This is a genomic window from Pseudomonas sp. BIOMIG1BAC (assembly GCF_001705995.2).
Taxonomy (GTDB): Bacteria; Pseudomonadota; Gammaproteobacteria; order Pseudomonadales; family Pseudomonadaceae; genus Aquipseudomonas; species Aquipseudomonas sessilinigenes.
On sequence record NZ_CP049045.1, the window covers coordinates 6530088 to 6642870 of the forward strand.

Below are 112783 nucleotides of genomic sequence, written 5' to 3' on the forward strand. Positions count from 1 at the left end.
ACATCGAGATCTGCTGTCCACCCTGCCCTTTCATCGCTCCATGAGGACGCGCGGGGATAGGCTCCTCGCGCACCTGCAAGGCAAAGCCAATGCCCAGCACAATGGCCACGACACCCGGCAGGATAAATGCCGAACGCCAGCCGAAGTGAGCCACCAGGAAACCGGTGAGCAAGGCCGAGAAGGCCACGCCCAGGTTGCCCCACATGCCATTGATGCCGATTTCCTGCCCGCGATTGCGGGCATAGGCCACCAGCATCGCCGTTCCCACCGGATGATAAATGGCCGCGAATACCCCCATCAGGGTCAAGCCAATCACCAGCATGGTCGGGCTGTCGCTCAGCCCGGTGAGGATCGAGGCCCCTCCAATGCCAAAGAAAAACAGCAGCATCATCCGTCGTCGGCTCCAGTGGTCCCCCAGCCAACCAGCCGGCAGCGAACAGGCGCCAAAGGCGATGAAACCACCCAGGGACAAGCCGATCAGCGCGGCGTAGTCCATAGCGAAGGCCTGGGTCATGCCCAGTACCGCCGCCGGGAAGATCAGCATGAACATATGGTCGATGACATGGGCGGCATTGACGTAGCGGATGACATTTCGGGCTTGGTTCATGGCGGCACGCTGCAGGTAGTGAAGGTGACGCCTATGCTAGGTTGGCGACAAACAGCATTCTGGACAATAAAGTCATCGGAGCGGACATGTTAATCAGCCACTTCCAGCAGGGCCCGGTCAGCGCCTACTCCCGTGACTATGCCGACGCCGCACACCAGCCACTGCACTGCCATGACGAGGCCCAGTTCCTCTACGCCGCTTGCGGCACCATGCGCCTGGTGACCGCCCATGGCGCCTGGGTCATCCCGCCGACCCGCGCGGTGTGGATTCCACCCTTGGTGGAGCATGAGATTTTCATGGCCGGGGAGGTGCGCATGCGGACCCTGTTCATCGCCGCCGAGCGTTGTCCCGCCTCCTTGCAGCAATGCTGCGTGCTGGCGGTCACACCCTTGTTGCGAGAACTGATCCTGCGGGCGGTACAGGGCCCGCAGCAGGCGCAAAATCCGCTGATCCAGCAACTGATGCTCGAGGAAATCGCCAGCCTGGAGAACCTCCCGCTACACGTCCCGATGCCCCAGGACCGGCGCCTGCAAGCCATCTGCCTGGCCCTGCTGCGCACCCCCGACCATTCCTACACCCTGGAAGATTGGGCGCAGCAGGTGGGCGCCAGCTCACGGACCCTGGCGCGGCTGTTCCAGCAGCAGGTGCAGATGAATTTCAATGCCTGGCGCCAACAGTTGCGCCTGATGGAAGCCCTGCCACGCCTGCTCGCCGGGGAAAGCGTGCACAGCGTGGCCGACTCACTGGGATACGGCAGTACCCGGGCCTTCAGCGCCATGTTCCAGCGTTTGCTCGGGGATACGCCACGGCACTACGTGGCGTCCCTGAACCAGCTCAGTGCCCTCAATGCATCTCGGTGAAGGCCAGCTTGACGCCGATGGCGATCAGCACCGCGCCCATGGTGCGGTCGAACCAGTGGCCCATGCGGGCAAAACCGGCCCGAACCCGCTGCTGGCTGAATAGCATGGCCACCAGGCAGAACCACAGGGCCGTGGCAGCCGCCAGGTAGACCCCATAGCCGGCCTGGATCGCCAGTGGTGTATGAGGGTTGATCACCACGGTGAACAGCGAGAGGAAAAACAGCGTCGCCTTGGGATTCAGGCCATTGGTGACGAAGCCTGAGGTGAAGGCCCCACGGGCCGTGCGCACGCCGGCTTCCTTGTGCAGGTCATCCGCCGCCGGCTTGGCTGGCTGGGCACGCAGGGCCTTGTAGCCGATGTACAGCAGGTAGGCGGCGGCCAGCCATTTCAAGGCGTTGAACAGCACGATGGACTGGGAAACGATCAGGCCGATCCCCAGCAACGAATACCCCACATGCAGGAAGATTGCCGAACCCACTCCCAGGGCGGTCCAGGTACCGGCGCGGCGGCCATGGGTCACGCTCTCACGCACCACCACGGCAAAGTCCGGGCCGGGGCTGGCCACCGCCAGCAGGTGGATGAGGGCAACGGTCAAGAACTCGGTGAGGTACATGCAGGCTCCTGTTATGTCTAATTATTTCATCTGATAGGCTCGCAGATTACGCCTTGGTTTCCTCGTACGAAAGGTACAGTTCATGACCGACAATCGCCGCGCCGTATTTCTCGATCACCGCTCGCTGGACCTGGGCGACCTGGACCTGGGAGCGCTGCACGACAGTTTCAGCCCCCTGCAATTGCATGCCTACACGCTCCCGGAGCAGGTAGCCGAGCGCTTGCAGGGTGCCCAGGTCGCCATCAGCAACAAGGTCGCCCTCACTGCCCAGACCCTCGCCGCCTGCCCTGACCTGCGGTTGATCCTGGTGACGGCGACAGGCACCAACAATGTCGACCTGGAGGCGGCACGGCGCCAAGGCATCACCGTCAGCAATTGCCAGGGCTATGGCACGCCATCGGTGGCCCAGCACACCCTGATGCTGCTGCTCAACCTGGCGACCCGGGTCGCCGACTATCAACAGGCCGTGGCCGCCGGGCGCTGGCAGCAAGCCAAGCAGTTCTGCCTGCTGGACTTCCCGATCATGGAACTGGCGGGCAAGACCCTGGGCCTGCTGGGCCACGGCGAATTGGGTGGCGCCGTCGCTCGCCTGGCCGAGGCCTTCGGCATGCGGGTGGTCCTGGGACAGATTCCGGGACGCCCGGCCCGCGCCGACCGCCTGCCCCTGGATGAACTGCTGCCCCAGGTGGATGCCCTGACCCTGCACTGCCCGCTGAACGAACACACCCGCCACTTCATCGGCGCCCGGGAACTGGCCCTGCTCAAGCCCGGGGCCCTGGTGGTCAACACCGCCCGAGGCGGGCTGATCGATGAACAGGCCCTGGCCGACGCACTGCGCAGCGGTCACCTGGGAGGAGCCGCTACGGACGTCCTGAGCGTCGAGCCACCGGTCAACGGCAACCCCTTGCTTGAAGCCGATATCCCACGCCTGATCGTTACGCCCCACAATGCCTGGGGCAGCCGCGAGGCACGCCAGCGCATCGTCGGCCAAGTGCTGGAAAATGCCCGGGCCTTCTTCAACGGTGAACCGCTGCGGGTCGTGAATTGATAAACTGCGCCACTTTTTGCCCAGGTGCGGACGATGGACATACGCAGTGAAATACTCCTACGCCAGACTGAGTTGTTCCAGGGCTCACTGTTGCTGGCCGGCCTGAGTGCCGATGATCTGCTCGGCCGCCTACCCGCAGCCCGGGGCTGGTGCTGGCATGCCGGGGACCAGGCCGCGCTGCAGGCGCGCTTCCCGGGACGCAGCCACTTCGGCGTGACCGCGCCAGACGACGCGTTCGACAGCGCGGTGCTGTTCCTGCCCAAGTCCAAGGACCTGGCCCAATACCTGCTCAATGCCCTGGCTTCGCGCCTGGCCGGGCGCGAGCTGTACCTGGTTGGGGAAAAACGCAGCGGTGTGGAAAGCGTCGCCAAGCAGCTTGCGGCCTTCGGCAAGCCACGCAAGCTCGACAGCGCCCGGCATTGCCAGTTGTGGCAAGTCACGGTCAGCAATGCCCCCGAACCCGTGGCGCTGGAAAGCCTGGCCCAGGAATACCAACTGCCACTGGCCGAGGGCCCGTTGACAGTCATCAGCCTGCCCGGGGTGTTCAGCCACGGGCGCCTGGATCGGGGCACTGCCCTGCTGTTGGAGCACCTGGACCATCTGCCCCCAGGGCACCTGCTGGACTTCGGCTGCGGCGCTGGCGTACTGGGAGCCACGGTCAAGCGCCGCTACCCGGACAACCAGGTGACCCTGCTGGACGTGGACGCCTTCGCCGCCGCCAGCAGTCGCCTGACCCTGGCTGCCAATGGCCTGGAGGCCGAAGTCCTGACCGGTGACGGCATCGATGCTGCCCCCGGGGAGCTGGACGGCATCCTGACCAATCCGCCGTTCCATACCGGGGTCCATACCGACTACCAGGCCACGGAAAATCTGCTGCGAAAAGCCAGGCAACATCTTAGAAAAGGTGGCGAACTTCGAGTAGTTGCCAACAGCTTCCTGCGCTACCAACCACTGATCGAGGAGCATCTGGGACCTTGCGCGATCAAGGCCGAAGGCGATGGTTTCCGCATTTACCGGGCCAAGCGCGGCTGAGCGTTTTTTTCGCACACAAGGCTTGCCGAAAGGATTTTGCCTAGGCAGAATCCGCTCCGTCCTAGGGGAGTAGTCTCCCACGAGCGCCACGCTCGTCCGGCATGCGTCAACATACTTGGTCCGAAGACCATGGCGCATGCGACCCAAGAGTCCGCACAGACGGACCGCAGGGTTTGACAAGACCTATGACACGCACACCTTACCCGGGGCGGGAAGGCTGTACGTGTCATAGCCGTGTCGACCCGCCCCTTAGGAAAGCCCTGATGCTGGATTCTCTGCTCGTTCCCACCGCAATCGTTGCCTTGGCCGAAATCGGCGACAAGACGCAACTGCTCGCCTTGATTCTCGCTGCACGCTTTCGCAAACCCTGGCCGATCATCGCCGGCATTGTCGCCGCGACCCTGGCCAACCATGCGGCTGCCGGAGCGGTAGGCGCCTGGTTCGGCAGTTTCTTCTCGGACACGACCCTGCACTGGATTCTTGCGGCCAGCTTCGCTGCCACTGCGCTGTGGACCCTGGTGCCGGACAAGATGGACGACGATGAAGCCACTACGGCACGCAAGTTCGGCCCGTTCCTCACCACCCTGATCGCCTTCTTCCTGGCCGAGATCGGCGACAAGACCCAAGTCGCCACGGTCATGCTGGCTGCACAGTATCCAGAGTTGTGGCTGGTGATCATCGGCACCACCCTGGGCATGCTGATCGCCAACGTGCCGGTGGTACTGGCGGGTAACTTCGCCGCGGACAAACTGCCCCTGACCCTGATCCGTCGCCTGGCGGCGTCGGCGTTCTTCATCCTCGCCGCAGTGGCGGTGTACAAGGCCATGCAGAGCAGCGGCTGGGTATAAATGAAAGCGCCGGCCAGGCAACCCCTGCTTGCAGGAGCGGCCTTGCCGGCGCAGGCGTCATCCAGGATGACGCCGAGGGATCAGGACTTCTTGGCCTGCTGGTACAGCGGCATCACCTTGGGAATCGCCGCCTGCAACGAAGCGATACGGCTGGTGGACGCCGGGTGGGTGCTCATGAATTCCGGTGGCGCAGAACCGCCGGCGGCCTGGCCCATCTTGTTCCACAGGGTAATGGCCGCGTTCGGGTTGTAGCCGGCGCGAGCTGCCAGCTCCAGGCCGATCAGGTCGGCTTCGTTTTCATTCTCGCGACTGTTAGGCAGGGTCATCAGCAGGTTGACGCCGTTGTCGCCCAGGGCAACTGCCTGCTGGGAAACCCCGAACAGGGTAGCGATCTGCTTGCCGGCACCCAGCGCGTACTGCTTGGACATCGCCTCGCGACCATGCTCACGCAGGGCGTGGGCGATTTCATGCCCCATCACCGCGGCGATTTCATCGTCGGTCAGCTTCAGCTTCTCGATCAGGCCGGAATAGAAAATGATCTTGCCGCCAGGACCGCAGTTGGCGTTGAGTTCGTCGCTCTTGATCAGGTTGACTTCCCACTTCCACTGCGCGCAATCCGGACGGAAGTTCGGGGCCTGGGCAATCAGGCGGTTGGCGATGACCTGCAGGCGCTTGGCGTTGGCGCTGTTCTTGTCCAGCGCGCCCTGGTTGCTGGCCTCGCTCAGGGTCTCCTGGTACGACTGGGCGTACGACTGGTTGACCTCGGCACTGGACACCATGCTGAACATGGACTGCTTGCGATCCACGCCCACCACGCCGGCGTTGGTGGTGTTGACCGTTTCACAACCACTGAGCAGCGCAGCGGCGCCCAGTGCACATACAACCAATGATTTCTTCATGAAAAACGCTCCCTGAAAACATGGCGCGTATCCTAAGGGCGCGTTTGTATCAGCGCCAGATGTAAAACACGCTTTTGGTCGCAATTGAGATACAGCCCGGCACTGCAGAAAAAAGTTCATGCAGGTCCAACGACACGGCAACGTCGAGCTGGCACCTTGCCATTAACGACACGATCAGCTCCCAAACCGTCATTTGTGCAATTGCCGCTAATGGCCAGCGGGGCTGCGGCCGATACAGCACGGCAGACCTCAATTCCTGCGCCCGGAGCCTCTATGAAGTTCAAGTCGATCCAGTTTTCGGTGGCCGCACTGGCCGGAGCCATCGTCCTCAGCGTGGTTGCAGCCCTGGTGCTGTATGCCCTGTTCTCCGGCGCCAGGACTCAGCAAATGGTGCAGGAAAGGACCCAGGCCCAGTTCGAACAAGTCATCGAACAACGCCTGAGTGGCCTGGCGCAGACCCAGGTCAGCCAGATCCAGCGGGAGCTGGAGGCGCCGCTGCTGATTGCCGGGGGCCTGGTGCGCGTTAACGCCCTGATGGGTAGCCGGGATGCCCAGGGCCAGGCGCAATTGAACCTGAGCCGCGAGCAGATGATTGCCCTGATCAAGGAAAACGTCGCCCAGAACCCGAAGATCCTCGGCGCCTATATAGGCTGGGAAGCCAACGCCATCGACCACAACGACGGGGCCTATGTCGGCACCAGCGTGGTCGGCATCGATGCCGCCACCGGTCGCTTCCTGCCCTGGTGGTTCCGCAACCAGGACTCCAGCCTGGGCCTGGACAAGCTGGCTGACGTCAACGATCGAACCGTACTGTCCACCGGGGTGCGGGCCAGCGAGTACTACCTGTGCTCCAAGGAAAGCCTGAAACCCTGCGTGATCGACCCTGCCCCCTACAAGGTCGGCGACAAGGTGGTGATGCTCGCCTCCTTCATCCAGCCCATCCTGCTCGACGGCAAGTTCCAGGGCATCGTCGGCGCCGACCTGTCAGTGAACTTCATCCAGGACATGCTGGTGGCCGCCAACCAGAAGCTCTACAACGGCGCTGGCGAAATGGCCCTGATCGGCGGCAACACCCGCCTGGTGGCCTACACCAAGGACCCAAGCAAGTTCGGCGAAAAAGTCAGCGATGTGCTCACCAGCGACACGGTCACCAAGCTCTCCAGCCTCAAGCGTGGCGAGGTGACCTACAGCGTCGACCAGGCCAACGGCCATATCGCCCTGTACCTGCCCTTCGGCATCGGCCAGACCGATGCGCACTGGACCCTGATGCTGCAACTGCCCCTGGCTGCGGTGATGGCTGACCTGGACAAGCTGCAGGCCGATCTGGCCGAACAGCGCAAGGCAGACACCTTCGGCATGGCGATGGTCGGACTGGTGATCGCCGGGCTCGGCCTGGTGGTGATCTGGTTGGTGGGCCATGGCATTGCCCGACCACTGCGGCAGATGGTGGCGATGCTCGATGACATTGCCCAGGGCGAAGGCGACCTGACTCGCCGACTGAGCAGCGACCGCGCCGATGAACTGGGCTCCATCGCCAAGGGCTTCAACACCTTCCTGGCCAAGCTGCAAGCGATGATCAGCCAAGTGGTGACTTCGGTGCAGAGTGTCAGTGACTCCTCGGAGCACACCGCCGACATCGCCATCCGCACCAACCAGGGCGTACACAAGCAGATGGTGGAGATCGACCAGGTGGCCACTGCCGTGCACGAGATGACCGCGACCGCCCAGGACGTGGCGCGCAACGCGACCCAGGCGGCACAAGCCGCCGGTCACGCCGACCAGGCCGCCAGCCAGGGCATGCAGATCGTGCGCGATACCTCCAGTGCCATCGGCGCCCTGGCCGAGGAAATCGGTCGTGCGGTCACCGTGGTACAGACCCTGGCCAAGGACAGCGAAAACATCAATGCCATCCTCATTGCCATCCGGGGTATTGCCGAGCAGACCAACCTGTTGGCGCTCAACGCCGCGATCGAGGCCGCCCGGGCCGGCGAGCAGGGGCGTGGCTTTGCCGTGGTCGCCGACGAGGTGCGCAACCTGGCGCAGAAGACCCAACAGGCCACCGAGGAAATCCAGTCGATGATCCAGCAGTTACAGCAAGGTACCCGGGAAGTGGTGCGGGTCATGGAGGACAGCCAGCACAAGACCGACCAGAGCGTGGAACATGCGGCCAAGGCAGCCCAGGCCCTGGAGACCATCACCCAGGCCGTTTCGGTGATCAACGACATGAACACCCAGATCGCCAGTGCTGCCGAGGAACAGAGCGCAGTGGCCGAGGACATCAACCGCAACGTGATCAATATCGGCCAGGTCGCCAATGAAGTTGCCGGAGGCGCCGATGAGTCCAGCGCCGCCAGTGCCGGCCTGACCAAGCTGGCCGAGCAGCAGCGACGCCTGATCAATCAATTCAAGGTGTGAGTCATCATGGGCCCGGCTGCTGCCGGGCCCATGACGCTGGAGCGATCAAGCAGGGGTCAGGCACTCGGGGCCATTGAGCTTGGGATCGTTGATCAGGTTGGCCAGCACTCGCTCACGCAGGGCAGCGGGAGGACTGGCCAGCAAGGCGTGCAGGGCATGCAAGGGCGTCTCGGGGTCGAGCCAGGCTTCCTGGCCGGCAGCATCGAGAATCAGCGGGCGGCGCAGAGTGGAAGCGGCCTGGGTCACCACCGCAGTACTCAGCCAGACTTGCTCTTGCACCGGGTAGGCTTCCCAGATCGCGGCAAAGAAAATCGACGAGCCCTCCCCTGGCGTCAGCCAGTAAGGACGCTTGCGGCTGCCACCCCGCCACTCGTAGAAACCATTGGCCGGCAGCAGGCAACGGCGCTCGCGAAATGCCTGGCGAAACATCGGCTGCTCGGCCAGGGTCTCCGCCCGGGCATGGGCCGGAGTGCGCGACAGATCGGTCAGCCAGGGTGGCGTCAGCCCCCAGCGGGCGCGGGCCAGGGTACGCTGACCATCCTCAGCACGCTGGATCAGCACCGAGTCATGGGGCGAGATGTTCCACTGGGCCCGCTGATCTACGGGAAACCCCGGCAAGGCGGCAAACGCGGGATTCCAGCGAAACAGGGCATAACGTCCACACATGGGGTATACGACTCTCGGTAAATCGGGGCACGGCCTAACAGACCAATACCCCGGCAAAACTGTCCGGCTCTTCGCAGGGCAAAGGCAAGGCGGCATTGTACGCAGTGATCAACTCCCGTGCCCGTTGCACCTGGTGATTTTCCACCGACAGCGCCAACAAGCCGAACACCGGCAACTCTCCTACACCCCCCAACAGGTCCCCGCCGTGCAGATGGGCCTCGATACCCTCGCTGGCCAACATGCCCCGGAGCAGCTCACCTTCCATCAGATTCTCCGGCTCATAGATACGCTGCATGGAAACCGTCCCCAGGCTCAGTCGTTTTCAGTGTGCACATCGAGCATCCATTCCTGACCATCGGTCTGCAGCGTGAACACGATGGGCCGGCAGCAAACCGGGCAGTCCTCTATATAGGTCTGGTCGCCGGCTGAGAGATCCAGCACCGCCTCCGCCTGTTCGCCGCAATAAGGACATTGATAATGGTCGGTTTCCAGCATCGCGGTCTCCCGAGTGACTTATGCGTATAATCGCCGGTCTATTTGCAGGGCTTTTTATGCTTGAGCTGAGTTTTCAGACCGTGCCCGGCTTTTTTGATCCAAACCTACTTCTTACCCTAGCCGTTTCTAACAAGAGAGCATGATGGGCGAATTCGATGCCATCCGACCTTACCACGACAGCGAAGTACCAGCGGTGCTGGCTCGGCTGATCAGCGACAAGGCATTCCTAGATATCCTCACCCACTTTCGCTTCCCGCGTTTTGCCAATACGTTCGGCTGGCTGCTCAAACCCCTGATCGCCCACCGCCTGCGCCGTGAATTCGCCGGCGTCACCTCGGTGGCCACCTTGCAGGACAAGGTCGAGTTCTACGTCGACCACACCATCGAACGCGCCACCGACGGCGTGACCTATACCGGCGTCGAGCAGTTCAAGTCCGGTACGGCGTATCTATTCCTGGCCAATCATCGCGATATAGTCATGGACCCGGCCTTCGTCAATTACGCGGTCTACCATGCCGGCCTGCCGACACCTCGTATCGCCATTGGCGACAACCTGCTGCAAAAGCCGTTCGTCAGCGACCTGATGCGCCTGAACAAGAGCTTCATCGTGCATCGCTCCCTCAGCGGCCGTAGGGAAAAGCTCGCGGCTTACCAATTGCTCTCTGCCTACATCAACCACTCGATCCTCAACGACGGCCAGTCGATCTGGATCGCCCAGGCCGAAGGCCGGGCCAAGGATGGCGACGATCGTACCGAGTCGGCGATCCTCAAGATGTTCCACATGAGCCGCAAGGACGAGCCGTTCGGCGAAGTGATCCAGTCGCTGAACCTGACGCCGGTATCCATCAGCTACGAATATGACCCTTGCGACCAGGCCAAGGCCCGGGAGCTGTACATCCGCGCCACCACCGGCAGCTATACCAAGGCCCCGGGAGAGGACGACGTCAGCATCGCCAAGGGCATCACTGGCTACAAGGGCCGGGTCCACGTGAACTTCGCCACGCCGATCCACGCCCTGTTCGAGGACACCAAGCAGTTGGCCATGGAAATGGACCGGCAGATTCTCGGCGGCTACCGGCTGTTCCCGGTGCACTACCTGGCCTACGCCCAGTGGCAGGACGCCGACCCGGCGTTGCAAGTGCCCAACGCCGCCGAGGTGTTCCCGGCCCAGGAGCTGACCAAGGCAAAAGAAGAATGGCAACGCCGGCTCGAAGCCTGCCCGCCAGAGCATCGCCCCTACCTGGTATTGCAATACGCGACCCCGGTACGCAACCAGTACCGGGTCAAGGCAGGCCTGGCACTGCAGTAGTGCCACGGACAAGCACAACGGCGCCTTTAGGCGCCGTTGTTGTATCCGCAAAGACCATCAGAAGTGGGTGCTGACCCAGGACACCAGCAGGGCCAGCGCCAGGCAGGCAAAGCCGAAGCGATAGAAGAAGCGATTGATGCGCAAAGTGGCCGGGTCGAGCATCAGCATGGGCTGGTCCACCGCCCGCTGTTCACTCTGGCTGGCAAGGTTGGCCAGGGCACGCAATTCACGGCGGCGAGTGGCATGCAGCAGCCAACTCCCCGGACAGGCGAACAACAGGGCGAAGAGGTTGATCAGCTTGCCAGGATGGGCGTTGAACGTGGACCAGATCAAATGCAGCGACATCATGAACCTCGGAATGGGACCTGTGTTCGGGCTATCGGGAGCACCCGCGGCGCGGATTCTACTCAATCCCCAAATGCTCCCAAGCGCCTTTCCGACCAATAACGAGGCATCTGTCATTTAATTTAAAACGTCATCTTTTCGTCATCTAAACAAGCCAGTCTGTCGCCCCTCGATGACCCACGGAGCTTGTCATGCTGCACGCAGAAAACCAGGACCGCCTCTACCTGATCGCCCCCAGCGAAGAACAGCAAGCGCTGGTCGGAGCCCTGGCCTTCAATGTCCAGGACCGTCATTGGCTGGTGTATTGCGCCCTGGGCGGACATCAGCACGCGGACCTGCCAGAGACCGACCTGCTGACGGGCGTGAGTGTGCTGGACTTCTACGTCGAAGCCGCGTGAGCGCTGGCACGAATGCCCATGAAAAAGCCCGGCTCCATTGGAGCCGGGCTTTTTCATCGCCTGGGCCAAGGCCGTCAGGCAAGGTCCTTCGATCACAGCGCCAGGGGGCCCATCACTCGCCGAGGATCTGACCGACGGTCGGGTCCTTGAACAGGCGGGTCAAGGCATCGCTGAGCACATCGCCCACCAGCTTGGTATTGGTGTCCTGGTTTGGCGCCATGCCAAAGCGCTGATCCAGGGATGCGCCATAACGGCCGCTGTAGCGGCGGTTGGCGTTCTGGACGTCGGAGCGGAAAGTCGCGCCGATGGTCGCCTCGGTTACGTAAAGGCCTTCTTTGGGCGACTGGTACTTGAGCTCGGCCAGGGTCACGGTCAGTTGGGGAGCATTGCTACCACCAGTGGTAGGCGTGAAGCCCAGCAAACGCACTGCAGCTTCGGCCTGGGCCTGCAACTTCGGCAGAATCTGCGCGCTTTGTACGGTGATGGCACTGGTTTCCGGGTACAGGCCGCCACGGGTCCCCAGGGTTGGCGATGGGCGGCCGTCGACGACTCTCACCACCACTGGCTGGCCACGGCCGACAGGCGCCAGCTGAGAGGTGAGCTTCGGCTCCGGGCTGAGTTGTTGCGGGCTGTGGGCGCAGCCGACCAGCGACAGGCTGGCCACAGTGATCAAACCGAACAACAGGCGTTGCAACATGCTCATCTCTCCAGGAATCAGGCACAAACAGGCCCGCAGTATAGCGGTGCACAACAGCGGCAAACCAGCATCTGGCGGGACTTAAAGCAAGTCTCAGACAGGTTCTGTACAAGGGGGTTCCTGTAACCTAGCGTTAACCGGCATTACATGATGATGTAACTACTAAACGACATTCTTGTCGTCAACGACACACTAGGTGCTTGGCCATGAAACTCCTCCGCTCGCTGTTCGCGCCACGTCAAGCGTTTCGCAACTTCGCGCTGCTGGATTACCAGGGGCGCTGCCAGGCTTTGCGCCAGAGCCGCGTGCCCCCGGTGGGCGATGGCTGGGTGGAAATAGAAGAAATCCGCCTGAACTGGTTACACCAGCCGTTGCCAGCCAGTGCCTACCTCAGCACGCGTGCCACGACAACCAGGGTGCAACCGATACTGGCCACCTGACCAAAAGCCGAATAAAAGTCGCAAAATAGGGTCATTTCTGCGCATTTCTTCGTTACAATCTCCCCCCGATTATAAGGACGTCTCCTGATCGGGCCTCGCAACACTGCCAACGCATTGCCTTGGCGCCCCATACTGCCCACAGAGAGCCGCCCACACAGATCGAGTGAAGCTGGCGTGCTTGCTGTCCCATCTTGCAAACCTCCACTTTTCACGAATCTGCAGAGCTGCCCTTGCAAGGACACTGAAGTTTTGCCCGTCGTGCCCGCATCCCTTGAATGCAGGCATCACCGCTCGGGCCAGGTGCCAGGCCGAGGCAGCCCTTTTTTGAGGTTCACGTCTTCAAAAGAGCGTGAAAAAACGGGTTTTCACAACTTCACAAGAGTGTGGCGAGCAAATGAATAGTTTTGCGTCTGAACTGGCACCATTGGCCTCTACAACAGCCCGATTACACAGGACCGAGCCCTCCTCAGATACTTGCGCTTGATGCCTGTCCGCTGACGGATTTGGTTGCACTAACGGATGTCTCGACCATAAGTCGAATTGCCCCGAGGCTCCCCAAGATGCGTTCATATGCACCTTGAGGCCCGGTTGGTAGCGTCCGCAGAAGTTGCAAAGAATTGCGAAGACTCGGACATGGCAATCCTGGCCATGGGTAACCTGGGGCACCACGTGAATCGCCCCATCACTCCTGGCAGCCATGCCGTCAATTTGGTGCTGCAGATTTTGGAGACGCGTTAATGGCGCATAACGAAGCAGTAGACGTCGTATTGGTCGGGGCCGGCATCATGAGTGCCACCCTCGCCGTACTGCTCAAAGAGCTCGACCCCGCAATCAAGTTGGAAGTCGTCGAGCTGATGGACTCGGGTGCCGCGGAGAGTTCCAACCCATGGAACAACGCCGGTACCGGTCACGCTGGCCTTTGTGAGCTGAACTACACGCCACAGGCCGCCGATGGCAGCATCGACATCAAGAAAGCCGTGCATATCAACACCCAGTTCGAGGTGTCGAAGCAGTTCTGGTCCTACCTGACCAAACAAGGCACGTTCGGCTCGTCCAAGTCCTTCATCAGCCCGGTGCCACACCTGAGCTTCGTCCAGGGCGACAAGGGCGTTTCCTTCCTCAAGAAGCGCTTTGAAGTGCTGAGCCAGCACCATGCCTTCGCCGACATGGAATACACCGAGGACAAGGCCAAGATGGCCGAGTGGATGCCGCTGATGATGCCGGGCCGCGCCTCGGACGAAACCATCGCCGCCACCCGCGTGACCAACGGTACGGACGTCAACTTCGGCGCCCTGACCAACCAGCTGCTCAAGCACCTGACCAGCGCTCCGGACACCCAGGTCAAGTACTGCAAGCGCGTGACCGGCCTCAAGCGCAACAAGGCCAACGGCTGGACCGTGAGCATCAAGGACGTCAACAGCGGCAACACCCGCGAAGTCGACGCCAAGTTCGTATTCCTCGGCGCCGGTGGCGCGGCACTGCCGCTGCTGCAAGCGTCGGGTATCGAGGAAAGCAAGGGCTTCGGTGGTTTCCCGGTCAGTGGCCAATGGCTGCGTTGCGATAACCCGGAAGTGGTCAAGCAGCACCAGGCCAAGGTCTATAGCCAGGCCGCCGTTGGTTCGCCACCGATGTCGGTGCCGCACCTGGACACCCGCGTGGTCGACGGCAAGAAATCCCTGTTGTTCGGGCCTTACGCCGGCTTCACCACCAAGTTCCTCAAGCACGGCTCGTTCCTGGACCTGCCGATGTCGGTACGCGCCGGCAACATCGGCCCGATGCTGGCCGTAGCCCGGGACAACATGGACCTGACCAAGTACCTGGTCAGCGAAGTCATGCAGTCCATGGAACAACGCCTGGAATCCCTGCGCCGCTTCTACCCCGAGGCCAAGGCCGAGGACTGGCGCCTGGAAGTCGCGGGACAACGGGTGCAGATCATCAAGAAAGACCCGAAAAAAGGCGGTGTGCTGCAGTTCGGCACCGAGCTGGTCGCAGCCAAGGACGGTTCCCTGGCCGCCCTGCTGGGCGCCTCCCCTGGCGCGTCGGTCACCGTTTCGATCATGCTCGACCTGATCGAGCGCTGCTTCCCGGCCAAAGCCAGTGGTGAATGGGCTGCCAAGCTCAAGGAAATTTTCCCGGCCCGGGAAAAAGCCCTGGAAAGCGACGCGGCCCTGTATCGCAAGATCAACAGCGAGAACAACCTGAGCCTGGAGCTGGTCGCGCCAAGCAAGGAAACCGAAAGCTGCGCCTGATCCAGCAGCCATGAAAAACGCCCCGTCCTGCAAGGAACGGGGCGTTTTTTATTCCCGGTCCTAAAAAACCGGCATCCTGCCAAACGCTAGGATCAGCCGCGGGCCTGGGCGATCAGCTCAATGTAGTCAGCGGCATTGCGTTGGTCCCGGATCAACTCGACGAAGGTCTTGCCCTGCTCGTCCTTGCCATCCAGATCGAGACCCGACTCGACGAAAAAGCCCAGGAAACGCTCGAAATCGTCGATGCGCAAGCCACGATAGGCCTTGATCAGCTTATGCAGGGACGGCGAGGTCGCGTCGACCGGCTCAAAATCGAGGAACAACTTGATCTGCTCGTCACCGATCTCGTCACCAATCACTTGCTTCTTATCTTTACGCATTGCCGACTCCAGCTCGCAGACATTTCACGGGGCGGGCAGTTTACCCCCAGCCCGCATCCAGCCTCAACGCGGACGCACGCTGCCAGTGTGCAGGTCGGCCCAGATATGGCCATTGGCATAGCTGAGGAACTGGCAATACACGGTGTCGTTACGCAACAGGTCCATCACTGCCCGGTACTGTGCCATGGGGTAGTACAGGGTCAGCGTCCTGCTCTTGGCATCGTATTGCGGCTTTTTCAGGCTCTTGCTTTCGCCGTCGAAACTCACCAGCACCTGGCTGATGGTAGCCCCCTTGTTCAAGGGCTTGCCCTTGAGCCGAAGCCACACCGGCGAGGTCACGGGAATCGGTTGCTGGTTGGATTGGCGCTGGCTACCGATCACCACCGAGTATTCGGTGACTTGCAACAATTGTTGTTGCTCGGGGACAGCATCACGCAGGGTCAGGTCGTCAGGTGGCAGGAACTGCCCGTGCATGGGGGCCGGAGCGGCTGCGAGCGGCAGGCTCAAGCTCAGGAGAAGGGCCGCGCAACTGCGGATCAACAGGCTCATGACAGGCTCCAGACAAGGGCCGAGCACTCTAGCACGGGTTCTGCGCCTCTACACCCACCCCACGCCAGCTCTACGACAGGCCCACAGCACAGAGCTCAGTCGAACTGGGCGAGCATCCAGGCGTGGTACTCGGCCACGCCTTGCTCACCTTCACGAGGCGCCCAACTGGCGTGTTCGCTCTCGCTCAACGGGCGATAAGGCCCGGCCTTGCATTCGAACATCAGGCTATCGGGCGCCAGTGCCACAAGGCCATGGAACACTCCAGCAGGCAGGTCCACCCCTACGCAGTCGCCACCAGCCTCCAGGACACGCTTTTCCCGGATCTGGCCTGCCTCATCGAAGATCAGCACGCCCAGGCGCCCCTTGAGCACTAGCAGTGTCTCGGCCTTGTCAGCGCTCAGGTGCCGATGGGGCGGGATGTAGGTCGAAGGTTGCAGGCCTACCGCCAAGCGATGACAAGGCTCTTCCATGGCATGGAAGTTGTGATGCTGGCGCCCACGAGGATTGGCCGCGGCCTTCTGGGTCAGGTCGCAGAACAACGTTTGATCGAGAAAGCTCGGGCCAGACATGTCTTACATCCCCTTCACGGCGTAGATGCCCGCGGCGTTACGCCAATAACCCTTGTAGTCCATGCCATAACCAAAGACATAACGGTCGACGCAGGTCAGGCCCATGTAGTCGGCCTTGAGATCCGGACGGGCCTTGCGATCGTGATCCTTGTCGATCAGTACGGCGGTATGCACGGCACGGGCACCGGCGTGACGGCAGAAGTCGATGATCGCGCTCAAGGTGTGCCCTTCATCAAGAATGTCGTCGATGATCAGCACGTCGCGGTCAATAAAGGAAACTTCTGGCTTGGATTTCCAGAACAGCTCGCCACCGCTGGTTTCGTTGCGATAACGAGTTGCATGCAGGTAGGAGGCTTCCAGGGGAAAGCGCAAGTGAGTCAGCAACTTGCCTGCGAAGATCAGGCCGCCGTTCATCACGCAGAACACCACCGGATTGCGCTCAGCCAGGTCTTCAGTGATTTGTGCACCGATCCGGGCGATGGTCGCCTCGACTTCAGCTTCGGTGTACAGGCAGTCAGCCTCGCGCATGATTTGACGGATATGCTCGAGATCAGCGGACATGGCGCTCTCCAAGGGGGTGGCAGTTTCGGAAAAGCGGGCAAAGGTACGCATCCGGCCCGGTCAGATCAAGCGTTTCTGGACTAACGTACTTTATGTCTATAGGACAACAACCCCGGATAGATTAATCTAGGCCGTTTTTTTTGCCCGCCGCCGGAGCCTTTCCCTATGCCTACCCATGAGATCCGCCACCCGCTGATCCGTCATAAACTTGGCCTTATGCGCCGCGCAGACATCAGCACCAAGAACTTTCGCGAGCTCGCTCAGGAAGTCGGTGCCCTACTGACATACGAAGCCACCAAGGACCTGCCCCTGGAAAGTTATGAGATTCCAGGCTGGTGCGGCCCTGTCCAGGTCGAGAAGATCGCTGGCAAGAAGATTACCGTGGTTCCCATCCTGCGCGCCGGCATCGGCATGCTCGAAGGCGTGCTGAGCCTGATCCCCGGTGCCAAGGTCAGCGCCGTCGGCGTGGCCCGCAACGAGGAAACCCTGCAAGCCCATACCTACCTGGAAAAACTGGTACCGGAGATCGATGAGCGCCTGGCTATGATCATCGACCCCATGCTGGCCACCGGCAGCTCCATGGTCGCCACCATCGACCTGCTGAAAAAAGCCGGTTGCCGGGATATCCGTGCCATGGTCCTGGTGGCAGCTCCCGAAGGTATAGCTACAGTCGAGCAGGCTCATCCGGATGTGACGATCTACACCGCCTCCATCGACCAGAAACTCAACGAGCATGGCTACATCATTCCTGGGCTGGGTGATGCCGGCGACAAGATCTTCGGCACCAAGCAGAAGGATTCCTGATCATGCAGGATGAGTTCAACGATCCGCTCTGGCGCCAGGTGCTGTCTGGCGCCCAGATGCTTTTCGTGGCCTTTGGCGCCCTGGTGTTGATGCCGCTGATTACCGGTCTTGATCCCAACGTGGCGCTGTTCACGGCGGGTCTAGGGACTCTGTTGTTCCAACTGGTCACTGGCCGCCAGGTGCCGGTGTTCCTGGCTTCGAGCTTCGCCTTCATTACCCCGATCATTCTCGCCAAGGGCCAGTTCGGCCTGGCCGCGACCATGGGCGGCGTCATGGCGGCAGGTTTCGTCTACACCTTTCTCGGGCTGGCGGTGAAGATCAAGGGTACGGGGTTCATCGACCGCCTGCTGCCACCCGTGGTCATCGGCCCGGTGATCATCTCCATCGGCCTGGCCATGGCTCCCATCGCCGCCAACATGGCCATGGGCAAGGCCGGCGACGGCAGCGAGCTGATCCACTACCAGACCGCCATGATGATCTCCATGCCGGCGCTGCTCACCACCCTGGTGGTGGCGGTGTTCGGCAAGGGAATCTTCCGCCTGGTGCCGATCATTTCCGGGGTACTGGTGGGTTTTGCCCTGTCGTTCTACTTCGGCGTGGTGGACACCGCCAAGATCGCTGCCGCGCCTTGGCTGGCCCTGCCGCACTTCACTGCACCGGAGTTCAACTGGCAGGCGATCCTGTTCATTGTTCCGGTAGCCCTGGCGCCAGCCATCGAACACATCGGTGGAGTGATCGCCGTAGGTAGCGTGACCGGTCGCGACTACCTGAAGAAGCCCGGCCTGCACCGTACCCTGTTTGGCGACGGCGTCGCCACCACCGCTGCCGGCCTGTTCGGCGGTCCGCCCAACACCACCTACGCCGAAGTGACCGGCGCGGTGATGCTGACCAAGAACTACAACCCGAAGATCATGACTTGGGCTGCGGTGTTCGCCATCACCCTGGCCTTCATCGGCAAGTTCGGTGCACTGCTGCAAAGCATCCCGGTGCCGGTGATGGGCGGGATCCTCTGCCTGTTGTTCGGCTCGATCGCCGCCGTGGGCATGAACACCCTGATCCGCCACAAGATCGATCTTGGCGAGGCACGCAACCTGGTGATCGTCTCCGTGACCCTGGTGTTCGGTATCGGTGGAATGCTGGTAGGTACAGGTACCGGCCAGAATGACGTCGGCCTCAAGGGCATTGCCCTGTGCGCCATCGTCGCCATTGCCTTGAACCTGGTCTTGCCAGGCAACGATAGCTGGAAAAACAACAAGTCCGACGGGCCCATCATCTGAAGCCCAGTCACCGGCTCCCGCAGTAGCTCAGGAGCCGGTGACCGACGCCAGCCTCTATAAGGCCAGCGGTGCCCGGGCGCACAAATTGGCCAGTGCCTGAGCCCATTGCGGGTCATCGTTCAGGCACGGGATCAACAACAGATCCTCTCCTCCGGCCTCACGGAACTGTTCACGTCCGCGATCCCCGATCTCCTCCAGCGTCTCGATGCAATCGGCGACAAAGGCTGGGCACATCACCAGCAGCTTCTTCACGCCCTGCTTGGCCAACTCATCCAGCCGGGCCTCGGTATAAGGCTCGATCCACTTGGCGCGCCCCAAGCGCGACTGGAACGACACCGACCATTGCCCATCGGCCAGCCCCATCTGCTGGGCAAAGGCCTGCGCGGTACGAAAGCACTGCCCGCGATAACAATTGGCGAGCACTTGCGGCGAGGCGTCCCGGCAGCAATCCCCCAGGCCATCCAGGCGGTGTCCTGGGTTGAGCTTCTGCAAGTGTCGCTCCGGCAAGCCGTGGAAACTCAGCAGCACGTGGTCGAATGGCTGTTGCAGATGTGGCTTGACGCTGGTCACCAGGGCGTCGATGTATTCAGGCTGGTCGTAGAACGGCTGCAGCACGCTGAACTGCACATCCAGCTGATGCTCGCGCACTACGCGCCGGGCTTCCTCGACCACAGTGGTCACAGTACTGTCGGCGAATTGTGGGTACAGCGGAGCCAGGGTAATCCTGCGCTGGCCCTGAGCCGCCAGCTTGAGCAGTGCAGATTCGATCGAAGGCTCGCCGTAGCGCATCGCCAACTCTACAGGCCCCTGCTTCCATTGCTCGCTCATCGCTCGCTGCAGGCGTCGGCTGAGCACCACCAACGGCGAACCCTCTTCCCACCAGATGGATTGGTAGGCGTGGGCCGACTGAGCCGGGCGCTTGATCAGGATCAGCGACACCAGCAAGCGTCGTACCGGCCAGGGCAGGTCGATCACATAGGGGTCCATGAGGAACTGATTGAGGTAGCTGCGCACATCCGCCACGGAGGTGGAGGCCGGCGAACCGAGGTTGACCAGGAGCAACGCGTGATCGGTCATGCAACGTCCTATTTCAATGGCGGCGGGATACGTCATCCAGGGCCGCGGGCAAATCAGTGAACTGGAAAGTGAACCCTGCCTCCAGCAAGCGCGCTGGCACGGCGCGCTGACCGCCTAGTAGCAACAGCGACAACTCGCCCAGCAGCAGGCGCAACACAAAGGCCGGTAGCGGCAACAACGCAGGCCGGTGCAGGACCCGTCCCAGGACCTTGGCGAACTCACGGTTGCGTGCAGGCTTCGGCGCGCAGGCATTATAAGGACCCCGTGCCGCATCCTGATGCATAAGAAAATCAATCAGGGCAATTTGATCATCGATATGAATCCACGGCATCCACTGCCGGCCATTGCCGATCGGGCCACCCAGGCCCAGCTTGAATGGCAGCAACAGGCGTGACAAAAAGCCGCCCTGCGCAGACAGCACCAGGCCGGTGCGCACCAGCACCACGCGCACTCCCATGGACTCGGCACGTTGCGCCGTTTCCTCCCAGGCGATACACAGTTGACTGGCAAAATCTTCGCTGACTGGCGGCGACTCTTCATCCAGCTCGCGCTCGCCGCCATCGCCGTACCACCCCACCGCCGACCCTGAAAGCAGTACACGGGGCTTGTGCTCACGGCTGTCGAGCCAGGCCAACAGGGTTTCGGTAAGGGCAATGCGGCTGGCCCACAACAGCGCCTTGCGCTTGTGAGTCCAGGGACGATCGGCTATGGGTGCGCCGGCCAGGTTGATCACCGCATCCACGGGGAGCTGGTCCAGCTCTTGCAATTCCTTGACTGCCCTTACTTGAGGACCGCACAAAGCGGCCACTTTATCGGGCTGGCGAGTCCATACACTCAACTGATGACCCTGGGCCAGCCAATGGCGACACAGCGCCTGCCCGATCAAACCAGTACCGCCGGTCAGCAATATATGCATGACATCTTCCTCGCGTGGCGTTTTACCCGAATCACTAGTCTATTTTTATAAGCAGGGATCTTTTCAATCGGGCAGGCTGCATTTTAACGATAGACAACCTGCACAACCGATCGCGCCGAAAGCTATACCAAAAAACAATATTGTACAGGTTTTGGCGGCGGCGTAGTCTGTACAGCAAGGTAAACGAGGCCCCTATGACAGTACCCATCGCAATCATTGGTACCGGCATCGCCGGACTCTCCGCCGCCCAGGCGCTACGAGATGCCGGGCATATCGTCCACCTCTTCGACAAAAGCCGCGGCAGCGGCGGGCGCATGTCGAGCAAGCGCAGCGATGCCGGCAGCCTGGATCTGGGAGCCCAGTACTTCACCGCCCGCGACCGGCGTTTCGTCACCGAAGTCCAGCGCTGGCAAGCCAAGGGCTGGGTCGCCGAGTGGACACCGCAGCTCTACAACTCCCACGGCGGCCAGCTCAGTCCCTCGCCGGATGAGCAGACCCGCTGGGTCGGCACCCCGCGCATGAGCGCCATCACCCGTGCCCTGATCGGCGACCTCGAAGCCCATTTCGCCTGCCGCATCACCGAAGTCTTCCGCGGCGAACAGCATTGGCACCTGCAGGATGCGGAAGGCTTCACCCACGGCCCTTTCAGCCATGTCGTGATCGCCACCCCGGCCCCGCAGGCCACGGCCCTGCTAGCTGCCGCGCCGAAGCTCGCGGGGGTCGCTGCCGGAGTGAAAATGGACCCCACCTGGGCAGTCGCTCTGGCCTTCGACACCCCTCTGGAAACCTCGATGGAAGGCTGCTTCGTGCAGGACAGTCCGCTGGACTGGCTGGCCCGTAACCGCAGCAAGCCCGGACGCGACAGCCACCTCGATACCTGGGTCCTGCACGCCACCAGCTCCTGGAGCCGGCAGCACATCGACCTCTCGAAAGAAGCCGTGACCGAGCAATTGCACGGCGCCTTCGCCGAGCTGCTGCACAGCGTCATGCCCGCCCCCACCTTCAGCCTGGCCCACCGCTGGCTTTACGCCCGCCCGGCCACCAGCCATGAATGGGGCGCCCTGGCCGATGCCGACCTGGGCCTGTACGTGTGTGGCGACTGGTGCCTGTCCGGCCGGGTCGAAGGCGCCTGGCTGAGTGGCCAGGAGGCCGCACGCCGACTCCACGAGAGCTTGCAGTGAATCGCCTCAACCCGCGCAAACTGCTGCTGTCGAAGTGGACAGCAGCCCACCCGCAACACCGCGAGAAACACTTCCTGGTCACCGAACTGTTCTGCGATGAAGAAGGCACCGTGCTGGATATCGAGCTGCAGGCGGTCCTTACCCGACGCAGCCAGCGCCTGAGCTGGCAAACCCTGCAGGACGACCGCGACTGGCGAATGGGCTGGCAATAACCGGGCGCACTCGCCGGGGGGCAATACCTATACAAACAATTTGACTTGTACAACTTCAATCCTATGATTGAGACAAGTTGTACAAGATTAATGGTTTTGTACAGGAATGTTCCCCCGGAGGTCGAACCATGTCCACCCAGCCGAAAATCGCCATCAGCGCCTGCCTGATGGGTGCCGAGGTCCGCTACAACGGTGGCCACAAGGAGTCCCGCCTGTGCAGCCAGGTACTCAAGGACTACTTCGATTTCCTGCCCCTGTGCCCGGAAGTTGCCATTGGCCTGGGCACCCCACGGGAACCGATCCGCCTGGTGGGCGACCCCGCACAGCCACGGGCCGTGGGCACGCGGGACAGCAGCCGGGATGCCACCCAGGCCCTGATGGAATACGCCGAACGCATGGCCGTGCAGCTGGACGATATCTGCGGCTACATCTTCATGCAGAGCTCTCCGTCCTGCGGGCTGGAGCGGGTCAAGGTGTACCAGGCCAACGGCATTCCCCATCGCCACGCCGGTCGCGGCGTCTATGCCCAGGCCTTCTGCGCCCGGCACCCGGACCTGCCGGTGGAAGAAGCCGGACGCCTCAACGATCCGGTGCTGCGGGAGAACTTCCTGACCCGGGTCTACGTCTATCGCGACTGGCAGGTACTGCTCAAGCAAGGCCTGAGCCGGCGCGCCCTCACCGACTTTCACGCACGCTGCAAATACCTGCTGATGGCCCATCACCCGGTCCAGTACAAGGCCCTGGGCAAACTGCTGGGCAACATGGGCCAGGGCGACCCGGCATTGATCGGCCCGCGTTACTTCAGCCAGCTGATGACTGCACTGAGCCGCTGCGCCACCCGCGGAACCCACAGCAATGTGTTGCAGCACATCAGCGGTTACTTCAAGCGAGCCATCAGCGCCGAAGACAAACAGGAAATGCAGCACGTCATCGGCCAATACCGCCTGGGCATCGTCCCGCTGGTGGTGCCCTTGACCCTGCTCAAGCACCACTTGCGCCAGAATCCCGATCCCTACATTGCCCGACAGTTGTACCTGCAGCCGCACCCCGAAGACCTCAGCCTACGCAATGCAATCTGAGCCATGAAAGACCTCACCCTAGCGGCTGACGAAAACAGCGCCCCGTACCAGGACCCTCTGGAGGAACGCTGGCTGCCGATCCGCGAAGTAGCGCGCCAGACCGGCGTCAACGCCGTCACCCTGCGAGCCTGGGAGCGGCGCTACGGGCTGATCGTGCCCCGACGCACGCCCAAGGGCCATCGCCTGTACTCCCAGGAACAGGTGCAGCAGATCCTGAACATCCTGACTTGGCTCAATCGCGGGGTTGCAGTGAGCCAGGTCAAGCACCTGCTGACCAACACCGCCAGCTCCAGCTCGGCGGTGGAGAATGACTGGCAGCGCCTGCGCCAGACCCTGGTCCAGGCTATAAGCCAACTGGCGGAACGCAAGGTGGACGACACCTTCAACCAGGCCATGGCGCTATATCCGCCGCGGACCCTGTGCGAGCACCTGCTGATGCCGCTGCTGGCGGAACTGGAGCAGCGCTGGCAGGGCCAGTTCGGCAGCCAGATGGAACAGGTGTTCTTCTACACCTGGCTGCGTAGCAAGCTCAGCGCACGGATCTACCACAACAACCGCCAGGTGCAGGGCGCGCCGCTGTTGCTGGTCAACCAGTCGGACCGGCCCCTGGAGCCCCATCTGTGGCTCACCGCCTGGCTGGCCAGCAGCGCCGATTGCCCGGTAGAGGTCTTCGACTGGCCCCTGCCCGGGGGCGAACTGGCCCTGGCCACCGAACGCCTGCAGGCCCGAGGCCTGCTGCTGTACTCCAGCAAGGCGCTCAACCCCGCCCAACTGCCACGGCTGCTGAATGGCATTGCCTGCAAAAAATTCATCGCCGGACCCGCGGTGTGCATCCACCCCGCCGAGTGGTCCGTATGTATCACTGAAATCGCCGATCTGCACCTGGCCCAAGACCCGATCGCGGCCTGCCAGGCACTGCTCGAGCGAGGACTTTTCTGATCCGGAAACCGACATGCAATTGATCTGGCTGCGCAGCGACCTGCGCCTACACGACAACACCGCCCTGAGCGCCGCCGCCCAGCGGGGCCCGACCGTGGCGGTGTACCTTTTGAGCCCGGAGCAGTGGCAGGCCCATGATGATGCGCCCTGCAAAATCGATTTCTGGCTGCGCAACCTGCAATCACTGAGTACCGCCCTGGGCCAGCTGAACATCCCGCTGCTGGTTCGCAGCGCCGCCACCTGGGACCAGGCACCCCAGGTCCTGCTGGATCTGTGCCGGCAACTGCAGATACACATGCTGCACTTCAACCAGGAATACGGCGTCCACGAAAACCGTCGCGATGAAGCGGTGACAAGGGTTCTGGAGAAGGCCGGTATCAGCGTCCAAGGCCACTTCGATCAACTGCTGTTCAAACCCGGCAGCGTGCTGACCAAGAGCGGCGGCTACTTCCAGGTCTTCAGCCAGTTCCGCAAAGTCTGCTACAACCGCCTGCACACCGCGCTGCCCGCGCTGGTGAGCGCGCCCAGGGCGCAGATACCGCTGCCGATCAATGCCGATCCGCTGCCAGATCAGGTCGACGGCTTCCCTACCCCGGGCCCGAGCTTGCGCGAACTGTGGCCAGCCGGCGAAGACGAGGCGCAAGCGCGACTGGAGCGGTTCGCCGATGAACAGATCCACTATTACCAGGGCGAGCGCGACTTTCCGGCCAAGCCCGGCACCAGCCAGCTGTCGCCCTACCTCGCCGCCGGCGTGATCTCGCCCCGCCAATGCCTGCACGCCGCCTTGCGCAGCAACCAGGGCGAGTTCGAAAGCGGCAACCCCGGGGCCGTCACCTGGATCAACGAGCTGCTGTGGCGCGACTTCTACAAGCACATCCTGGCGGGCTACCCACGGGTGTCCCGGCACCGCGCCTTCCGACCGGAAACCGAAGCCGTGAAATGGCGCGACGCTCCCGAGGAACTGGCGGCCTGGCAAGAAGCCCGCACCGGCCTACCGATCATCGATGCCGCCATGCGCCAGTTGCTGGAGACCGGCTGGATGCACAACCGCCTGCGCATGGTGGTGGCGATGTTCCTGACCAAGAACTTGTTGATCGATTGGCGCGAAGGCGAGCGTTTCTTCATGCGGCACCTGATCGACGGCGACCTGGCGGCCAACAACGGCGGCTGGCAGTGGAGCGCCTCCACCGGCACCGATGCCGCACCCTACTTCCGCATCTTCAACCCGGTGAGCCAATCGCAGAAATTCGACAGCGAGGGGTGCTTCATCAAGCACTGGCTGCCACAACTGGCCGGGCTGAACAAAAAAGATATCCACAACCCGGCGACCCTGGGCGGGCTGTTCGGCGTCGCCGACTACCCGGCGCCGATGGTGGATCTGTCACGGTCCCGGGAACGGGCCCTGGCGGCGTTCAAGGCACTGCCCTCGCGGCTGGATGCAGGCCATGAGTGACTTCCTCGACCACTTCGCCCGGGAATTCGCCACCCTGGACGCCCACAACCTCGATCGCCTGGGCCAGCTTTACAGCGATGACATCCAGTTCACCGACCCTCTGCACGAGGTTCATGGACTGGCCCCTTTGCGCGACTACTTCGCCCAGCTGTACGCCAACGCCCGCGAACTGCGCTTCGACTTCCACGGCAGCGACCAGTGCGCCGAAGGCCAGGGCTACCTGCGCTGGACCATGAGCTACCACCACCCGCGCCTCAATGGCGGCGGCCTGATCCAGGTGGCCGGCTGTTCACACTTGCAATGGCGTGACGCCCGGGTCTATCGCCACCGCGACTATTTCGACGCGGGAGCCCTGCTCTACGAACACCTGCCACTGATCGGGGCAGTGATCGCCTGGTTGAAAAGGAGGCTCGGATGAACCCGGCCATGCCAAGGCGGATCTGGCTCACCGGCGCTAGCAGCGGCATCGGCGCAGCGCTGGCCGAAGAGCTGCTCGGAGCCGGTGCCCAGGTGGCGCTCAGCGCCCGCTCGCGCGAGCCGCTGGAGGCCCTGGCCCAGCGCTACCCGGGCCGGGTGCTGGTGGTGCCGGGCGACCTTGGCGACGCCTTGCAGGTGCGCGAAATCGGCAAGCGCATCGCCCAGGCCTGGGGCGCTCTGGACAGCGTGATCCTGAATGCCGGGACCTGCGAGTACATCGAGGTGCAGCAATTCGACTCAGCGCTGATCGAACGGGTACTGAACACCAACCTGCTGGCCGTCGGCTACTGCATCGAAGCCGCACTGCCGTTGTTGCGCGCCGGCAATCACCCGCACCTGGTGGGTGTGGCCAGCTCGGTGACCTATCTGGCGCTGCCCCGGGCCGGTGCCTACGGCGCCTCCAAGGCGGCGCTGCGCTACCTGCTGCAGTCCCTGCGCATCGACCTGGCTGCCGAAGGCATCGACGTGACCCTGGTCAGCCCGGGCTTTGTCGACACGCCGCTGACCGCACGCAACGATTTCACCATGCCCATGCGCTGGAGCGCCCGGAAGGCCGCTCGGCATATCCACAAGCGCCTGCCCCGCCGGGATCTGGAGATCGCGTTCCCCGCCCCGTTCATCTTCGCGCTCAAGCTGCTTTCCTGGCTGCCCGGCCGCCTGCAACTGGCCCTCGCCAAACGCCTGGCCCACGCAGGGAATGCCCCATGAAAATCGCCATCATCGGTAGCGGAATCGCCGGCCTGACCTGCGCCTACCTCCTGAACCGTCGTCATGACCTCCAGGTCTACGAGGCTGGCAGCTGGATCGGCGGTCACACCCATACCGTGCAGGTCAGCCTCAACGGCGAGACCCAAGCCGTGGACACCGGTTTCATCGTCTTCAACGACTGGACCTACCCCCATTTCATCCGCCTGCTGGGGCAGATCGGCGTCAAATTCAAAGCCACCGAAATGAGCTTCTCGGTGTGCGATCCAGCCACGGGCCTGGAGTACAACGGCAACAACCTCAACAGTCTGTTCGCCCAGCGGCGCAACCTGCTGTCACCAGGGTTCTGGGGCATGCTGCGGGACATCCTGCGCTTCAACCAACACGCACTGCTCGACCTGCAAAACCAGCGGATCTCGGCCTCGACCACCCTCGGTGATTACCTGAAGGACCAGGGCTACGGCGAGCGCTTCATCCAGCACTACATCGTGCCCATGGGTTCGGCGATCTGGTCGATGTCACAGGGGCAGATGCTCGATTTCCCCCTGCAGTTCTTTGTTCGTTTCCTCAAGAACCACGGCTTGCTGTCGGTGAACAACCGCCCCCAGTGGTACGTGATCGAAGGCGGCTCAAGCCGCTACATCGAACCACTGACGGCCTCGTTTCACGAGCGCATCCGCCTGGGCTGCCCGGTGCAAAGGGTCGAGCGCGACGAACTCGGCGTGGTGATCCACAGCGCCGCTGGCAGCGAGCGCTTCGACAAGGTGGTGTTCGCCTGCCACAGCGACCAGGCCCTGCGGCTGCTGGCCAGCCCGAGCCGCGCCGAACAGGACATCCTCCAGGCGCTGCCCTTCGCCGACAACGACGTGGTGCTGCACACCGATACCCGACTGCTGCCGCGCCGCCGCCTGGCCTGGGCCAGTTGGAACTATCGCCTCGACGCCAGCGCCGAGAAGGCCGCCGCCGTGACCTACGACATGAACATTCTCCAGGGCCTGCAGAGCAGTACCACCTTCTGCGTCAGCCTCAACCAGAGCGCGGCCATCGATCCATCGAAAGTTCTCGCCCGCTACACCTATGCCCATCCGCAATACAGCCTGGGGGCGGTGGCCGCGCAAGCGCGCTGGAGCGAACTGCAAGGCGCCCGCCACAGCTTCTACTGCGGTGCCTACTGGGCCAACGGTTTCCATGAGGATGGCGTGGTCAGCGCCCTGCGAGTGGCCCAGGCCTTCGGGGAGCAACTGTGAACAGCGCCCTGTACAGCGGCTGGATCAGCCACCGGCGCTTCGCCCCCAAGGGCCACGCCTTCCGCTACCGGATCGGCTTGCTGTACCTGGACCTGGAGGAACAGGACGCGGTACTGAGCCTCTCACCCCTGGCTGGCCGGAGCCGCTTCGCGCCCTTCGCCTTTCGTCAAGGCGACTACCTGCCGGCCTTCACCGGCCAGGGCATGGGCCTGATCGACGTCGTACGCCAGCAAGTGGCCGCGGCCACCGGCCATGTACCGAGCGGCAAAATATGCCTGCTGACCCAGGTGCGCAGCTGGGGCCTGGCCTTCAACCCGGTGAGCTTCTTCTACTGCTACGAGGCCGACGGGCAACTGGCGGCGATTCTCTGCGAGGTCAGCAACACCCCCTGGCGCGAGCGCTATCACTATGTGCTGCCGGCCAGCGCCGACGCTCCCGAGCACCAGCACTTCGCCGTGGCCAAGGCCTTTCACGTATCGCCGTTCCTGCCCCGGGACCTTGAGTACCGCATGAGCTTCAGCCCCCCCGGCGAACGCCTGGGCGTACACATGGCCGACTGGCAGGGTGAGCTCAAGTTGTTCGACGCCACCCTCAACCTGCAACGCCAGGCCCTGGATCGCCGCAGCCTGCACCAGTATCTGCGGCGCTTTCCGTGGATGACCGCCAAAACCTGCCTGGCGATCTACTGGCAGGCCTTGCTCCTGGCCGCCAAGGGCCTGCGTTTTTTTCCCCATCAGGCCGCCGTTGGCACCTTTCGCACCGCCGCTGTACCACCCAAGGATCGCCGCCATGAAATCCTCTAGCGTCTCGGCCAAAACCACTCTGTTCAGCACTCACGGCCTCACCGCCAACCTGTTGCGCCGTGGCGTGCTGCGGCAACTGACGCAACTTCGGCACGGCCAGTTGGTGGTCTACGAAGATGGCGAGCGACGGGTGTTTGGCAGCAGCGACGGCGCCCTGCAGGGAGAAATCCACGTCCATGACAGCAGCGTCTGGGGCTTGGTGGCCAGCAGCGGCTCCATCGGTGCCGGCGAAGCCTTCATCCATGGCTACTGGAGCACCCCGGACCTGACAGCGGTCATCCGCGTGTTCGTCAGCAACCTGGAAGTGCTGGACGCCATGGAAGGCGGCCTGGCCAGGCTCGGCCGGCCGCTGGTTCGCGGCCTGCACTGGCTCAACCGCAACACCCGCAAGGGTTCGCAGAAAAACATCGCCGCCCACTACGACCTGGGCAATGAGCTGTTCGAGCAGTTCCTCGATCCCACCATGATGTATTCCGCCGCGCAGTTTCGCAGTGCCGAGGACAGCCTGGAGCAGGCCCAGTTGAACAAGCTGCAGCGCATCTGCCAGAAGCTGGCGCTCACTCCCGAGGACCACCTGCTGGAAATCGGCACCGGCTGGGGCAGCATGGCCCTGTATGCCGCGCAGCACTATGGCTGCCGGGTCACCACCACGACCCTGTCCAGGGAACAGTTTGCCTACACCCGGCAGCGGATCGACGCCGCCGGCTTGCAGGACCGGGTGACCCTGCTGCTGGAGGATTACCGCGACCTGCGCGGCCAGTACGACAAGCTGGTGTCGATCGAAATGATCGAAGCCGTGGGCCACCGCTTCCTGCCCACTTACTTCAAGCAATGCGCACGCTTGCTCAAGAGCAACGGCCTGATGCTGCTGCAGGCCATCACCATTCGCGACCAGCGCTACGAGCAGGCGAAGAACGGCGTGGACTTCATCCAGCGCTACATCTTCCCCGGCGGCGCCCTGCCCTGCGTGCAGAAAATGCTCGAGGTGGTCAGTCGCGACACCGATATGAACCTGCTGCACATGGAAGACTTCGGCCTGCACTACGCCCGGACCCTGCGCCTGTGGCACGAGAACTTCCGCCGCGCCCACGGCCGCCTGGGCGAGCTGGGCTACGACCCCTATTTCCTGCGGCTCTGGGAGTTCTATCTGTGCTACTGCGAAGGCGGCTTCCTGGAGCGCGCCATCGGCACCGCGCAACTGCTGCTGGCCAAACCCGCTGCGGCGCCACAGCCCCTGCTGGGGCGTCTCGATGCCTAGGCAACTGCTCAATGCCCTGTTGTTCCAGCTGGGCTGGTTCACCTGCGTGCTCAGTGGCGACAGCCTGTGGCTATTGCCTGGAGTGGTGATCGTACTGGCGCACTTTCGCTGGGTCGGCCGCTGGGGCGACGAAGGCCCGATGATGCTCGGCATTGCCCTGATCGGCATCACCCTGGACAGCTTTCTGAATTGGCTGGGGGTGTTTCAGTTCCAGCAAGTCAGTCTATTGATTCCCTTCTGGCTGATGCTGCTCTGGGTCCTTCTGGCCAGCACCTTGCGCCACGGCCTGGCCTGGAGTGCCCGCCCCTGGTGGCGGGCCTGCCTGCTGGGAGCGCTGGCAGGTCCGCTGTCCTACTACGCAGGGGGGCGCCTGGCCGGCGTGAGTTTTCCCTACGGAACAGGGCCAACCCTGGTCGGGCTGGGAGTGCTCTGGGCCCTGCTGTTGCCGCTGCTGCACGTGTTGGCACGAGTGGCCCCCGAGGCTCCACCACTGGCCACCGAAGGCTGAGCGTTGGTCAGGGTTTTCACACAGCCAGGCCCCACTGCCTTACACTGCGCGCCTATGACCACCATCCCCATTACCCCCATCGCCGAACCCGCCATCAGTTGCTCGACCTGCGCCGCCTGCTGCTGCCAGCTGGAAGTGATGCTGATCACCGATACCGGGGTGCCCGAGCGCTTTATCGATACCGACGACTGGGGAGGCGAGGTGATGCGCCGCCTGGATGATGGCTGGTGCGCAGCGCTGGATCGCGACAGCATGCGTTGCACGATCTATGAGCTGCGCCCCTTGATCTGCCGCGAATTCGAATTGGGCGAGGCCGATTGCCTGAGCGAACGCCGGGGTATCGCCACGGCGTATCGCTGAGCCTTGATCAGAGCGGCATGGTGTAGTGCAGCGCGTAGCTCTCGACCCCGTCGTTGGGGGAGCGCAAGCCAGCGTTGGAGTAATGCGTGGCGCGAATGCCGACCTCATGGCCCCCGGCAAAGCGCAGGCCGAAGCCGATGCGGTCCTCGAACTGGAAGGCCGAGCCCAGCTTGTTGTCTTCCACTTGGGTATGAGCGAAGGCCGCTATGCCAATTCCCGCCTCGACGTAGGGTTTGACGCTGCCTGCTGCGAACTCGTAGACCAGCACCGGGGAGAACGACAGGCTATGGTTGCTCGACTTCTTGTCACCATTCCAATAGGTGTAGGCGCCGCTCCAGTAGCCGGTCAGGCGACCGACATCGCTTTGCAGCCAGCTCTTGTCCCAATCCAATTGCATGCCTAGCCGATAGGTTTGCGTCGAGTCCCCGGTCTGTCCTACGGAGAATTCGACCCCCGCCGCCTGTGCGGAAACACTTTGCCCCAACAACGCAGCCGCAAGCGCGGCCAGACAAAACACTCGCTTCATCAGGAACATCCTTTTTGAATGATTTTGAACGTTTTTATACAACCCTGTAGACAGGCTATAGAAGTCCGCGCCGAGCCAGAAGTTCAGCGCAAACGATAGGGTTTCACGTTTTTTTCACAAATCGAAAGGATGCACACTAACGGATTTTTGCCACAGGATGGGCAGCACTTGGGCAAAGTGCGGCACATTGCCGCTCGTCCAGAACCGGGTTTCGCCGGCTGGCCCTTGCGCGCGCAGGCCCGCTTCGTCCAGCAGGCGCTGGAGCTGACGCGCTACCGCGGCCCCGGTATCGATCAGGCTGATGTGTTGCCCCAGCATCCGCACCAGCACCGGCTTGAGAAAGGGATAGTGGGTGCACCCCAGGATGATGGTGTCGCAACCGGCCGCCAGCAGCGGCTCGACATACCCCTGCAACAACTGGCACAGGGCATCGCTGTGCAGGTCCCCATTCTCGATCATCTCCACCAACCCTGGGCAAGGTTGGGTGACGACTTTTACATCGGCGGCAAAACGATCGAGCAAGGCGGCGAACTTGGCACTTTGCAAAGTCCCGGTAGTTGCCAGGACCCCGACCACGCCACTGCGGGTTGCCGCCGCAGCCGGCTTGACTGCAGGCTCCATGCCGACGATGGGCCAGTCGGGAAAATCCCGGCGCAACTCGGCTACCGCCGCCACGGTGGCGGTATTGCAGGCCAGCACCAGGGCCTTGGCACCTTGCTCGCGGAAGAAGCGCGCCATCAGCGTGCAACGCTGGCGGATGAACTCGGGGGTTTTCTCGCCGTAGGGGATGTACCCACAGTCGCCTAAATACAGCAGAGACTCATTGGGCAGCAGGCGCTGGATCTCCGCCAGGACGGAGAGGCCACCCACGCCGGAATCGAAGACCGCAACCGGCGCCTCACTCATGCAGGCCACCGCACACCTTGCAGCCTGGATCGCGCTTGACCCGCAGCTCGCGAAAGCGTGTGCCCAGTGCGTCGATCAGCAGCAGCCGCCCCACCAGTGGCTCGCCAAAACCAGCCAACAACTTCAAGGCTTCCAGCGCTTGCAGGCTGCCCACCAGCCCCACCAGCGGCCCCAGGACCCCGGCCTCGCTACAGGTCAGCTCGGCCTCACTGCCGTGCCCATACAGGCAGTGGTAGCAAGGACTCTCCGGACGTCGTGGGTCGAACACCGACAATTGCCCTTCCAGGCGAATCGCCGCGCCACTGACCAGGGGCTTGCCGGCCGCCACGCAAGCGGCATTCACGGCTTCACGGGTGCTGAAGTTGTCACAGCAGTCCAGTACCAGGTCAACATCGGCCACAGCCGCAGCCAGGGTGTCCTCATCCAGCGCCAACGGGTGACGTACCAGGCGAATGTCCGGGTTGAGGGCCGTGAGACGGCTGATGGCCGAATCCACCTTGAGCGCTCCGACAGTGGTGCTGTCGTGAATGATCTGGCGCTGCAAGTTGGTCATGTCCACGGTATCGAAATCCGCCAGATGCAACTCGCCAACGCCCGCCGCTGCCAGGTAGAGCGCCACTGGAGCCCCCAGGCCACCGAGACCGACGATCAATACGCGGCTTTGCTTGAGACGCAACTGGCCGTCGATATCCACCTGCTGCAACAGGATCTGGCGGCTATAGCGCAACAGCTCCTGGTCGGTCAGCACGGCAGGCATCCCAGGCTGATGCGCTCATGGCCACCCAGGTCGACCCGGCTGTGAACGTCGATGAACCCTCGGGCGCCGAGCAACTCACGCACCGCCGGCGCCTGGTCGTAGCCATGCTCGAGCACCAGCCAGCCGCCGGCCACCAGGTGCTCGGGAGCCTGGGCCACGATCAGGCGCAGATCGTCCAGGCCATCCTTGCCCGCCACCAGGGCACTCTCCGGCTCGAAACGCACATCGCCAGCGATCAGGTGCGGGTCTGCCTCGGCAATGTACGGAGGGTTGCTGACAATCAGCTCGAAACGCTGCCCATCGATGGAGTCGAACCAGTGGCTGCTGAGCACCGTCACATTGTTCAGGTGCAGGCGCTGGCGATTGCGTTCGGCCAGGGCTACAGCCTCCAGCACTCGATCCACTGCCGTGACCTTCCAGGCCGGGCGCTCGCTGGCCAGGGCCAGGGCAATGGCACCGCTGCCAGTCCCCAGGTCCAGGACCCGGGCCGGGCTTGCCGGCAGCAGTTGCAATGCGGTTTCCACCAACAGTTCGGTATCAGGACGTGGGATCAGGGTATGGGGCGCGACTTCCAGGTCGAGGTTCCAGAAGCCCTGCTGGCCAAGAATATAGGCCACGGGCTCACCGGAGCGGCGCCGCTGCAGGTACTCGGCGAACAGCAGGGCGGCTTCGCTGGGCACGATGCGCTCGGGCCAGGTGTGAAGAAAGCTGCGGGACTTGCCCAGGGCCGCGGCCAGGAGCAGTTCGGCATCCAGTCGCGACGTGGGTGAATCCGGCAATTGCGCGGCGCGCAGCAAGCTGGCGATGATGGTCATTTACTCACCCAACGCCGCGAGTTGATCGGCCTGGTACTCGGCCAGCAACGGCTCGATCACCGCCTCCACCCCCCCGGCGATGATTTCATCCAGGGAGTACAGGGTCAGGTTGACCCGGTGGTCGGTAACACGGCCCTGTGGGAAGTTGTAGGTACGGATACGCTCGGAGCGGTCGCCCGAACCCACCAGCAGCTTGCGCTCGCTGGCAATGGCACTGGCCGCAGCACTGGCCTGCTGGTCGTTGAGCTTGGCCGACAGCCAGGCCAGGGCGCGCGCGCGGTTCTTGTGCTGGGAGCGCTCTTCCTGGCACTCCACCACGATCCCCGATGGAATGTGGGTAATACGGATGGCCGAGTCGGTCTTGTTGACGTGCTGGCCACCCGCACCGGAGGACCGATAGGTATCGATGCGCAGGTCGGCCGGATTGATTTCGATGGCTTCCTGTTCATCCGGCTCCGGCAGCACGGCCACGGTGCAGGCGGAGGTATGGATGCGGCCCTGGGATTCGGTGGCGGGCACTCGCTGCACGCGATGCGCTCCAGACTCGAATTTCAGCTTGCCGTAGACATTCTCACCCTCGACCCGAGCGATGATTTCCTTGTAGCCGCCATGCTCGCCTTCGTTTTCCGAGAGAATCTCCAGGCGCCAGCCACGCCGCTCGGCATAACGCGAATACATGCGGAACAAGTCGCCGGAAAAGATCGCGGCTTCGTCGCCACCGGTACCGGCGCGAATTTCCAGGAACACGTTGCGCCCATCGTTGGGGTCCTTGGGCAGCAACATGCGTTGCAGGTTGCTCTCCAGTTCGACCAGTTGGTCCTTGGCCTCGCGAACTTCCTCGACGGCCATCTCCCGCAGGTCCGGATCGTTGTCCTTGAGCAGCGCCTGGGCGCCCTCCAGGTCGGCCTGGACCTTGAGCACCTGTTTGTAGGCGGCCACGATCGGCTCGACCTCCGCATACTCCTTGGAGTAGGCACGGAACTTGGCCTGATCGGAAATGACCTCGGCATCGCCAAGCAGGGCGGTCAGTTCCTCGAAACGGTCCTGGAGAATATCCAGCTTACTGAGCAGTGACGCTTTCATTACGGGGTTTTATCCGAAGAGCCCTCACCGAGGGCAAACAGTTCTTGGGCCATGGCCAGCGCATCGAGGCGGCCTTCGGCAGATAGCTTTTTCAACTGCACGCTCGGCGCGTGCAGCAATTTATTGGTCAGGCCGCGGGCTAGCTGGGCCAACACGTCCTCGGCGCTGCTGCCATTGTTCAGCATGCGCAGGGCCTTTTGCAGCTCTTCGTCGCGCAGGCGCTCGCTCTGTTGACGATAGGCCTTGAGCACGTCCACCGCCGCCAGCTCGCGCAGGCGCACCATGAAATCCTCGGCGCCGATGTTCACCAGCTCTTCGGCAGCCAGTGCCGCACCCTGGCGGCTCTTGAGGTTTTCGGCGACGACTTCGTGGAGATCATCGACGGTATAGAGGTAAACGTCGTCCAACTCGCCGACTTCTGGCTCGATGTCACGAGGAACGGCGATGTCCACCATGAAGATGGGCTTGTGCTTGCGCAGCTTCAAGGCGCTTTCCACCGCGCCCTTGCCAAGAATCGGCAATTGGCTGGCGGTGGAACTGATGACGATATCGCTGTGCACCAGTTCCTGGGGAATGTCCGAGAGCAGCACCGCGTGGGCGCCGAACTGTTCCGCCAATTGGCTGGCGCGTTCAAGGGTCCGGTTGGCTACCACGATTCGCTTGACGCCCAGCTCGTGCAAGTGACGAGCCACCAGCGTGATGGTCTCGCCGGCACCGATCAGCAGGGCCTGGCTGCGCTGCAGGTCGCTGAAGATCTGCTTGGCCAGGCTGACGGCGGCAAAGGCCACGGACACCGGGTTCTCGCCGATGGCCGTGTCGGTACGCACCTGCTTGGCGGCGCTGAAGGTCGCCTGGAACAAGCGGCCCAACAACGGTCCGACAGTCCCGGCCTCGCGGGCCACGGCATAGGCCGACTTCATCTGGCCGAGAATCTGCGGCTCGCCCAGCACCAGTGAGTCCAGGCCCGAAGCCACGCGCATCATGTGACGAACTGCCGCATCATCCTCATGCACATAAGCACTGGCGCGTAGTTCGTCTAGGCTCAGCTGGTGATATTCCGCCAGCCAGCGCAACACGACATCCGCCGAAAGATGATCCTGTTCTATATACAACTCGCTGCGGTTGCAGGTGGAGAGGATCGCAGCTTCGCGGCTGTCGGTGAGTCGGCAGAGCTGCTGCAAGGCCTCAACCAACTGCTCAGGAGTAAAGGCCACGCGCTCGCGGACGTCTACGGAAGCAGTCTTGTGGTTAATACCAAGTGCAAGGAAGGCCATTCAAGGTCGCTGATGATGTCGAGAAGCCGGCAATTGTCCTACTTCGACAGACTCAGAACAACTACCGCCGGCTATTGTCCTAATAGACTGCCTCTGTTCTGGCATCCCGTTGAGTCTCGGTTATGTTTGGCCGAAGGCTTGTGTCATGATGATCCGACCGCAGGTTAGTCGCCCTCTTCCTATATGAATAGATCTTCCGCGTTGCTCCTCGCCCTTGTCTTCCTCAGTGGGTGCCATGCCCTGGGCCCCGTCTCATCGGATGCTACATCGCCGGTGGAAGACAGCACTCCAGCCCCTGAAAAGCCCAAGGTTTACTCCTCGTTCAGTGAAGACACCATCTTCAGCCTGTTGAGCGCTGAACTGGCAGGCCAGCGCAATCGCTTCGACATTGCCCTGGACAACTACGTGACCCAGGCCATCAACACCCAGGACCCGGGCATCTCTGAACGGGCATTTCGCATTGCCGAATACCTGGGAGCCGACCAGGCAGCCCTGGATACCTCGCTGATCTGGGCCAAGAACGCCCCCGACGACCTCGAGGCACAACGCGCGGCCGCTATCCAGCTGGCCCGCGCCGGGCGTTACGACGACTCCATGCTCTATATGGAGAAAGTCCTGCAAGGCAAAGGCGACACCCACTTCGACTTCCTGGCCCTGTCGGCCGCCGATACCGATCAGGAAACCCGCGACGGCCTGATGAAGGGGTTCGACCGCCTGCTACAGAAACACCCGCACAACAGCCAGCTGATTTTCGGCAAGGCCTTGCTGATGCAACAGAATGGCGACGACAAGGAGGCCCTGGCCCTCCTGGAGCAGAATCCGCCAGAAGACGGCGAGATCGCGCCGTTGCTGCTGCGCGCGCGCCTGCTGCAAGGCTTGAACCGCAGCAAGGAAGCCCTGCCCCTGCTGGAAAAGAGCATTCGCAAGTACCCGGATGACAAGCGCCTGCGCCTGACCTACGCCCGCATGCTGGTGGAACAGGACCGCATGGAGGATGCCAAGACCCAGTTCTCGAGCCTGGTCCAGCAGTACCCGGAAGATGACGAACTGCGTTACTCCCTGGCCCTGGTATGCCTGGAAGCCAAGGCCTGGGATGAGGCCAAGGGTTACCTTGAAGACCTGATCGCCCGGGAAAGCCACGAGGATTCTGCACACCTGAACCTGGGGCGCATCGCCGAAGAGCGCAATGACCCGCAAGGAGCGTTGATCGAGTACGGCCAGGTCGGCCCGGGTAACGACTACCTGCCAGCACAACTGCGTCAAGCCGACATTCTGATGAACAATGGCCGCACCGACGAAGCGCAGAAGCGCCTGGCAGCCGCCCGGGACACGCAACCTGACTACGCCATCCAGCTGTACCTGATCGAAGTCGAGACGCTGTCGGCCAACAACCGCGGGGACAGCGCCTGGAAGATGATCCAACAGGCCCTGCAGCAGTATCCCGATGACGTCAACCTGCTCTATACCCGAGCCATGCAAGCGGAAAAACGCAATGACCTGGCCCAGTTGGAAAAGGACCTGCGCCTGATCATCCAGCGTGAACCAGACAACGCCATGGCATTGAACGCCTTGGGCTACACCTTGTCCGACCGGACAACCCGCTATGCCGAGGCCAAGGCCCTGATCGAACAAGCCCACCAGCTGACGCCGGATGATCCGGCGGTACTCGATAGCCTGGGCTGGGTGAACTTTCGCATGGGCAACCTGGACGAAGCCGAGCGCCTGTTGCGCCAGGCGCTGGAGCGCTTCCCCGACCCGGAAGTCGCCGCGCACCTGGGTGAAGTGCTGTGGCACAACGGCAAGCAGCGCGAGGCCCGGCAGACCTGGGGCAAGTTCATCAAGGAACAGCCCGACAGCCCCGTGCTGCGCGAAACCATCAAACGCCTGACCGGATCAGAGACTCTTTAAGACCATGCTTTTGCGCCATTTCATCGTTTTCAGCTTCATCGCCCTACTGGCCGGTTGTGCCGGCTTCGGTGCCCGCGAGGCAGTCCAGGGCCAGGGCAACCCGGCGCAATGGCGCCAGCACAAGGACCAACTGAGCAGCCTCGACGGCTGGCAGATCAACGGCAAGATCGGCATTCGCGCACCCAAGGACTCCGGCAGCGGTACGCTGTTCTGGCTACAACGCCAGGACTACTACGACATCCGCCTGTCCGGCCCACTGGGCCGCGGCGCCGCCCGCCTTACTGGCCGCCCGGGCCAGGTCAGCCTGGAAGTGGCCAACCAGGGCCGCTATGAAGCCAGCAGCCCAGAGTCGTTGCTGGAAGAACAGTTGGGCTGGAAACTGCCGGTATCCCACTTGGGCTGGTGGGTTCGTGGGCTACCCGCCCCGAACAGCAAGAGCCGCCTGACCCTGGATGGCGACAGCCACCTGGCAAGCCTGGAGCAGGATGGCTGGCAAGTGGAGTACAGCAGCTATTCACAGCAGAACGGCTACTGGCTGCCCGAGCGCATCAAGCTGCATGGCAACGACCTTGATGTCACCCTGGTGATCAAGGAATGGCAACCACGCAAGCTGGGGCAATGACATGACCGCGCAAACGCTGACCCTGCCCTCCCCGGCCAAGCTCAACCTGATGCTGCATATCCTGGGACGTCGCGATGACGGCTATCACGAGTTGCAGACCCTGTTCCAATTCCTCGACTACGGCGACGAGATCACCTTCGCCGTGCGCGATGATGGCCTGATCCGCCTGCATACCGAGTTCGAAGGCGTGCCCCACGACAGCAACCTGATCGTCAAGGCCGCAAAAAAACTTCAGGAACAGTCCGGCTGCTCCCTGGGAATCGATATCTGGATCGACAAGATCCTGCCCATGGGCGGCGGCATCGGTGGCGGAAGCTCCAATGCTGCCACCACCCTGCTGGGCCTCAACCATCTCTGGCAACTGGGCTGGGACGAAGATCGCCTGGCAGCACTGGGCTTGACCCTGGGCGCCGACGTACCGGTTTTCGTTCGTGGGCACGCGGCATTTGCCGAAGGCGTAGGGGAAAGACTCAGCCCCGAATACCCAGAAGAACCCTGGTATCTGGTACTGGTCCCGCAAGTCTCTGTAAGTACAGCAGAAATTTTTTCCGATCCGCAGTTGACACGTGACACCGCGCCCATTAAAGTGCGCCCCGTTCCCAAGGGAAACAGCAGAAACGACTGCCTTCCGGTAGTCGCAAGGCGTTATCCAGAAGTACGTAACGCGTTGAATTTGCTAGGTAAATTTACCGAAGCAAAACTGACTGGAACTGGAAGTTGTGTGTTTGGGGGCTTCCCAAGCAAAGCTGAAGCTGATAAAGTCTCGGCCCTTCTTACAGAGACCCTTACAGGGTTTGTAGCAAAAGGAAGCAACGTTTCGATGTTGCATCGCAAGCTTCAAACGCTGCTCTAACGGAAACGAGTGCCAGGCACTCGAAGCAACAGATACAGGGGCGTCGCCAAGCGGTAAGGCAGCAGGTTTTGATCCTGCCATGCGTTGGTTCGAATCCAGCCGCCCCTGCCATTTTCCTTATACTCATCCAGGTATACCCTCAGCCTTCAGGTACTGCGCGTGTCCAAGATGATGGTCTTTACGGGGAACGCCAACCCCGATCTGGCTCGGCGTGTCGTACGTCAGCTGCATATCCCTCTCGGTGACATCTCTGTTGGAAAATTTTCCGACGGCGAAATTACTGCCGAGATCAATGAAAATGTCCGCGGTAAAGACGTCTTCATTATCCAGCCGACTTGCGCTCCGACCAACGATAACCTGATGGAACTCGTCGTGATGGCTGATGCCTTCCGTCGTTCCTCGGCTACTCGTATCACTGCTGTTATTCCTTATTTTGGTTATGCCCGTCAGGATCGCCGTCCGCGTTCCGCACGTGTGGCTATCAGCGCGAAAGTCGTGGCTGACATGCTCACCGTAGTCGGCATCGACCGTGTTCTCACGGTTGACCTGCATGCTGACCAGATTCAGGGTTTCTTCGATATTCCGGTAGATAACATCTACGGCTCCCCTGTCCTGGTGGATGACATCGAAGACCAGCGTTTCGAAAACCTGATGATCGTCTCCCCGGACATCGGCGGCGTCGTGCGTGCACGTGCCGTGGCCAAGTCCCTGGGTGTGGATCTCGGGATCATCGACAAGCGTCGTGAGAAAGCCAATCACTCCGAAGTGATGCATATCATCGGCGACGTCGAAGGACGCACCTGCATTCTGGTCGACGACATGGTCGATACCGCCGGCACCCTGTGCCACGCGGCCAAGGCCTTGAAAGAGCATGGCGCAGCCAAGGTCTTCGCCTACTGCACACACCCTGTGCTGTCGGGCCGGGCCATCGAGAACATCGAAAATTCCGTGCTGGACGAGCTGGTGGTGACCAACACCATTCCGCTGTCCGCAGCAGCACAAGCCTGTGCACGTATCCGCCAACTGGATATCGCACCGGTAGTTGCCGAGGCGGTTCGCCGCATCAGCAATGAAGAATCGATCAGCGCGATGTTCCGCTAAGGGTTAATCCCAGGCAGAACATCTCGATGACGAAAAGCGCCCCGTCCCAACCTTGGTTGGGACGGGGCTTTTTTGCCCGTATCGCCCTTGGCGCTGGTCGCAAACGCCAAGGCGAACGAGGTTATTTTGGAGATACAAAATGAACGATTTTACCCTGAATGCTGAAGTGCGTTCCGACCTGGGGAAAGGTGCGAGCCGCCGCCTGCGTCGTCTCGCCAGCCTGGTTCCAGCTGTTGTTTACGGTGGCGACAAAGCCCCTGAATCCATCAGCATGCTGGCCAAGGAAATTGCCAAACTGCTGGAAAACGAAGCTGCCTACAGCCACATCATCGAACTGAACGTCGGTGGCACCAAGCAGAACGTCGTGATCAAGGCCCTGCAACGTCACCCAGCCAAAGGCCACGTAATGCACGCCGACTTCGTTCGCGTAGTTGCTGGCCAGAAACTGACCGCCATCGTTCCAGTGCACTTCATCAACGAAGCTGCACCTGTTAAGAAAGGCGGCGAGATCTCCCACGTAGTGTCGGAAATCGAAGTTTCCTGCCTGCCGAAAGATCTGCCTGAGTTCATCGAAGTCGACCTGGCTGACGCTGAAATCGGCACCATCGTTCACCTGTCCAACATCAAGGCCCCTAAAGGCGTTGAGTTCGTGGCCCTGGCACACGGCAACGACCTGGCAGTAGCCAACGTCCACGCTCCACGTGTTGCTCCAGAAGCTGCTGAAGGCGCTGCAGAGTAATTTCACTCTGACGCCGGAGTAGCGGAAACATCGCGGACAGTGACGTAGCGAGAAAGCGGGCGAGAACGCGAAGTTTACGCATCATGGTAAATGAGCTGTTGTCGTCCACTTTCGCCGCTGCCAAGCTGCGCGGCGATGTTATCCACCACTCCAGAGAAGGGCCCCTATCGTGACTGCCATCAAACTGATCGTTGGCCTGGGTAATCCAGGCGCCGAATACGAACAGACCCGGCATAACGCAGGGGCCCTTTTTGTTGAGCGCATCGCCGACAAACAAGGTGTGAGCCTTGTGGCCGATCGCAAATATTTCGGCCTGACCGGACGCTTCAGTCATCAGGGTCAGGACATTCGTCTGTTGATTCCCACCACCTACATGAACCGTAGCGGCCAGGCCGTGGCGGCGCTTGCAGGTTTCTTCCGCATCAAGCCCGAAGAAATCCTGGTGGCCCACGACGAGCTAGACTTGCCTCCCGGCGTCGCCAAACTCAAGACCGGCGGCGGACACGGCGGGCACAACGGACTGCGAGACATCATCGCGCAGCTCGGCAACCAGAATACCTTTCACCGCCTGCGGCTCGGCATCGGCCACCCGGGCGTCGCCAGCATGGTTTCGAACTTTGTCCTGGGTCGTGCGCCACGTGCCGAACAGGAAAAGCTCGACGCCAGCATCGATTTTGCCCTCGGCGTGCTGCCGGATATCTTCGCCGGTGAATGGAACCGTGCGATGAAAAACCTGCACAGCCAGAAGGCCTGACTCTTATCCGAGGGGAAACACCATGGGATTCAATTGCGGCATCGTCGGCCTGCCCAACGTCGGCAAGTCCACCCTGTTCAACGCCCTGACCAAGTCCGGTATCGCGGCAGAGAACTTCCCCTTCTGCACCATCGAGCCCAACAGTGGCATCGTGCCGATGCCCGACCAGCGCCTCGACGCCCTGGCCGAGATCGTCAAGCCGAACCGCGTACTGCCGACCACCATGGAGTTCGTCGACATCGCCGGCCTGGTAGCCGGTGCATCCAAGGGTGAAGGCCTGGGCAACAAATTCCTCGCCAACATCCGCGAGACCGATGCCATCGCCCACGTGGTGCGCTGCTTCGAAGACGAGAACGTGATCCACGTTTCCAACAGCGTCGACCCCAAGCGCGACATCGAGATCATCGACCTGGAACTGATCTTCGCTGACCTCGACAGCTGCGAGAAGCAACTGCAGAAAGTTGCACGCAACGCCAAGGGTGGCGACAAGGACGCCCTGGCGCAGAAAGCCATCCTCGAGAAGCTGATCCCGCACTTCACCGAAGGCAAGCCGGCTCGCAGCCTGATGAAAAACATGGCTGACGACGAAAAGGCCGTGATTCGTGGCTTCCACCTGCTCACTAGCAAGCCGGTGATGTACATCGCCAACGTGGCCGAGGATGGCTTCGAGAACAACCCGCACCTGGACGTGGTCAAGGCCATCGCCGAGGAAGAAGGCGCGGTCGTAGTGCCGGTCTGCAACAAGATCGAAGCCGAGATCGCCGAACTGGAAGAAGGCGAAGAAAAGGACATGTTCCTCGAGGCCCTGGGCCTGGAAGAGCCTGGCCTGAATCGCGTAATCCGCGCAGGCTACGAACTGCTGAACCTGCAGACCTACTTCACGGCCGGCGTGCAGGAAGTGCGGGCCTGGACCGTTCGCGTCGGCGCCACTGCACCGCAAGCGGCGGGCGTGATCCACACCGACTTCGAAAAGGGCTTTATCCGCGCCGAAGTGGTGGCCTATGACGACTTCATCCAGTTCAAGGGTGAAGGCGGTGCCAAGGAAGCCGGTAAATGGCGCCTGGAAGGCAAGGAGTACATCGTCAAGGACGGTGACGTGATGCACTTCCGCTTCAACGTTTAAGCATGAAGATGGATCCTCAAGGATCCTGATAGATGCCAAACAAACCCCTTGAGGAGATATTCCCCAAGGGGTTTTTTCATTCTGCGGGCCCCATCCAGTTAATGTTTATCGGCCCTTTTGTGCATCGGGTATTTTTCAAGGTAAAGATACAGCGCTTGAGCATTTTTACTACCCACCTCCTGCAACTATAAAACGCCTCCACGCCTCCTTTAAAAATAATGTCGATCAAAAAAGCCCTAAGGCACGACTGCATCAGTCGTGCCTTAGGGCCTCGAGAGAACAGATACTTTTTACCAAGAATCAGCTTGCCCCAGTCCTATTCTCAAATCGACCGTAAAGGATGTAGTGCTGATAGCCGCTAGAGAAAACTCCTTTGGCGATTGCGGCATTCACATCATGGTTACATTGCAGGTACTGGAGCTCATTGAAATTCTCTGCACTAACCTCGTTTTCCTGTCGCCCAAGTTCCTCACTATCAATCGGAAGACCTAGAACATTAAGGCGCTGGAAGTTGATGATTCGATTGATGGCATGCCGCTCCATCGGTCCTTGGTTGGCCCCGGTAGCGTAAGAGTGCAGACCATTTTTTGTGCAACGGTTGCACATGTCTGCACAGTTGGCTTGAGTGGACTTAAGACCGCTCAACTGCTCCAGAGGAAGCTCCAGGTACTTACCAACGGAGTACTCGGACTGGTTAAATACTGAGCAGCATAGGACGGTATTTCCATTGCAGTCCAGCACCAGCATGTTGTCTTTTAGAGAGCACGCATGCTTGGGATAGTGTTTAACCAGGTTAACTAGATCATCGTATGGCGGTAATGCCAGTCTTTTAAGGGTTTCACGATCTGCATCGGTGACAGATGAGTCGCGTTCAATGATCGCGAGGGTTTTCTCCAGTGGCATCATCACCGAATAACCCGTACTGAATGTGAAACCCAGGCGCTCACTGAACTCACGCATCAACGCTTCTTCTTCCAGGTTGTCTAGATAGCGATGATAGTAGACTTCGATTAGCGTATTAAGATTGTACTGCTTTTTGATTTCATGCAGCTTCAGCATGTTTTCCTTGACAACTTCAATGTTGCCACCAACATGCCCAAGCTCGTAAGTTTCTTGGTAAAAACCAGATAATGAAATGCGAAAAAATGAAGGTTCGGCTTTTAATGCCTGCTCCATATTCTTTGAAATATTTAAATTGGTGCTAATCCCACTGCTTATCCCTGCTGAGTTTATTATTTCAATGAACTCACCAATGCGCGGGTGAACCAAGGGCTCGGTCCAGTTGTAGAGGTGAATTGAACTGACACCCTCTGACTTGGCCTTTTTAACTATTTCATTAAACATCTCCATGGGCATGGATTTTTTGAAGTTATTGTTCTCGGAGTTTCCCATGGGGCATGAAGGGCAACTTAAATTACAGGCCCCAACAATATCTATGAACATGTGCATTGTGATAGTCCTTCACTATGCTAATACGGTTTGTATTTTTCTTATAGTGGTTTGGTTTGTATTAGATACAAACCACTCTCTAAGGTCATGTTATTTATTTGCGACGAGAACAGGTCCGAACAGCCTTGATATCTGCGCTTGCCAATTATGCCAGGTGGCATCGATCCAGCTCCATGAACCCCCTCGGCTTCCAGGTGCTTTGCAGGCTTGTTCGCATTGTTCTTCGCAGCTTGGAGTTCGTCGACATCGCCGGCCTGGTAGCCGGTGCATCCAAAGGTGAAGGCCTGGGCAACAAATTCCTCGCCAACATCCGCGAGACCGATGCCATCGCCCACGTGGTGCGCTGCTTCGAAGACGAGAACGTGATCCACGTTTCCAACAGCGTCGACCCCAAGCGCGACATCGAGATCATCGACCTGGAACTGATCTTCGCTGACCTCGACAGCTGCGAGAAGCAACTGCAGAAAGTTGCACGCAACGCCAAGGGTGGCGACAAGGACGCCCTGGCGCAGAAAGCCATCCTCGAGAAGCTGATCCCGCACTTCACCGAAGGCAAGCCGGCTCGCAGCCTGATGAAAAACATGGCTGACGACGAAAAGGCCGTGATTCGTGGCTTCCACCTGCTCACTAGCAAGCCGGTGATGTACATCGCCAACGTGGCCGAGGATGGCTTCGAGAACAACCCGCACCTGGACGTGGTCAAGGCCATCGCCGAGGAAGAAGGCGCGGTCGTAGTGCCGGTCTGCAACAAGATCGAAGCCGAGATCGCCGAACTGGAAGAAGGCGAAGAAAAGGACATGTTCCTCGAGGCCCTGGGCCTGGAAGAGCCTGGCCTGAATCGCGTAATCCGCGCAGGCTACGAACTGCTGAACCTGCAGACCTACTTCACGGCCGGCGTGCAGGAAGTGCGGGCCTGGACCGTTCGCGTCGGCGCCACTGCACCGCAAGCGGCGGGCGTGATCCACACCGACTTCGAAAAGGGCTTTATCCGCGCCGAAGTGGTGGCCTATGACGACTTCATCCAGTTCAAGGGTGAAGGCGGTGCCAAGGAAGCCGGTAAATGGCGCCTGGAAGGCAAGGAGTACCTCGTCAAGAACGGTGACGTGATGCACTTCCGCTTCAACGTTTAAGCCAGCAGCGATTGATATTCGCCCATTGTGCTCCAGTTCATGACCACACAATGGGCGAACATCGCCTACCGAAGAAAACGCTCCATAGAAAATGGCGCCATTCCCTCCAACAACGTCTTGCGTTCCATCCATAGAGCAATGGCCTGGCCAAAAATCGGCGCAAACTTGAAACCATGCCCACAGAGGCCAGCTGCTACCAACATCCCTGATATCCGGGGATCTGCTCCTACGATCGGATTACCATCGGGAGTATCATCAAAAAATGACACGCGACTCCCTACGGGACGAGCACCCTCTAGACGGCGCAATCGCATGACAGCCCGATCACGATAATGCCGCACGCTTTGATCGCTCATACTGCGATCAAAGGCATCAGGATTAATAAGCTCACTGTCCTCTCTCAGCAACGAACCGATGAAATATCGGTCCTCATCGTCCGGTCGAAGGTAAAAGCCAGAATCACGATCGCTATACCCCGGCATTGGCGGCAGATCATCAACAGGTTTTACAGCAACAATCCCCACGCATTGACGAGTCGCAACAATTGGCAGAGGGGCAGCACACCCTCCTGCAAGAGCAGATGCCCAGGGGCCTGCGGCATTCACCACATACTCACAAGCAATAAATCCACTATCGGTCTGCACCCCCTGCACTCGGCCGCCCTTGCAAACAATCTGTCGTGCTGCCCGCTTGTTCTCAATCACCGCACCAAGCTTCTGAGCTCCCAGAGCAAAACTTTGAGCTGTAAGACGCGGATCACAATATCCAGACTCAGGCTCATACACCAACCCGGCCAGCCCTTCTGTACATAGATCCGGGACCAATAACTGCGCTTCAGCTGGGGAAAGCCATTGAATCGCCCCACCCTGTTCTCGCAATAAAGAGATATTGTCCTTCGTGGATCGCTCTTGATGCTGAGTAATCCCCGTCAGAAAGCCAGTTTGACGATATCCGCACTCCCCTGGATAGTGTTGAGACCAATCGCGGTACGCTTGTACACCTTGTGCCGCCAGGTGACTCAGTGCCGGGTCAGCGTAGTACTGGCGCACTATTCCAGGCGAAGCACCAGAAGACCCTGAAGCAATAGCACCTTTTTCCAATAAACGAACTGATAACCCAGTTCGAACTAAATGCCACGCCACACTTGCTCCGGTGGTACCTCCACCTATCACGATAACGTCGGCATGATCATGCATCGCTCAACTCTCCCTCGAACACCACAGTGCGGGGTAAGCATGGGCGCAGCAACTCCACCGATAATGATGCGAAACGCTTGCGTGGCATCTCCACCTGCCCTGGCTGCGAAGTTAGGTAAAGCATCTGAATGGTTGGAAAACCACTGTGTCCCACACGTCGCCAGAGATACCCGGCCAACTGTGGCATCAGTGGGGCAGCCAAGTAGGCTAGCCCCTTGAGCCAGACATAAGCATGATCTGGGCGAGTAATATCCAAATCTGCGCAGCTCATCCAATGCCGTAATACTTCCCAAGCGCGACGTACCGAAACGGTATCCAAGCGGAACGCCAGATCAAATTGGATAACGGCTTCTTGGAGAGTTTTACGCAGATCCTGGGTAATTAACAACGTAGCCCCATCAATACTCAGCAGAGACTGGCAAGCATCGTCGAGCCTGCAATCAAGCGCGCCAGCCAGGTCGGCATTAACAACCTCGACAAACTCATCTATGTCGAAATTTGTTTCTGCTATCTCAGGGCTTTCACGACTTAAGAAATAACGTACAGCGTCGCTATTAGTCGGAGTTTTATCAACGATATCGCCAGCCCAAACCACGTGTAATCTACTGGTAGAAAACTTTTCCCCCTGCAGATTGTAAAAATAGTTGGTGAGCGCATAGTCAAATGACTGGTAATCCTGCAAGGCGTCCATCACCGCAACGCTGCCAGCAAGCAAAAGCACAGCATTATCGATGCCAAAACTAACTATTAACCCGGCAATCAAATACACCAAATCATGCTGCGTAGGCGATACGTGGATGCCGGAAATAAGAACGGATTCTTTGAGGGCGTAATTGCAATCGTCTCATGACCGAGCGAACACGCCTTTCCAGTTCGTCCTGATTACGCGCCGGCAAGCCCGTGCGAACCTGATGTTTCAAATCACAATTCAAATACTCGTCAGGGTTCAACTCCGGGGCGTAGGCCGGCAAGAAGAACAGTTCGATTTGCTCTTTGCGGTCGCCAACCCAGGCGCTCACCTTTTTGCTGTGGTGTACGCGCAGGTTGTCGAGAATCAGGAACACCTTGCGGCCCTGAGCATCGCGAATCAGGCGACTCAGGAAGCGAATCAGCACTGGGGCTGTCAGCGTTTCCCGATACAGCATGAAGCGCAGTTTGCCCCGATTGGTCACGGTGGAAATCATGTTGGTGGAAAAACGACTGCCGCTGACCAGGCGCACCGGCGTTTCGCCAATAGGGGCGTAGCTGCGGCCAGCATGGCTGTCACTGCGCATACCGGTTTCGTCGCCCCACTGAATCTCACCATTCTCAGCCCTGGCCCGCTGTGCGATGCGTGGATATTCATTATCCAGCCAGTGCTGAACCACTTCAGGTTTCTGCTGATAAGCCCGATGCAGTGGGCGCTGCGGGGTGTAGCCCCAACGCTTGAGGTATTCACCAACCGTTCGAACCGGCATGAGAAAACCACAGCGCTGGCGGATCAGTTCTCGCACCGCATCACGCGTCCAGAGCGCAAAGCCGAGCTTGAGTTGGTCGGGCATCTTATCGGTCATCAAGGTGCGAATCAGCACTTCCTGGCTGGAGCTCAAACTGCGGCGATCACCCTGGCGCACACCACGCTGGCCGCCGGCAATGGCAGCCTTTTCGCCTTTATGTTCTGCGACCTGCGCCCAGTGAGCAATAGTGCGGGGGTGAACACCAACCGCTTCGCCAATAGCCTTGTAGGTGTAACCCTGCTCACGCATGCGTAGGGCCGTGGAGCGCTTTTCACGTTGTTCTTGGGGGCTGAGTTTACGGGCATCTATTTTCATGGAGACAGATTATCTAATATGCCCTATTTATTTGCCAGGTTAATAAGGTCGTAGTATCACTATCACGCAGCATTGGATGCTGAAAGCCGGAATTCTTCTCCACTGAGCGATCAGCGCAAGTCAATGAGTATTCCCAACCAGACTCAAACAAGACTCTTGGATTTCCGAATCGATCAGGAGCCCAGGTAACTCCCCAGTCCCCCGGCGCAGTTAGGCGAATTAAACCACCCTCTCGCTCCAGAAAACGCGAAATGACCTCGACAATCGAAGACGGCGCGCCCGCTGCACACATTCGTTGCAGAAGCTTCTTATGGTCAGTCACCTTGAGAAACAGGGTCTCTACCTCAACCCAGCGCAAGGGGCTATCGCCCAGGCGAGCCCTCGGGTTAAGCATGGTCTCAGGGCGAAATAGAGCTCCGCACGCCTCACAGAAATAACCGCCAGCTGAGGCCTCGCAATATGGGCATTGACCCAAAAGCCAAGCACCAGCTATGTAACGATTAGTAGCTGGACAATAAAGTACGCGCTCAGTAACTGTCTCGGTGACACCTAATGCCACCAGCCGTTCCACAGCCCCCTGAGCATTCCTGACATGGCGCTCCGCATATGGCCCCTGGACAAGATCTAGGAAGTCATCAACCTGAATATCCAAAGCTTTCAGATCGCAAGCTATCTGTTTGTGGTAGTCGTAAACCACCTCCTTCGGAGAACGCTGTTCTTGTACAGCCTTCCATAGGACATAAGAGTCAAAGCCATCTACTGCCGATACCACATCAACACTATGGCCCTGGGAGCGCAAATATCGGGCCTGCATATCCATCCTTAGATAAGGCCCGGCAATGTGCCCCAAATGAAGCCGACCGTTAGGCGTCGGAGGAATAGGCATCAGGAAGAACTTTTTAGCTGTCATCGAGGCCATTACTTCAGTTCCTCAAGGCAGGTCATTTTGGGGTCGACTGTAACCATCCGGTCAGGGTATTCGGAGACGATCAACTCAAGTGCTTCGCTGGCAATTCCCGGAGCTAGACGAAACCCGGCTCCACTACCGGAACCTGCAAATACCACATTTAGTGAACGATCCACGGTAACTAGGGACTCTCCACTTGGACTGTAGCTGTCACAGAACACCCGACCACCGCGGCACAATGGATCAAGATCAGGTAAGTATTGCGTCAGTATAGATTTGGCTACTTTTAGATCGTGACCACTGATTTCCAACTCATGTTTACGGGGACGCACATCCCACTCATCACATCGAAAACTAAATAACCATTGATTTCGTGCAGGGAGCGGCATCAAATAAGCATCTGATTGAGGCATAAACAAAGCCGGAGCATCAGGAGCAGGAACGCCCTCAATATGTAATGCGACTACTTTTTTAACCCGCAGGTCGTTGACAGTAGCAATAGCCTCAAACGGTGGTTCACTGATCCAAGGGCCTGTTGCCACTAAAACCCTCTGGGAATTGATACTTGCACCATCAGACAGTGATAGCTGTGTTCCGCGAGGACTCCTTCTGATGCCGGTTATGCCTAGTCCTTCGATACAATTGATATTAGCCGACTTCAGGCAATTGCTTATCAGCAGTCGGGCGACTAAAGGAGGCTCATAACTCTCTGCGCTACCTCCTCTCAAAAGACATTCAGCTCCACCGACATTAAGACGCGACCCCATGCGGGCGCCCAGCACTGACTCCGAAATCTCGGCAGGCTGTACATCAAAATCGACCGCCGCACGCAAGATTTCTGTCGAAAGCCTTTTATCGGCAAGCCAATACACCGGCGCTTGAGTAGTTCGAATCGAGAACTGATCTCTAAGCGCTTTGTATAACTTGGCGCTTTGACCAGCAAGACGGCGCTCACGGTTCGACCTGCCAGTTGCCAACAGCACACCTGCCGAGTGCGAAGTTGCCCCATCGCCAATCCGATAGCGATCAATGAGTAGAATTTTCCAATGGGGGTAACGCTCTACTGCGTGATGCAGGGCCCATGCACCGATAATACCGCCACCAACAATCACCAAGTCAAAGTTACTTGTCATGCTCATGCCCACCATACCGAGAACACTTGAACCTGATGAGCCCCATTATTACGTGCACAGTGCGGTTGCCAAGGCGGGAAATATAAAGTCTGACCGTTTCTTACCGTATGCCATCTACCATCATAGAAAACATCTAAGTCACCTTCAGAAATAAACCAGAGTTCACTAACTGCATGTTCATCTGGCTCAGTACCACAACCCGGATCGATGGTGAAACGTGACGAGAGCATCGGTGCATCAGCCGCCTTACCAGGGTAGGTATGCAAAAACAGATGCACACCTTGCAGCTCTATTTTTTCCTCTGTTTCGAGAATTACGGGCGCATTTCTTTTAGGTTGGAGCACTATTGAATCCATCACCGAACTCCTGAGGATTAATTGGCCAAGGCAGCTAGGCGATCAAAACGTACATCAGTGACCTCATCGAGTACTTCCATAGTTCCCCATTGGACAAAGCCCTCTGGCTCAACAAGGTCGTATAGTTCCTCTCCACAAATACTGTTGATTATCTTTGCGCAACGCCACGGAATAAGCCCCAAGTTCGGATCGGCAATTCCCTTCTGTGAGCGAGCGGCATTCTGTACATAAATGGAAGAGCCCTGCGGGCCGTCCCACTCAATAGAATAATCATCATTGAATATATACTCGCCATCGCGCATAGCGATACGTGACTCAAGGTTGCTCAGGCATTCTGGCATCCGATAGGAATAGCCTGTACATAGTACAGTAATGTCCGCACTAAGGATGGTCTGAAGTAGCCATGTATTTCCCCGGCATACCACCTAGCGCAACTTTTAAACTCGCCAAATGATCAAAAAACAATCAATTCGACGAGTATTTCTTACGTTTTCGCCACCCGGACCCCACTCCGGTGGCCATTTCCCGCATTACAGGCGCACCTCTCCTGCATTCGTCAGTAAATGTCGGCGCGCCATCCACAGGTTCGACAGAGCGAACAGTGTCACCAGTTGCGCCGTGTTTTTGGCCAAGCCGCGAAAGCGCACCTTGGTGTAACCGAACTGGCGCTTGATTACCCGGAACGGATGCTCGACCTTGGCGCGCACCTGAGCCTTGGCCTTTTCAATCTTGCGCTTGGCTTTGTACAGCACGCTGCGCTTATCGAGTTTTTTGTAGGTGCTGCGGCGTGCCGCCACCTGCCAGATAACTTCACGTCCTTCATGCTCGGGCCGCTTTTCGACACCGGTGTAGCCTGCATCGGCGCAGACCACGTTTTCGTCGCCATGCAGCAATTTGTCCACCTGGGTGACATCCGCCACATTGGCCGCCGTGCCCACTACGCTGTGCACCAGACCCGATTCGTCATCGGCGCCGATGTGGGCCTTCATGCCAAAATAATACTGGTTTCCCTTCTTGGTCTGGTGCATTTCCGGGTCGCGCTTGCCGTCCTTGTTCTTGGTCGAACTGGGCGCATTGATCAGCGTTGCATCGACGATGGTGCCCTGGCGCAGCGACAGGCCGCGGTCGCCCAGATAGCCATTGATGACAGCGAGGATGCCGGCCGCCAGCTCGTGTTTCTCCAGCAAGCGGCGGAAGTTGAGAATGGTGGTTTCGTCGGGGATGCGCTCCAGGTTCAGCCCGGCAAACTGGCGCAGGATCGTGGTTTCGTACAGCGCTTCCTCCATCGCTGGATCGCTGTAGCCGAACCAGTTCTGCAGCAGATGCACACGCAGCATCGCCATCAACGGGTAGGCCGGACGGCCACCTTCACCTTTCGGATAATGTGGCTCGATCAAAGCAATCAAGCCCTTCCACGGCACCACCCGATCCATCTCGATCAGGAACAACTCCTTGCGGGTTTGCTTGCGCTTGCCAGCGTACTCGGCGTCGGCGAAGGTCATCTGCTTCATCGGGAAACTCGGTGGGTGGGGTCGCGGTATTTTGCCAAATCAGAAAGTCTTTTTCAGAGTTTCCCTAAGGATGGTCTGAAGTAGCCATGTATTTCCCCGGCATACCACCTAGCGCAACTTTTAAACTCGCCAAATGATCAAAAAACAATCAATTCGACGAGTATTTCTTACGTTTTCGCCACCCGGACCCCACTCCGGTGGCCATTTCCCGCATTACAGGCGCACCTCTCCTGCATTCGTCAGTAAATGTCGGCGCGCCATCCACAGGTTCGACAGAGCGAACAGTGTCACCAGTTGCGCCGTGTTTTTGGCCAAGCCGCGAAAGCGCACCTTGGTGTAACCGAACTGGCGCTTGATTACCCGGAACGGATGCTCGACCTTGGCGCGCACCTGAGCCTTGGCCTTTTCAATCTTGCGCTTGGCTTTGTACAGCACGCTGCGCTTATCGAGTTTTTTGTAGGTGCTGCGGCGTGCCGCCACCTGCCAGATAACTTCACGTCCTTCATGCTCGGGCCGCTTTTCGACACCGGTGTAGCCTGCATCGGCGCAGACCACGTTTTCGTCGCCATGCAGCAATTTGTCCACCTGGGTGACATCCGCCACATTGGCCGCCGTGCCCACTACGCTGTGCACCAGACCCGATTCGTCATCGGCGCCGATGTGGGCCTTCATGCCAAAATAATACTGGTTTCCCTTCTTGGTCTGGTGCATTTCCGGGTCGCGCTTGCCGTCCTTGTTCTTGGTCGAACTGGGCGCATTGATCAGCGTTGCATCGACGATGGTGCCCTGGCGCAGCGACAGGCCGCGGTCGCCCAGATAGCCATTGATGACAGCGAGGATGCCGGCCGCCAGCTCGTGTTTCTCCAGCAAGCGGCGGAAGTTGAGAATGGTGGTTTCGTCGGGGATGCGCTCCAGGTTCAGCCCGGCAAACTGGCGCAGGATCGTGGTTTCGTACAGCGCTTCCTCCATCGCTGGATCGCTGTAGCCGAACCAGTTCTGCAGCAGATGCACACGCAGCATCGCCATCAACGGGTAGGCCGGACGGCCACCTTCACCTTTCGGATAATGTGGCTCGATCAAAGCAATCAAGCCCTTCCACGGCACCACCCGATCCATCTCGATCAGGAACAACTCCTTGCGGGTTTGCTTGCGCTTGCCAGCGTACTCGGCGTCGGCGAAGGTCATCTGCTTCATCGGGAAACTCGGTGGGTGGGGTCGCGGTATTTTGCCAAATCAGAAAGTCTTTTTCAGAGTTTCCCTAATTTCCTCTAGTGTTTGGCTGTGGCCATGAACGACGGAAAGACTCCACTGATTGCCACGATCACTAACGCCTACCAACTCTCGCCCAGGAAGCAATTGAATCTTACATGGATGATGAAGTACATGCTTTAGTTCATATATACGCCGGTAAATTGTTTGCAATAAAGCCTGAGATATACCATCACTTGCCAATTTCTGATCAGCCAGCAGTTCTTTTCGTACATGATGTGGTAATCCAAAAAAATGATCACTGTATTGTGGAGTATAAAGATCATTGGTAAATGGCGACTCATCTAACGGAGAGAAGTTCCAACGTCGAGAAACCCAAACGATACTAGACGGAAGCGCATCAACATCAGATAACAAGTACTGGACAATCTCGGCCCCAGTTTGCCCACCACCAACTACCACAACTCTCTTGCCTCGCAAAGAGCGTTGGTGGCTCATAAACTGCGAAGAGTGAAAAATTCTATCCCCGATAAAAGGGCGTACAAATTTAGGAAGTGACGGCTGCTGACCGGTCCCCAAGACCAAATTTCGGGCAGGCTGCACCCAGCCATCACCCTTCAATATAAAAACACCATCTTCAAATTCAACAGAGCGAACATTTCTGTCAAACTCTAAACTCGGCAACTGATTACATGCCCAGCGATAATAGTCGTTAAATTCTCGTCGAAGAACCTGGCCAAAATTAGCATTTATAAAATTAAGTAGCTTCTTTTTTTTAGCGAGATAGGCTAAAAACGAAAGCGGGTTGGATGGATCAACAAGACTGACCAGATCCTTAAGGTAATGAACTTGCAACATTGCATTTGGCACCATCATTCCGGAGTGCCACTGAAACTCACTAGTACGTTCAAAGAATTTAGCAGTTACTTCATAACAAGGCCTTATCAACGCAGCCAAACTCAAGTTAGCTGGGCCAATACCGATACCGGCCATGTCTATTGCTGCAGCCGTCGAGAACGCTTTCATGGACAACATCCCTATTAGTTTTGTTTTCAGGTGCTGAAACTCCTTGCAATTTATGCAATTAGCTTCTGCGGGATTTTCAAATAAGAAAATAATTAACTTTCTACTACTTTTACCGCTAATGGCCTCAACACCCAGGTTGACAACACCACCGCGAACACCGACAAGCCAATCGCGAAACTAATAGCTATGTAAATAGCTTCGTTGAGCGGTTGGATTGCAGAGAGGAGTGCACCGAATATCGCTACACCAAATGCCGATCCACTTTGCCTACTAGCATTGAGCGTCCCCGCAGCCACTCCGGCGCTAGAATGTTCCACTACACTCATAAGGGCCGAAGTCGCCGCTGGCGTGATAATTCCAGCACCGAATCCAACTGCTGGATAACATAATGCAATTCGCCAATAAGGTGCCTCACTCGCCAATGCGAACAACCCCAAGAATCCCAGCGCATAGAGCATAAAACCAACACAAAGCACTGCACGAACGCCGTAGGCACGGCTCAGTCGACCGCAGGTAAAACTACCAAGAGTGACCATTACAGTCAGAGGCAGGAAAGCCAAACCCGTCTCCAATGGCGACCACCCACGATTTGTCTGAAAGTAAAGACTTAACAGAAAAAACAAACCGTAGAATACCAGCGAAGATATCAAGGAAATCAAAGTCGCGCCTGAGAACACCTTATTTCGAAAATAATACAATGGCAGCATTGGTTCTTTGTGCCGGCTTTCAGTTACCAAAAAAACGCACCAACTCGCACAGGCCAATAAAGTACCAGCCAATATCCATTCGGAACCCCACCCTAACTTACCTCCCTCAATAAGTACTGCAACTGAAGTGGCCAACGCAACAACTGCAGAAATCTGCCCAATAAAGTCCATATGACGATTAGGGGCCAGTGGAGCTGAGAAAGGAATACGTGAAGTCAGCCATACACCAACCAGGGCGATCGGAACGTTAATCAGAAAAATACTGCGCCAACCAAAGAGCTCAATCAACACTCCACCTACCAACGGGCCTGCGGCCATGGCAACTCCACCATAGCCTGCCCATACTCCAATAGCACCAGCTCGTTGATGGGAGTGTGGATATGCATTGTTAATCAACATCAAAGAACAGGGAACCAGTAGTGCCGCCCCTATACCTTGAAAAGTTCTCGCCGCGACCAGCTCATAAATATTACCTGCCAATCCACATAACGCCGACGACACAGAAAACAATATCAATCCGAGGCTGTATATTTTTTTCGCCCCAAAGCGATCCCCCAGCAACCCTCCCGTCAAGAGCAAACTGGCAAAGGTCAATGTATATGAATTAATAACCCACTGCAGCCCTGATATATCGGAATTGAACGCACTCGAGATTGACTCTAATGCAACATTCACAATTGAGGTATCGAGAATTACAACAACGTAGCTGAGGCTGGTCGCTATAAGTACTTTACGCTGATAACTGCTTGTTTGCTCCATGACCTCGATTTCCCTCTCAAAGTGGCAGATTGACTATAGGCATTTTTTTCCAGAGAATGCTTCGATGCGTGCCGAACTGTGCTCGCTTATTGGGACTCGGACACGTAATCGCGCCCTGCTGTGTACCTTTGGAGTTCAAGGAATGACCCAGCCCAAAATCTCATCTATTGCCTATCTCATTGCCGAGCCTGTACGAGCGGTTATCCTGATCACCCTCTCTGACGGCAGCTCATTGTCGGCCAGTGCTCTAGCCAATACCGCTGGCGTAACCCCACAAACCGCCAGCTCGCATTTAGCGAAACTGCTTGATGGAGGGCTACTGACTGTCGAAACCAAGGGGCGTAATCGCTTCTACAAACTAGCCGGCCCCAACGTCTCTCATGTGCTGGAAAGCCTGGCGGCAGTTGCGCCACAGACCAGCTCATGGCATAGCCTACCCAATCGTTCCGCCTATGAACTGCGATTCGCCCGTTGCTGCTATGACCATCTAGCCGGCCAAGTTGGTGTCGCTGTAACCCAAGGAATGCTTGATCGTGGTTTTCTTGTAGAACGTGATGAACGTGACTACGCCACAACCACCGAAGGCCTCGACTGGATACACTCGCTCAATCTGAATATGGGTGAACTGTGTTTCGAAGAATATGGCCAAGCACGACGTTGTCTTGATTGGACCGAAAGGCAACACCATGTCGCCGGACCACTCGGTGCATATCTCCTGGATAAGTTTTGTAGTCTTGGTTGGTTGCGTCGATCTTCGGGGACTCGTGCAGTAGTGGTGACAAACGCCGGTTGGCTAGCACTCAAGCAACATCTAGGTATCGAACGTAACATCAGCCTGGAAGCCGAAGTGCGCACACACGCCCCGCTCTCCCCTCTCTCTGTAACCACTACAGCGCAGGTGTAAAAAGTCGCTCTATCTCATGAATTCGGTGTTCTTGGTCCACCCCTGTGTTCTGCCATACAGCAAGTTCATTGACTCGCTCATACCAAGCAGCTACATGGGGGTATTCCAAAAGTGGCGCTCGCGTTCGGGGAATATGGCTGAACGGCGCCGCTAGATCGAAATCCGCTAAGGTAGGAGAGTCGCCCACCATGAACTTACGGTTACGTAAATGACCATCCAATACCGTTGCATAACGATCGATTGCCCGTAAAGCCTCAGCCACAATTATTTCCTCCTCATCATGGCCTTTGAGACGATCCATAAAACGTTGCTCAATTAGTACCGTCGGCCCACGCCGGAAATGCTCAGCCGCCCAAAACATCCATTTAAGGGTCTCGTACCTGGCGTTACCTGTCGGCAACAATGATGAACTAGTTTTCTCCGCTAGATAAATCATGATGGCCGAGGCCTCGAATAACACAAGATCACCATCGACGAATGTGGGGATCGTTCCATTTGGGTTGAGCGCCAGGTACTCCGGAGTACGATTCTGACCAGTGAATAGATCCAAAAAAATAAACTCGACTTCAAGCTCCAAATAAGCTGCAGTAGCCAGAACTCGCCGAGTATTGCTCGAACCTCTATCACCATAAACCTTCATACTGCGGTCTCTATTACGCATTGATCTAATGTTCTGCTGCTCTCCTGCGTGTCACTAAGCATCAAAACTACTTCACTAGCCTGACGTACAGATTGATAAACCGAATTGACCATTGGGGCAGCCAGGTAGGAAGCCACACCCAACATCCAAATTCTCTCGGCCCGGGATGATCCGAGTAAGCTGATCTGCAGATTTGCGGATACGTGCGGCGGAGTACATGGCGCATACGGATCGACAAGTAGCTCAAGCCCATTGGAGGTAGCGTGAAACCTCTGCTTATGGAAGCCGGTGGCACAGACCACCGCATCGACCTCCTCAATCCCATCACATCCATGGGCTTGCCACCTACCACCCCACTCAAGCTTCACAGGTACATCGGAAGTTAATTGCAGCAGACCTTCTTCGATAAAACGCAGCAAAGTAGTGGCCGTCTGCAAAGGCACGGCAAATAGATAACGACCGACAGTCTCCCAACAGCTTTGTAATGCAGCAGTTCGTACCACAGCTGGAGCACGACGCAGTTTGGTATCCGCAAGATCCATGCAACGGACCAACAGGTTTTGCCAGTCCGTCGCGCCCTGTTTGGCCAGAGCCACTTCGCCACGCAGTCTTTGTACAGGATCCGCGGAACGATCGATCTGCTCCCGCAACGACCTGCCACTTACTGCTTTGGCCGATTGCGCCACCCTACGCAGTAAACGCCAGTTCAAGTTCGGGCTCTCTAGATCCAGTTGAGAGAAACCTACCTCCCCCACACCCAACTCGCACCGCCGTGGAGTAGCCGTGCGCACTCCAGGTAAGCGGCCAGATGGCGATGCCATAAGGACTTTATGACCAGCAGCGCATAACAGTAGGGCACTATCGATAGCCGAAAGCCGGCTACCAAGCACTAATACTCGGGAAGGTTTGTGAAAGAAACCGAGCAGTCGAGACTCAGGATGAGGAGTCGAAAAAACCCCTGGTGATGCAAGATGAGGGCTCACTACAGGAGGAATAAAAGCTCCTCCATTTCCGGTGCAAATCAGCACATCCGATGCATCGATAGTCTCGGCGCTTCCCAAATGCAGTTGATATCCACCCGAAATCAGCGACTTGATACTACGAACCGATGAAGAAATCACTTTATGTTCGATACCCTTGGCCCGGGCCAGATCCCGATACCGTGTATAACGCTCCTTCAGGTATCCCGATACCCAGGCCCGCGGCACGAAAGCATCTTCAGCGACGAAAACTCCTTGCTTCTCCAAGTAATCGCGAAAGTCGTCCATATCGTCATCGAGTACAGACATGGTCTGCACCGAGGTGTTACACAATAGGGCATCATCGGTCGTGCCAAAGGCGATGGAATTGGCGACTCCATTCGGATCAATGATATCGATGCGACTTGAGGCGCCAGAACGCACAAGATTGATAAAAGCCGCAATGCCGGTGACCGAGCCTCCGATAATAGCCACCTTTGTCACACTCAAAGTCTCGCGCATATCTTTCCCCAAGCTAAATGCATTCCCTCGGCGCCTTCGATAAGCGTTCAGGCATCCTCAAAGCATGACGTTGTCAGGCACCATGGGCCTTGGCCAAAGCTGGCATTAGCAAACGAACGCCATACCACCCCCAATAAACACGGTGGTAAGTGATCAAACCTTGTTCGATTTCCATCATCTCCATCAGATCAACTTGCTCACCACTAGGAGTCTTACGTGGGTATTCCCATGTAAGTTGACAACCATTTATGAATGGCTTGTCACTGCGATACCACTCGGCTAGGTCTGCCGGAAACTTGCGTACGCTGTCTTCCAAGAACTGAAGGATACTGGCCCTTCCCTTTAGAACTCCATTGCCCTGCTGGGGATAAACCGCCAACACCAATGGTGTCTCGAACAATGCATCCTCGGCGTACAAAGCAGCCGTAGCAGTGAGATCTCGAGCTCGAACTGTGGCATGCCAAGCTTCGTAGATATTCAAAAGGGCCGGAGCGATAGCGTGGGTCATAGTCTCTCCTGAAGCATCGAGTGATAATGCAGGCGGCACTATAGGAGACTTGTGACTACATATGCTTCGGCCTGGCTCGAACTGTCCCGCTGCACCGCTTCGCATGGACTCATTGATGATCCGATCAGTCGAGAATCACCTCATTACAGATGAAAACCCCGTTTCCCCCCTTCCAAGTAAATGCTGGCTGGCAAACAGTTCGTTGTTTTGCACGTATGCAAAGAAAGAAAAAGCCAATGCCTTTTCAACATACGCACGGACTTCCCCCAGGCATTACAGATAAGTAATTTGCCCGCGATGCTGGTGAAAGGTGGCGTCGCGTATCCTTGGCTCCGGATACCAACCAGGAGCCTGGCATGGGGCAGCGGAGAACCACCAACAGTTGCCCGCCAGACATTCTGGGCCTGCCCATGGCTGCAGAAGAACAGCGCATCGACATGCAGTGGATCGATACCCACTGCGCGCAATACTTCCTGGCCAGCGCCCGTTGCGCCTCGTTCAAGCAAGCGGCCCGCAGCTTGAACATCAGTGCGGCAGTGCTACGCAAGAAGCTGCTGGTGCTGGAGCAATGCATAGGCACGCCGCTATTTCTTTACCAGGACAACAAGCTGAGCCTGACCCTGGTGGGCAAGCGCCTGCAAAAAGACCTCTCCAGCCGCCAGGAGCTATGGCCACCGGGCAAGATCGAGCCCGCCCGGCCGGCCAGCGTGGTTATCGCCGTCGCCGACATGCTGCTGCGAGACATCCTCACCCGGGACCTGATCACCTTCCTGCGCCGCAACGCCACCTCGCACCTGGAACTGGTTCCGCTGCAAGGAGTGCCTTCGAGCAAGGCCGACATCATGCTGTGGCTGGCCGACCCTGGAAGCCCACGACCGGACCCCGGCTTCGCCACCACCCAACCCATCCGTCTCGCGCAAATCCGCTATTGCGCCCACCTGGCCAAGCGCTATGCTCCCAGGAAGTCCCTGCCCTGGCGCCTTGAGCAACTGGATGACTACCTGCTGGTGCAGGTCAGCGGCCACCATGATATGCCCGCCCTGGAGCCTTGGAACCGCCTGGTACGCCGTCGCACCAGCGGTATCGCACAAACCGGCGACCCGCACCTGGCCCTGGAGCTGATCAGGAACTGCGCCTGCATTGGCCTGTTGCCTGACTACATTGCCCAAGTGGACAAGACCCTGCTCCCGCTGCCACAGCTGTTCGATACGCCGCTGCTGCAATACGCCTGGCTCAGTACCCATGCCCAGGCCGCTGCGCGCCCCGAAGTCAGGAACCTGGTGGAGCTGATTCAACAGGCCTTCACCAAGCGCCGCGAGTGGTTTACCCAGTAGACGCTTGAACCCGTCGCTCCCCGATAACAAAAACACCCTATCCCGAGGCTCTTATCCGCCTCCCGATGGCGCTCTTTTTTTGCCGTGAACTGGCTCTGCAGCCACCCTCCTCGCACCCTCGATCCGGCCCATGACTTTTACCCGTCATGTTCCTGACATATTCCAAGACCTTGGTTCACCCTGCCCCACCACGCCGCGGCCCTTGAAATTCCTGGACCGTGGGATGGTCCCACCTGACCGAAACAAAAACGTCACGAAAACCAACAAAAAGCTTCATTCACGCTGACAACTATCCGCCCAGCCAGCCCTACAGGCATGGCTACTCAAGGCAAAAGAGCAATGGACGGGAGAGCAGTATGTCGGTCAGAACCACCGGAACCCCAACAGGCTGTGCAGCAGTCATCGGCCTGTTGGGCATGGCAATCACCCTCACCACTCATGCGGGCACGGTCACCACCGACGGCGCCGATATCATGGTGAAAACCAAAGGCGGCCTGGAAGTGGCTACCACCGACAAGGAGTTCAGCTTCAAGTTGGGCGGACGCTTGCAGGCGGATTATGGCCGCTTCGACGGCTACTACACCCGCAATGGCAATACCGCGGATGCGGCCTACTTCCGCCGCGCCTACCTGGAAATCGGCGGCACCGCCTACCGCGACTGGAAATACCAGATCAACTATGACCTGTCGCGCAACGTCGGCAACGACAGTACCGGTTACTTCGATGAGGCTACCGTGACCTACATAGGCTTCGACCCACTGAACCTGAAGATCGGGCGCTTCTACACCGATTTCGGCCTGGAGAAAGCCACCAGCTCCAAGTGGGTCACGGCCCTGGAGCGCAACCTTTCCTACGACGCCGCCGAATGGGTGAACGACAACAGCGGCACAGGTATCCAGGCCAACAGCGTGGTAGGCAAGGTCGCCTACCTGTCCGGCAGCCTGTTCAGCGAGAACAACAACGACACCGATGGTGACAGCGTCAAGCGCTACAACTTGCGCGGGGTCTTCGCGCCTTGGCATGAACCGGGCAACGTCCTGCACCTGGGCCTGCAATACGCCTACCGGGATCTCAAGGACAGCGCCGTCGATACCCGCATTCGTTCGCGCATGGGCGTGCGTGGCGTCGATACCAACGGTGGCAACAGCGCCGGCAGCAACGGCAATCGCGCGGTGTTCGGCGGGACCACCGCCCAATCAGGATTATGGAAAGGCGATTCGGTCTGGGGGCTCGAAGGAGCCTGGGCGCTGCAAGCCTTTTCGATCCAGGCAGAGTACCTGCGACGTACGCTCAAGGCCGACACGGCCGCCAGCGACATCAAGGCCTCGGGTTACTACACGCAACTGGCCTATACCCTCACTGGCGAGCCGCGGATCTACAAACTCGATGGCGCGAGGTTCGACACCATCAAGCCGCAGAACAAAGCGCTCGGTGCCTGGGAGCTGTTCTATCGCTATGACGCCATGAAGGTCGAGGATGACAACGTGGTCGCCAGCACCGCCATACGACAGGTGGGCGATGCCCAGGGCAAGAGCCACACCCTGGGGGTCAACTGGTACGCCAACGAGGCCCTGAAGCTCAGCGCCAACTACATCAGGGCCAATACCGACAACATCAGCAATGCCGTCGGTGACGACTCCGGCCAGGGCCTGGTGATGCGCATGCAGTACGTGTTCTAGACAGGCCCGCAACACCAGGACCGCCCCATTGCCAGGCAACGGGGCGGTCGAGCTGTAGCCTCAGAAGTAGGTGGTCGCCCCCGCGAAGAACGCCCGACCGGGCACATAGAAGTTGGTCGAACCATCCCGCAGGTCCTTGTCCAGCAGGTTCTGCACCCCGCCATTCAAGGTCAGCCACTTGGTCAGGGCCAGGTTGGCCGTCAGGTCGTAGGTGGTGTAGGACTGCACGAAGTCATTGCCCAGGCCCCGCTGCTTGCCCACATGCTGCGCCGACAGTTCGGTGCTCAAGCGATCGTTGACCTGCCAGTCCAGTGCACTGAACAGCGAGAGCTTGGGGGTACTGATCAAGTCTTCGCCGGTGGACAGGTTGCGGCTTTCCAGCATGTAGGTGGCATTGGTGCGCCAGTTCACCGAGTCGCCCAACGGAATTCGGGTAGTACCTTCCCAGCCGCGGGTCCGGGCCTTGTCGACGTTCTCCAGCATGGTCCACCAACGGCCCTGGAACTGCCCCAGGGGGCCATACTCGATCTTGTCGGTGAAGTCGGTATGGAAGTAGGTCAGGCCCAGTTCCCAATCATCATGATTGAAGGAGACGCCGATCTCCTTGTTGGTACTGGTTTCCGGCGTCAGGTTCGGATTACCAGCCATCCAGCAACTCCCCCCCTCCTTGTACCCCAGGGGCTTGAGCGAGCCACAGCCACCGCCACCGGATTCGGTCGCCGCCCCGGCGCTACCCTCCTTCAGGCTCGGCGCACGAAAGCCCTTGGACACCCCGCCGCGCACCGTCCAATCCGCATGCGGGTGGTAGACCACATAGGCTCGCGGGCTGTTGTGGTTGCCATATTTGTCGCTGTGGTCGAAGCGGTTGCCCAGGGTCAGGGACAGGTTGTCCAGGAGGAACAGCTCATCCTCGATGAATGCCGCCGAATAATCGCCCTTCAGGGTCGAGCCACTGACTGGCGCCCCCTTGTAGTCCACCGGCACCGTGCCCAGGGTGTCGGTGTTGGTCAGCTCTTCACGCTTCCATTGCCCACCGACGGTCAGGCGCTGGTCCACCAGCAACTCGAACGGCATGTTCAGGCTGCCCTCGACGATCTTCTCCTCGGAGCTGGCCTTGCCCCAGTCGATATCGTTGCGGTACTTGTTCAGGTAGACATCGAGTTTCGAGGTACCGAAGCTCCACTCCCCGACATGGGACAGGATGTAGCTGTCGCGGATCAGGCGGCTGGGACCAAAGCCTCCTCCAATAGTGTCCCCCCAATCACCGAAGGTCTTCTTCGAGGACCAGGCACGCTCTACCCCATGCACGGCCTCGAAAGACAAGCTCTGCTCATCGTTGATCTGCCAGTCCAGCAAGGCGTTCAGGCTCTGGTCCTTGGAGCCTCCAGCCCCGTCGCCATACATGAATTCGCCCATCGAATCACGACGGGCCTCGACCTCGTCCGCCGCCCGCCGAGTCACGTTGGCTCCCAGGCGCAGCCCCAGGGATTCAGTCAGCGGGCCGGCCAGGTTGGCACTGTACTGGGTGGTCTGGCCACGGTCGGAATCCTTGGGCACGGTGATGTTGGTGCTGGCCGAACCGCTCCAGGTCCGCGACACCTTGCGGGTGATGATGTTGATCACCCCACCCATGGCATCCGAGCCATAAAGCGAGGACATCGGCCCACGGACGATCTCGATGCGCTCGATCATGTTCGGCGAGATCCAGTTCAGGTCCTGGCGCGCCAGGTCACGACGGTAGCTGATATCCCCGGAGCTACCGACCCGCTTGCCGTCCACCAGGATCAGCGTGTACTTGTCGTCCAGCCCCCGCAGCTTGATCTTCGACTGCTCGCCCACCGGGCCGAAACCGCCCGTCACACCCGGTACCCGGCGCAACAGGGTGTTGAGGTCATAGACCGGCTGGCGTTCGATTTCCTCACGGGTGATGACGCTGACACTGGCCGGCGCATCCTTGAGATCCGTGGCGCCACCACTGGCCGTGACGAAGGCGGTATCCAATTCCAGCGAAGTCGGCTTGGAGTCGTCACCGGTCTCGGCGGCCTGTGCCAGCGGGCCAAGCAGGCCAACGCCAGCACTCAATAGAAGGGAGTTGAACAGGCAGGAGCTGAGTTTCATTACACGCAATCCTTGTCGAACCAATGCACCTTAACGGTGCGCTAAGGGATGGGGGGATCGGAGTGTAATACTAATGATTATCATTTAGATACGAGAAAATTACAGAACTGACATATTCGGGCGTGTCTGAATCAGGCTCCTACGCGCCTGTCGCTTGCTGCCATTGTTCAGCCCACTTCCTCAAAGGGACGGTCCAGGCAGCTGTCGATCCAGCGCTTGGACAAATGCCCGTCCGGCCATATGCACGCCAACGCCAGGACCATTGCCAGGCCCAAAAACAAAACGCCCGGGCATGGCCCGGGCGTGTTCGACAGCGTTTGGCCTCAGGCCTTGCGGGTCCGGGGCAGGAAGATCGCCAATACGCCGAACAGCGGCAGGAACGAGCACAGGAAATACACATGCTCGATACCGTGCAGGTCCGCCAGGTGCCCCAGCAGCGCTGCACCGATCCCGCCAAAACCGAACATCAGGCCGAAAAACACCCCGGCGATCATGCCCACGTTGCCCGGCACCAGCTCCTGGGCATAAACCACGATGGCCGAGAACGCCGAGGCCAGGATGAAGCCGATCACCACGCTCAGGACGCTGGTCCAGAACAGGTCCACATGAGGGAGCAACAGGGTGAACGGCGCCACCCCGAGGATCGAGAACCAGATCACCGCCTTGCGCCCGATCTTGTCGCCAATGGGGCCACCGAAGAAGGTGCCCGCCGCCACCGCCCCCAAGAACAGGAACAGGTGCAACTGCGAACTGGCCACCGACAAGTCGAACTTCTCGATCAGGTAGAAGGTGAAGTAGCTGGTGAAGCTGGCCATGTAGAAATACTTGGAGAACACCAACAGCCCCAGCACCACCAGGGCACTGATCACCCGCCCCCTGGACAACCCGTGGGTGGCCGCCTGGCCCTGCTTGAGCTGATGCAGGCGCAGATGATTGGCGTACCAGCGACTGATGGCATACAGCACCACCAGGGCCAACAACGCGAACAGGCCGAACCAGGCCACGTTGCCCTGCCCATAGGGAATGATGATCGCCGCTGCCAGCAGTGGGCCGAACGCGGTGCCAGCGTTGCCGCCCACCTGGAAACTCGACTGCGCCAGGCCATAGCGACCGCCGGATGCCAGGCGCGCCACCCGCGAAGCCTCCGGGTGGAAGGTCGAGGAACCGATGCCGATCAATCCGGAAGCCAGCAGGATCAAGCCGAAGCTGCTCACCTGGGACATCATCAGGATACCGACCAGGGTACAGACCATGCCCGCCGGCAACAGGAACGGCTGGGGACGTCGGTCGGTGTAGTAGCCCACCCAGGGCTGCAGCAGCGACGCCGTGAGCTGGAAGGTCAGGGTAATCAGGCCCACCTGGGTGAAGGTCAGGCCATAGTTGGCCTTGAGCATCGGGTAGATCGCCGGCATCACCGCCTGGATCAGGTCGTTGATCAGGTGCGCGAGCGCCACCGCGCCAATGATGCGCAGGACCAGCGGGCTGCCTTGGGAGGCAGGAGAAGCCGTCGTTGCGACAGGCTGGGCATTGCTGATAGCCATAGGATTGTTTCCGTACAACGGGTGGGTGCACAGGGGCAAGGTGCTTCAATGTGCCACTTTTGCGGGCACTCACGCCATCCCCTTAGCTTGCTAACGACCCGTTCCCTTCGCAATACATCGCTGCATCTGGAGGCACAAGTGGAGACTCGGCAATGCCAGCAAAGGGGGGATTTTGATAAGCGGTTGATAGCGTAGATATTTTTTTGAAAAAAATGCTTGACGCATGATCGTTCCGAGCGAATAATGCGCGCCACTTGGCTACATAGCTCAGTTGGTTAGAGCATAGCATTCATAATGCTGGGGTCCGGGGTTCAAGTCCCTGTGTAGCCACCAAGTACCGATTTATAGAGATCCAAGGATGTCTATAAATCACCTCAAGAAGCCCGCCTCGTGCGGGCTTTCTTGTATCTGGATGTCCAAGCTGATCCACCTACATCCTTCACATCTTGTATGCCTCCATGTATGCTTCAATAAAAATTGAACTGGAGGCATACACGGATGAAACGCAGCGATATTAAACGCCGTCCTCTCTCCGATACCGCACTAGTCAATCTCGCTCCCGAAGCGGGGGCCTACCGTGAGCTAGACAGCTCGGGGCTGTATTTCAGAGTAAAGCCTAACGGGCAGAAATCGTGGGAGTTGCGCTATAAGAAGCCCGACGGCAAATGGTCGTGGCTCGGGCTTGGCGGTTACCCAGAAGTCAGCGGCGCCCTTGCTCGGCAAAAAGCTGCCGAATTGAGATCGGATGCAGCAGAAGGCAAAAATCCGATAGCCGCTAAGAAAGCTAGAAAAGCTGCGGAGATAGCAGCAACAAACGAAACCTTTGAAGCCTTGGCTCGTGAATGGCATACGTCTCGCTTGGCTGGCTGGGATAGCGGCACAGCAAAAAGAGTCCTTGGAGCCTTGGAACGCCACGTGTTCCCTCTTGTCGGAAAACGTCCTTATGTCTCCATCATGTCGATGGAATGGATGGAGCTTTTGAGAGGGCTCGAACGTCAGGGAATCCTCGAGCAGATGAGTCGCGTGAGGGCTTACTGCAAAGACATCTACGACCTGGCTCGCGTAACCGGCAGGGCGATGAACAACCCCTTAGAGGGGGTTCATAAATTTCTGTCATCGGGAAAGGTCGAGAACTACGCCCATGTCTCCCTGGAAGAACTTCCCGCACTGCTCAGAGCAATACGATCATACCCACACGCCAGGGATGTCCAGCTTGGCCTCCAACTGCTTACTCTCATGGCTGTCCGCCCCAGCGAGCTTCGAGAGGCATACTGGGCTGAGTTCGACTTTGACAAACGGCTTTGGACCATCCCCGTTGAACGCAAAGGCCGTAAAAAAGGGCGTGAACACCTTGTACCACTCTGCAAGCAGGCACTAAGCGCTCTTACTGAACTACGGAAAATCACGGGAGCGTACCCATTGCTGTTCCCTGGTCGAAGTGATCGAACCAAGCCTCGCAGCGATACCGTTTTTCTGATGGCGCTAAGGCGCCTTGGTTACGAAGGACGACAGACCGGACATGGCTTCCGTCATATTGCAAGCACCGTACTCAACGAGCACGGTTTTCCAGCGGACCACATTGAAGCCCAGCTCAGTCACAAGCCGACAGGTGTCCGAGGGATCTATAACAAGGCTCAGTACCTGGAGCAACGTACGACGATGATGCAGTGGTACGCCGATCATCTTGACGGGCTTGAAACAGGAAATATCAGAGCCGTATAAAACTACGGCCTCTTAGCTTCTTGCCCAGTGAAGAGCGTCCGCAGAGCTTCCTGATAGGCTTAGCTTGAAGTCGACCATTTAGGTTGCGGGATGCCACAGCTTGGTGAGCACTTATCCAAATTGAGCTGAATGTCAGCTTTAATACTTTCACGCCGCCTACGAATTAGAGCTGTTGTTAACTCGTAATAGTAGACGGTAGCTGGAGCTGAGCATCGCAAATAGTGCTCCAGAAACCATCTCACGTGTTTTTCCCTCCAAGACCAGGGAGTCGCGCAACCCCAGCGTTCACGAATCGCCTCGTGCATCCTTTCTGCTTGCCTGATGTGCCGCTGCCGCGTGGCATGCGCACCTTTAAGCAGAGGGCTCAAAAACAACGCCATATCGAACTCGGACTTCATCGACGACCTCCGATGTAGGCACTCACCACGTCGATGCGGTTATGCCCCAATTCGTGGCTGATCTGCTGGCGTGCACGCTGATCGAGTGCTCGATCCTCTCGATGACAACGACCGCCATTGATGGGCGCGGAGAAGCTGGTCAGTTGCTCATAGCGCTCACAGGCGTAAGCCGCCCTTAGTTCATGAAAGCCTTTCAATCCATGTTCATGCAGGATGTCCCGTGCCGGTCGCACGATTGTCTGTAGGAAATCTTTGTAGCTTTCATCAGGTGTTAACAGATTCCGACTGCCCTTGGGTGAAGCCTCGCTGGCCCTGTCGAGGGCGCCACGAACTTGATCCGTGACCGCAATCCAACGCGGTGCCGATGCGCCTGATCGACCGCCTTTGGTGCCGTCCTGGATATTGATCTTGCCCAGTTGCCGAGCCTCACGTTGCAGCCGGGGCAAGTCCGCCAAGATCGCTTCACGCAGACGCATGCCGGTCTCCCGAGCAAGGAGCACAATGGCACTCACCCTCGATTGCTGGCCTCGCTCTGACAACGCCTGTGCGATCAACTCGACCTGGACACGGTCTTGGCCTTGCGGGGCCTCACTACGCACACCTGAGCGCTGCAAGCCAATCGCCTTGCTCGGACTGGGGATTTTGACGTACTGATCACCGCGCAGCGCGGCCATCGTTCGGTTCACGCTGGACAGTCGGTTCTGCGCGGTGGCAATGCCGACGTTGCCCTGATCAACCTGCTCCCGCACGTGAACGGCGTACCGCATGAGGATGTCGCGGTCTATCTGGCGCGCGTCGTTGACCCTCGGTCCTTCATCGGATCGACACCAACGCACGAACGCCTGCCAGCGATCACTATGGGCTTTGACGGTCGCAAAATGGCCATCGCCAAACAGATCTTTCAGTGCTTGCGGCCCGGCATAGCTGAGCTGGCGACCGAAGCCGAAATTGCGCCCCGCTCGCTTACCGACGCGAGCCATTTTTCTGTTCCTGATCGACTGCAGCGAGCTCATGCAAAAGGGCTCTCCAGTTCGCACTCACGACGGCGAACTGGGACCAATCAGTCGGGCGAAAACACAGCGTGTTATTGATGACGTAGAGATGCGCGCCCTCTTCTTTCAACCACTGAATGATGACTGTCGTCGAGGCAATAGCTTTATGGGTGGTGGCGACACCGGCGACATCGGCGACACCCCTTGTCCTGCCTGGCTTTGAGGGCGGCGACAAAGTGGCGACAGTAGCGGCGACAAACTGCGCTTTCGGCTCCTTTTGGCGCTGAGCCAGATGGTTACGCAACGCTTCATCAAGATTGAACATGACGCACCTCGAAGGTCTGCCCGTCGGTGATCAGCCACTGATGATCAATCAACTCGACCAACAGCTTGGCAGCATGACGACTGCTCTTGCGGGCAAAGCGGGGACCGTTGCGATTCAGATCTCGAATACTGAAGCGCGTCCACTCCTTGACCTGCAGCCAGCGCAACAGCCGGTCCGCCTCTTCTTTTACCCTGCACACCGGCTCCTGCTCGGTCAGGCGCTGGATCTCGGTGAGGTAGTAGCCAACTAAGGCCGAGGCCCGCTGGATATGGTCGACCTCCACGACACTGCTCTCCTCCACAACGGCCAAAATGCCGGCGACGCGCAAAAGGTTGTCGGCGGCCTTCGAACCGCTGGGCCGCACGCTGGCCAGCTCGCCAAACTCACCCAGTTGAGCTTCGATAGCATCATGCAAATCAATCCAGCGACGACGCGCCAGCGGACTGAGGCTCAGCTTTGACAGTTGCAAGGCTCCGTCAGCGGAAAGTGACCAAGGCTGATAAAACAGAGCCGAAAGGCGATGATGATAGCGCTTGAGGGCAGCGTCTTTGGACAAGTCGACAGCCTGGTAGCTACGTTGCCCGGCTAGACTGGTGGGCCAGGTCATCAAGCAGCGCCCTAGAATGCCTTGCCCCTGCAGCAACGGATCACAGAGTAACTGCATGGCCAAATACGGTTGCAGCATCAGGTGCAGGCTCAAGCGTCGGTCATAGGCTCGCAAGCTTTCACCAACCATGGAACGCGCGCGATCTATCGGGCTGCCATCCCAGAGTGACGACAAGGTCGTGACCGCTTTCAACCGGTTATCCCGACTCATGGTGCTGCTGCCGAGGAATTGTCCACCCTCATCACAGAACAGACCCATGCTAGGCAGGTCATGACAGAGCCCCTTGATCAGGGCCTCGATAGTCGGGTCGGTGGTGATCAGTCTAGGGGCTGAGGGCTCCGCTTCGAGCGACATTCCGTTTGCGGGCTCAGGATCGCCAGGCTTGATACGCTGCGCCTGTCGCTGTGCGGCACGGTACCGGGCAAGTTGTTCGCGATAGTGTTGCCGCTGACCGAAAACTGACCCAGTAAAGGCTGTTCTGCCGACTGAAAACTGACCCAGGTGTTCAACTGCTTCTGCTCACTTTTCGAGCAGGAGAACACAGGGTGATCAGCATGGAAATGTTGGGAAAAATCCGGCGGATGTACTTCCGCGACAAGCTCTCGCTGCATCAGATAGCCAAGCGTACCGGACTGTCGAGAAACACCATTCGAAAATGGGTCAGAGCACCCGAAGCCACCCAGCCGGCGTACCAACGGTGCGCAACCTTCAACAAACTCAGTCCATTTCACGAGACGCTGGAGCAGGCGCTCAAGGCCGATTCGTTTCGGGCAAAGCACAACCGCAGGAGTGCCAAAGCACTCTTCGAACAGATCAAGGCCGAGGGGTACGACGGCGGCTACAGCCAACTCACCGCCTTTATACGCTCGTGGCGCGGCGAGCAAGGCAAGTCTTTACGAGCCTTTGTGCCGCTGACCTTTGCACTCGGGGAGGCCTTTCAATTCGACTGGAGCGAAGAAGGTCTGCTGATCGGCGGCCTGTTCCGACGCATCCAGGTCTCCCATATGAAGCTGTGCGCCAGTCGCGCATTTTGGTTGGTTGCGTATCCCAGCCAAGGCCACGAGATGTTGTTCGATGCCCATACCCGCTCGTTTGGCGCGTTAGGTGGGGTGCCGCGTCGCGGCATCTACGACAACATGAAGACCGCTGTCGACAAGGTCAACAAGGGTAAGGGCCGCACGGTCAATGCTCGGTTTGCCGTGATGTGTGCGCACTACCTGTTCGACCCGGACTTCTGCAACGTCGCTTCCGGCTGGGAAAAAGGCATCGTTGAAAAGAACGTCCAAGACAGCCGACGGCGCATCTGGCTCGATGCTCAAAACTGCATGTTCCACACCTTCGAGGAATTGAATGCCTGGCTCGGCCAACGCTGCCGTGCGCTCTGGGGCGAACTGCTGCACCCGCAGTACAACGGGCTGACCGTGGCGGACGTCCTGGAGCTGGAACGCGCTGAATTGATGCCGATGCCGACTGCCTTTGATGGCTACGTCGAGCGCACCGTACGGGTCTCCAGCACCTGCCTGATCAGCGTGGCGCGAAATCGCTATTCGGTGCCGTGTGAGCGGGTCGGCCAGTGGGTCAGCAGCCGTTTGTATCCTTCCCGGGTGGTGGTCATCGCCGATGAAACGACGATTGCCAGCCACGAGCGTCTGTTTGATCGAGATCAGGTCAGTTTTGACTGGCAGCATTACATCCCGCTTATCGAGCGCAAGCCTGGAGCGCTGCGCAATGGCGCTCCGTTTGCTGATCTGCCGAAGCCGTTGCAGCTGCTAAAACGCGGTCTGAGGCGTCACGCCAATGGTGATCGAGTCATGACGCAGGTACTGGCGGCTGTTCCCATCGCCGGGCTCGACGCCATATTGGTGGCTGTGGAGTTGGTACTTGAATCAGGCAGCTTGAGTGCTGAGCACATCCTGAATGTCCTGGCTCGACTGACATCGACAGCAGCCCCTCCGTCCGCCGAAACCAGCCTTCAACTCAAGATAGCGCCTGTCGCCAATACGGCACGCTACGACCGGCTCCGTACCACCGATGAGGAGACTCGCAATGCGTGATCTTATGGCGGAACTCAAAGAACTGCGTCTGCATGGCATGGCCAGCGCCTGGGAAGAACTAGCCTCGCAAGGAGAAGCTTCGACGGCATCCTCGAAATGGCTACTTGAGCATCTTCTCCAACAAGAACATGCGGATCGAGCGGTGCGCTCAGTGAACCACCAGATGAACATGGCCAAACTCCCCATGCATCGTGATTTGGCCGGCTTCGACTTCAGCGCTTCCAGCGCAGATGCCCGCCTGATCAGGGATCTGTCCAACCTGGAGTTCACCGATACCGCGCAGAATGTCGTGTTCATCGGCGGGCCTGGAACAGGCAAAACACACCTCGCCACCGCCTTGGCTGTGTCCGGGATCACGACGCATCACAAACGCGTGCGCTTCTACTCCACGGTGGATCTGGTCAATCTGCTGGAACGCGAAAAGTACGACGGCAAGACGGGCCGCATCGCTCAAGGGCTGCTACGAACAGACCTGGTGATACTCGATGAACTGGGGTATTTGCCCTTCAGCCAGAGCGGTGGTGCCCTGTTATTTCACCTGCTGTCCAAGCTGTACGAGCACACCAGCGTGGTGATCACCACCAACCTCAGCTTCTCGGAATGGTCGAGCGTGTTTGGTGACGCCAAGATGACAACGGCGTTGCTGGATCGGCTGACACACCACTGCCACATCGTCGAAACGGGCAACGAGTCCTACCGCCTGCAACACAGCAGCTTGGTCGCCCAGACGAAGATCATGTCACGTGAACGAAAGCGCAAAGACAATGATGGTGCCGAGGACGATGAGCTGTTTTGATCCGCACCAAAAATACCCTGCCGCATGCCCACATGCGGTGGGGGCTTAATGCCTCTTCCACCGGGACACGACTGCTAAGCTTATCCACAATTGCTGATGCCAAAATCAGCAATCCGCCCTGGGTCAATTTTCAATCGGCAGGGTGGGTCAGTTTTCAATCAGCGCCGACAATCAAGGCCCCTGCGGCCTGTGAGGTGCTCACTGACGCGGAACGAACGGCTCCTTACAACCGGGAGCGAGGGCATAACCCCATGAATCTGGCCTCCTTAGTCGCATCCGAAGATGCGGGCGGGTAGAGGCTGTGCCGACTGACGAGTTCGGCACCTGGAGATCTGGAGTAGGAGAAGGCAACGACATGGACACCTGGGGCATGCCTGACTGTCAGTCAGATGCAGCCTTTCCATGGGCTGCGGCACCGGTGCCTGTGTCGTTGCGGATGGCGACGAATCGGATTTGTCAGGTCGATTGTCACGAGGAGAGTTGCGGCAATGCCCTGTACGACGTGGCTTGCAGCAGTGGTACGAGCGCCCGTCTCTTTCCCGGAGAAAGAGACGGGCGCAGTCTGGCGCAATGAAGTGTGCCGAGAGGTGAGGTGGCTGCAGTGCAGCGAGGAAGGTCCATCGTCGGCCGCAGTGGGCAGATCAGTCGAGTGGGCATCCATCACTCTTGTGGAGTGACCGTGCGAGCCGCCGGACGCTAATCGCACTTCGGTAGAACCACCACGCAAGTGGCGTAGCCTTGAAGGTTCTGGCTACCTGGGCTGGTGCTGTCAACGACAGCGATCCGTGCGCCAATTGTTATACCCACTCGAAAAGACGGTCAAGCATCAAGGGCAAGGCGTGCAAAAAGTGGCGACTGTCGCCACTTTTGTCGCCATGCTCCAGGCCACGTTCTACTTGCGTTGTCGCCGGTGTCGCCGGTGTCGCCACTTCTCTAGCCATGACCACGGCAAGATCCGTTCTTACACTGGAGCGGCACTCGAAAAGTAATTTCTGATGGGTAAACGAGGGCGTGACGCTAATTGAAATTCAAAATGAGATGGTGGAACGAAGTGGCTTCGAAAAAAGCGAGTAAACCCTCCGACCGGCGCGATCAAAGATCGCTTAATCGGAGGGTTTGGCGGGAAAAGCAAAGTCTCAAACGTCAATTACAAACTCAGGCATCGATGCTGGTTGATTGGGCAGTGACTGCCTCACGTCGCATGATCAGCGTCTGCTGCAATCGCAGCAGAAAACCTGCTTCAAATGCTTCTTGGGGATCTCCCGGGCGATGACGTTTTCGATTCTGCGCCAGAGCCCACCATAACGGTAGTGATGAGCCATCGAGCCAGGTCTCAGCACAACGAACGCCGTCCTCAATCATTGGGCCGAATTCATTGCCCCAGGGCGTTCGAATACCAGGACAGCCGTCAGCGGATGGGACAGAGAAGTACTCACCAATCTGTTGATGAACTCGTTGAGCTGGCATACCCGTCAGATATCGAAACGCCTTGTCGAACAACACTGCAGCGTCATCCAGCAGCTCTACAGCCAGTTCAACGTCCTGCGGAAAATGAAGCAGAATACTCTGTGCTCCATTAAGCCGAAGAGTGGCAGCCTGCCGTAGTTTAATCGCGGCATCTTCAGGGGTAAGCGATGCAGTATCGATGGTGCTTGGTTTGGGGAGGCTAATTAGAAGCGAGAGATCAAACATCGCGGAATCCTCCGAGATAGTTTGCAATACGAAACAAACGGCTAGGGCGGCGCACGAGCTTAAAAGGGGGACAGGACATTTTCCTTATCTCCTCGGACAGTTAAGGAACCATCCACCCAGCCGTTCTGACACGAAATGGGTGGCGGACCGTACGGGGGTCAGAAACCGGCGTCCGAGGGAACCGGCCAGGCCGAAGCCTGCCCCGCACGGACCGCCATAGAAAAGCAGCAGCTAAGCCTCTGTAAGCACTTAATTGCTGGCTATGGCGCCATGCGCCTCGAACAATTCAGGTTCTGACACCCGGCCACGGGACTGACCGCGACGGACAAAGCGTAAATGCGAAGCAGTGACAACACAAGCATGCAGTATCAATAAAATATGCATCCGAATGAAGGCCGGCCAGACGCTGATGCTCGCAGGTATCTGGTGGCCCTCTATCGCATCAGGTCTGACCCAACGACGATTTACCGCCGAGTCCGGCCACACTGATAGAATCGGTCAGACTGTACATAAGACCCTTCTGAGAAATGATATGAATACAGAGTTGACGGAAGAAGAGATGCGCCGGGCGCTGTTCGGTGAGTCTAAGTCCCCTGCACCGGCAATTAACTCACACGTGCAAGACACCGTTCCGGATGTCGTGACCGTGCAACCGATAAAGGCAGCGAAGAAAAAGAAAACGTCAAAAGCCTTTACGCCCAGGCTGAGAGTCACGCTGCGGGTGGGAAATGAGTTTGAAGGCAAAATGCACGAGGAAGTACATGAGGTCGATACGCTGAGCACCCTAGTTGCGGAGCAAGAAGCTAAAAAGACGGCTAGAAAAAAATTCAAGTTTGTGGAGGTTATTTCGGTCAAGTCGATGTAAGCGGCTATTCTAATTTGGCATTGAATCGCTTGCTGTTAACGCGAGTCGCCCAACCGGCGAGTTCGTGTCGATTGATCACTTAAACCTCAGTTACGGTAATGGTATCGCTAGTTTTACAGTACCGTACCATTCAAAGTATCGATGCCTAACTGAACGCCCCCCGAGACCGAGGGTACCGACAGGCAGAAACCGGCCAGAAGCGGACAGTCAAGATCCAAGCTAGAAGGCGCCCAGAGCAGATTAGATTCTGGGGCCCCGTTTTTCCTTCTCCTCAGCAAGGAGAAGATAGCAAGCTCGTAAACTGCTAGAAGAAGGCGGAAGTTTCTAGTTTCATCTATGGAAAAGGCTGCTGATATTTAGCGAGACGCACCAGCTTCCTCAATAAAAGGATTAATTATGGACAGGCGATGTGGCAAAACATGCGCTGACACCCAGATGCCTTCAGCGACGGGCGTTTCATCATTGCTTTGTTCTATCGCAAGGACAACCGGAGCGCCCTTGCGCTCACCTACCGCCATGGCCTCCTCAGCGACATTTGTCAAATGCACCATACGCCGCTCCATCGGGATTACTCCGTCCCTCACGATCCTATCGAGTACGGACCAGCTAGACCCGTGATACAAAGCAGTTGGTGCTCCCAATTTGATACCGGCCTCGATAACAACATCCAGTGTATGCCCGTAAAGAGCTCTGATGCGACCGTCTCTTACTTCGAATCTTGGCTCGCCGGGATGTTCGGCAATAGCGAGTAAATGACTCGAATCCACTTTTAGTGAGCGAGCTAAATCCTCCATGCTCGCAAACCCTGTGTTATCCACGGGTATTCCGTTGCTCGGGCCGGAATGGCGGAGTTGATAGGCCATTGTCTTGCTCAATCGACGATGGTCGTGGCTAGGCACGGATTCATTTGCTTCATTCTGTTCTATGCGGGAGAGAGCCTGAAGCAGTTCCCGTGCCAAATTTTGAATTAAGTCAGTGCAGCACTCTGAGATCAGACCGCATAGCTCCCGCGCGTGACGTCGCAGGTGCTTTCCTGCCTCTTTTTCAGTTAAGCGCCTGGTTAACGGAAGTTGGCGGTAAAGGTTGGCCACCTTTGATCGCGTAGTTTTCGCTGGCCATTCTGTATTCTCCGAAAAAATTAATCTTCAGGTTGAATTGAACAGTGGTTGCTGCTTGGAGGGCTATTTTTATTCGTCAACTATGGCGCTGTAAATAGCAGGTAGACGACTTATCCTACAGATTATTCCTTATGGTTAACTGTTCGTTATACATTGCGTTTATTCTCCGCTGATCATCGAGAAGCAATGAGCCAGCCTTGACAGAAAACTCCTCAGTACCTTGACGTCTCACCTTCAGCCATCATCACGCTAATGCAGACAGGGCACCACGCCCATGCTATTGCTTAATTTATTCGGCGATCATGGCTGAACACGGGTGGCGAGCCTGGTACCCAAGGCTCAAGGGCTGGGTGGACAAAATTCTGCTGAATGGCAAATCCTTTGCCTTTACCGCCGAAGACCTTTGGACAGCAAGATGCGGGCATCCTCTATACCTGTAAAGCGGGTAGAGCGAAGCTGGTCTATGACGTCGTTGATAAAAGTGACGATGAACGCTATGGATAAGCTTGTGGTCACCTTACGTTCATCAAGGCACGACGATTCCATTTCCCTAGCGAACCGCTGGACCCTGGTTCGTCCTAACCTTTAGGCAGCACGCACCATCGTGTCGTGGAGCAGAAGCCAGATCGGTCTGCCGGGGTAATTTGAATTTGTTAATTAAGTTATTGATTTATAAAATTAATATCGGTTTTAGTATTTTGGCTGGAATACCAATTGGAATACCGTGCGAAATTGGCCACCCGTTTGCACCCGATCTGACCACCGATTGCATCGGAGTTGACCAGCACACTTCGTAACCATGGTTGGCAGTTAACTGCGCATAGCTGCCGGTGACGACAGGCAAAAATCGGCCAGAAGCGGACGATTGGCACACTGATACAAATGGTTCGTATCACGTAAATTATGCCCCGCTTTAGCAAATTAGGCCGTGCCGCTTTTTTCAGGTGCTTGGATACCGTTGTTCGCCTTCGATGTTCAGATAGCCCTTTCCCCTGAGCATTGAAGCTAAGCAATATGTATTAACCTGGCAAATAAATAGGGCATATTAGATAATCTGTCTCCATGAAAATAGATGCCCGTAAACTCAGCCCCCAAGAACAACGTGAAAAGCGCTCCACGGCCCTACGCATGCGTGAGCAGGGTTACACCTACAAGGCTATTGGCGAAGCGGTTGGTGTTCACCCCCGCACTATTGCTCACTGGGCGCAGGTCGCAGAACATAAAGGCGAAAAGGCTGCCATTGCCGGCGGCCAGCGTGGTGTGCGCCAGGGTGATCGCCGCAGTTTGAGCTCCAGCCAGGAAGTGCTGATTCGCACCTTGATGACCGATAAGATGCCCGACCAACTCAAGCTCGGCTTTGCGCTCTGGACGCGTGATGCGGTGCGAGAACTGATCCGCCAGCGCTGTGGTTTTCTCATGCCGGTTCGAACGGTTGGTGAATACCTCAAGCGTTGGGGCTACACCCCGCAGCGCCCACTGCATCGGGCTTATCAGCAGAAACCTGAAGTGGTTCAGCACTGGCTGGATAATGAATATCCACGCATCGCACAGCGGGCCAGGGCTGAGAATGGTGAGATTCAGTGGGGCGACGAAACCGGTATGCGCAGTGACAGCCATGCTGGCCGCAGCTACGCCCCTATTGGCGAAACGCCGGTGCGCCTGGTCAGCGGCAGTCGTTTTTCCACCAACATGATTTCCACCGTGACCAATCGGGGCAAACTGCGCTTCATGCTGTATCGGGAAACGCTGACAGCCCCAGTGCTGATTCGCTTCCTGAGTCGCCTGATTCGCGATGCTCAGGGCCGCAAGGTGTTCCTGATTCTCGACAACCTGCGCGTACACCACAGCAAAAAGGTGAGCGCCTGGGTTGGCGACCGCAAAGAGCAAATCGAACTGTTCTTCTTGCCGGCCTACGCCCCGGAGTTGAACCCTGACGAGTATTTGAATTGTGATTTGAAACATCAGGTTCGCACGGGCTTGCCGGCGCGTAATCAGGACGAACTGGAAAGGCGTGTTCGCTCGGTCATGAGACGATTGCAATTACGCCCTCAAAGAATCCGTTCTTATTTCCGGCATCCACGTATCGCCTACGCAGCATGATTTGGTGTATTTGATTGCCGGGTTAATACCTCAGCACTAACAGCGAATTCTGCTTTGGTTTATGATCGTAAGAACCTCAACGGCTCGTGGAAAAAGGATAGATCATGGCGCCAAATGACGAATATTTAAATGCATTGAACGCTTGGGCGCCAAATTTGGGAGAAGTCTTTACTACCCTTGGCTACCTTGGCTCACCCTCTTCAACGGCTTGGCTTGCCTCAAGCCCAAGGTCTTCGGACTTACGCTTACTTTTCGACGCAGACGGGCATGTTTCAGCATCAGAGATGTGGCGAAAAATTCTGAGAGAGGATGAGATAGTCGCATCGCCAGTATTTATGTTGATACTTGAACATATGCGACGAAACCCAGTTGATATGAGTAGTTCATTAAAGGATGTTAGATTAGACTTTTCGAAGTCGTTAGCCAATATTGCACATCGAGCCGCTGATGCGCTATATGAAGATGCTAAGGGGAGTTTTGCAGGGCATGAGATTGACGTAGCCATTGCACGGTACCGGGTTGCCCTTTCCGAATTTAGATTCTCTATCGAAAGTCAAGTATTAACGGAGTCTGCTAGGCGAATAGCCACCGGTAAGTATGCAACTGCCGTCGCAATGATCGGGCGCTGGGTCCAAGTTTCGCCTGCCACTGTGTCAAGAGCATTGTCCTATTCTAAAGAGTCTATGACTCTAGGGAATCTGAAGCCTGAGACACTTACTTACCGACTTGAGCTCTTGGTTCAACAGTTTGACCAAACTGGTGACGAAAACCTTCTGCAGGACGCGCTTAAACTCCTTTCGGAGAATCCAAAGATTGTTGAGGGATCAGAACTTGCGGAGGTTGAAGCTCGACTCCGCCTAGCGTTGCTCTCAGACTCCGGTATTGGAAGCGTTAGATTCCAACAGCTAAAAATAGCGAAACTTAAGCTGACCCGCTCTCGTCCTAGGGGCTCAGTTGATGAAGCTCGTTGCCGTGTTCTTTCCACCATAGTTGAAGCGGCCAAACAGACGCAGTTGGATCTGCCAGCGAGGTCGATGGCAATACCAAGGGGATTGCTCGCACTGATGGCTACACAACCTTCCGCCAAATTGTGGGGAATCATCAGATGCGTAATCAACAATTTAGAATATCTGCTAACAGATCGAGGGTCTGTACCAGCGGCTGTGCTGAGCGCACAGTTTTTACGTCAAATGGTAGATGGTCCATCTGATCTTCTTAAGCCGAATGACCTATCTAGGTACGTGAATATAACAGGGTCACTGTCTGAAATGGCGCGGTCTAACCGACACGTTCAATGGGAGGCTGGAGCCGCGGCACTGTCGGTAGCTAAACGAACTGGCAATCTGGACTTGGCTCATCGTGCTCAAGATGTATTTACCGAACTTTGTACCCTACATCCTACTTGGCCGCTTCCGAGAATCGGTATAGCGCGAGTGAAAGACTACCTAGATGGCCTTTCCGGTGGCGAAACATCATATACCACAGTCAGTTGGCGTGAGGCAGCTATCCTAGCCTTGAATTCCCCAATCTACGCACGATCAAATTTGGGTGGCCGTAACGAGGTATTCGCTGTTGCTGACGCTCGCGGATTTCTTTCTGAAACGTTCGTCTTCAAGCGGACTACGAAAGAAAAGGCAGACCACGAGGCGACGATGTTGACCTCGCTACGAAAAGTGATCGCTTCTCGTGGAGATACGAGTCTGTTTGAAGTGCCTCGTTCGCTCGCTATTGTAGAGGTTCCCTCTGAAGACGAGCGGCGATGGGTGCACGTATCTCAGCGAGCAGCGGGACGATTAGTGAGCGAGCTTTCTGCGGAAGAGGCCTTGGCCGTACTAGAGCCGATCACAGACCTCCTCGCTATCTTTCATAGCGTTGCAGGAACTCCTCCGATAGGTAAATCAGCATGGCGACCATTAAAAGACTACCTCAAGATGTGGTCGAGGAGTCTCTTCGAGCAAGAACATGCTGACAGCTTTGTTGACTCCCTGCGTAAACTTTTTCCTGGAGAGCTGCCGCTGGTTAGAAAACGAGACGGTCATGCATCAAACTGGATAGTTGACCCAGCTGGGCGAATCGTAGCCATTGATCTTGAGTCCAGCGAGTTCATACCGATTGGATACGATGTTGTCCAACTAATAGAGGATAATGCGCTTGTACAAGCGAACCTGGACGGCTGGCGCATGCGAATTGCGCTTATGGAAAGATATTTTAGCCGAATGGGCCACACAATTAGTGAATCAGACTTAATTGTCGCATACGGGTGGTTCGCTATCACTCGTGCCCTGCGACTAGGGACTATTCGCGTTTGAGGAATTATTACGAAACCTGGTCAGTCGATTATGACAACGATGTATCTGAAGAAAACTACTGCGGCCCCCGCATGCTCGGTGACCTCTTCGACTCGTTGCTCCCGGCCTCTGGAGCGCGCCGGCCCATGCGGATCATGGATGCCTGCTGCGGAACCGGTCTGGTAGGCAAAGAACTGATGCTGCGGGGATTTTCGCCTGTCGATGGTTGTGATTTATCGCCGGCCATGACTAACTTGGCGCGCGAAACCCAGGCCTATGCAACATTGTATGGCGGGGTGGATCTTACTGAACATAATCCAATGATCGCTGACAACCAGTATGACGCAACCTTTTGCTGCGGTGCATTTATCGAGGGCCATTTACCCACAGAGGCCATCCATGAACTTATGCGAATCACAAAAAATAGCGGGTTGATCCTACTGAGTACACGCTGTACTTTTTATATAGCAGAACACTTTGACTCCCTACTGAATAAACTAACGGCCTCCAGACAACTTTCTGCATTGCCTTCGTTTATGAACGCAGCTTACTTGAACGACGTGCAAGCCCACTACTTGGCGTTTGCCGTCAACAAATAATCAGGAGTCGAACATGGATGTGCTCAATAGTATTTCCCTTGAGCGTCTTGAATCGACCCAAGCAGATTATGAAATCAGCCGTTTGCGCGAATGTTGCGTCAATGATGGATTCTTCTACCTGGCCGATCATGGCATACGGCCCTCGTTGATAGCGGATGCCTTGGAAACCGCCCGCCAATTCTTCGCGCTGCCACTGTCCACCAAGAACCAGTTCTGTCAGGACCGGCAAGTGGTCATCCCCAAGACGTGCCGTGGATATGTCGATACGTTTGGCGAGACCTTGCATCCCCCCACCGGCCCGGATCGAAAGCAGCATTTCGACATGGGCCGGGAAGCGCCGGCCTGCGACTTGCCGTTTACCGGGCCGAACCTGTTGCCCAGCGAGGGCCAGGCCCCCGGTTTTGCCAAGTCCATGCTCGCTCTACAACAAGAAGTACTGGACCGGGTAGTGCCCGCACTACTGCGCGGCCTGGCCCTATCCCTCGGGCTGGACCGGGATTTTTTCCAGGCGTTTTTTTCCAACCCGGTGCTGATCCAGCGTGCGCTGTATTACCCACCCTCGGGCAGTGGCGCGGGCAAGCACACCGACAACGGCATGTTCACCTTGCTGTTCCAGGACCCGCGAGATGCCTGTGCCCTCAGTGCCTTTTCACAAGGCCGGTGGATCGACGTTCCTTGCCGCGCCAACGAAGTGGTGGTGAATCTCGGCGATATGTTGATGAAGTGGAGCAATGGCCTGTTTACCAGTACGCCGCACCAGGTGATCCACCGTGCAAGCAGCGCCAGGGTGTCACTGCCGTTTTTTGTGTACCCGGACATCGCTGCCGTGTTTACCCCGCTAGGCAGTGACCAGACGGTCGCCTGCCGGCAGGTCATGCTCGATAACTTCAATTCCATCTGGGTATCCGGCCAGGGCGCCGGCAGGGCGCGCGAGTTCGCTTGAAGCGGCCCACAGGAGAAGCGATATGCACACCGCAGAGCCAAACAAAATCGCCTTCATCGGTGTTGGAAATATGGGCCGGCCACTGGTGGAGCGTCTGCTGCTCGCCGGATACGAGGTTCAGGTGTATGACATCGACCCGACACGTGCGCGCTCCGTGATCACTGCAGGTGCGCGCTGGAAGGCCACCCCCGCGCTGTGTGCCAGCGGCTGTGAGGTTGTCGTGACCTGCCTGCCCCTACCCCATCATGTGCTGGAAAACATGACCGGGCCGGAGGGTGCGCTGGCCGGGATGGCGGAAAACTCGGTATGGATCGATACCTCCACCACCGATTATCACAACACCCGGCATATCGCCGGACTGGCCCGACAAAAACACATCCATAGCCTTGAAGCCCCGGTCAGCAATCTGTCGCATATGGGGGTAGATTTCGCCAATGTGTGTTTCTACATCGGTGGCGACAAAGTCGGTTATCAATCAAGTAGCAGCGTGCTGGAGACCATGGGCCGCAAGGCATTTTATGTAGGTGAGATCGGCACCGGGCAGTCCGTCAAGTTACTGACCAACCTGCTGTTTTACGCCGCCACCGCCGTGTGGGCCGAGTTGCTGGTGCTGGCCCGGGCCAATGAGATCCCGCTGCACTGGTTCTGGGATTTCGTAAAAACCTCCCGCGGCAACTGCTTTGTCAGCAATCAGTTGACCCCGTTTATGCTCGACGCCAGCTACGACCATTCGTGCACCCTGGAGATCACGGTCAAGGACATGAGCCTCACCGAGGCGCTGGCCGATGAGTTGGGGGTGGCGATTCCCTTGGGGCGGATCATCGCTGATCGTTATCGACAGGCCGGAGCGCGGTTCGACACTCAGGACAATCACGTCAAGGTCGCAGCCTTGAGCGAACAGGAAAACAGCATTGCGCTTGCGCTGGCCGACTTCCAGGCACCCTCGCCCTACGGCGCCAATCGTAACTACCGACACAGCGGCGCTTTTACCGAGGATGCTTTCGGCCGGATCACCCCCACACTGCCGGAAACGTTCCACTCCGGCATCCGGTTCACCGACAATCAAAAGATCAAGCTGGCGACGCATCTGGTGGAATTCCTCGCTTGTATCAACCGGGTCATTCTCGGGGAGGCCGCTGAAATTGGCGGCGCCATGGGCCTGTCGCCCTCGCTGGTCACCCAGGTCGTCAACTGGAGCTGCGGCCCTAGTTGGGTGGCCGAACACATGGACAGCTACGAGCCGTGCTTCGACAGCATCGCGGTAGTCGATCAAAAACGCCATGAGCTAAAGCTGAGCGTTATCAACCGGATTTTCCAACAATCGATTCTGGATGTTGCCATCTCGCCTCGCATGGCGGGTCTTGCCCAGGCCGAGGGGGTACTTGTGCCATGAAAATAACGTCCATCAAGGTCTACCAGTTCGACGTCCCGCTCAAGGCAAAATACAGCCTCAGCGGCGGTCGCCTGCACTATGCCGCGCTGGATTCCACCGTGGTCGTTATAGGTACCGACAGCGGTTTGCTGGGGGTGGGTGAAAGCTGCCCATGGGGCGCCACCTACCTGCCGGCCTATGCCAGAGGCGTACGGGCGGGGATCGATGAACTGGCGCCCCATCTGATGGGGGAAAACCCGTTGCACCTGGACCAGATCAACGAGCGGATGGACGTGATGCTGCCTGGGCACCCGTATGTGAAAGCGGCAATTGACCTGGCGTGCTGGGACATTCTCGGCAAGCACTGCAACCTGCCGTTGTATGCCCTGCTGGGGGGTAAATTCCAGGACTCGATTGCCTTGCAGAGCAGCATTCCCACAGACAATCCCGACCTTATGGCCACACACCTGGCGGCCGCCCGACAGCAGGGTTACCGCACCCATTCCTGCAAGGTCGGCACCGGTGTCGAAGAGGATGTGACGCGGATCAACAACCTGATTGCGCAGCGCTTGCCGGGCGAGGTGATTACGTTCGACGTCAATCGTGCCTGGACGGTGGCCGATGCCGTCGCGGTGATGAACAGCGTGCAGGATCCTACGGTGTGTTTCGAACAGCCCTGTGAGTCCATGGATCAGTGCCGCGCCGTGCGCGAGATGACTCGTAACCCGATTATCCTTGATGAGTCTATTGTGACCCTGGCAGACCTTGCGTATGCCCAACGCCATAACATCACTCAGGTCATCGGGCTGAAAATCGGTCGGGTCGGTGGCTTGACCAAGGCCCGGCAACTGCGCGACTTCTGCATCCATCACGGAATCCAGATGAACATCGAGGACGTCGGCGGCACCTTGATTTCGGACAGCGCCGTCATGCATCTGGCCACAGCGACGCCAGCGCGTTTTCATCGCGCGAGCTGGAACTGCTGCCGGCACCACGATGTGCAATTGGCCACGGGAGGGTTCGACATTCGCCAGGGCCGTGCGTATGTACTGGATAGCCCGGGGCTGGGGCTCGAACTCGACCCCCAGCATTTCGAATCACCGGTCGCGCAGTACAGTTGAGCGCCGCGGCCCTTTCCACCACGTTGATCCATGGAGGCTCCATGTCCAGCGCCCCATCATCCTTGCATCTGGCTCGCGGCTTCGACACCGATCCCTTTGCATCCTTCACCTTACCCAGCGAACACTATGTGGATAGCCGGCTCTTCGAACAGGAAATGGAGCTGATTTTCTGCAAGACCTGGCAGTACGTTTGCCACGTTTCAGCCTTGGCCCAGGCCGGTGACTATTACGTCCGGGACCTGGGTCGCCAGAGTGCCCTGGTGGTCAAAGACAAGGACGGCGACTTCAAGGCATTCCACAATGTTTGCCAGCATCGTGCACACCGGCTCGTGGAGGGGAGTGGCCATGTGCCTGGGCTGTTGACCTGCCCTTACCATGCCTGGACCTATAACACCCAGGGCCAGTTGGTCAGCGCGCGAAAGTCCGAGCATCTCAAGGACTTCTGTACTGAGCAGGTGCAGCTCGCGCCCATCCGGCTTGAGGTATTTTGCGGGTTTATTTTTATCAATTTCGACAGCAAATGCGCATCCATGCAAGCCCTGCTTCCCGGCCTGGAAGACTCCATAAGATCCTTTGCTCCGGCGCCGGAAAAATTGTCCCATGCGTATTCCAAGAACTACAGCGTGCAGTCCAACTGGAAAGTTTCGGTGGAAAACTATTCGGAGTGTTATCACTGCCCGATGTGCCATCCGACCCTGTCCATGGCCACCCTTGATCTCAAGAGCTACCACTTGGCGATCCATGAGCACTACCACGCCCATGTCAGCCACGACAGTGGAACGAATCAAGGGTATACGATGAAGGAAACCTCACCACAGTCCCGTCAGTTTGGTGCCTGGTACTTATGGCCAAACTTTTGCCTGGAGGTGTACCCGGGGGGCTATATGAATGTCCTGCACCACATCCCCATCGCAGTGGATCACACCTTACAAGTGGTCGAATGGTTTTGCGATGCCGCCACACCCACTAGGGAAGAGCAGGAAGTCATCGACTTTGTAGCGGTTATTCGCGAAGAAGATGTGCCCCTGTGCGCCAGCGTCCAGCGGGGATTGAGCAGTGATGGCTACCAGCAAGGACGCTTTGTCGTTGACCCTGGCCTGGGTGCTAATAGCGAACACGCCGTGCATGACATCCAGAAAAAAACCCTGGCGGCCCTTGGCCTGCTGACACCCTCGTAGGGTCTTTGAAAACTCCCCTTGGGGGTTATGTCGAGAGCGAGGCTGCGATAGTGGTGTATCAGATACCATAAGTACTGGCAGTGCTACCGTCGCCACCTAATAGCTAATCTGGCCATTGAGCCGGGCGCGTCTCCCTGTAGGGAGCTGGCTTGCCTGAGGTGGTCGTTAACGATGACGTTGAATATCTGACACCCTGCGGTGTTCCAACTGCCGCTATCGCAAGCGAGCTCCTCAGCGAACGGTCCTGCGCTCTAGCTTTCGCTGTTGATCTGCCCTGCCTTCTCAGCGAAGGACCGAACGCAGGCATTGCGCCTCAGTCACCAAAGGATGACTTCAACCAATCCAGCAACTGCCGGGCTGCCGGACGCAGGTTGGCGTCTCGCCATTTGTAGACGCTCAGGGCTTCCGGCAGATGGGTGGATTCGGCAAAGGGCCGTACCAGGTCGCCGCTGGCGAGCATTTTTTCGGTGGTCCGACGCCACCCCAATGCAAAACCGAACCCCTCGACACAAGCCTGCATCATCACTGGATAGCTGTCGAAGAGTTTGTCCTTGGAGCCACCCGCCTTGATGCCGAATTCCAGCAACCAATCGTTCCAGGTGCTCCAGTCTTGCGGTACTGCAACGTGGTGCAGCAGCGGCAGGTTGGCCAAGTCCGCCAAGACCAGCGGCGTGCTGCCAAAAGAAGCGAGGTAGCGTGGGCTACATACCGGATAGATGTCATCGCTCAAGGTAAACAGCCGCGTGTGATCGCCAGAAGCCCGGCCTGAGGTCTGGATGGCGATATCAAATTTTTCAGCGGTTGCGGTGATGGGCTGGGTCGATGCGTTAAGGCGCACCTCCATATCCGGGTACTTCCTATGCAGCGCGGGAATATTGGGCGTCAGCCAATAGAAAGCTTCGCACAACTGTGCCACTAGGACTACTTCGCTGCTTTCCCGGCCTTTTTTCAGATCTTCGGCTTGCGACGCAATACCCAGGAATGCGGTCCGAACGGCATCGCGAAATTCGACACCCGCCGCCGTCAGGAATACCGCCCGATTTCTGCGGGTAAATAACGCAACACCCAGGAATTCTTCGAGAGAACGCACCTGTTTGCTAATTGCGGCCTGGGTCAAGTTCAACTCTTCAGAGGCTTTGGAAAAGCTCTCAAGTCGCGCCGCCGCTTCAAAAGGCACAAGGCTGGACAGTGGGGGCAGTGAGCGTTTGAAATTATCCATAATTTTCAGTCCTTCTGCGTAACCATAAGTCACTTTAAATACTGCCAGTGCGCACTCAGAATCCTTAAAGCAGTTAATCAAGGAAAACTCATGTCTGGAAGCACTACGATAACCGCCACTGATAACCGACAAAGCATTCTTATCGTTGTAGGTTCGGTATTTTTGCTCTCGGTGTCAGACGCCATCATAAAGGCAACCAGTGCCGATACTTCAATGTGGCAACTGTATGTAATCCGTTCTGTGCTGGCCTCGGGCATTCTGATGGCGCTGGTGGTTCACCTGCGCGGCGCCACGAATTTGTGGCCGCTGTCTCCCCTGTGGGTGGTGATAAGAAGCCTGCTGCTGTCGTTGATGTGGATCGCCTTTTACGGCGCACTGCCCTTCATCAGCCTGACCGTCGCCGCCTTGGCTATCTATACCACACCTCTGTTCATCGCTTTGTTCTCGGCCCTCTCCTTGAAGGAGAACGTGACCACACGCAAATGGCTGGCGATCTGCCTGGGTTTTGTCGGGGTCGTGATTACCCTGGCGCCGAGCACCGAAGACTTCAATACCTATGCGCTACTGCCTGTACTCGCCGCCATTCTATACGCCCTTGCCGTGGTGGTGACCAAGGGCAAATGTGCCGATGAGGACCCCGTACTCTTGGCGTTGGCCATGAATGTCGCGTTGCTGATCATTGGGGTGGTGGGCAGCCTGGTGGTGCTGCAGACCGGCCCGCATTTTCCGGTGGATGACGGTTTACGATTCCTGATTGGAGGCTGGTCGGCCATGGGCCAGGGCGACTGGTGGATCATGATCGTATTGGCGGTCCTGATGGTAGTCGTCAGCATCGGGCTCGCCAAAGCCTACCAAGTTGGTGAGACCTCGGTCATTGGTGCGTTTGACTACACCTACCTGATTTTTGCCATCGCCTGGGGCGCCCTGTTGTTCAACGAAATGCTGAACGGCCGAACCGCTACCGGCCTGGTCCTTATTCTGCTGTCGGGTTTCATTGTGCTGAAAAAACCCGCAGGCGAGCTCTGACACCTCACGTGTACAGGCCCTGCCCAGGAGCTGTTTATGCTGACGTCATCTCATCTGCCCAACGTAATTCTCTGGGCCGTCTCCCGGAGCCGCTCGACCGCCTTCGAGCGGGCCGTGATGCAACATCCAGACGTGAGGGTGCTACATGAGCAGCTGTCGGAACCCTTCCTGTTGCAGCACTTTCCCGCCAAGCATGCGCTGATCGAGCGCACCCGTCAGGCCGAACAAGGCCCCGTGGGCATCTCCCGCTACAGCCACGCGATGGACCTGCTGTGCCAACGCCCCGCTTTGCCCATGCGACTGCAATTTGCTAAAGAGATCGCCTATTTTTTTGACTTCCAGGCCATTGATGGCGCCTGGTTGACGGGTTTCAAGCATGTCTTCCTGGTACGCCAGCCACTGGATGTCATGCAATCGCTTTATCGCGTGAGCCAGGGCGGCGGCACCACTTATTTCGATGCCGCCGAGTCGGGTTTCGATGAGCTGGCGAGCATCCATAATCTAGTACTAGAGCATTGCCCCAGCGACCAAGTGCTGTACCTGGACAGTGACGCCGACTTGATGGGGGATACCCAAGGCACCCTGATGCGTTTCTGCGATTTTGCCGGTATCGACTATTCCCCACGACTGTTGTCATGGGAGCCGGAACAGATTGCGCAATGGCAGTTTTTCAAGGGTTGGCATGATGAAGCCGAGCGCTCATCCGGGTTCGCCCCGGTGACACACTCGGCCATTGAATTCCCTGAGATAGTGGAACAAACGGCGCGGAACAAGCAGGTGATTTATCGGTTTTTCCAGCTATCCGCCACCTGGCAACGGCTGGCTGATGCAGCGGATCACCTCAAGTGCCTGCATGAACCGACCACGACGCGACTCCAAGTCCTGTTACTGGCCCCAACCGACGAGCATCGCAGTAGCGCCCTGCAACTGGCGGCCCATCTCCCCGAAGACTATGCCCTTTGGCTGTTGGACAGCAGCGGCCAGATGCTGAACGAGGAAACCATGCGTGAACTGGCCATGTTGCAGGACGGGCCGCTGGTGCTGCTGACGACCGACGAAAATATAGCCTATTGCTCTTCCGAGCAGGCGCGTCAGAGGTTCCTGTGCCTAATGGCACCTGACACGCCATCGGCCAGGGCCCTAGACTTGCCCCTGATAGCCATCGATCCGTCCAACCCTGGCGCTCAGGCCCCGCGAATCAGTGCGCAACTGGCAACCCTTGCGCTAAATGCGAGCCTACGTAGCCGCACGCATCAAATCGCCAGCAACCGCCACGCCAGCACTGCCACCGCGCCGGCCCTATCATGGCAGCAACACTTCTTGCGCTTACTGGACCAAGCCCCTGACAGGTTGGTCGCGATGACACCGCATAGGCAACTGAATGCCAGGCAACTGCATGCCCATGCCGCCACGCTGGCCGAGCGCCTGTCGAAAGTTTGCACCCATAGCGGCTGGGTGGCTATCCGTCTGGACAAGGACCTTCCAAGCCTGATCACCATGACCGCCTGCAGCCTGCTGGGCTGGCCCTACCTCGATATCCCTCACTGGTATGGCCTGGAGGCTACCGCCAAGGCCCTGGCCAACCTCCAGCCGGTGGTGGTGATAGGTGACACCACCAGTCTCAACGACTTGCCGCCCGGTTATCGCACCCTGGTGTTCGACGAACTGGACCCCGCGCCCGCTGCCGTAGCCCGACGTGCAGCTGTCGTCAATGACCTAGCTTACGGCCTGCTTACCTCCGGCACTACCGGCACGGCGAAGATTGTCACCATCGCCGAACACGGTCGCCTTGATTCCTTGGAGCTCTGGCAACAGTACATCCGCCCGGGCGACCGCGTGGGCCTCAATGCCTGGATGGCTGGGTATGTCTACTACCCTATTTTCAGCGGTGCCACCGCCTGCCTGATTCCGGATGCCATGGTGTTGGATCCTCAGGCTCTACGGGCATTCGTCCAGTGGGGCCAGCTCAGCCAATTGATGATCACCCCCAGCCTGGCGGCAGGCCTGATGCAGGATGAGCCGGCGTTCAAACAAGCCTTTGCCGCAGTGCACTGCCTGTGGCTGAGCGGCGAACAATTGCCAGCGACCACGCGCCAGAATCTCGTGCGCTGCCTGCCGCATTGCCGGGTGATCGACCTGTATGGCTCGAATGAAGCCGGAGATGTCGCGTTATCCGCCCCGGACGGACATCTGCAATTTACCGCCGGAACCCAGGCCTACGTGCTAGACCCGGCCCTCGATTGCACGCCGCTGGGTGGCCACGGTGAACTGTACGTCCATACCCCGGGCCTCAGCGTGGGCTACCTCAATGACGACGCGGCAAACCGCAGTGCCTTCGTGGAAAATCCAATGGCCACCGACTGCCCGGCGCTGGCACACAGGCTGCTGCGTACCGGCGATATGGTGCGGCTGAGCGAAACCGGAGAGGTCTATCTGATAGGGCGTGCGACGACTCATTTGAAGGTACGCGGTTTCAAGATCTTCAGCGCAGACGTCGAGCGGGTATTGATGACCCACCCCGAGGTACGCAGCGCTCTGGTCACTACCCGTGGCGAGGGCCAGGATATGCAACTGGTGGCATTTATCAACGCCCAGGACCCCGACAACCCCCCAGTTGCTGGCGCCCTGCGCCAGTGGGCAGGCCAGCACCTGCCCGCATTCAGTGTGCCGCTGGGGTACTTTCTTGCCGCGTCGATTCCGGCGGGAGCGAGCCAGAAACGTCTGGGTGCCCAAGCCCTGTTGCTGCAGCCTTTAGCACCGCTGGCGGATGACCTACCGCCGCTGACGCCGCTGCAAGTACGGGTGGCCAGGCTGTGGGCGCGCTGCATGAACCTGAAAGGGGTCACCTTGGGGCCCGATAGCGACTTTATCGATATTGGCGGCAGCTTGTTGCTGCTGGATTTGATGACGCGGATCAATCGCGCATTCGAGACGGACCTTACGATTGCCGATATCACCCGCGACTCGACGGTGGCAGGGATCAGCAAGCTGCTGGCCCATCGGCTGCAAGGTACGCCGCTGTTGGAAGTGGCCTTTTCGGTCACGGCAGAAGCCGAGCGTTATCTGGCCCGGTTGACCACGGCTGTGGCGAGCCTGCCGCAGGCGCCGCGACGCCTGGCCCGACGCACAATCATGGTCACCGGAGCGACTGGGTATCTAGGGCGCAGGGTGGTTGCCGAACTGCAACAAACAGCCGGTGTGGAGACGGTCTTGTGCCTGGTCCGTGCGGATGATGCGGCCCAGGCTCAACGTCGGGTAGCCGAATTGGGATTGTCGCCCCGCACAGCTCGGGTCGAGGGCCTGGCCGGGGATCTGGCGCAACCACAGTTCGGCCTAGCGAGCGCGGCCTATCAGCGGCTGTGCCAAGACGTGGACTGCATCATTCATTGCGCCGCCGACGTCAACTGGCTCAAGCGCTATGAACGCCTGGCCCAGACCAACGTCGGCGGTGTGGTCGAGGTGCTCGGCCTGGCAGCCGCAAACGGGGCCGGCGTGGTGTTTGCCTCGACCCTACCGGAGCCGGTGCCATCGACCGGCTATAACCGCGCCAAGCTGGTGGCCGAACACTTGGCCATTGCGTTTTGCGAAAGCCGCGGGCTGTCCCTGAACATTCTGCGCTGTGGCGACATCAGCGCCCCCGCACATCCCGACAGTGGCGCGTCGATAAACCAGGAGGACTATGTCGGGCTACTGATTCGCAGCTGCTTGGCCCTCAATGCCTGGCCAGACGAAGCGAGCTGGTCAATGAACCTGACCCCCGTGGACTATGTCGCGCAGGTATTTACCCACACAGCGATCCACGGCCAGGCCTTGGGTTCACCGCCCGTACAGCACCTGTATAACCCTGCGGCGAACCTCAAATGGACCCAGTTATGCGCCTGGATACAGACGCTTCTGGGACCAACCCAGTATGCACCACTGCCCCTGGAACAATGGCAAGCCAGACTCAAGGAACAGGCCCCTGGCAAGGCCGTGTTGCAGCGTACGCTGTTAATCCTGCCGATGATCATTGATGACTTCAGCTACTTCAACCCTCCACCGCCGCTGCTGCTCGATCATTTGGAGTGCCCGGTGATCGACGCTGAATGGACCCAACAGTACCTCACGGCACTGAACCTAACCCAGGAGTGAACCCATGACACGCACTACTAACGGCTGGGCCGCCTATGGGCCGGGCTCTCCACTGGAACCGTTCACCTACCTACTCCCGGATCCCGGGGCCAACGAAGTGGAGATCCAGGTGACCCATTGCGGAGCCTGCACCAGCGATCTGCATTTGATTGAAGGCGATTGGGGTGAAGCTTCCCAATACCCACAGGTGTGTGGCCATGAAGTTGTGGGGCGCGTGGTGCGCACCGGGTCGGCAGTTACCCACCTTAGCCCCGACCAGCGCGTCGGCGTCGGCTGGTACAAGGGCGCCTGCCTGGCGTGCGAGTGGTGCCTCAAGGGTGAAGAGCAACACTGTGCGGCCGTGCTGCCAACCTGCAGTAACGGGCAAAAAGGCGGGTTTGCCGACTTCCTGACCTGCGACAGCCGCTTCGTGTTCTTGCTCCCCGACAACCTGCCCTCTCATGTGGCCGCGCCGCTGTTCTGCGCCGGGCAGACGGTGTTCACCGCGTTGCTACGGGGCACCCGGCCAGGCATGCGAGTGGGCGTGTTGGGCATCGGTGGGCTCGGCCACCTGGCCATCCAGTTTGCAGCCAAGTTCGGCTGCACGGTCACCGCGTTATCGAGCTCCGATAACAAGAAAGCCCAGGCATTACAGCTGGGTGCGCGCCATTTCTACACCCTGGACTTGGCCACGTTGCAGGCACAGGAAAATACCCTGGACTTCTTGCTAATCACCGCTTCCAACGACCAGGACTGGGAACGGGCCATCGCCCTGCTGCGCCCCCATGGCACCCTGTGTTTTGCCGGGATGCCCGGCCCGGTCACGCTGGACATTCCTGCCATGACCTACAAGACCTTGACCGTCAGTACCGCCAACGTCGGCGGGCGTCACGACATGCTGAAAATGCTGGAATTTGCCAGCGAACACCATGTCTGGCCGATGGTGGAGATTTTCCCGACAGAGCAGATCAACCAGGCCTTGGACGCCCTGCGCAACAACACAGTGCGCTACCGAGCGGTAATTGAATTCTGACTGTCATCCGCCCCCATGGAGATGTCTTTCATGCCCCCGTCACTGGTACTACCTTCACATCCCCTGCGTACCCCGGACCTGGTGCCCCACCCGTTTGAGATCGAACGCCAGGCCCAGTCCACCCTCAAAGGGCATCGCTCATTGCTCTTGTGGTTCACCGGTATGTCGGGGGCCGGCAAGTCGTGCATTGCCAATCGCGTGCAGGCCGGCCTGCACGGTAAGCGGCTGCACACCTGCCTGCTTGACGGCGACCGGCTACGCCAGGGCTTAACCGCCGACCTGGGCTTTGCCGATAACGACCGCAAGGAAAACATTCGGCGCACGGCCGAGGTCGGCAGGCTGATGGTAGATGCTGGGGTCATCACCCTGGTCTGCCTGATCTCGCCCTTCGAACAGGAACGCCGCATGGCCAGGGCGCTGTTCGTCCCCGGCGACTTTATTGAAATATTTATCGATGCGCCTCTGCATGTCCTGGAGCAGCGCGACCCCAAGGGCCTCTACGCCAAGGCACGTAAAGGCCTGATCAAGAATTTCACCGGCATTGACTCGCCCTATGAACGCCCGGTGGCCCCCGACATTGTCATTGACAGCACAACCTCCTCAATCGAGCAGGCCGCACACACCATCGAGAGCTTCCTCAAACGCCAGCAGGTATGGGGGTAACCGTTACATCAGCAACAGGCAAGCACTACGAAAACACTTGTTGTCGTCCAGGCCGGTTTCAACGGTGTGGCGGCGTCCAATAAAACCAAGCATCGGAAGCTCGTACCAATACGCTTAGCACTAACTGGTTAGCGCCGAAGCCGCAAACGACACCCCATCTGCGGAGATAGCTTGTTTGACGACTGTCGCCAACACCAAAGTCATTAAGACTTTCAGACCAAGCCCCTGAACATAGGAAGGCTCCGCATTCCTATGTTCAGGGGCTCACATCAAAATAACGATTGGCGGCTAACCATCTATCCAACATCACCCACAAATCCAGTTTTTCCAGCCTATTTGGCTAGTAATGCCACTTGAAGGCAATGGACGCCATGTTTTGGTAGATCAGTCCGAGGTCCGTCGTTTTGTCGAGACGCACGACATTATGCCAAGATCAGGTATGAGAGGAGCATTCGTTGAGATCCCGGCGGCATGTATGCCTACATGTATGCCAACCTGACTTAACAGCTAAAAAAAATATTAAATACAGTAGGTTATGAATTTGGTTCAAATGACTGTGTAGCCACCAAGTACCGAAAAACGGCTTACCGCAAGGTAGGCCGTTTTTTTATGCCCGCGAAAAAGTACCCGGGATTACGCCTCATTGATCCACAATCGCGACACCCGCATTGAGCGCCGGCGCAGCCTGGGATAGAACACCCGGGCAGTGTTCGTGAGAGCTGCGCAATCCTCACTTCTAGGGCTCGACCATGACAATAAAAACCACCGGGACTTCCCTCGCCCCCTGGCTGTTCTCGCTTCTGGCCATGACCTGTGCCCCGGCCTTCGCCGACCAGGCCAGCGCACCATCTTCCAACCTGCTGACCGCCGCCGTGGCCTGGCGACAGACCGCCGCCGAGTTCCAGGCGCTGTACTACCAGGGCTTCAACGTCGCCAGGATGCAACTGGACCAGGCCCTGCAACAACGCAAGGCCGGCGACCGCCCGCTGGCGATCATCAGCGATATCGACGACACCGTGCTCAGCAGCAACAGCTACTGGGGCTACCTGATCAACTCGGACGAGGAGTTCTTCGACGACGCCGCCTGGGACCAGTGGGTCGGCGACAACGGCCCGGTCGCCACCCCGGGGGCGGTGGAGTTCCTCAAGTACGCCCAGTCCAAGGGCGTCGAAGTGTTCTACGTCACCAGCCGCGACCAGGGCGAGAAGACCTATGAATACGCCCTGGCCAACCTGCGCCACAATCAACTGCCGTTCGCCGACGAGCAGCACCTGACGGTGTACCGCGACAGCTCCAACAAGGAACCGCGCCAGCAGGAAATCGCCAAGGACCATAACGTGGTGGTGATGCTCGGCGACAACCTCAACGATTTCAAACGCAAGTACTACGTGGCCGACGTCCAGCAGCGCAGCCAGCTGATGAGTGAAGACCGCGAACAGTTCGGGCGCAAGTTCATCCTCTTCCCCAACCCCACCGACGGCCATTGGCTGAAGGCGATCTTCGGCGACTCCGAACCGCCGGCCACCCCGGAGAACCGCGCCAAGTTCAAGGCGGCCGCCGGAACGAATGCCTGGCAGGAAACGGCCGCCAAGCCTTAGGCTCCCACCCTCCACCATGGCCTTTTCTGGGCCATGGTTTCGCCCTTCCCCAATCCCGCAGGCGGTAGATATGAACGCTTCCGAAACCCCGACTCCCCTGCCCCTGCATACCGAACGCCTGGTCCTGCACAGTGCCGATCAAGACCACGCCCCGGCCCTGCAGCGTTACCTGCTGGATAACCGCGAGCACCTCGCGCCCTGGGAGCCGCTGCGCGACGAGGAGTACTTCCAGCTTGCGGCGGTGGCCCAGCGACTACGGGACATGGCAGGCAAAGTCGCCGCACAAGAGGCACGACACTGGTTGCTGTTCGATCGCGACGAGCAGCGCGTATTGGGCGCCTGCAACTTCACCAACATCGTGCGAGGTGCGTTCCAGGCCTGCCACCTGGGTTTCGCCCTGGCCCGACACGCCCAGGGCCGGGGCCTGATGCACGAAGCCCTGCAAGCGGCCATCGGCCATGCCTTCGATGAACTGCAACTGCATCGGATCATGGCCAACCACCGCCCCGAGAACCTGCGCAGCGCCCAACTGCTTGCGCGCCTGGGCTTCGAACAAGAAGGCCGGGCCCGCGCCTACCTGAAGATCAACGGTGAATGGGCCGACCACGTGCTGACCGCGTTGATCAACCCTCGGCCGATGTGAGCCGCCAATCCATCAACAGGACTGCAACGCAAAAAAACCGCAGCGAGCTGCGGTTTTTTCATGGTCAGTTGAACGGCTGTGGCCGCGGAGTCTGCGCCGAGGATGGCGGCAACATCGGCAACTTGAAGTCCGGCTGGTCGCCGGTCAGGGTTTCCAGGAATGCGACGATCTGGCTGACCTGCGAGGTGTCCAGCTTGCGTCCCAGCTGCAAGCGGGCCATGACGTCCACCGCCTCGTCCAGGGTCCAGTAGGCACCGTCGTGGAAGTAGGGATAGGTCAGCGCCACGTTGCGCAGGGTCGGGACCTTGAAACGCATCCGGTCGGCGTCCTTGCCGGTCAGCCCGGCAACACCCTGGGCCGGGTTCTTAGTCACGTAGGGCTCGATCATGCCCATCTTCTGGAACGAGGTGCCGCCCACTGCCTCGCCGTTGTGACAGGCCACGCAGCCGATGGACTTGAACAACTGGTAGCCCTTGAGCGCGGTGGGGCTGATGGCCGCCTGGTCGCCTTGCAGCCAGCGGTCGAAGGGCGCGTTGGGAGTCACCAGGGTGTCTTCGAAGGCCGCGATGGCGTTGGTCACGTCATCGAACTTGATGCCATCGTCACCGTAGACCCGCTTGAACGAGGCCCGGTACTGAGGGATGGAGCGCAGCACGTCCACCGCCAGGTCATGGGTGAAACCCATCTCCCCCGGGTTGGCGATGGGGCCCCCTGCTTGCTCCTGGAGCGTGGCGGCGCGGCCGTCCCAATACTGCGCAAAACTCAGGCCCGAGTTGAGCACCGTGGGCGAGTTGATCGGCCCCTGCTGCCAGTTGTGGCCGATGGAGGTGGGCAGGTTGTCGCTGCCCCCCATGCTCAGGTTGTGACAGGAGTTGCAGGAAATGAAACCGGACTTGGACAAGCGCGGGTCGAAGAACAATTGCTTGCCCAGCTCCACCTTGTCGACATCCGTGATCTTCGCCGGCTGCACCGGCTGGATCGGTTCGCTGGGCGTCGCTCCCCACGCCTGGCTCCCCCACAGCAATCCGAAAACAAGCAACCACTTACTCGTGTACATGGCGTCCTCTCATCAGGCTTTATGGTTTTCCCCAACCATGTGCCCAATGGCTGGCAGGTGTCCTGATACAGGTCAATCGGTGCAGGTTGAGGCGCCCGGGCGGTCGCGCAAGACCAGGGGTTGCCGGCCGGTGAAGCCCAACGATGCTTTCTAGTGCTGTACATTGCCCCCACGGAAGACACTTCAATTCCCTTGCGAACGGAGCTCAACGCGTGTTCTCGACCCTCCCCTCCCGTTATCGCCAATTGGCCGGCATCGGCCTGATCGCCACCGCCCTGGGCCTTGCCGCCTGCCACAATCCACCGGCCTCCACCGCCCTGCCCCCCGCTCCGGAAGTCGCCTCGGGCTACCGCACCGACATGCAGACCCGGCACGCCGCCAAGCACATGGCCGCTGCCGCCAACCCGCTGGCCGCCGAGGCCGGGCGCGAAATGCTGCGCAAAGGGGGATCGGCCATCGATGCGGCGATCGCCATGCAGGCCGTACTGACCCTGGTGGAACCACAATCCTCGGGGATCGGCGGCGGGGCGATGATCGTGCTTTGGGATGGCAAGGCCGTGCGCACCTATGACGGCCGCGAAACCGCCCCGGCGGGCGCCACCGAGAAGCTGTTCCTGCAGGCCGACGGCAAGCCCATGCCCTTCCCCCAGGCGCAGATCGGCGGACGCTCGGTGGGCACTCCCGGGGTATTGCGTGCCCTGGAGATGGCCCACAAGCAACACGGTCGCCTGCCCTGGGCGCAACTGTTCGAACCGGCGATCCGCCTGGCCGAACAAGGCTTCGCCATCTCGCCACGGCTGCACACCATGATCAGCAGCGACAGCGCCCTGCCCCGCTCACCGGACATGGCCGCCTACTTCCTCAACGCCGATGGCACGCCCAAGGCCGTCGGCACCCTGCTGAAGAACCCGCAACTGGCCGCGGTGCTCAAGCGCATCGCCCAGGAAGGCCCGGACGCGCTGTACAAGGGGCCGATCGCCGCCGAGATCGTGGCCAAGGTCCAGGGCCACGCCAACCCCGGCAGCCTGTCGCTCGCCGACCTGCAGAACTACCGCGCCAAGGAACGCGCGCCACTGTGCAGCGACTACAAGCGCTGGCAGGTCTGCGGCATGCCGCCGCCCTCCTCCGGTGGCGTGGCCGTGGCGCAGATCCTCGGCACCCTGCAAGCCCTGGAGCAGCGTGATCCACGCTACACCCTGGCCAATCTCAAACCGCAGAAAACCCAACAGCCGGCCGGCCTGGAACCGGCGCCACAAGCGGTACACCTGATCGCCGAAGCCGAGCGCCTGGCCTACGCCGACCGCGGCCTGTACGTGGCCGACAGCGACTTCGTGCCAGTGCCGGTGGCCGGCCTGATCGCCCCGGACTACCTGGCCAGTCGTGCCGCCCTGATCGGCGAGCGCAGCATGGGCCAGGCCGAACCGGGCAAACCACGGGGCATCCAGGTGGCCTATGCGCCGGACCGTTCGCCGATGCGCATCTCCACCTCCCAGGTCGTGGCGGTGGATGACCAGGGCGGCGCGGTGTCCATGACCACCACGGTGGAAGCGGCGTTCGGCTCGCACCTGATGGTCCAGGGCTTCATGCTCAACAACCAGATGACCGATTTCTCCTTCATTCCCGAAGAGAACGGCCAGCCCGTGGCCAACCGCGTGCAGCCGGGCAAGCGCCCGCGCTCGTCCATGGCGCCGACCCTGGTCTTCGATCGTGCCAGCGGCGAGCTGTTGGCCAGCGTCGGCTCCCCCGGCGGCTCGCAGATCATCGAGTACGTGGCCAAATCGGTGATCGGCATGCTCGACTGGAACCTCGACCCGCAAGCCGCCGTCGGCCTGCCCAACTTCGGCAGCCGCAATGGCCCCACCGAGCTGGAGCAGGGCCAGTTCAGCCCAGCGCTGAAACAGGCGTTGCAGGCCCAGGGTCACCAGGTGAATGAAATCGACATGACCAGCGGCACCCAGGCCATCGTTCGCGTGCGTGATGCGAAGGGCAAAGCGTCCTGGGCCGGTGGCGCCGACCCACGGCGTGAAGGCGAAGCGCTGGGGGACTGAAGGTTCTGCGCTGCACCCAAGGGCTGGCCGTGAGGCCGGCCCTTTTTTGTGGGCCTGTATGCTGTTTTTTGCAGCGCTCTGTATCTGATCGAGCAGGAAGTTCTGCCCTAGCATCAGCGCTTGCCAACGAGGAACAGACGATGCAGCCGATCCCCGCCGATATCACCGTCCCAGGCCTGAATGTGCGTCGCCTGGGCCTCCAGGACCTGGAACTGGTGTGCACCCACCGCCAGGCGATGTTCCTCGACGCCGGCCATCCACCGGCCACCTTGCAGGTCATGACCGAACACTTTCGTCCCTGGCTGCATCAACGCCTGGTGGACGGTCGTTACTACGGCTTCGTGCTGCTCGAAGCCGAGCAGCCCGTGGCCAGCATCGGTCTGATGAGCATCGACTGGCCGCCCCACCCGGCTCACCCGACCCAGGATCAACGCGGCTACGTGCTCAATGTCTACGTCGAGCCCAGCCACCGCCGCCGGGGCCTGGCTACGGCGCTGATGCAACTGGCGGACGCCGAGTTCCAGCAACGCGGCCTGGGTTTCGCCATCCTGCATGCCACTCGCTCCGGCCACCCCCTCTACCAGGGCCTGGGCTGGGCCGCCACCAGCGAAATGGCCAAGCCCCTGCAACCCTTCGCGTAACCACGCCCTGACCACTCCCGGTGCAATCCGCTTTCCCTGTGCGGCGAACACCTGCATCCGCTGTTTCGCGTGAAGGCCGATGTGCCGATCAGCGATGCCCTGGAGCACGCCTCGACCCTGTTGCATCTGGCAAAGCAATTCACCCTGGAGACAGCCATGGAGCCCCAGTGCGACCGCCATGCTTGAGCGGCACACTTTCCTGGCAAAGATGGGCAAGGCACCGATGTACAACGTGCACGCCACGCTCTGCGCATGACCTGATCGTCCCTGAGCCAACGTCGCCTGCGCGGGCAGATCCAGCGATCTACCCGCACGTCGCTCGACTCACTCAGTGACTTGTTCAAGTCCCAGGGCGGGACTAGGATCGCGCCATGAGAATTACTGCAGTCAGCCAGTTGAAGGCCTTCTGGGAGCGCTACCCGGACGCAGAACAGCCTCTGCTGGCCTGGATCGATGAAGCAAGGAATGCACAGTGGTCCAACCCCACGCAGATCAAGGACCAGTACCGCAACGCCAGCATTCTCAAAAACCGCAGGGTGGTCTTCAACATCAAGGGCAACGAGTATCGACTGATCGTTGCCGTGGCCTATCGTTTCGGCGCGCTCTACATCAGATTCGTAGGTACGCACCAACAGTTCGATGCCATCGACGCTGACAGCGTAGACAGGGAGTAACCCGCATGAACATCCGCCCCATCCATACCGACCGGGACTATCGCGCAGCGCTGAAAAGCGTCTCGCCGATGTTCGACAACGAACCACAACCGGGAACCCCTGAAGGCGATTACTTCGACGTGATGATCACCCTGATCGAAGCGTACGAAGCCAGGCAGTTCCCCATCGACCTGCCCAACCCGATCGAGGCGATCAAGTTCCGCATGGAACAATCCGGGCTGTCAGCCGCCGACCTGGTCCCCGCCATCGGCCGTACCAACCGCGTCTATGAAGTGCTCAACGGCAAGCGCGCGCTCACCTTGCCCATGATCTGGAAACTGCACCAATTGTTCGGCATTCCCGCCCAGAGCCTGATCAAGCCCACAAAATCATCCTGAGCACCACGGCCGGGCTTGAGCTTGCCCTTAGGTAAAGGCCCAAAATGCCGGCAAGCCCAACAACACCCAGGACGCTCCATGCTCACCATCGGACAAATGGCCCGCTGCCACGGCCTCACCACCAAGACCCTGCGCCACTACGACAGCATCGGCCTGTTCGCCCCCATGCTCACCGGGCGCGACAACGGCTATCGCTACTACAGCCCGCAGCAGATCGCCACCCTCGGCCGGATCGTCTGGCTGCGCCAGTTGGGCATGTCCCTGGAGGACATCCGCACCCTGGCCGACCAGGGTGGCCTGGACAGCCCACTGGCCATGGAGCAGGCGCTGCAAGGGCAGGCGCGGCAACTGGAAAGCGACATCGCTCGCGGCCAGAAGGTGCTGGGCCACCTGCAACGCTACCTGGCCCAACCTCCACGCCAGCTCCCCAAGGCCCAACTGCCGGAACGGGTATTTCTCAGCGCGCAGCGGATCATCGGCATGGCTTGGCAGCAGGGTGATGCGGGCTCCATTCCCGAGTTGTGGCAACGCTTCGAACCCCGCGAACAGGAAATCCAGCGCCTGGCCGAGCCGATGGGCACCTACGGCGTCTGCCAACCCCTGGACGACAACCAATGGCGCTACATAGCCGGCCTGCCGGTGGCCGCCGACGCGCCCCTGGTGCCGGGCATGGTGGAGCTGGAGATCCCCGCCCGCCATTACGCCCGGGTGGAGCACCACGGCACCGTGCAAACCCTGCCGGAAACCTTCCGCGCCGCCTACAGCGAATGGCTGCCCGCCGCCGGGCTGGTGCCCGTGGATGCGGTGGAGTTCGAGTACAGCGGTGAACGCTTCCTCGGCCCGATGCACCCCGACAGCGTGGTGGAGTTGTATATCCCGCTCGGTGCCTGAGGCTCTGGAATCGGGGCGACCGCTGGTCACCCCCTTCGCCCCACGGCTTGCCGGTCAGCAAAAATGCATCGGATACCGCTATGCTCTGCCCCCATCCCCGAGGTAACCGAGCGCAGGCCCGATGAGTTTCCAGGCAAATGTGTTGAAGCAGATCGCAGGTATCCGCCATGAGTTCTCCACCATCGGCGCGACGCTACCGGCCAGCCTGTTCTTCTGCTCCCAGGTACACAGCGGCGATGTCATCGAGGCCAGCACGACCCTGCCCAGCGGGATCATCCGTGGCGATGCGGTACTGACCCGCTCCACCCGACCGATCGCGGTGGTCACCGCCGACTGCCTGCCGATCCTGATCAGCAGCGACGACGGCGCCTGGGTCGCGGCGGTGCATGGCGGCTGGAAAGGCCTGCACGGCGGAATCATCGCCAATGTGCTGCAACACATGGGGACCAAGGGTGTGGAACCGCACCAGGTGCGGGTCGCCATCGGCCCTTCGATCAAACCTTGCTGCTATGAGGTCAGTGCCGACTTCATCACCCCCCTCTCGGCAGATCCGCAGCGCCCCTGGCCGGCCACCCAGGCCCCCTGGAGCCACGAGCAACCCACGCCGCTGCTGCCATCGCAAATCCCCCCGCCCGCAGCCAGCCAGCAAGGCTCCCTGTGGTTCGACCTGAGCCGCTACGCCGTGCATTTGCTACATGCCGCTGGTGTCATCGATCAGCAGATCGAAATCAGCCCGCTCTGCACCTACTGCTCCACCCCAAGCCTGGCCAGCTACCGGCGCCGAGGCCATCGGGGCGAGGAAAAGACCTTCCAGTACTCCTGGATCGGCCGCACGCTCGCCGGCTGACCGCAGCATCAAGATAGGTTTGCCAGGCCAGCTGGGTTAACGTGGCCGCCTTTTTCAGGCCCAACCCAAGGAGTGCCCGTGTCTGACAATCTCTATGCCCCGCCCCAGGCGGACCTGGCCGCCCCCCTACCACAAGCCAAGCAGCCGCCGTTCTACGTGGTGTCCCGGGGCAAGTTCCTCACCCTGTTCATCCTTACTTTCGGTCTTTACCGGCTGTACTGGGCCTACAAGAACTGGAAACAGTTCAAGCAGGACAGCGGTGAGGAAATGTGGCCGGTGGCCCGGGCGATCTTTGCCATCTTCTTCACCCACGCGCTGTACCGCGAGGCCGATGCCCGGCTCAAGCACAATGGCCAGGACTTCAAATGGGAGCACGATGGCCTGGCGACCCTATTCGTGGTCGTATCGGTGGCCAGCAATATCCTGGACAGCCTGGCACGCAAGAACATCGGTTATCCGCTGGTGGATATCGCCAACCTGCTGTTGATACCTGCCCTGGCCTGGATCACCTGGCTCGGCCAGCGCGGCCTGAACGCCGCCGCAGGAGATCCCGAAGGCCGCAGCAACGCCCGTTTCACGCCGCTGAACTATGTGTTCATTGTGCTCGGGGCGGTGCTGCTGGTCGTGGTGTGCCTGGGGATGATGGTTATGGCGCTCTGAATTCAGGCGCTGACGTAGACCCAGGCCTGGAGGCCGGAAGACAAGGTCACGCTGACTCTTTTGTAGTCCGAGACTTCATAGCGGTCGGCGGCTGCCAGTTCCTCGGCAGTGATGCGAAACACCATGCCGGGGATCGGTGCGCTGTCCGCCGACCCCGGACGCAGGATCGGGTGATGGGTCTTGCCGCTACTGGCCAGCACCTGCGGGTCAGTGATTTCCACCCAGTGCTGCTCGTAGCCGAGCATGGCGTCATGGCTACCCTCCAGTTCGCGCCCGAAGTTGGCCAGTTGCACCGCCTTGTCCTGCAGGGTCCCGTAGGAAAAAAGATAAACCGATGCTGGAGTTGCCGCACTCATCCGTAGTGTCCCAATCAAGGTTGTGATCCGCTTCAGCGGGTGATTTTCAATGCCTGCCGCTCGCCGTGTCGCTCCAGCGCCAGCTCGATCAGCCGGCTGACCAGCTCGCTGTAGGTCATGCCCGCGGCCTGCCACAACTTGGGGTACATGCTGATGCGCGTGAACCCCGGCAAGGTGTTGACCTCGTTGATCAATACCTGGCCACTGTCAGTGAGAAACACATCGACCCGTGCCAGCCCGGAGCAACCCAGCACCTGGAAGGCCTCGATGGCCAGGGCACGAATCCGCTCGCTGGCTTCATGGCCGATGGCCGCCGGCACCACCACCTGGGCCGCCTGCTCGTCGATGTACTTGCTGTCATAGGAATAGAAACCGCTGCCGACCACGATCTCGCCACAGCCACTGGCGATGGGCTGGTCGTTGCCCAGTACCGCGCACTCGATCTCCCGGCCATGCACCGCCGACTCCACCAGCACCTTGTGGTCGAACCCCAGGGCCAGCTCTACCGCGGCCTGGTACTGGGCCTCATCCTCGACCTTGCTCACCCCCACCGACGAGCCCTGGTTGGCCGGTTTGACGAACAGCGGCAGGCCAAGCGCCGCCTGGACCTGGGCAAAGTCATGGCGCGCCCGGTTGGCGCGGGTCAGGGTGACGAAGGGCGTTACCGCAAGGCCGGCATCGCGCAGCAGGCGCTTGCTGATGTCCTTGTCCATGCACACCGCCGAGCCCAGCACGTCGGAGCCGACGAAGGGCAAGTCGGCCATGCGCAGCAGGCCCTGCAGGCAACCGTCTTCGCCCAGGGTGCCGTGGACGATGGGGAAGATCACATCGACGTGCCCCAACATCTCCTGGCTGGAGGTCTCCACCAGTTGCCCGCTGGCCTTGCCCGGCACCACCGCCAGTTCACGGTTGGACTGGTTGAGGGCGATCAGCGCGGGGTTCTCCTGGTTGATCAGGAAGTTCGAGGTGTCGTTGAGGTGCCAGTGGCCCTGCTTGTCGATACCGATCAACACCGGTTCGAAACGTGTGCGATCCAGGGCGTCGACGACGTTACGTGCCGATTGCAGCGACACTTCATGCTCGGCCGAACGGCCACCAAAGATAATCCCGACCCGCAGCTTGCTCATGAATGGTTTCCGTCTTGAAAAAAGATTCCCGGCCTCAGCTCGGGCTGTAGCGCAGGTGGATCAGCGCCACCCGCTCCTGTTGCTTGTCCTTGCGTTCCTCGATGGCGAAGGGCACGAACCCCAGCTTCGGGTAGAACAACAGCCCCGCCACATTGCTGTTGAAGCAGGACAGGGTCACATCGCGAGCCTGGTGCCGGCTGCGGGCGAGATAGATCATCTGCCCGATCAACTGCGCACCCAACCCGACGCTGCGCACCTCCGGATCGACGATCACGTTGCCGATGGTGCAGGTGCCGCCCTGCTCCCAGCGATAGAAATTGGCGAACCCTACCACCTGCCCGTCCCGCTCGAGCACGGTGGAATCGCTGCGCTGGGCGATGGAGTCGCGTAACTGCTCAGGGGTCAAGGGCCAGGTGGCGGCGGGAAAAAAGAAGAACAGCTCCTGGGCGTTGCGTACAAAGCTGCAGATGCGCGGGATATCGGCATCTGCCGCCGGGCGGAAGGTCACTGTCATATTCGGTCTCCTGCGCGGAAGTAGCGTCCTGGTCGGGGTTCGCATCACGGGCCCCAAAACTTGCCGCATGAGCCTGTCGCGAGGGGGTGGACGCTACTCCACTCGCTCCGGGCAGGCAACAGCCGAACGCCCCGCGAACTATGCTCAAGGAAGCAGCCACCATGCTGTCGGAGGGCGATCATGAAAGGCTACCTGGTCATTTTCTTCACCCAGCAGAACCGTCGCCACCAGGGCCGGATGCTGGGTGACTGGATCGTCGATCTGGCCCGCGACATGGGCCTGCACGGTGCCACCCTGTCCAGCGCCATCGAAGGCTTCGGCCAATCCCGGCACCTGCATTCGGTGCACTTCTTCGACCAGGCCGACCAGCCCCTGGAGATCCGCCTGGCAATGACGATGGCCGAGGCCGAACGCCTGTTCGAGCGCCTGGCGACCGAGGATTTCTCGCTGTTCTACATCAAGACGCCCATCGAGTTCGGGTACCTGGGCAAGCAGGCGCAGCCGATGGCACCTGATGCGCCCAGCAAGACAGCCAGCGCCCCCTTAAGTTAACGTGCCCGCCTTGGTTTCCCCATCAGGACTGTTCCATGGCCAGACCTGCCACCCCCACCGACTGGGTTCACCGCGCACCACCCGCCCAGGGCCTGGAGCGCATCGAAGCGTACTTCGCCGGGCATGGCTACGACATGCATCGCCACGACACCTACGCCATCGGCCGCACCCTGCGCGGGGTACAGAGCTTCCAGTACCGCGGCGGCTGGCGTCATAGCCTGCCGGGCGGAACCATGGTCCTGCACCCCGACGAAGCCCACGATGGCGAAGCCGGTACCCAGGATGGCTTTCACTACCGCATGCTGTACGTCGAACCCGCGCTGATCCAGCAGATCCTCGGTGGCCAACCCCTGCCCTTCATCGCTGGTGGGCTGTCCGCCGACCCACGCTTGTTCGCCGCCACCGACGCGCTATTGCGCAGTGTCGAACACACGATGGACCCGCTGGAGCAGCAAGATGCCCTGTTCGACCTGGCCCACGCGCTCAACCGGGTATCCGGGGTCGCGGCGCCGCGCCAGCGCTTCGACTACCAGGCCGCCGAACGTGCCCGGGAATACATCCACAGTGCCCTGGACCGCACCCTGACCCTCGATGAGCTGGCCGCCCACAGCCAGCGCGATCGCTGGAGCCTGTCCCGGGATTTTCGCCTGCTGTTCGGCACCAGTCCCTACCGCTACCTGAGCATGCGCCGCCTGGACCTGGTCCGGGCGCTGCTGGTGCAGGGCCAGCCCCTGGCCCACGCAGCGCTGGCTGCCGGCTTCGCCGACCAGAGCCACATGACCCGCCAGTTCCGCCAGGCCTATGGCCTGCCACCGGCACGCTGGCTGAAGATGCTCGGCCGCTGAGCCACGCACAATCGTTCAAGAATCCACCGCCGGTCATGACCTACCCTGGGCGCTCATTCACCAGCGATATGGAGCCCCCATGAACAATCCCGCCAGCACCGCGCAACGCTCATACCAGAGCATCAACTTCGCCCAGAAGCTCGGCCTGTTCAGCGAACAGTGGACGCCCAAGGTGATCGCCGAGATGAACGACTACCAGTTCAAGATCTCCAGGCTGCAAGGCGAGTTCGTCTGGCATGCCCATGCCGAGACCGACGAAACCTTCATCGTCCTCGACGGCCTGCTGCACATCGACTTCCGCGACGGCCGGGTGTCCATCGCCAGCGGCGAGATGTTCGTCGTGCCCCGGGGGGTGGAGCACAAGCCCTGGTCCGAAGAGGAGGTCAAGCTGCTGCTGATCGAACCCCGTGGCGTGCTCAATACCGGAGACCAGGGCGGCGAACGCACGGCACAGAACGATATCTGGATCTGATCCCTGCCCGGCGGTCGGCCAAGGGAATTTCTAGCGAGCTGCCAGGGTCAGACCTGCGGTAAGCCACAGATCGGCTACCCTTGAACGGCTACAGGAGCGTCGACCAACCTGCGTCGCTCCTGGCAGCCATGGTTAGTTTTCCGTGCGCTGGCTCCATTGCAGGGACCGCAACCTGGTCCCGGTCCTCGATGACGCCCATGGCGCATCCCTCCACCGCCCAGACCCCGGCCCCCTGAATGCCCGAACCGCACCAACCCTCCCTTGCCCCTCCTCTGCTCCAGGATCTGCGTGCCGGCACCGCAACGCTGCATGTGGCCCTGGAGCAACGCCTGCCGTTCTTCTGTGAGCAGCTGGACGCTGCCTGGTACCAACGCCTGATCCAGGCCTACTACGGCTTCTACCAACCCCTGGAGGCGGCTCTGGATCAAAGCGGGCTGATTCCGGCCGGCTACGAGCCGCAACTGCGGCGCAAGACTCCAGCGCTGCACGGCGACTTGCTGGCCCTGGGCTTGAGCCAGGCCGAAATCGACCACCTGCCACGCTGCCCGCAGCTGCCCCGGCTGGACACTCCGGGCGCCTGCCTGGGCACCCTCTACGTGCTGGAAGGCGCGACCCTGGGCGGGCAGATCCTGCGCCGCGAAATGGCCCGGCGCCTGGCGCTGGATGCCGGCAACGGCGGAGCCTTCCTCGACGTCTACGGCGCCCTTACCGGCCGGCGCTGGAAGGATTTCCTCGACTACCTGGGCCGCATGCCCAGCCACACCAGCGCCCGCCAGCAAGTAGTGGACGCCGCACAATCCACATTTGCCTGCTTCGAGCGCTGGCTCGACAGCCGCGAGGTGCTGCTATGACCCCCCAGGATTCCCAGGCCTTCGAGCAGTTGCTGGCCAACTGCGCCAACGAACCCATCCGCTCCCCGGGCGCAATCCAGCCCCACGGCGTCCTGCTGACCCTGGACGAGCCAGGGTTGCGCATCCGCCAGGTCAGCGCCAACGTCGAGACCCTGCTGGGCCAATGCGCCGAGCAAGTCGTCGAGCAGCCCCTGGACAGCCTCCTGGGCACCGAACACACCCAGAGCATTCGCCAACTGCTGCAACTGCAACACTTGCTCGATGCCCCGCCGCTGTACCTGGAGCTCCATGGCAGGCGCTTCGAAGCCTTGCTGCACCGACACCAGGACGTACTGATCCTGGAACTGGAGCACCAGCTCGAACAGCATCAGGCCCCGGAGCTCAAGCAGCGCACCGACAACCTCGGGCGCCTGCTGCGTCGCCTGCAGACCGCCAAGACCCTGCAAGAGCTGTACGCCATCAGCGTCAGCGAGATCCAGGCCATGACCGGCTACGACCGGGTGCTGATCTATCGCTTCGAAGACGAAGGCCACGGCCAGGTGATCGCCGAGGCCACGCGGCCGACCATGGAAGTGTTCAACGGCCTGTTCTTCCCCGCCTCGGACATTCCCCAGCAGGCCCGCGAGCTGTACCGCAGCAACTGGCTGCGGATCATTCCCGATGCCGACTACCAGCCGGTGCCGCTGGTGCCGACCTTGCGCCCGGACACCGGACAGGCCCTGGACCTGAGCTTCGCCACCTTGCGCAGCGTGTCGCCGATCCACTGCCAGTACATGAAGAACATGGGCGTGCTGTCGTCCATGAGCATCTCCTTGCTCAAGGACGACCAGCTCTGGGGCCTGATCAGTTGCGGCAACCGCCAGCCACTGCTGGTGCCCCACGAGTTGCGCATCGCCTGCCAGACCATCGGCCAGGTGCTGTCGCTGCAGATCAGCGCCATGGAAGCCCTGGAAGTCAGCCGCCAGCGCGAGGAAAAGCTCGCCACCCTGGCCAGCCTCAACCAGGCCATGGCGCAGGCCAGCGGCAGCGTGTTCGCCAGCCTGGCCCAGGCGCCCGGGCAGTTGCTGGAGCTGACCCGGGCCGGCGGCGTGGCGATCATCGAGGATCGCCAGCTGCACTGCTTCGGCAACTGCCCGCCGGAGGCTGAAATCCGCGCCTTGCACCGCTGGTTGCAAGCGTCCGGGCAACCGGTGTTCGCCACTCACCACCTGGCCAGCGTCTACCCGCCGGCGGCCAGTTATCAACAGGTGGCCAGCGGTGTCCTGGCCATGAGCCTGCCCAAGCCTGTGGATAACGGCGTGCTGTGGTTCCGGCCCGAGGTGAAGGAAAACATCAACTGGAGTGGCAACCCGCAAAAGCCCCTGGACCTGGAGAACTCCGACGCTGGCCTGCGCCTGCGACCGCGTAGCTCGTTCGAGATCTGGAAAGTGGAAATGGCCGGGATCTCCAGCAAATGGAGCCACGGCGACCGCTTCGCCGCCAACGACCTGCGCCGCTCGGCCCTGGAGCACGACCTGGCGCGCCAGGTGCTGCGCGAACAACAGGCAGTGCGCGCCCGGGACGAGCTGGTGGCGGTGGTGTCCCACGACCTGCGCAACCCCATGACCGTGATCTCCATGCTATGCGGCATGATGCAAAAGGCCTTCAGCTCCGACGGCCCGCACACCTCGCGGCGCATCTCCTCGGCCATCGACACCATGCAGCAGGCCGCCAGCCGCATGAACATCCTGCTGGAGGATCTGCTGGACACCTCGAAGATCGAGGCCGGGCGCTACCGCATCGCCCCCCAGCCGCTGGACGTCGCGCAGATCTTCGAGGAAGCCTATTCGCTGCTGGCGCCCCTGGCCCTGGACAAGTCCATCGATATCAGTTTCCACGCCGAACCGGACCTGACCATCCACGCCGACCCCGAGCGGCTGTTCCAGGTGCTGTCGAACCTGGTGGGCAACGCCATCAAGTTCACCCCCAAGCAAGGCAAGGTCGGGGTGGTGGCGATGTCCGACGGCGAGCAGATCGTGTTCAGCGTCCGCGATTCCGGGGAAGGCATCCCCGCCGACCAGCTGCCGTTCATCTTCGACCGCTACTGGACCATGAAGGAAGGCAACCCCAACGGCACCGGCCTGGGGCTGTACATCACCCAGGGCATCGTCCAGGCCCACGGTGGCACGATCCAGGCCTACAGCGAGGTGGGCAAGGGCAGCGAATTCCGCTTCAGCGTGCCCCGGGCCTGACCCTCATTCGGCGCCGTGGGCCACCAGCCAGTCATGGAACAACTGGCCGCTGGCCGACAGGCGCCGGTTGCGCAGGTGCACCAGGAAATCCGCCTGGCCGGTGTGGAACGCCCAGTCGCCAACCCGTAGCAACTCGCCCTGGGCCACCCCGTCGCGGGCCATGAAATCCCAGCCCAGGCCCACCCCCAGCCCCTGCTGCACGGCGCTGAACATCAAGGTCAGCTGATTGAAGCCCAGGGCTCCCGGCGGCGCGCTGTAGTCCAGGCCGAAGTGACGGAACCAGTCCCGCCAGTCGATGCAGTTCCAGGCCGAGGCGTCCAGCTGGATCAGCGGCAAGGCCGCCAACTGCCCAAGCTCGCTGACCACCGGCAACTCCAGGCGCCGGCTGGCGATGGGGTAGACGATCTCGGCGAACAGCGGCGTGGCCGCCAGGGACGACCAGTGCCCCGGCCCGTAGAGAATGCCGAAGTCATGCTCGGCCACGCTGGACTCGTCCATGTCGTTGTTGGCATGGATACTCACGGTGATCTCCGGGTGCTGCTTGTTGAATGCCAGCAAGCGCGGGAACAGCCAGAACTGCGCCACCGCATGGGTGCATTGCACGGTGATGGTGTTGGCATCGCGCCCGGCCCGTAACCGCGTGACGCTGCGCAACAAGGCTTCGAGCTGGGTGCTGACCTGGGCGAACAGCGCCGCGCCGCTGGCAGTGAGCTTCACCCCCCGGGCCTGGCGCTCGAACAGCTCGGTCTTGAGCGACAGCTCCAGGGTGCGGATCTGCTTGCTCACCGCGCTCTGGGTCAGGCACAGCTCGGTGGCGGCCCGGGTGAAGCTGGCGTTGCGGCCCACCGCTTCGAAGGTCACCAGGGTTTCCAGTGGCGGCAAGTGCCGGGCGAAGCGACTCATTAGGTATTCCCCAGGAGAATAGGTAGGTGCCTATATATCCTTTGTCCATCCGGTCAGCAATGACTAGCCTGCGCACCTTGATGAATCGCTGCGAGTGTGTGCATGAAACGCGGAGTTGCTTATGCGGTCCTGGCCGGTG

At 59.4% G+C, this 112783-nt stretch carries 110 protein-coding genes, 2 tRNA genes, 5 pseudogenes and 1 riboswitch (2 of these 118 only partly in view); of the genes and pseudogenes, 68 read left to right on the top strand and 49 right to left on the bottom strand.

All coding sequences use genetic code 11. The annotated features are described in order from the left end of the window. On the bottom strand, positions 1-607 hold the 5' portion of the coding sequence (locus ATY02_RS30315; protein WP_068578782.1) for an MFS transporter. Its footprint begins 578 nt before the window's first position; the window shows 607 of its 1185 coding nt (coding positions 1-607); it begins with the start codon at positions 605-607; the stop codon falls past the left edge of the window. Positions 608-693: 86 nt separating this feature from the next. Here ATY02_RS30315 and ATY02_RS30320 point away from each other — a divergent pair, with 86 nt between their 5' ends. Beyond that, the gene (locus ATY02_RS30320; RefSeq protein ID WP_068578780.1) at positions 694-1467 is read left to right on the top strand and encodes an AraC family transcriptional regulator; all 774 of its coding nucleotides are present in this window, start codon (positions 694-696) and stop codon (positions 1465-1467) included. On the opposite strand, the gene ATY02_RS30325 is transcribed toward ATY02_RS30320, so the two are convergent. After that, a complete protein-coding gene (locus tag ATY02_RS30325; RefSeq protein ID WP_068578778.1) occupies positions 1451-2080 on the bottom strand; it encodes a LysE family translocator in 630 nt (209 codons plus the stop codon). The genes ATY02_RS30320 and ATY02_RS30325 overlap by 17 nt on opposite strands. Positions 2081-2162: 82 nt before the next feature. Between ATY02_RS30325 and ATY02_RS30330 the strand changes: the two genes are divergently transcribed. The 3 genes from ATY02_RS30330 (at position 2163) to ATY02_RS30340 (ending at position 5008) form a co-directional block, all read left to right on the top strand. Continuing rightward, the gene (locus ATY02_RS30330; RefSeq protein WP_068578776.1) at positions 2163-3128 is read left to right on the top strand and encodes a 2-hydroxyacid dehydrogenase; all 966 of its coding nucleotides are present in this window, start codon (positions 2163-2165) and stop codon (positions 3126-3128) included. A 33-nt stretch (positions 3129-3161) separates the two neighbouring features. After that, a complete protein-coding gene (locus ATY02_RS30335; RefSeq protein WP_068578774.1) occupies positions 3162-4160 on the top strand; it encodes a class I SAM-dependent methyltransferase in 999 nt (332 codons plus the stop codon). A 52-nt stretch (positions 4161-4212) separates the two neighbouring features. Further along, a riboswitch (yybP-ykoY riboswitch) is annotated at positions 4213-4334 on the top strand. A gap of 89 nt (positions 4335-4423) precedes the next feature. Further along, on the top strand, positions 4424-5008 hold the full coding sequence (locus tag ATY02_RS30340; protein ID WP_068578773.1) for a TMEM165/GDT1 family protein: 585 nt from the start codon (positions 4424-4426) through the stop codon (positions 5006-5008). Between the two features lie 80 nt (positions 5009-5088). Here the strand turns inward: ATY02_RS30340 and ATY02_RS30345 are convergent, their stop codons facing one another. Continuing rightward, complete coding sequence (locus tag ATY02_RS30345) at positions 5089-5907, bottom strand: M48 family metallopeptidase (RefSeq protein ID WP_068578771.1); 819 nt, start codon at positions 5905-5907, stop codon at positions 5089-5091. Between the two features lie 1362 nt (positions 5908-7269). Between ATY02_RS30345 and ATY02_RS36740 the strand changes: the two are divergent. Together ATY02_RS36740 and ATY02_RS36745 are read left to right on the top strand one after the other, a co-directional pair. Next, a pseudogene (locus ATY02_RS36740) lies at positions 7270-7467 on the top strand (HAMP domain-containing protein); the annotation flags it as partial. 111 nt (positions 7468-7578) lie between these two features. Then, positions 7579-8322, top strand: coding sequence for a methyl-accepting chemotaxis protein (locus tag ATY02_RS36745; protein ID WP_416220699.1), 744 nt, complete (start codon positions 7579-7581; stop codon positions 8320-8322). Positions 8323-8367: 45 nt separating this feature from the next. Here the strand turns inward: ATY02_RS36745 and ATY02_RS30355 are convergent, their stop codons facing one another. From ATY02_RS30355 to ATY02_RS30365, 3 genes are read right to left on the bottom strand one after another with little or no spacing between them, the layout of a single operon-like run. Next, entirely contained in the window at positions 8368-8988 is a 621-nt protein-coding gene (locus ATY02_RS30355) for an SOS response-associated peptidase (RefSeq protein ID WP_068578767.1), read from the bottom strand. Positions 8989-9022: 34 nt separating this feature from the next. Beyond that, positions 9023-9283 carry a putative signal transducing protein gene (locus ATY02_RS30360; protein WP_068578764.1) on the bottom strand — a complete coding sequence of 87 codons (261 nt, stop codon included), beginning with the start codon at positions 9281-9283 and terminating at the stop codon, positions 9023-9025. Between the two features lie 17 nt (positions 9284-9300). Beyond that, entirely contained in the window at positions 9301-9483 is a 183-nt protein-coding gene (locus ATY02_RS30365) for a CPXCG motif-containing cysteine-rich protein (protein ID WP_068578762.1), read from the bottom strand. 139 nt (positions 9484-9622) lie between these two features. On the opposite strand from ATY02_RS30365, the gene ATY02_RS30370 reads away from it, so the two are divergent. Continuing rightward, on the top strand, positions 9623-10792 hold the full coding sequence (locus ATY02_RS30370; protein ID WP_068578760.1) for a 1-acyl-sn-glycerol-3-phosphate acyltransferase: 1170 nt from the start codon (positions 9623-9625) through the stop codon (positions 10790-10792). 57 nt (positions 10793-10849) lie between these two features. Here the strand turns inward: ATY02_RS30370 and ATY02_RS30375 are convergent, their stop codons facing one another. After that, complete coding sequence (locus tag ATY02_RS30375) at positions 10850-11137, bottom strand: hypothetical protein (protein WP_176719841.1); 288 nt, start codon at positions 11135-11137, stop codon at positions 10850-10852. A 191-nt stretch (positions 11138-11328) separates the two neighbouring features. Here ATY02_RS30375 and ATY02_RS30380 point away from each other — a divergent pair, with 191 nt between their 5' ends. Continuing rightward, a complete protein-coding gene (locus ATY02_RS30380; RefSeq protein ID WP_022640865.1) occupies positions 11329-11535 on the top strand; it encodes a hypothetical protein in 207 nt (68 codons plus the stop codon). 112 nt (positions 11536-11647) lie between these two features. On the opposite strand, the gene ATY02_RS30385 is transcribed toward ATY02_RS30380, so the two are convergent. Then, positions 11648-12232, bottom strand: a complete 585-nt coding sequence (locus ATY02_RS30385; protein ID WP_068578756.1) for a YajG family lipoprotein — start codon at positions 12230-12232, stop codon at positions 11648-11650. 206 nt (positions 12233-12438) lie between these two features. Here ATY02_RS30385 and ATY02_RS30390 point away from each other — a divergent pair, with 206 nt between their 5' ends. Next, positions 12439-12672, top strand: coding sequence for a hypothetical protein (locus tag ATY02_RS30390; protein WP_068578753.1), 234 nt, complete (start codon positions 12439-12441; stop codon positions 12670-12672). Between the two features lie 737 nt (positions 12673-13409). Then, positions 13410-14921, top strand: coding sequence for a malate dehydrogenase (quinone) (gene mqo, locus ATY02_RS30395; protein ID WP_068578751.1), 1512 nt, complete (start codon positions 13410-13412; stop codon positions 14919-14921). 92 nt (positions 14922-15013) lie between these two features. On the opposite strand, the gene ATY02_RS30400 is transcribed toward mqo, so the two are convergent. The 4 genes from ATY02_RS30400 to ATY02_RS30415 form a co-directional block, all read right to left on the bottom strand. Beyond that, a complete protein-coding gene (locus ATY02_RS30400) occupies positions 15014-15301 on the bottom strand; it encodes a PA4642 family protein (RefSeq protein ID WP_068578748.1) in 288 nt (95 codons plus the stop codon). A 63-nt stretch (positions 15302-15364) separates the two neighbouring features. After that, positions 15365-15850 carry a hypothetical protein gene (locus ATY02_RS30405; protein ID WP_068578746.1) on the bottom strand — a complete coding sequence of 162 codons (486 nt, stop codon included), beginning with the start codon at positions 15848-15850 and terminating at the stop codon, positions 15365-15367. 95 nt (positions 15851-15945) lie between these two features. Then, positions 15946-16419 (bottom strand): WbuC family cupin fold metalloprotein, encoded by a 474-nt coding sequence (locus tag ATY02_RS30410; RefSeq protein WP_068578744.1) that lies wholly within the window; start codon positions 16417-16419, stop codon positions 15946-15948. Between the two features lie 3 nt (positions 16420-16422). Further along, the gene (locus tag ATY02_RS30415) at positions 16423-16980 is read right to left on the bottom strand and encodes a hypoxanthine-guanine phosphoribosyltransferase (RefSeq protein WP_068578810.1); all 558 of its coding nucleotides are present in this window, start codon (positions 16978-16980) and stop codon (positions 16423-16425) included. A gap of 165 nt (positions 16981-17145) precedes the next feature. Here ATY02_RS30415 and upp point away from each other — a divergent pair, with 165 nt between their 5' ends. Together upp and ATY02_RS30425 are read left to right on the top strand one after the other, a co-directional pair. Further along, the gene (gene upp / locus ATY02_RS30420) at positions 17146-17784 is read left to right on the top strand and encodes a uracil phosphoribosyltransferase (RefSeq protein ID WP_068578742.1); all 639 of its coding nucleotides are present in this window, start codon (positions 17146-17148) and stop codon (positions 17782-17784) included. 2 nt (positions 17785-17786) lie between these two features. Continuing rightward, a complete protein-coding gene (locus ATY02_RS30425) occupies positions 17787-19061 on the top strand; it encodes a uracil-xanthine permease family protein (RefSeq protein ID WP_068578740.1) in 1275 nt (424 codons plus the stop codon). Positions 19062-19115: 54 nt separating this feature from the next. On the opposite strand, the gene hemH is transcribed toward ATY02_RS30425, so the two are convergent. Together hemH and ATY02_RS30435 are read right to left on the bottom strand one after the other, a co-directional pair. Beyond that, positions 19116-20138 (bottom strand): ferrochelatase, encoded by a 1023-nt coding sequence (hemH, locus tag ATY02_RS30430; RefSeq protein ID WP_068578738.1) that lies wholly within the window; start codon positions 20136-20138, stop codon positions 19116-19118. Positions 20139-20151: 13 nt separating this feature from the next. Further along, positions 20152-21054: a TIGR01777 family oxidoreductase gene (locus ATY02_RS30435; protein WP_068578736.1), complete on the bottom strand. Its 903-nt coding sequence runs from the start codon at positions 21052-21054 to the stop codon at positions 20152-20154. 194 nt (positions 21055-21248) lie between these two features. Here ATY02_RS30435 and ATY02_RS30440 point away from each other — a divergent pair, with 194 nt between their 5' ends. The 12 genes from ATY02_RS30440 (at position 21249) to ATY02_RS30495 (ending at position 31276) form a co-directional block, all read left to right on the top strand. Next, positions 21249-22235, top strand: coding sequence for an NAD(P)/FAD-dependent oxidoreductase (locus ATY02_RS30440; RefSeq protein ID WP_068578733.1), 987 nt, complete (start codon positions 21249-21251; stop codon positions 22233-22235). Beyond that, entirely contained in the window at positions 22232-22447 is a 216-nt protein-coding gene (locus tag ATY02_RS30445; RefSeq protein ID WP_068578731.1) for a TIGR02450 family Trp-rich protein, read from the top strand. Before ATY02_RS30440 ends, ATY02_RS30445 begins: the two co-directional genes overlap by 4 nt. A gap of 128 nt (positions 22448-22575) precedes the next feature. Beyond that, on the top strand, positions 22576-23526 hold the full coding sequence (locus ATY02_RS30450) for a YbgA family protein (RefSeq protein ID WP_068578729.1): 951 nt from the start codon (positions 22576-22578) through the stop codon (positions 23524-23526). A 3-nt stretch (positions 23527-23529) separates the two neighbouring features. Continuing rightward, on the top strand, positions 23530-24465 hold the full coding sequence (locus tag ATY02_RS30455) for a MerR family transcriptional regulator (protein ID WP_068578727.1): 936 nt from the start codon (positions 23530-23532) through the stop codon (positions 24463-24465). A 13-nt stretch (positions 24466-24478) separates the two neighbouring features. After that, entirely contained in the window at positions 24479-25918 is a 1440-nt protein-coding gene (gene phrB / locus ATY02_RS30460) for a deoxyribodipyrimidine photo-lyase (protein ID WP_068578725.1), read from the top strand. Further along, positions 25911-26336 (top strand): nuclear transport factor 2 family protein, encoded by a 426-nt coding sequence (locus tag ATY02_RS30465; RefSeq protein ID WP_068578723.1) that lies wholly within the window; start codon positions 25911-25913, stop codon positions 26334-26336. Before phrB ends, ATY02_RS30465 begins: the two co-directional genes overlap by 8 nt. Next, positions 26333-27103 (top strand): SDR family NAD(P)-dependent oxidoreductase, encoded by a 771-nt coding sequence (locus ATY02_RS30470; protein ID WP_068578721.1) that lies wholly within the window; start codon positions 26333-26335, stop codon positions 27101-27103. Before ATY02_RS30465 ends, ATY02_RS30470 begins: the two co-directional genes overlap by 4 nt. Further along, positions 27100-28347 carry an NAD(P)/FAD-dependent oxidoreductase gene (locus tag ATY02_RS30475; protein ID WP_068578719.1) on the top strand — a complete coding sequence of 416 codons (1248 nt, stop codon included), beginning with the start codon at positions 27100-27102 and terminating at the stop codon, positions 28345-28347. Before ATY02_RS30470 ends, ATY02_RS30475 begins: the two co-directional genes overlap by 4 nt. Then, positions 28344-29150, top strand: a complete 807-nt coding sequence (locus ATY02_RS30480; protein WP_068578717.1) for a DUF1365 domain-containing protein — start codon at positions 28344-28346, stop codon at positions 29148-29150. Before ATY02_RS30475 ends, ATY02_RS30480 begins: the two co-directional genes overlap by 4 nt. Then, positions 29137-30408, top strand: a complete 1272-nt coding sequence (locus ATY02_RS30485) for an SAM-dependent methyltransferase (protein WP_068578715.1) — start codon at positions 29137-29139, stop codon at positions 30406-30408. The genes ATY02_RS30480 and ATY02_RS30485 overlap by 14 nt, the downstream gene beginning before the upstream one ends. Continuing rightward, positions 30401-30916, top strand: coding sequence for a DUF2878 domain-containing protein (locus ATY02_RS30490; RefSeq protein WP_164823728.1), 516 nt, complete (start codon positions 30401-30403; stop codon positions 30914-30916). The genes ATY02_RS30485 and ATY02_RS30490 overlap by 8 nt, the downstream gene beginning before the upstream one ends. A gap of 54 nt (positions 30917-30970) precedes the next feature. After that, positions 30971-31276, top strand: a complete 306-nt coding sequence (locus ATY02_RS30495; RefSeq protein WP_068578711.1) for a YkgJ family cysteine cluster protein — start codon at positions 30971-30973, stop codon at positions 31274-31276. Positions 31277-31283: 7 nt separating this feature from the next. Here the strand turns inward: ATY02_RS30495 and ATY02_RS30500 are convergent, their stop codons facing one another. From ATY02_RS30500 to hemA, 6 genes are all read right to left on the bottom strand, one after another. After that, complete coding sequence (locus tag ATY02_RS30500; protein ID WP_068578709.1) at positions 31284-31802, bottom strand: acyloxyacyl hydrolase; 519 nt, start codon at positions 31800-31802, stop codon at positions 31284-31286. Between the two features lie 114 nt (positions 31803-31916). Continuing rightward, complete coding sequence (gene murI / locus ATY02_RS30505) at positions 31917-32708, bottom strand: glutamate racemase (protein WP_068578707.1); 792 nt, start codon at positions 32706-32708, stop codon at positions 31917-31919. Then, positions 32701-33456, bottom strand: coding sequence for a molybdopterin-synthase adenylyltransferase MoeB (locus ATY02_RS30510; RefSeq protein ID WP_068578713.1), 756 nt, complete (start codon positions 33454-33456; stop codon positions 32701-32703). Before ATY02_RS30510 ends, murI begins: the two co-directional genes overlap by 8 nt. Continuing rightward, positions 33450-34280: a peptide chain release factor N(5)-glutamine methyltransferase gene (gene prmC / locus ATY02_RS30515; protein ID WP_068578705.1), complete on the bottom strand. Its 831-nt coding sequence runs from the start codon at positions 34278-34280 to the stop codon at positions 33450-33452. Before prmC ends, ATY02_RS30510 begins: the two co-directional genes overlap by 7 nt. Beyond that, positions 34281-35363 (bottom strand): peptide chain release factor 1, encoded by a 1083-nt coding sequence (gene prfA / locus ATY02_RS30520; RefSeq protein WP_068578703.1) that lies wholly within the window; start codon positions 35361-35363, stop codon positions 34281-34283. Beyond that, complete coding sequence (gene hemA, locus ATY02_RS30525; protein ID WP_068578702.1) at positions 35363-36637, bottom strand: glutamyl-tRNA reductase; 1275 nt, start codon at positions 36635-36637, stop codon at positions 35363-35365. Before hemA ends, prfA begins: the two co-directional genes overlap by 1 nt. Positions 36638-36820: 183 nt before the next feature. Between hemA and ATY02_RS30530 the strand changes: the two genes are divergently transcribed. The 8 genes from ATY02_RS30530 (at position 36821) to ychF (ATY02_RS30565) (ending at position 43737) form a co-directional block, all read left to right on the top strand. Further along, positions 36821-38545, top strand: a complete 1725-nt coding sequence (locus tag ATY02_RS30530) for a tetratricopeptide repeat protein (RefSeq protein ID WP_068578700.1) — start codon at positions 36821-36823, stop codon at positions 38543-38545. A 4-nt stretch (positions 38546-38549) separates the two neighbouring features. Beyond that, complete coding sequence (gene lolB, locus ATY02_RS30535; RefSeq protein WP_068578698.1) at positions 38550-39167, top strand: lipoprotein insertase outer membrane protein LolB; 618 nt, start codon at positions 38550-38552, stop codon at positions 39165-39167. Position 39168: 1 nt separating this feature from the next. Further along, the gene (gene ispE, locus ATY02_RS30540) at positions 39169-40020 is read left to right on the top strand and encodes a 4-(cytidine 5'-diphospho)-2-C-methyl-D-erythritol kinase (protein ID WP_068578696.1); all 852 of its coding nucleotides are present in this window, start codon (positions 39169-39171) and stop codon (positions 40018-40020) included. A gap of 36 nt (positions 40021-40056) precedes the next feature. Then, positions 40057-40131 (top strand) — tRNA-Gln (locus tag ATY02_RS30545). 48 nt (positions 40132-40179) lie between these two features. Further along, the gene (locus tag ATY02_RS30550; protein WP_003171603.1) at positions 40180-41121 is read left to right on the top strand and encodes a ribose-phosphate pyrophosphokinase; all 942 of its coding nucleotides are present in this window, start codon (positions 40180-40182) and stop codon (positions 41119-41121) included. 139 nt (positions 41122-41260) lie between these two features. Further along, entirely contained in the window at positions 41261-41860 is a 600-nt protein-coding gene (locus tag ATY02_RS30555) for a 50S ribosomal protein L25/general stress protein Ctc (protein WP_068578694.1), read from the top strand. A gap of 169 nt (positions 41861-42029) precedes the next feature. Beyond that, positions 42030-42614: an aminoacyl-tRNA hydrolase gene (pth, locus tag ATY02_RS30560; protein ID WP_068578691.1), complete on the top strand. Its 585-nt coding sequence runs from the start codon at positions 42030-42032 to the stop codon at positions 42612-42614. 22 nt (positions 42615-42636) lie between these two features. Continuing rightward, positions 42637-43737 (top strand): redox-regulated ATPase YchF, encoded by a 1101-nt coding sequence (gene ychF, locus ATY02_RS30565; RefSeq protein ID WP_124347422.1) that lies wholly within the window; start codon positions 42637-42639, stop codon positions 43735-43737. A 300-nt stretch (positions 43738-44037) separates the two neighbouring features. On the opposite strand, the gene ATY02_RS30570 is transcribed toward ychF (ATY02_RS30565), so the two are convergent. Then, positions 44038-45186, bottom strand: coding sequence for a radical SAM protein (locus tag ATY02_RS30570; RefSeq protein ID WP_068578884.1), 1149 nt, complete (start codon positions 45184-45186; stop codon positions 44038-44040). 212 nt (positions 45187-45398) lie between these two features. On the opposite strand from ATY02_RS30570, the pseudogene ychF (ATY02_RS30575) reads away from it, so the two are divergent. After that, a pseudogene (gene ychF / locus ATY02_RS30575) lies at positions 45399-46316 on the top strand (redox-regulated ATPase YchF); the annotation flags it as partial. Between the two features lie 65 nt (positions 46317-46381). Here the strand turns inward: ychF (ATY02_RS30575) and ATY02_RS30580 are convergent. The 11 genes from ATY02_RS30580 to ATY02_RS30630 all read right to left on the bottom strand — a co-directional run bounded on the left by ATY02_RS30580 (position 46382) and on the right by ATY02_RS30630 (position 56931). Further along, a complete protein-coding gene (locus tag ATY02_RS30580; RefSeq protein WP_068578879.1) occupies positions 46382-47512 on the bottom strand; it encodes an NAD(P)/FAD-dependent oxidoreductase in 1131 nt (376 codons plus the stop codon). Beyond that, the gene (locus ATY02_RS30585; protein WP_228022234.1) at positions 47505-48281 is read right to left on the bottom strand and encodes a class I tRNA ligase family protein; all 777 of its coding nucleotides are present in this window, start codon (positions 48279-48281) and stop codon (positions 47505-47507) included. The genes ATY02_RS30580 and ATY02_RS30585 overlap by 8 nt, the downstream gene beginning before the upstream one ends. A gap of 4 nt (positions 48282-48285) precedes the next feature. Next, entirely contained in the window at positions 48286-49323 is a 1038-nt protein-coding gene (locus ATY02_RS30590) for an IS630-like element ISPa47 family transposase (RefSeq protein ID WP_011911785.1), read from the bottom strand. 13 nt (positions 49324-49336) lie between these two features. Further along, positions 49337-50242 (bottom strand): class I tRNA ligase family protein, encoded by a 906-nt coding sequence (locus ATY02_RS30595; protein ID WP_083235856.1) that lies wholly within the window; start codon positions 50240-50242, stop codon positions 49337-49339. Further along, the gene (locus tag ATY02_RS30600) at positions 50242-51369 is read right to left on the bottom strand and encodes an NAD(P)/FAD-dependent oxidoreductase (RefSeq protein WP_228022235.1); all 1128 of its coding nucleotides are present in this window, start codon (positions 51367-51369) and stop codon (positions 50242-50244) included. The genes ATY02_RS30595 and ATY02_RS30600 overlap by 1 nt, the downstream gene beginning before the upstream one ends. Continuing rightward, positions 51366-51719, bottom strand: a complete 354-nt coding sequence (locus tag ATY02_RS30605; protein WP_083235861.1) for a cupin domain-containing protein — start codon at positions 51717-51719, stop codon at positions 51366-51368. Before ATY02_RS30605 ends, ATY02_RS30600 begins: the two co-directional genes overlap by 4 nt. Positions 51720-51736: 17 nt before the next feature. Further along, positions 51737-52021 (bottom strand): hypothetical protein, encoded by a 285-nt coding sequence (locus ATY02_RS30610; RefSeq protein ID WP_068576066.1) that lies wholly within the window; start codon positions 52019-52021, stop codon positions 51737-51739. A gap of 228 nt (positions 52022-52249) precedes the next feature. After that, positions 52250-53230 carry an IS5-like element IS1384 family transposase gene (locus tag ATY02_RS30615; protein ID WP_010466230.1) on the bottom strand — a complete coding sequence of 327 codons (981 nt, stop codon included), beginning with the start codon at positions 53228-53230 and terminating at the stop codon, positions 52250-52252. 213 nt (positions 53231-53443) lie between these two features. Further along, a complete protein-coding gene (locus ATY02_RS30620; protein ID WP_010466230.1) occupies positions 53444-54424 on the bottom strand; it encodes an IS5-like element IS1384 family transposase in 981 nt (326 codons plus the stop codon). A 39-nt stretch (positions 54425-54463) separates the two neighbouring features. Continuing rightward, positions 54464-55465 carry a SidA/IucD/PvdA family monooxygenase gene (locus tag ATY02_RS30625; protein ID WP_228022236.1) on the bottom strand — a complete coding sequence of 334 codons (1002 nt, stop codon included), beginning with the start codon at positions 55463-55465 and terminating at the stop codon, positions 54464-54466. Positions 55466-55557: 92 nt separating this feature from the next. After that, on the bottom strand, positions 55558-56931 hold the full coding sequence (locus tag ATY02_RS30630; protein ID WP_083235664.1) for an MFS transporter: 1374 nt from the start codon (positions 56929-56931) through the stop codon (positions 55558-55560). Positions 56932-57073: 142 nt separating this feature from the next. Between ATY02_RS30630 and ATY02_RS30635 the strand changes: the two genes are divergently transcribed. Next, positions 57074-57835, top strand: coding sequence for an ArsR/SmtB family transcription factor (locus ATY02_RS30635; protein WP_083235663.1), 762 nt, complete (start codon positions 57074-57076; stop codon positions 57833-57835). Here the strand turns inward: ATY02_RS30635 and ATY02_RS30640 are convergent. The 3 genes from ATY02_RS30640 to ATY02_RS30650 form a co-directional block, all read right to left on the bottom strand. Then, on the bottom strand, positions 57819-58475 hold the full coding sequence (locus ATY02_RS30640; RefSeq protein ID WP_068578120.1) for a glutathione S-transferase family protein: 657 nt from the start codon (positions 58473-58475) through the stop codon (positions 57819-57821). The genes ATY02_RS30635 and ATY02_RS30640 overlap by 17 nt on opposite strands. After that, on the bottom strand, positions 58472-59956 hold the full coding sequence (locus ATY02_RS30645) for an FAD/NAD(P)-binding protein (RefSeq protein ID WP_083235662.1): 1485 nt from the start codon (positions 59954-59956) through the stop codon (positions 58472-58474). Before ATY02_RS30645 ends, ATY02_RS30640 begins: the two co-directional genes overlap by 4 nt. A 73-nt stretch (positions 59957-60029) precedes the next feature. Further along, a complete protein-coding gene (locus tag ATY02_RS30650) occupies positions 60030-60464 on the bottom strand; it encodes a nuclear transport factor 2 family protein (protein ID WP_068578116.1) in 435 nt (144 codons plus the stop codon). 356 nt (positions 60465-60820) lie between these two features. Between ATY02_RS30650 and ATY02_RS30655 the strand changes: the two genes are divergently transcribed. Next, entirely contained in the window at positions 60821-61798 is a 978-nt protein-coding gene (locus tag ATY02_RS30655) for a LysR family transcriptional regulator (protein WP_083235661.1), read from the top strand. A gap of 356 nt (positions 61799-62154) precedes the next feature. Then, positions 62155-63477 (top strand): OprO/OprP family phosphate-selective porin, encoded by a 1323-nt coding sequence (locus ATY02_RS30660; protein ID WP_083235660.1) that lies wholly within the window; start codon positions 62155-62157, stop codon positions 63475-63477. Positions 63478-63537: 60 nt separating this feature from the next. Here ATY02_RS30660 and ATY02_RS30665 read toward each other — a convergent pair whose 3' ends face one another. Both ATY02_RS30665 and ATY02_RS30670 read right to left on the bottom strand, forming a co-directional pair. Beyond that, entirely contained in the window at positions 63538-65595 is a 2058-nt protein-coding gene (locus tag ATY02_RS30665) for a TonB-dependent receptor domain-containing protein (protein WP_068578114.1), read from the bottom strand. Between the two features lie 323 nt (positions 65596-65918). After that, positions 65919-67136: an MFS transporter gene (locus ATY02_RS30670; protein ID WP_068578112.1), complete on the bottom strand. Its 1218-nt coding sequence runs from the start codon at positions 67134-67136 to the stop codon at positions 65919-65921. A 256-nt stretch (positions 67137-67392) separates the two neighbouring features. On the opposite strand from ATY02_RS30670, the gene ATY02_RS30675 reads away from it, so the two are divergent. Next, positions 67393-67469: transfer RNA gene (locus ATY02_RS30675), tRNA-Met, on the top strand. A gap of 165 nt (positions 67470-67634) precedes the next feature. Next, a complete protein-coding gene (locus ATY02_RS30680; protein WP_060765846.1) occupies positions 67635-68858 on the top strand; it encodes a tyrosine-type recombinase/integrase in 1224 nt (407 codons plus the stop codon). A gap of 149 nt (positions 68859-69007) precedes the next feature. Here ATY02_RS30680 and ATY02_RS36270 read toward each other — a convergent pair. The 4 genes and pseudogenes from ATY02_RS36270 to ATY02_RS30695 form a co-directional block, all read right to left on the bottom strand. Further along, positions 69008-69256 (bottom strand): annotated as a pseudogene (locus ATY02_RS36270) (hypothetical protein); the annotation flags it as partial. Beyond that, the gene (locus tag ATY02_RS30685; protein ID WP_060765845.1) at positions 69253-70236 is read right to left on the bottom strand and encodes an integrase domain-containing protein; all 984 of its coding nucleotides are present in this window, start codon (positions 70234-70236) and stop codon (positions 69253-69255) included. The gene ATY02_RS30685 and the pseudogene ATY02_RS36270, both read right to left, overlap by 4 nt. Further along, positions 70220-70573 (bottom strand): hypothetical protein, encoded by a 354-nt coding sequence (locus ATY02_RS30690; protein ID WP_060765844.1) that lies wholly within the window; start codon positions 70571-70573, stop codon positions 70220-70222. The genes ATY02_RS30685 and ATY02_RS30690 overlap by 17 nt, the downstream gene beginning before the upstream one ends. Beyond that, positions 70560-71630: pseudogene (locus ATY02_RS30695) on the bottom strand (DUF3987 domain-containing protein); the annotation flags it as partial. The pseudogene ATY02_RS30695 and the gene ATY02_RS30690, both read right to left, overlap by 14 nt. 104 nt (positions 71631-71734) lie before the next feature. On the opposite strand from ATY02_RS30695, the gene istA reads away from it, so the two are divergent. Continuing rightward, a complete protein-coding gene (gene istA / locus ATY02_RS30700) occupies positions 71735-73234 on the top strand; it encodes an IS21-like element ISPpu27 family transposase (RefSeq protein WP_115284415.1) in 1500 nt (499 codons plus the stop codon). Further along, positions 73227-74030, top strand: a complete 804-nt coding sequence (gene istB / locus ATY02_RS30705; protein WP_020300922.1) for an IS21-like element helper ATPase IstB — start codon at positions 73227-73229, stop codon at positions 74028-74030. The genes istA and istB overlap by 8 nt, the downstream gene beginning before the upstream one ends. 1155 nt (positions 74031-75185) lie before the next feature. On the opposite strand, the gene ATY02_RS30710 is transcribed toward istB, so the two are convergent. Continuing rightward, on the bottom strand, positions 75186-75722 hold the full coding sequence (locus tag ATY02_RS30710) for a LasR-specific antiactivator QslA (RefSeq protein WP_060765842.1): 537 nt from the start codon (positions 75720-75722) through the stop codon (positions 75186-75188). Positions 75723-76254: 532 nt separating this feature from the next. Between ATY02_RS30710 and ATY02_RS30715 the strand changes: the two genes are divergently transcribed. Next, the gene (locus tag ATY02_RS30715; RefSeq protein ID WP_060765856.1) at positions 76255-76587 is read left to right on the top strand and encodes a hypothetical protein; all 333 of its coding nucleotides are present in this window, start codon (positions 76255-76257) and stop codon (positions 76585-76587) included. Positions 76588-76943: 356 nt separating this feature from the next. Here ATY02_RS30715 and ATY02_RS30720 read toward each other — a convergent pair whose 3' ends face one another. Further along, positions 76944-77678 (bottom strand): RNA 2'-phosphotransferase, encoded by a 735-nt coding sequence (locus ATY02_RS30720; protein ID WP_322708428.1) that lies wholly within the window; start codon positions 77676-77678, stop codon positions 76944-76946. Between the two features lie 1089 nt (positions 77679-78767). Here ATY02_RS30720 and ATY02_RS30725 point away from each other — a divergent pair. The 7 genes from ATY02_RS30725 (at position 78768) to ATY02_RS30755 (ending at position 87306) form a co-directional block, all read left to right on the top strand. Then, the gene (locus ATY02_RS30725) at positions 78768-79805 is read left to right on the top strand and encodes an IS630-like element ISPa47 family transposase (RefSeq protein WP_011911785.1); all 1038 of its coding nucleotides are present in this window, start codon (positions 78768-78770) and stop codon (positions 79803-79805) included. A gap of 104 nt (positions 79806-79909) precedes the next feature. Continuing rightward, positions 79910-82114, top strand: coding sequence for a phosphotransferase (locus ATY02_RS30730; RefSeq protein ID WP_083235681.1), 2205 nt, complete (start codon positions 79910-79912; stop codon positions 82112-82114). A gap of 71 nt (positions 82115-82185) precedes the next feature. After that, entirely contained in the window at positions 82186-82692 is a 507-nt protein-coding gene (locus ATY02_RS30735) for a class I SAM-dependent DNA methyltransferase (protein WP_068605504.1), read from the top strand. Positions 82693-82705: 13 nt separating this feature from the next. Further along, positions 82706-83635, top strand: a complete 930-nt coding sequence (locus ATY02_RS30740) for an isopenicillin N synthase family dioxygenase (RefSeq protein WP_068575870.1) — start codon at positions 82706-82708, stop codon at positions 83633-83635. A gap of 22 nt (positions 83636-83657) precedes the next feature. Beyond that, positions 83658-85028 (top strand): NAD(P)-dependent oxidoreductase, encoded by a 1371-nt coding sequence (locus ATY02_RS30745; protein WP_083235680.1) that lies wholly within the window; start codon positions 83658-83660, stop codon positions 85026-85028. Beyond that, positions 85025-86128, top strand: a complete 1104-nt coding sequence (locus tag ATY02_RS30750; RefSeq protein ID WP_060765854.1) for a mandelate racemase/muconate lactonizing enzyme family protein — start codon at positions 85025-85027, stop codon at positions 86126-86128. Before ATY02_RS30745 ends, ATY02_RS30750 begins: the two co-directional genes overlap by 4 nt. Before the next feature lie 41 nt (positions 86129-86169). Then, positions 86170-87306, top strand: a complete 1137-nt coding sequence (locus ATY02_RS30755; protein ID WP_060765853.1) for an aromatic ring-hydroxylating oxygenase subunit alpha — start codon at positions 86170-86172, stop codon at positions 87304-87306. A gap of 313 nt (positions 87307-87619) precedes the next feature. Here ATY02_RS30755 and ATY02_RS30760 read toward each other — a convergent pair whose 3' ends face one another. After that, entirely contained in the window at positions 87620-88525 is a 906-nt protein-coding gene (locus ATY02_RS30760; RefSeq protein WP_060765852.1) for a LysR substrate-binding domain-containing protein, read from the bottom strand. Positions 88526-88615: 90 nt separating this feature from the next. Here ATY02_RS30760 and ATY02_RS30765 point away from each other — a divergent pair, with 90 nt between their 5' ends. The 6 genes from ATY02_RS30765 to ATY02_RS30790 all read left to right on the top strand — a co-directional run bounded on the left by ATY02_RS30765 (position 88616) and on the right by ATY02_RS30790 (position 97598). Continuing rightward, positions 88616-89551 (top strand): DMT family transporter, encoded by a 936-nt coding sequence (locus ATY02_RS30765; RefSeq protein WP_060765851.1) that lies wholly within the window; start codon positions 88616-88618, stop codon positions 89549-89551. 36 nt (positions 89552-89587) lie between these two features. Then, on the top strand, positions 89588-93682 hold the full coding sequence (locus ATY02_RS30770) for an SDR family oxidoreductase (RefSeq protein ID WP_068575867.1): 4095 nt from the start codon (positions 89588-89590) through the stop codon (positions 93680-93682). 4 nt (positions 93683-93686) lie between these two features. After that, positions 93687-94694 carry an NAD(P)-dependent alcohol dehydrogenase gene (locus ATY02_RS30775; RefSeq protein ID WP_068575866.1) on the top strand — a complete coding sequence of 336 codons (1008 nt, stop codon included), beginning with the start codon at positions 93687-93689 and terminating at the stop codon, positions 94692-94694. A 30-nt stretch (positions 94695-94724) separates the two neighbouring features. Further along, positions 94725-95357, top strand: coding sequence for an adenylyl-sulfate kinase (cysC, locus tag ATY02_RS30780; protein WP_060765849.1), 633 nt, complete (start codon positions 94725-94727; stop codon positions 95355-95357). A gap of 749 nt (positions 95358-96106) precedes the next feature. Then, positions 96107-96955, top strand: a complete 849-nt coding sequence (locus tag ATY02_RS30785; RefSeq protein WP_068575863.1) for a 5'-nucleotidase, lipoprotein e(P4) family — start codon at positions 96107-96109, stop codon at positions 96953-96955. 70 nt (positions 96956-97025) lie between these two features. Continuing rightward, positions 97026-97598, top strand: coding sequence for a GNAT family N-acetyltransferase (locus ATY02_RS30790; protein WP_068575861.1), 573 nt, complete (start codon positions 97026-97028; stop codon positions 97596-97598). 64 nt (positions 97599-97662) lie between these two features. Here the strand turns inward: ATY02_RS30790 and ATY02_RS30795 are convergent, their stop codons facing one another. After that, positions 97663-98655 (bottom strand): cytochrome-c peroxidase, encoded by a 993-nt coding sequence (locus ATY02_RS30795; protein WP_068575859.1) that lies wholly within the window; start codon positions 98653-98655, stop codon positions 97663-97665. A 212-nt stretch (positions 98656-98867) separates the two neighbouring features. Between ATY02_RS30795 and ggt the strand changes: the two genes are divergently transcribed. From ggt to ATY02_RS30835, 8 genes and pseudogenes are all read left to right on the top strand, one after another. After that, positions 98868-100703, top strand: coding sequence for a gamma-glutamyltransferase (ggt, locus tag ATY02_RS30800; RefSeq protein WP_068575857.1), 1836 nt, complete (start codon positions 98868-98870; stop codon positions 100701-100703). 140 nt (positions 100704-100843) lie between these two features. After that, complete coding sequence (locus tag ATY02_RS30805; protein WP_068575855.1) at positions 100844-101344, top strand: GNAT family N-acetyltransferase; 501 nt, start codon at positions 100844-100846, stop codon at positions 101342-101344. Positions 101345-101351: 7 nt separating this feature from the next. Then, a pseudogene (locus tag ATY02_RS36750) lies at positions 101352-101600 on the top strand (DUF3077 domain-containing protein). Between the two features lie 115 nt (positions 101601-101715). Next, positions 101716-102018, top strand: coding sequence for a type II toxin-antitoxin system HigB family toxin (locus ATY02_RS30815; RefSeq protein WP_068575853.1), 303 nt, complete (start codon positions 101716-101718; stop codon positions 102016-102018). Between the two features lie 5 nt (positions 102019-102023). Further along, entirely contained in the window at positions 102024-102395 is a 372-nt protein-coding gene (locus ATY02_RS30820; RefSeq protein ID WP_068575851.1) for a helix-turn-helix domain-containing protein, read from the top strand. A gap of 78 nt (positions 102396-102473) precedes the next feature. After that, positions 102474-103286, top strand: a complete 813-nt coding sequence (locus ATY02_RS30825) for a MerR family transcriptional regulator (RefSeq protein WP_068575848.1) — start codon at positions 102474-102476, stop codon at positions 103284-103286. A gap of 121 nt (positions 103287-103407) precedes the next feature. Continuing rightward, positions 103408-104133 (top strand): polyphenol oxidase family protein, encoded by a 726-nt coding sequence (locus ATY02_RS30830; protein ID WP_068575846.1) that lies wholly within the window; start codon positions 103408-103410, stop codon positions 104131-104133. A 78-nt stretch (positions 104134-104211) separates the two neighbouring features. After that, entirely contained in the window at positions 104212-104793 is a 582-nt protein-coding gene (locus ATY02_RS30835) for a hypothetical protein (RefSeq protein ID WP_068575844.1), read from the top strand. Between the two features lie 2 nt (positions 104794-104795). Here the strand turns inward: ATY02_RS30835 and ATY02_RS30840 are convergent, their stop codons facing one another. From ATY02_RS30840 to ATY02_RS30850, 3 genes are read right to left on the bottom strand one after another with little or no spacing between them, the layout of a single operon-like run. Beyond that, a complete protein-coding gene (locus tag ATY02_RS30840) occupies positions 104796-105149 on the bottom strand; it encodes a gamma-glutamylcyclotransferase family protein (RefSeq protein WP_068575842.1) in 354 nt (117 codons plus the stop codon). A gap of 32 nt (positions 105150-105181) precedes the next feature. Next, on the bottom strand, positions 105182-106276 hold the full coding sequence (gene ddlA, locus ATY02_RS30845) for a D-alanine--D-alanine ligase (RefSeq protein WP_068575841.1): 1095 nt from the start codon (positions 106274-106276) through the stop codon (positions 105182-105184). Positions 106277-106310: 34 nt separating this feature from the next. Beyond that, on the bottom strand, positions 106311-106790 hold the full coding sequence (locus tag ATY02_RS30850; RefSeq protein WP_068575840.1) for a GNAT family N-acetyltransferase: 480 nt from the start codon (positions 106788-106790) through the stop codon (positions 106311-106313). 180 nt (positions 106791-106970) lie between these two features. Here ATY02_RS30850 and ATY02_RS30855 point away from each other — a divergent pair, with 180 nt between their 5' ends. The 5 genes from ATY02_RS30855 to ATY02_RS30875 all read left to right on the top strand — a co-directional run bounded on the left by ATY02_RS30855 (position 106971) and on the right by ATY02_RS30875 (position 111741). Then, the gene (locus ATY02_RS30855) at positions 106971-107342 is read left to right on the top strand and encodes a DUF190 domain-containing protein (RefSeq protein WP_068575838.1); all 372 of its coding nucleotides are present in this window, start codon (positions 106971-106973) and stop codon (positions 107340-107342) included. A gap of 35 nt (positions 107343-107377) precedes the next feature. Continuing rightward, a complete protein-coding gene (locus tag ATY02_RS30860) occupies positions 107378-108187 on the top strand; it encodes an AraC family transcriptional regulator (protein WP_068575836.1) in 810 nt (269 codons plus the stop codon). Between the two features lie 79 nt (positions 108188-108266). Further along, on the top strand, positions 108267-108659 hold the full coding sequence (locus ATY02_RS30865) for a cupin domain-containing protein (protein WP_068575834.1): 393 nt from the start codon (positions 108267-108269) through the stop codon (positions 108657-108659). A gap of 236 nt (positions 108660-108895) precedes the next feature. Beyond that, positions 108896-109510, top strand: a complete 615-nt coding sequence (locus ATY02_RS30870; RefSeq protein WP_068575831.1) for a biliverdin-producing heme oxygenase — start codon at positions 108896-108898, stop codon at positions 109508-109510. After that, complete coding sequence (locus ATY02_RS30875; RefSeq protein ID WP_068575829.1) at positions 109507-111741, top strand: ATP-binding protein; 2235 nt, start codon at positions 109507-109509, stop codon at positions 111739-111741. Before ATY02_RS30870 ends, ATY02_RS30875 begins: the two co-directional genes overlap by 4 nt. Positions 111742-111744: 3 nt before the next feature. Here the strand turns inward: ATY02_RS30875 and ATY02_RS30880 are convergent, their stop codons facing one another. After that, a complete protein-coding gene (locus ATY02_RS30880) occupies positions 111745-112644 on the bottom strand; it encodes a LysR substrate-binding domain-containing protein (protein WP_068575827.1) in 900 nt (299 codons plus the stop codon). A 102-nt stretch (positions 112645-112746) separates the two neighbouring features. Between ATY02_RS30880 and ATY02_RS30885 the strand changes: the two genes are divergently transcribed. Continuing rightward, positions 112747-112783 carry the 5' portion of a DMT family transporter gene (locus ATY02_RS30885; protein WP_068575825.1) on the top strand. 893 nt of this gene lie beyond the right edge of the window, so the window shows 37 of its 930 coding nt (coding positions 1-37); its start codon is at positions 112747-112749; its stop codon lies beyond the right edge, outside the window.

What these genes read in the sequence shown, in the direction of transcription:
- ATY02_RS30455 (WP_068578727.1), top strand. Translation starts at nt 23,530, where the DNA reads ATGAAAGACCTCACCCTAGCGGCTGACGAAAACAGCGCCCCGTACCAG.
- ATY02_RS30450 (WP_068578729.1), top strand. Translation starts at nt 22,576, where the DNA reads ATGTCCACCCAGCCGAAAATCGCCATCAGCGCCTGCCTGATGGGTGCC.
- ddlA (WP_068575841.1), bottom strand. Translation starts at nt 106,276, where the DNA reads ATGAGCAAGCTGCGGGTCGGGATTATCTTTGGTGGCCGTTCGGCCGAG.
- ATY02_RS30785 (WP_068575863.1), top strand. Translation starts at nt 96,107, where the DNA reads ATGACAATAAAAACCACCGGGACTTCCCTCGCCCCCTGGCTGTTCTCG.
- ATY02_RS30795 (WP_068575859.1), bottom strand. Translation starts at nt 98,655, where the DNA reads ATGTACACGAGTAAGTGGTTGCTTGTTTTCGGATTGCTGTGGGGGAGC.
- ATY02_RS30330 (WP_068578776.1), top strand. Translation starts at nt 2,163, where the DNA reads ATGACCGACAATCGCCGCGCCGTATTTCTCGATCACCGCTCGCTGGAC.
- ATY02_RS30825 (WP_068575848.1), top strand. Translation starts at nt 102,474, where the DNA reads ATGCTCACCATCGGACAAATGGCCCGCTGCCACGGCCTCACCACCAAG.
- ATY02_RS30625 (WP_228022236.1), bottom strand. Translation starts at nt 55,465, where the DNA reads ATGAAAGCGTTCTCGACGGCTGCAGCAATAGACATGGCCGGTATCGGT.
- ATY02_RS30750 (WP_060765854.1), top strand. Translation starts at nt 85,025, where the DNA reads ATGAAAATAACGTCCATCAAGGTCTACCAGTTCGACGTCCCGCTCAAG.
- ATY02_RS30380 (WP_022640865.1), top strand. Translation starts at nt 11,329, where the DNA reads ATGCTGCACGCAGAAAACCAGGACCGCCTCTACCTGATCGCCCCCAGC.
- ATY02_RS30860 (WP_068575836.1), top strand. Translation starts at nt 107,378, where the DNA reads ATGGCCAGACCTGCCACCCCCACCGACTGGGTTCACCGCGCACCACCC.
- ATY02_RS30790 (WP_068575861.1), top strand. Translation starts at nt 97,026, where the DNA reads ATGAACGCTTCCGAAACCCCGACTCCCCTGCCCCTGCATACCGAACGC.
- ATY02_RS30635 (WP_083235663.1), top strand. Translation starts at nt 57,074, where the DNA reads ATGACCCAGCCCAAAATCTCATCTATTGCCTATCTCATTGCCGAGCCT.
- mqo (WP_068578751.1), top strand. Translation starts at nt 13,410, where the DNA reads ATGGCGCATAACGAAGCAGTAGACGTCGTATTGGTCGGGGCCGGCATC.
- ATY02_RS30365 (WP_068578762.1), bottom strand. Translation starts at nt 9,483, where the DNA reads ATGCTGGAAACCGACCATTATCAATGTCCTTATTGCGGCGAACAGGCG.
- ATY02_RS30735 (WP_068605504.1), top strand. Translation starts at nt 82,186, where the DNA reads ATGCTCGGTGACCTCTTCGACTCGTTGCTCCCGGCCTCTGGAGCGCGC.
- ATY02_RS30640 (WP_068578120.1), bottom strand. Translation starts at nt 58,475, where the DNA reads ATGAAGGTTTATGGTGATAGAGGTTCGAGCAATACTCGGCGAGTTCTG.
- ATY02_RS30475 (WP_068578719.1), top strand. Translation starts at nt 27,100, where the DNA reads ATGAAAATCGCCATCATCGGTAGCGGAATCGCCGGCCTGACCTGCGCC.
- ATY02_RS30325 (WP_068578778.1), bottom strand. Translation starts at nt 2,080, where the DNA reads ATGTACCTCACCGAGTTCTTGACCGTTGCCCTCATCCACCTGCTGGCG.
- ATY02_RS30770 (WP_068575867.1), top strand. Translation starts at nt 89,588, where the DNA reads ATGCTGACGTCATCTCATCTGCCCAACGTAATTCTCTGGGCCGTCTCC.
- ATY02_RS30590 (WP_011911785.1), bottom strand. Translation starts at nt 49,323, where the DNA reads ATGAAAATAGATGCCCGTAAACTCAGCCCCCAAGAACAACGTGAAAAG.
- ATY02_RS30660 (WP_083235660.1), top strand. Translation starts at nt 62,155, where the DNA reads ATGTCGGTCAGAACCACCGGAACCCCAACAGGCTGTGCAGCAGTCATC.
- ATY02_RS30715 (WP_060765856.1), top strand. Translation starts at nt 76,255, where the DNA reads ATGAATACAGAGTTGACGGAAGAAGAGATGCGCCGGGCGCTGTTCGGT.
- ATY02_RS30850 (WP_068575840.1), bottom strand. Translation starts at nt 106,790, where the DNA reads ATGACAGTGACCTTCCGCCCGGCGGCAGATGCCGATATCCCGCGCATC.
- ATY02_RS30530 (WP_068578700.1), top strand. Translation starts at nt 36,821, where the DNA reads ATGAATAGATCTTCCGCGTTGCTCCTCGCCCTTGTCTTCCTCAGTGGG.
- ATY02_RS30880 (WP_068575827.1), bottom strand. Translation starts at nt 112,644, where the DNA reads ATGAGTCGCTTCGCCCGGCACTTGCCGCCACTGGAAACCCTGGTGACC.
- hemA (WP_068578702.1), bottom strand. Translation starts at nt 36,637, where the DNA reads ATGGCCTTCCTTGCACTTGGTATTAACCACAAGACTGCTTCCGTAGAC.
- ATY02_RS30360 (WP_068578764.1), bottom strand. Translation starts at nt 9,283, where the DNA reads ATGCAGCGTATCTATGAGCCGGAGAATCTGATGGAAGGTGAGCTGCTC.
- istA (WP_115284415.1), top strand. Translation starts at nt 71,735, where the DNA reads ATGGAAATGTTGGGAAAAATCCGGCGGATGTACTTCCGCGACAAGCTC.
- ATY02_RS30615 (WP_010466230.1), bottom strand. Translation starts at nt 53,230, where the DNA reads ATGAAGCAGATGACCTTCGCCGACGCCGAGTACGCTGGCAAGCGCAAG.
- ATY02_RS30680 (WP_060765846.1), top strand. Translation starts at nt 67,635, where the DNA reads ATGAAACGCAGCGATATTAAACGCCGTCCTCTCTCCGATACCGCACTA.
- ATY02_RS30490 (WP_164823728.1), top strand. Translation starts at nt 30,401, where the DNA reads ATGCCTAGGCAACTGCTCAATGCCCTGTTGTTCCAGCTGGGCTGGTTC.
- ATY02_RS30370 (WP_068578760.1), top strand. Translation starts at nt 9,623, where the DNA reads ATGATGGGCGAATTCGATGCCATCCGACCTTACCACGACAGCGAAGTA.
- ychF (WP_124347422.1), top strand. Translation starts at nt 42,637, where the DNA reads ATGGGATTCAATTGCGGCATCGTCGGCCTGCCCAACGTCGGCAAGTCC.
- istB (WP_020300922.1), top strand. Translation starts at nt 73,227, where the DNA reads ATGCGTGATCTTATGGCGGAACTCAAAGAACTGCGTCTGCATGGCATG.
- ATY02_RS30815 (WP_068575853.1), top strand. Translation starts at nt 101,716, where the DNA reads ATGAGAATTACTGCAGTCAGCCAGTTGAAGGCCTTCTGGGAGCGCTAC.
- ATY02_RS30865 (WP_068575834.1), top strand. Translation starts at nt 108,267, where the DNA reads ATGAACAATCCCGCCAGCACCGCGCAACGCTCATACCAGAGCATCAAC.
- ATY02_RS30655 (WP_083235661.1), top strand. Translation starts at nt 60,821, where the DNA reads ATGGGGCAGCGGAGAACCACCAACAGTTGCCCGCCAGACATTCTGGGC.
- ATY02_RS30755 (WP_060765853.1), top strand. Translation starts at nt 86,170, where the DNA reads ATGTCCAGCGCCCCATCATCCTTGCATCTGGCTCGCGGCTTCGACACC.
- ATY02_RS30495 (WP_068578711.1), top strand. Translation starts at nt 30,971, where the DNA reads ATGACCACCATCCCCATTACCCCCATCGCCGAACCCGCCATCAGTTGC.
- ATY02_RS30345 (WP_068578771.1), bottom strand. Translation starts at nt 5,907, where the DNA reads ATGAAGAAATCATTGGTTGTATGTGCACTGGGCGCCGCTGCGCTGCTC.
- ATY02_RS30605 (WP_083235861.1), bottom strand. Translation starts at nt 51,719, where the DNA reads ATGGATTCAATAGTGCTCCAACCTAAAAGAAATGCGCCCGTAATTCTC.
- ATY02_RS30435 (WP_068578736.1), bottom strand. Translation starts at nt 21,054, where the DNA reads ATGCATATATTGCTGACCGGCGGTACTGGTTTGATCGGGCAGGCGCTG.
- lolB (WP_068578698.1), top strand. Translation starts at nt 38,550, where the DNA reads ATGCTTTTGCGCCATTTCATCGTTTTCAGCTTCATCGCCCTACTGGCC.
- ATY02_RS30555 (WP_068578694.1), top strand. Translation starts at nt 41,261, where the DNA reads ATGAACGATTTTACCCTGAATGCTGAAGTGCGTTCCGACCTGGGGAAA.
- ATY02_RS30685 (WP_060765845.1), bottom strand. Translation starts at nt 70,236, where the DNA reads ATGGCTCGCGTCGGTAAGCGAGCGGGGCGCAATTTCGGCTTCGGTCGC.
- prmC (WP_068578705.1), bottom strand. Translation starts at nt 34,280, where the DNA reads ATGACCATCATCGCCAGCTTGCTGCGCGCCGCGCAATTGCCGGATTCA.
- ATY02_RS30375 (WP_176719841.1), bottom strand. Translation starts at nt 11,137, where the DNA reads ATGTCGCTGCATTTGATCTGGTCCACGTTCAACGCCCATCCTGGCAAG.
- ATY02_RS30570 (WP_068578884.1), bottom strand. Translation starts at nt 45,186, where the DNA reads ATGCACATGTTCATAGATATTGTTGGGGCCTGTAATTTAAGTTGCCCT.
- ATY02_RS30740 (WP_068575870.1), top strand. Translation starts at nt 82,706, where the DNA reads ATGGATGTGCTCAATAGTATTTCCCTTGAGCGTCTTGAATCGACCCAA.
- ATY02_RS30870 (WP_068575831.1), top strand. Translation starts at nt 108,896, where the DNA reads ATGCCCGAACCGCACCAACCCTCCCTTGCCCCTCCTCTGCTCCAGGAT.
- ATY02_RS30665 (WP_068578114.1), bottom strand. Translation starts at nt 65,595, where the DNA reads ATGAAACTCAGCTCCTGCCTGTTCAACTCCCTTCTATTGAGTGCTGGC.
- ATY02_RS30670 (WP_068578112.1), bottom strand. Translation starts at nt 67,136, where the DNA reads ATGGCTATCAGCAATGCCCAGCCTGTCGCAACGACGGCTTCTCCTGCC.
- ATY02_RS30470 (WP_068578721.1), top strand. Translation starts at nt 26,333, where the DNA reads ATGAACCCGGCCATGCCAAGGCGGATCTGGCTCACCGGCGCTAGCAGC.
- ATY02_RS30410 (WP_068578744.1), bottom strand. Translation starts at nt 16,419, where the DNA reads ATGTCTGGCCCGAGCTTTCTCGATCAAACGTTGTTCTGCGACCTGACC.
- prfA (WP_068578703.1), bottom strand. Translation starts at nt 35,363, where the DNA reads ATGAAAGCGTCACTGCTCAGTAAGCTGGATATTCTCCAGGACCGTTTC.
- ATY02_RS30765 (WP_060765851.1), top strand. Translation starts at nt 88,616, where the DNA reads ATGTCTGGAAGCACTACGATAACCGCCACTGATAACCGACAAAGCATT.
- ATY02_RS30425 (WP_068578740.1), top strand. Translation starts at nt 17,787, where the DNA reads ATGCAGGATGAGTTCAACGATCCGCTCTGGCGCCAGGTGCTGTCTGGC.
- ATY02_RS30600 (WP_228022235.1), bottom strand. Translation starts at nt 51,369, where the DNA reads ATGAGCATGACAAGTAACTTTGACTTGGTGATTGTTGGTGGCGGTATT.
- ATY02_RS30320 (WP_068578780.1), top strand. Translation starts at nt 694, where the DNA reads ATGTTAATCAGCCACTTCCAGCAGGGCCCGGTCAGCGCCTACTCCCGT.
- ATY02_RS30390 (WP_068578753.1), top strand. Translation starts at nt 12,439, where the DNA reads ATGAAACTCCTCCGCTCGCTGTTCGCGCCACGTCAAGCGTTTCGCAAC.
- ATY02_RS30400 (WP_068578748.1), bottom strand. Translation starts at nt 15,301, where the DNA reads ATGCGTAAAGATAAGAAGCAAGTGATTGGTGACGAGATCGGTGACGAG.
- ATY02_RS30340 (WP_068578773.1), top strand. Translation starts at nt 4,424, where the DNA reads ATGCTGGATTCTCTGCTCGTTCCCACCGCAATCGTTGCCTTGGCCGAA.
- ATY02_RS30440 (WP_068578733.1), top strand. Translation starts at nt 21,249, where the DNA reads ATGACAGTACCCATCGCAATCATTGGTACCGGCATCGCCGGACTCTCC.
- ATY02_RS30610 (WP_068576066.1), bottom strand. Translation starts at nt 52,021, where the DNA reads ATGCGCGATGGCGAGTATATATTCAATGATGATTATTCTATTGAGTGG.
- hemH (WP_068578738.1), bottom strand. Translation starts at nt 20,138, where the DNA reads ATGACCGATCACGCGTTGCTCCTGGTCAACCTCGGTTCGCCGGCCTCC.
- ATY02_RS30875 (WP_068575829.1), top strand. Translation starts at nt 109,507, where the DNA reads ATGACCCCCCAGGATTCCCAGGCCTTCGAGCAGTTGCTGGCCAACTGC.
- phrB (WP_068578725.1), top strand. Translation starts at nt 24,479, where the DNA reads ATGCAATTGATCTGGCTGCGCAGCGACCTGCGCCTACACGACAACACC.
- ATY02_RS30580 (WP_068578879.1), bottom strand. Translation starts at nt 47,512, where the DNA reads ATGCATGATCATGCCGACGTTATCGTGATAGGTGGAGGTACCACCGGA.
- ATY02_RS30775 (WP_068575866.1), top strand. Translation starts at nt 93,687, where the DNA reads ATGACACGCACTACTAACGGCTGGGCCGCCTATGGGCCGGGCTCTCCA.
- ATY02_RS30710 (WP_060765842.1), bottom strand. Translation starts at nt 75,722, where the DNA reads ATGTTTGATCTCTCGCTTCTAATTAGCCTCCCCAAACCAAGCACCATC.
- cysC (WP_060765849.1), top strand. Translation starts at nt 94,725, where the DNA reads ATGCCCCCGTCACTGGTACTACCTTCACATCCCCTGCGTACCCCGGAC.
- ATY02_RS30725 (WP_011911785.1), top strand. Translation starts at nt 78,768, where the DNA reads ATGAAAATAGATGCCCGTAAACTCAGCCCCCAAGAACAACGTGAAAAG.
- ispE (WP_068578696.1), top strand. Translation starts at nt 39,169, where the DNA reads ATGACCGCGCAAACGCTGACCCTGCCCTCCCCGGCCAAGCTCAACCTG.
- ATY02_RS30760 (WP_060765852.1), bottom strand. Translation starts at nt 88,525, where the DNA reads ATGGATAATTTCAAACGCTCACTGCCCCCACTGTCCAGCCTTGTGCCT.
- ATY02_RS30745 (WP_083235680.1), top strand. Translation starts at nt 83,658, where the DNA reads ATGCACACCGCAGAGCCAAACAAAATCGCCTTCATCGGTGTTGGAAAT.
- ATY02_RS30355 (WP_068578767.1), bottom strand. Translation starts at nt 8,988, where the DNA reads ATGTGTGGACGTTATGCCCTGTTTCGCTGGAATCCCGCGTTTGCCGCC.
- ATY02_RS30595 (WP_083235856.1), bottom strand. Translation starts at nt 50,242, where the DNA reads ATGGCCTCGATGACAGCTAAAAAGTTCTTCCTGATGCCTATTCCTCCG.
- ATY02_RS30855 (WP_068575838.1), top strand. Translation starts at nt 106,971, where the DNA reads ATGAAAGGCTACCTGGTCATTTTCTTCACCCAGCAGAACCGTCGCCAC.
- ATY02_RS30830 (WP_068575846.1), top strand. Translation starts at nt 103,408, where the DNA reads ATGAGTTTCCAGGCAAATGTGTTGAAGCAGATCGCAGGTATCCGCCAT.
- ATY02_RS30820 (WP_068575851.1), top strand. Translation starts at nt 102,024, where the DNA reads ATGAACATCCGCCCCATCCATACCGACCGGGACTATCGCGCAGCGCTG.
- ATY02_RS30630 (WP_083235664.1), bottom strand. Translation starts at nt 56,931, where the DNA reads ATGGAGCAAACAAGCAGTTATCAGCGTAAAGTACTTATAGCGACCAGC.
- ATY02_RS30690 (WP_060765844.1), bottom strand. Translation starts at nt 70,573, where the DNA reads ATGTTCAATCTTGATGAAGCGTTGCGTAACCATCTGGCTCAGCGCCAA.
- ATY02_RS30385 (WP_068578756.1), bottom strand. Translation starts at nt 12,232, where the DNA reads ATGTTGCAACGCCTGTTGTTCGGTTTGATCACTGTGGCCAGCCTGTCG.
- ATY02_RS30620 (WP_010466230.1), bottom strand. Translation starts at nt 54,424, where the DNA reads ATGAAGCAGATGACCTTCGCCGACGCCGAGTACGCTGGCAAGCGCAAG.
- ATY02_RS30645 (WP_083235662.1), bottom strand. Translation starts at nt 59,956, where the DNA reads ATGCGCGAGACTTTGAGTGTGACAAAGGTGGCTATTATCGGAGGCTCG.
- murI (WP_068578707.1), bottom strand. Translation starts at nt 32,708, where the DNA reads ATGAGTGAGGCGCCGGTTGCGGTCTTCGATTCCGGCGTGGGTGGCCTC.
- ATY02_RS36745 (WP_416220699.1), top strand. Translation starts at nt 7,579, where the DNA reads ATGGTGGAGATCGACCAGGTGGCCACTGCCGTGCACGAGATGACCGCG.
- ATY02_RS30485 (WP_068578715.1), top strand. Translation starts at nt 29,137, where the DNA reads ATGAAATCCTCTAGCGTCTCGGCCAAAACCACTCTGTTCAGCACTCAC.
- upp (WP_068578742.1), top strand. Translation starts at nt 17,146, where the DNA reads ATGCCTACCCATGAGATCCGCCACCCGCTGATCCGTCATAAACTTGGC.
- ATY02_RS30500 (WP_068578709.1), bottom strand. Translation starts at nt 31,802, where the DNA reads ATGAAGCGAGTGTTTTGTCTGGCCGCGCTTGCGGCTGCGTTGTTGGGG.
- ATY02_RS30805 (WP_068575855.1), top strand. Translation starts at nt 100,844, where the DNA reads ATGCAGCCGATCCCCGCCGATATCACCGTCCCAGGCCTGAATGTGCGT.
- ATY02_RS30405 (WP_068578746.1), bottom strand. Translation starts at nt 15,850, where the DNA reads ATGAGCCTGTTGATCCGCAGTTGCGCGGCCCTTCTCCTGAGCTTGAGC.
- ATY02_RS30335 (WP_068578774.1), top strand. Translation starts at nt 3,162, where the DNA reads ATGGACATACGCAGTGAAATACTCCTACGCCAGACTGAGTTGTTCCAG.
- ATY02_RS30840 (WP_068575842.1), bottom strand. Translation starts at nt 105,149, where the DNA reads ATGAGTGCGGCAACTCCAGCATCGGTTTATCTTTTTTCCTACGGGACC.
- ATY02_RS30465 (WP_068578723.1), top strand. Translation starts at nt 25,911, where the DNA reads ATGAGTGACTTCCTCGACCACTTCGCCCGGGAATTCGCCACCCTGGAC.
- ATY02_RS30730 (WP_083235681.1), top strand. Translation starts at nt 79,910, where the DNA reads ATGGCGCCAAATGACGAATATTTAAATGCATTGAACGCTTGGGCGCCA.
- ATY02_RS30650 (WP_068578116.1), bottom strand. Translation starts at nt 60,464, where the DNA reads ATGACCCACGCTATCGCTCCGGCCCTTTTGAATATCTACGAAGCTTGG.
- ATY02_RS30415 (WP_068578810.1), bottom strand. Translation starts at nt 16,980, where the DNA reads ATGTCCGCTGATCTCGAGCATATCCGTCAAATCATGCGCGAGGCTGAC.